General features: G+C 71.6%; 108 protein-coding genes. 28 read left to right on the top strand and 80 right to left on the bottom strand.

Features of this window, described 5'->3' with window-relative positions; genetic code table 11:
- Positions 1-105: 105 nt before the first annotated feature.
- Together ACYQ77_RS03360 and ACYQ77_RS03355 are read right to left on the bottom strand one after the other, a co-directional pair.
- Entirely contained in the window at positions 106-660 is a 555-nt protein-coding gene (locus ACYQ77_RS03360; RefSeq protein ID WP_459707269.1) for a GNAT family N-acetyltransferase, read from the bottom strand.
- Positions 661-669: 9 nt separating this feature from the next.
- Positions 670-1,191, bottom strand: coding sequence for a hypothetical protein (locus ACYQ77_RS03355; protein ID WP_459707267.1), 522 nt, complete (start codon positions 1,189-1,191; stop codon positions 670-672).
- Positions 1,192-1,321: 130 nt separating this feature from the next.
- Between ACYQ77_RS03355 and ACYQ77_RS03350 the strand changes: the two genes are divergently transcribed.
- Complete coding sequence (locus ACYQ77_RS03350; RefSeq protein WP_459707266.1) at positions 1,322-1,897, top strand: HhH-GPD-type base excision DNA repair protein; 576 nt, start codon at positions 1,322-1,324, stop codon at positions 1,895-1,897.
- Here ACYQ77_RS03350 and ACYQ77_RS03345 read toward each other — a convergent pair.
- The 5 genes from ACYQ77_RS03345 to ACYQ77_RS03325 all read right to left on the bottom strand — a co-directional run bounded on the left by ACYQ77_RS03345 (position 1,894) and on the right by ACYQ77_RS03325 (position 5,563).
- Positions 1,894-2,517, bottom strand: a complete 624-nt coding sequence (locus tag ACYQ77_RS03345; RefSeq protein WP_459707265.1) for a maleylpyruvate isomerase N-terminal domain-containing protein — start codon at positions 2,515-2,517, stop codon at positions 1,894-1,896. The two genes, ACYQ77_RS03350 and ACYQ77_RS03345, sit on opposite strands and share 4 nt — an antisense overlap.
- Positions 2,514-3,224, bottom strand: a complete 711-nt coding sequence (locus tag ACYQ77_RS03340; RefSeq protein WP_459707263.1) for a DUF6882 domain-containing protein — start codon at positions 3,222-3,224, stop codon at positions 2,514-2,516. Before ACYQ77_RS03340 ends, ACYQ77_RS03345 begins: the two co-directional genes overlap by 4 nt.
- A 283-nt stretch (positions 3,225-3,507) precedes the next feature.
- Positions 3,508-4,365 carry an SAM-dependent methyltransferase gene (locus ACYQ77_RS03335; protein WP_459707261.1) on the bottom strand — a complete coding sequence of 286 codons (858 nt, stop codon included), beginning with the start codon at positions 4,363-4,365 and terminating at the stop codon, positions 3,508-3,510.
- 287 nt (positions 4,366-4,652) lie between these two features.
- Entirely contained in the window at positions 4,653-4,862 is a 210-nt protein-coding gene (locus ACYQ77_RS03330) for a hypothetical protein (RefSeq protein WP_459707259.1), read from the bottom strand.
- A 44-nt stretch (positions 4,863-4,906) separates the two neighbouring features.
- Positions 4,907-5,563, bottom strand: a complete 657-nt coding sequence (locus ACYQ77_RS03325) for a spermine/spermidine synthase domain-containing protein (protein ID WP_459707257.1) — start codon at positions 5,561-5,563, stop codon at positions 4,907-4,909.
- 48 nt (positions 5,564-5,611) lie between these two features.
- On the opposite strand from ACYQ77_RS03325, the gene ACYQ77_RS03320 reads away from it, so the two are divergent.
- Positions 5,612-5,800: a DUF1918 domain-containing protein gene (locus tag ACYQ77_RS03320; protein WP_459707256.1), complete on the top strand. Its 189-nt coding sequence runs from the start codon at positions 5,612-5,614 to the stop codon at positions 5,798-5,800.
- Between the two features lie 64 nt (positions 5,801-5,864).
- Here the strand turns inward: ACYQ77_RS03320 and ACYQ77_RS03315 are convergent, their stop codons facing one another.
- The 6 genes from ACYQ77_RS03315 to ACYQ77_RS03290 form a co-directional block, all read right to left on the bottom strand.
- Positions 5,865-6,266: an SsgA family sporulation/cell division regulator gene (locus tag ACYQ77_RS03315; RefSeq protein WP_459707254.1), complete on the bottom strand. Its 402-nt coding sequence runs from the start codon at positions 6,264-6,266 to the stop codon at positions 5,865-5,867.
- A gap of 151 nt (positions 6,267-6,417) precedes the next feature.
- On the bottom strand, positions 6,418-7,401 hold the full coding sequence (locus ACYQ77_RS03310; protein ID WP_459707252.1) for a malate dehydrogenase: 984 nt from the start codon (positions 7,399-7,401) through the stop codon (positions 6,418-6,420).
- A 113-nt stretch (positions 7,402-7,514) separates the two neighbouring features.
- On the bottom strand, positions 7,515-8,063 hold the full coding sequence (locus tag ACYQ77_RS03305) for a hypothetical protein (RefSeq protein ID WP_459707250.1): 549 nt from the start codon (positions 8,061-8,063) through the stop codon (positions 7,515-7,517).
- The gene (locus ACYQ77_RS03300; protein ID WP_459707249.1) at positions 8,060-8,356 is read right to left on the bottom strand and encodes a DUF3017 domain-containing protein; all 297 of its coding nucleotides are present in this window, start codon (positions 8,354-8,356) and stop codon (positions 8,060-8,062) included. The genes ACYQ77_RS03305 and ACYQ77_RS03300 overlap by 4 nt, the downstream gene beginning before the upstream one ends.
- On the bottom strand, positions 8,353-9,204 hold the full coding sequence (locus tag ACYQ77_RS03295; RefSeq protein ID WP_459707247.1) for a bifunctional methylenetetrahydrofolate dehydrogenase/methenyltetrahydrofolate cyclohydrolase: 852 nt from the start codon (positions 9,202-9,204) through the stop codon (positions 8,353-8,355). The genes ACYQ77_RS03300 and ACYQ77_RS03295 overlap by 4 nt, the downstream gene beginning before the upstream one ends.
- A gap of 13 nt (positions 9,205-9,217) precedes the next feature.
- Positions 9,218-10,225: a DMT family transporter gene (locus ACYQ77_RS03290; RefSeq protein ID WP_459707246.1), complete on the bottom strand. Its 1,008-nt coding sequence runs from the start codon at positions 10,223-10,225 to the stop codon at positions 9,218-9,220.
- Positions 10,226-10,323: 98 nt separating this feature from the next.
- On the opposite strand from ACYQ77_RS03290, the gene ACYQ77_RS03285 reads away from it, so the two are divergent.
- On the top strand, positions 10,324-12,669 hold the full coding sequence (locus ACYQ77_RS03285; protein ID WP_459707244.1) for a TNT domain-containing protein: 2,346 nt from the start codon (positions 10,324-10,326) through the stop codon (positions 12,667-12,669).
- A 43-nt stretch (positions 12,670-12,712) separates the two neighbouring features.
- Here ACYQ77_RS03285 and ACYQ77_RS03280 read toward each other — a convergent pair whose 3' ends face one another.
- The 8 genes from ACYQ77_RS03280 to ACYQ77_RS03245 all read right to left on the bottom strand — a co-directional run bounded on the left by ACYQ77_RS03280 (position 12,713) and on the right by ACYQ77_RS03245 (position 22,222).
- The gene (locus tag ACYQ77_RS03280) at positions 12,713-13,666 is read right to left on the bottom strand and encodes a LysR family transcriptional regulator (protein WP_459707242.1); all 954 of its coding nucleotides are present in this window, start codon (positions 13,664-13,666) and stop codon (positions 12,713-12,715) included.
- Between the two features lie 45 nt (positions 13,667-13,711).
- Positions 13,712-14,293, bottom strand: a complete 582-nt coding sequence (locus ACYQ77_RS03275) for a pentapeptide repeat-containing protein (protein WP_459707240.1) — start codon at positions 14,291-14,293, stop codon at positions 13,712-13,714.
- A gap of 1,079 nt (positions 14,294-15,372) precedes the next feature.
- Positions 15,373-15,795, bottom strand: a complete 423-nt coding sequence (locus ACYQ77_RS03270; RefSeq protein ID WP_459707237.1) for a universal stress protein — start codon at positions 15,793-15,795, stop codon at positions 15,373-15,375.
- Positions 15,796-15,819: 24 nt separating this feature from the next.
- Positions 15,820-16,341, bottom strand: a complete 522-nt coding sequence (locus tag ACYQ77_RS03265) for a GNAT family N-acetyltransferase (RefSeq protein WP_459707235.1) — start codon at positions 16,339-16,341, stop codon at positions 15,820-15,822.
- A 7-nt stretch (positions 16,342-16,348) separates the two neighbouring features.
- Complete coding sequence (locus tag ACYQ77_RS03260) at positions 16,349-19,660, bottom strand: error-prone DNA polymerase (protein ID WP_459707233.1); 3,312 nt, start codon at positions 19,658-19,660, stop codon at positions 16,349-16,351.
- A gap of 31 nt (positions 19,661-19,691) precedes the next feature.
- On the bottom strand, positions 19,692-19,889 hold the full coding sequence (locus tag ACYQ77_RS03255) for a hypothetical protein (RefSeq protein ID WP_459707230.1): 198 nt from the start codon (positions 19,887-19,889) through the stop codon (positions 19,692-19,694).
- Positions 19,889-21,460, bottom strand: a complete 1,572-nt coding sequence (locus ACYQ77_RS03250; RefSeq protein ID WP_459707227.1) for a DNA polymerase Y family protein — start codon at positions 21,458-21,460, stop codon at positions 19,889-19,891. The genes ACYQ77_RS03255 and ACYQ77_RS03250 overlap by 1 nt, the downstream gene beginning before the upstream one ends.
- Before the next feature lie 60 nt (positions 21,461-21,520).
- On the bottom strand, positions 21,521-22,222 hold the full coding sequence (locus tag ACYQ77_RS03245) for a hypothetical protein (RefSeq protein ID WP_459707225.1): 702 nt from the start codon (positions 22,220-22,222) through the stop codon (positions 21,521-21,523).
- Positions 22,223-22,338: 116 nt separating this feature from the next.
- Here ACYQ77_RS03245 and ACYQ77_RS03240 point away from each other — a divergent pair, with 116 nt between their 5' ends.
- From ACYQ77_RS03240 to ACYQ77_RS03230, 3 genes are all read left to right on the top strand, one after another.
- A complete protein-coding gene (locus ACYQ77_RS03240; protein ID WP_459707223.1) occupies positions 22,339-22,626 on the top strand; it encodes a hypothetical protein in 288 nt (95 codons plus the stop codon).
- Between the two features lie 270 nt (positions 22,627-22,896).
- Entirely contained in the window at positions 22,897-24,126 is a 1,230-nt protein-coding gene (locus tag ACYQ77_RS03235; RefSeq protein ID WP_459707220.1) for a helix-turn-helix domain-containing protein, read from the top strand.
- 88 nt (positions 24,127-24,214) lie between these two features.
- The gene (locus ACYQ77_RS03230) at positions 24,215-24,472 is read left to right on the top strand and encodes a hypothetical protein (protein ID WP_459707218.1); all 258 of its coding nucleotides are present in this window, start codon (positions 24,215-24,217) and stop codon (positions 24,470-24,472) included.
- Positions 24,473-24,530: 58 nt separating this feature from the next.
- Here the strand turns inward: ACYQ77_RS03230 and ACYQ77_RS03225 are convergent, their stop codons facing one another.
- The 18 genes from ACYQ77_RS03225 to purN form a co-directional block, all read right to left on the bottom strand.
- Positions 24,531-25,466, bottom strand: a complete 936-nt coding sequence (locus tag ACYQ77_RS03225) for a hypothetical protein (RefSeq protein ID WP_459707216.1) — start codon at positions 25,464-25,466, stop codon at positions 24,531-24,533.
- 51 nt (positions 25,467-25,517) lie between these two features.
- A complete protein-coding gene (locus tag ACYQ77_RS03220; RefSeq protein WP_459707213.1) occupies positions 25,518-26,828 on the bottom strand; it encodes a DUF6801 domain-containing protein in 1,311 nt (436 codons plus the stop codon).
- An 80-nt stretch (positions 26,829-26,908) separates the two neighbouring features.
- Complete coding sequence (locus ACYQ77_RS03215; protein ID WP_459707210.1) at positions 26,909-27,505, bottom strand: hypothetical protein; 597 nt, start codon at positions 27,503-27,505, stop codon at positions 26,909-26,911.
- A gap of 183 nt (positions 27,506-27,688) precedes the next feature.
- On the bottom strand, positions 27,689-28,363 hold the full coding sequence (locus tag ACYQ77_RS03210) for a hypothetical protein (RefSeq protein ID WP_459707208.1): 675 nt from the start codon (positions 28,361-28,363) through the stop codon (positions 27,689-27,691).
- The gene (locus ACYQ77_RS03205; RefSeq protein ID WP_459707206.1) at positions 28,360-28,863 is read right to left on the bottom strand and encodes a hypothetical protein; all 504 of its coding nucleotides are present in this window, start codon (positions 28,861-28,863) and stop codon (positions 28,360-28,362) included. The genes ACYQ77_RS03210 and ACYQ77_RS03205 overlap by 4 nt, the downstream gene beginning before the upstream one ends.
- Positions 28,848-30,083, bottom strand: a complete 1,236-nt coding sequence (locus tag ACYQ77_RS03200) for an MCE family protein (protein WP_459707203.1) — start codon at positions 30,081-30,083, stop codon at positions 28,848-28,850. Before ACYQ77_RS03200 ends, ACYQ77_RS03205 begins: the two co-directional genes overlap by 16 nt.
- Complete coding sequence (locus ACYQ77_RS03195; protein WP_459707200.1) at positions 30,083-31,108, bottom strand: MCE family protein; 1,026 nt, start codon at positions 31,106-31,108, stop codon at positions 30,083-30,085. Before ACYQ77_RS03195 ends, ACYQ77_RS03200 begins: the two co-directional genes overlap by 1 nt.
- Entirely contained in the window at positions 31,105-32,142 is a 1,038-nt protein-coding gene (locus tag ACYQ77_RS03190) for an MCE family protein (RefSeq protein WP_459707198.1), read from the bottom strand. Before ACYQ77_RS03190 ends, ACYQ77_RS03195 begins: the two co-directional genes overlap by 4 nt.
- Before the next feature lie 49 nt (positions 32,143-32,191).
- On the bottom strand, positions 32,192-33,196 hold the full coding sequence (locus ACYQ77_RS03185; RefSeq protein WP_459707195.1) for an MCE family protein: 1,005 nt from the start codon (positions 33,194-33,196) through the stop codon (positions 32,192-32,194).
- On the bottom strand, positions 33,193-34,197 hold the full coding sequence (locus ACYQ77_RS03180; protein ID WP_459707192.1) for an MCE family protein: 1,005 nt from the start codon (positions 34,195-34,197) through the stop codon (positions 33,193-33,195). Before ACYQ77_RS03180 ends, ACYQ77_RS03185 begins: the two co-directional genes overlap by 4 nt.
- Complete coding sequence (locus ACYQ77_RS03175; RefSeq protein WP_459707189.1) at positions 34,194-35,432, bottom strand: MCE family protein; 1,239 nt, start codon at positions 35,430-35,432, stop codon at positions 34,194-34,196. Before ACYQ77_RS03175 ends, ACYQ77_RS03180 begins: the two co-directional genes overlap by 4 nt.
- Positions 35,429-36,286: an MlaE family ABC transporter permease gene (locus ACYQ77_RS03170; RefSeq protein WP_459707186.1), complete on the bottom strand. Its 858-nt coding sequence runs from the start codon at positions 36,284-36,286 to the stop codon at positions 35,429-35,431. Before ACYQ77_RS03170 ends, ACYQ77_RS03175 begins: the two co-directional genes overlap by 4 nt.
- Positions 36,286-37,071, bottom strand: coding sequence for an MlaE family ABC transporter permease (locus ACYQ77_RS03165; RefSeq protein ID WP_459707184.1), 786 nt, complete (start codon positions 37,069-37,071; stop codon positions 36,286-36,288). Before ACYQ77_RS03165 ends, ACYQ77_RS03170 begins: the two co-directional genes overlap by 1 nt.
- Entirely contained in the window at positions 37,068-38,084 is a 1,017-nt protein-coding gene (locus ACYQ77_RS03160; RefSeq protein WP_459708125.1) for an ABC transporter ATP-binding protein, read from the bottom strand. Before ACYQ77_RS03160 ends, ACYQ77_RS03165 begins: the two co-directional genes overlap by 4 nt.
- A gap of 146 nt (positions 38,085-38,230) precedes the next feature.
- Positions 38,231-39,022 carry a class I SAM-dependent methyltransferase gene (locus tag ACYQ77_RS03155; RefSeq protein WP_459707181.1) on the bottom strand — a complete coding sequence of 264 codons (792 nt, stop codon included), beginning with the start codon at positions 39,020-39,022 and terminating at the stop codon, positions 38,231-38,233.
- Between the two features lie 30 nt (positions 39,023-39,052).
- On the bottom strand, positions 39,053-39,643 hold the full coding sequence (locus ACYQ77_RS03150) for a hypothetical protein (RefSeq protein WP_459707179.1): 591 nt from the start codon (positions 39,641-39,643) through the stop codon (positions 39,053-39,055).
- Between the two features lie 217 nt (positions 39,644-39,860).
- The gene (gene purH / locus ACYQ77_RS03145) at positions 39,861-41,414 is read right to left on the bottom strand and encodes a bifunctional phosphoribosylaminoimidazolecarboxamide formyltransferase/IMP cyclohydrolase (protein WP_459707177.1); all 1,554 of its coding nucleotides are present in this window, start codon (positions 41,412-41,414) and stop codon (positions 39,861-39,863) included.
- On the bottom strand, positions 41,411-42,019 hold the full coding sequence (gene purN, locus ACYQ77_RS03140) for a phosphoribosylglycinamide formyltransferase (RefSeq protein WP_459707176.1): 609 nt from the start codon (positions 42,017-42,019) through the stop codon (positions 41,411-41,413). The genes purH and purN overlap by 4 nt, the downstream gene beginning before the upstream one ends.
- Before the next feature lie 112 nt (positions 42,020-42,131).
- Here purN and ACYQ77_RS03135 point away from each other — a divergent pair, with 112 nt between their 5' ends.
- Positions 42,132-42,935, top strand: a complete 804-nt coding sequence (locus tag ACYQ77_RS03135) for a phosphotransferase family protein (RefSeq protein WP_459707174.1) — start codon at positions 42,132-42,134, stop codon at positions 42,933-42,935.
- Here the strand turns inward: ACYQ77_RS03135 and ACYQ77_RS03130 are convergent.
- Complete coding sequence (locus ACYQ77_RS03130) at positions 42,932-43,981, bottom strand: response regulator transcription factor (protein ID WP_459707172.1); 1,050 nt, start codon at positions 43,979-43,981, stop codon at positions 42,932-42,934. The genes ACYQ77_RS03135 and ACYQ77_RS03130 overlap by 4 nt on opposite strands.
- A gap of 72 nt (positions 43,982-44,053) precedes the next feature.
- Between ACYQ77_RS03130 and ACYQ77_RS03125 the strand changes: the two genes are divergently transcribed.
- Positions 44,054-44,563: a cupin domain-containing protein gene (locus ACYQ77_RS03125; RefSeq protein ID WP_459707170.1), complete on the top strand. Its 510-nt coding sequence runs from the start codon at positions 44,054-44,056 to the stop codon at positions 44,561-44,563.
- A 6-nt stretch (positions 44,564-44,569) separates the two neighbouring features.
- On the opposite strand, the gene ACYQ77_RS03120 is transcribed toward ACYQ77_RS03125, so the two are convergent.
- The 5 genes from ACYQ77_RS03120 to ACYQ77_RS03100 all read right to left on the bottom strand — a co-directional run bounded on the left by ACYQ77_RS03120 (position 44,570) and on the right by ACYQ77_RS03100 (position 50,794).
- Complete coding sequence (locus ACYQ77_RS03120; protein ID WP_459707168.1) at positions 44,570-45,973, bottom strand: cell division protein PerM; 1,404 nt, start codon at positions 45,971-45,973, stop codon at positions 44,570-44,572.
- Between the two features lie 132 nt (positions 45,974-46,105).
- Positions 46,106-46,687 carry a DUF5336 domain-containing protein gene (locus ACYQ77_RS03115; RefSeq protein ID WP_459707167.1) on the bottom strand — a complete coding sequence of 194 codons (582 nt, stop codon included), beginning with the start codon at positions 46,685-46,687 and terminating at the stop codon, positions 46,106-46,108.
- Positions 46,688-46,949: 262 nt separating this feature from the next.
- Positions 46,950-47,852: a succinate--CoA ligase subunit alpha gene (sucD, locus tag ACYQ77_RS03110; protein WP_459707165.1), complete on the bottom strand. Its 903-nt coding sequence runs from the start codon at positions 47,850-47,852 to the stop codon at positions 46,950-46,952.
- 7 nt (positions 47,853-47,859) lie between these two features.
- Entirely contained in the window at positions 47,860-49,038 is a 1,179-nt protein-coding gene (gene sucC / locus ACYQ77_RS03105; protein WP_459707163.1) for an ADP-forming succinate--CoA ligase subunit beta, read from the bottom strand.
- Between the two features lie 103 nt (positions 49,039-49,141).
- Positions 49,142-50,794, bottom strand: a complete 1,653-nt coding sequence (locus ACYQ77_RS03100) for a hypothetical protein (RefSeq protein ID WP_459707161.1) — start codon at positions 50,792-50,794, stop codon at positions 49,142-49,144.
- Between the two features lie 2,132 nt (positions 50,795-52,926).
- Between ACYQ77_RS03100 and ACYQ77_RS03095 the strand changes: the two genes are divergently transcribed.
- Positions 52,927-53,610, top strand: coding sequence for a M23 family metallopeptidase (locus ACYQ77_RS03095; RefSeq protein ID WP_459707159.1), 684 nt, complete (start codon positions 52,927-52,929; stop codon positions 53,608-53,610).
- 55 nt (positions 53,611-53,665) lie between these two features.
- Here the strand turns inward: ACYQ77_RS03095 and ACYQ77_RS03090 are convergent, their stop codons facing one another.
- Together ACYQ77_RS03090 and pcrA are read right to left on the bottom strand one after the other, a co-directional pair.
- Positions 53,666-53,911, bottom strand: a complete 246-nt coding sequence (locus ACYQ77_RS03090; RefSeq protein ID WP_459707157.1) for a hypothetical protein — start codon at positions 53,909-53,911, stop codon at positions 53,666-53,668.
- A 127-nt stretch (positions 53,912-54,038) separates the two neighbouring features.
- Positions 54,039-56,417 (bottom strand): DNA helicase PcrA, encoded by a 2,379-nt coding sequence (gene pcrA / locus ACYQ77_RS03085; protein ID WP_459707155.1) that lies wholly within the window; start codon positions 56,415-56,417, stop codon positions 54,039-54,041.
- 249 nt (positions 56,418-56,666) lie between these two features.
- On the opposite strand from pcrA, the gene ACYQ77_RS03080 reads away from it, so the two are divergent.
- The 8 genes from ACYQ77_RS03080 to ACYQ77_RS03045 all read left to right on the top strand — a co-directional run bounded on the left by ACYQ77_RS03080 (position 56,667) and on the right by ACYQ77_RS03045 (position 65,279).
- Positions 56,667-56,948, top strand: a complete 282-nt coding sequence (locus tag ACYQ77_RS03080; RefSeq protein WP_459707153.1) for a chorismate mutase — start codon at positions 56,667-56,669, stop codon at positions 56,946-56,948.
- Positions 56,949-57,011: 63 nt separating this feature from the next.
- Positions 57,012-57,320, top strand: a complete 309-nt coding sequence (locus ACYQ77_RS03075; protein WP_459707151.1) for a hypothetical protein — start codon at positions 57,012-57,014, stop codon at positions 57,318-57,320.
- A 96-nt stretch (positions 57,321-57,416) separates the two neighbouring features.
- Complete coding sequence (locus ACYQ77_RS03070) at positions 57,417-58,133, top strand: PIG-L deacetylase family protein (protein WP_459707149.1); 717 nt, start codon at positions 57,417-57,419, stop codon at positions 58,131-58,133.
- Positions 58,134-58,270: 137 nt separating this feature from the next.
- Complete coding sequence (locus ACYQ77_RS03065; RefSeq protein ID WP_459707147.1) at positions 58,271-59,491, top strand: hypothetical protein; 1,221 nt, start codon at positions 58,271-58,273, stop codon at positions 59,489-59,491.
- Between the two features lie 183 nt (positions 59,492-59,674).
- Positions 59,675-60,451, top strand: a complete 777-nt coding sequence (locus tag ACYQ77_RS03060; protein WP_459707145.1) for a hypothetical protein — start codon at positions 59,675-59,677, stop codon at positions 60,449-60,451.
- Between the two features lie 202 nt (positions 60,452-60,653).
- The gene (locus tag ACYQ77_RS03055; RefSeq protein WP_459707143.1) at positions 60,654-62,018 is read left to right on the top strand and encodes a serine/threonine-protein kinase; all 1,365 of its coding nucleotides are present in this window, start codon (positions 60,654-60,656) and stop codon (positions 62,016-62,018) included.
- A gap of 19 nt (positions 62,019-62,037) precedes the next feature.
- Positions 62,038-63,636: a protein kinase domain-containing protein gene (locus ACYQ77_RS03050; RefSeq protein WP_459707141.1), complete on the top strand. Its 1,599-nt coding sequence runs from the start codon at positions 62,038-62,040 to the stop codon at positions 63,634-63,636.
- A 749-nt stretch (positions 63,637-64,385) separates the two neighbouring features.
- Positions 64,386-65,279, top strand: a complete 894-nt coding sequence (locus ACYQ77_RS03045; RefSeq protein WP_459708123.1) for a DMT family transporter — start codon at positions 64,386-64,388, stop codon at positions 65,277-65,279.
- Here ACYQ77_RS03045 and ACYQ77_RS03040 read toward each other — a convergent pair.
- The 4 genes from ACYQ77_RS03040 to ACYQ77_RS03025 form a co-directional block, all read right to left on the bottom strand.
- A complete protein-coding gene (locus ACYQ77_RS03040) occupies positions 65,266-66,009 on the bottom strand; it encodes a nitroreductase/quinone reductase family protein (RefSeq protein ID WP_459707139.1) in 744 nt (247 codons plus the stop codon). The genes ACYQ77_RS03045 and ACYQ77_RS03040 overlap by 14 nt on opposite strands.
- A 261-nt stretch (positions 66,010-66,270) precedes the next feature.
- Positions 66,271-67,077 carry a MerR family transcriptional regulator gene (locus ACYQ77_RS03035; protein ID WP_459707137.1) on the bottom strand — a complete coding sequence of 269 codons (807 nt, stop codon included), beginning with the start codon at positions 67,075-67,077 and terminating at the stop codon, positions 66,271-66,273.
- A 37-nt stretch (positions 67,078-67,114) separates the two neighbouring features.
- Complete coding sequence (locus tag ACYQ77_RS03030; RefSeq protein WP_396111543.1) at positions 67,115-67,774, bottom strand: response regulator; 660 nt, start codon at positions 67,772-67,774, stop codon at positions 67,115-67,117.
- Between the two features lie 14 nt (positions 67,775-67,788).
- A complete protein-coding gene (locus ACYQ77_RS03025; protein ID WP_459708120.1) occupies positions 67,789-69,024 on the bottom strand; it encodes an ATP-binding protein in 1,236 nt (411 codons plus the stop codon).
- A gap of 200 nt (positions 69,025-69,224) precedes the next feature.
- Here ACYQ77_RS03025 and ACYQ77_RS03020 point away from each other — a divergent pair, with 200 nt between their 5' ends.
- Together ACYQ77_RS03020 and ACYQ77_RS03015 are read left to right on the top strand one after the other, a co-directional pair.
- Positions 69,225-70,526: a PspC domain-containing protein gene (locus ACYQ77_RS03020; protein ID WP_459707135.1), complete on the top strand. Its 1,302-nt coding sequence runs from the start codon at positions 69,225-69,227 to the stop codon at positions 70,524-70,526.
- Entirely contained in the window at positions 70,519-70,719 is a 201-nt protein-coding gene (locus ACYQ77_RS03015; protein ID WP_459707133.1) for a hypothetical protein, read from the top strand. Before ACYQ77_RS03020 ends, ACYQ77_RS03015 begins: the two co-directional genes overlap by 8 nt.
- A 46-nt stretch (positions 70,720-70,765) precedes the next feature.
- On the opposite strand, the gene guaA is transcribed toward ACYQ77_RS03015, so the two are convergent.
- Positions 70,766-72,319, bottom strand: coding sequence for a glutamine-hydrolyzing GMP synthase (gene guaA / locus ACYQ77_RS03010; protein ID WP_459707131.1), 1,554 nt, complete (start codon positions 72,317-72,319; stop codon positions 70,766-70,768).
- Positions 72,320-72,370: 51 nt separating this feature from the next.
- On the opposite strand from guaA, the gene ACYQ77_RS03005 reads away from it, so the two are divergent.
- Positions 72,371-73,825, top strand: a complete 1,455-nt coding sequence (locus ACYQ77_RS03005) for an aldehyde dehydrogenase family protein (RefSeq protein WP_459707129.1) — start codon at positions 72,371-72,373, stop codon at positions 73,823-73,825.
- On the opposite strand, the gene ACYQ77_RS03000 is transcribed toward ACYQ77_RS03005, so the two are convergent.
- The 7 genes from ACYQ77_RS03000 to guaB form a co-directional block, all read right to left on the bottom strand.
- Positions 73,822-75,288, bottom strand: coding sequence for an FAD-binding oxidoreductase (locus ACYQ77_RS03000; RefSeq protein ID WP_459707127.1), 1,467 nt, complete (start codon positions 75,286-75,288; stop codon positions 73,822-73,824). The genes ACYQ77_RS03005 and ACYQ77_RS03000 overlap by 4 nt on opposite strands.
- Positions 75,289-75,373: 85 nt before the next feature.
- Positions 75,374-76,843, bottom strand: a complete 1,470-nt coding sequence (locus tag ACYQ77_RS02995; protein WP_459707125.1) for an FAD-dependent monooxygenase — start codon at positions 76,841-76,843, stop codon at positions 75,374-75,376.
- The gene (locus ACYQ77_RS02990) at positions 76,843-77,799 is read right to left on the bottom strand and encodes an MBL fold metallo-hydrolase (protein ID WP_459707123.1); all 957 of its coding nucleotides are present in this window, start codon (positions 77,797-77,799) and stop codon (positions 76,843-76,845) included. Before ACYQ77_RS02990 ends, ACYQ77_RS02995 begins: the two co-directional genes overlap by 1 nt.
- Positions 77,800-78,480: 681 nt before the next feature.
- On the bottom strand, positions 78,481-80,175 hold the full coding sequence (locus ACYQ77_RS02985; RefSeq protein ID WP_459707121.1) for an FAD-dependent oxidoreductase: 1,695 nt from the start codon (positions 80,173-80,175) through the stop codon (positions 78,481-78,483).
- A gap of 9 nt (positions 80,176-80,184) precedes the next feature.
- Positions 80,185-81,723 (bottom strand): GNAT family N-acetyltransferase, encoded by a 1,539-nt coding sequence (locus tag ACYQ77_RS02980; protein WP_459707119.1) that lies wholly within the window; start codon positions 81,721-81,723, stop codon positions 80,185-80,187.
- Between the two features lie 23 nt (positions 81,724-81,746).
- Entirely contained in the window at positions 81,747-82,880 is a 1,134-nt protein-coding gene (locus ACYQ77_RS02975) for a GuaB3 family IMP dehydrogenase-related protein (RefSeq protein WP_459707117.1), read from the bottom strand.
- Positions 82,881-82,896: 16 nt separating this feature from the next.
- Positions 82,897-84,399 (bottom strand): IMP dehydrogenase, encoded by a 1,503-nt coding sequence (gene guaB / locus ACYQ77_RS02970; protein ID WP_459707115.1) that lies wholly within the window; start codon positions 84,397-84,399, stop codon positions 82,897-82,899.
- A gap of 85 nt (positions 84,400-84,484) precedes the next feature.
- Here guaB and ACYQ77_RS02965 point away from each other — a divergent pair, with 85 nt between their 5' ends.
- A complete protein-coding gene (locus ACYQ77_RS02965; protein WP_459707113.1) occupies positions 84,485-84,883 on the top strand; it encodes a DUF5319 domain-containing protein in 399 nt (132 codons plus the stop codon).
- Here ACYQ77_RS02965 and ACYQ77_RS02960 read toward each other — a convergent pair whose 3' ends face one another.
- From ACYQ77_RS02960 to ACYQ77_RS02930, 7 genes are all read right to left on the bottom strand, one after another.
- Positions 84,884-85,063 (bottom strand): hypothetical protein, encoded by a 180-nt coding sequence (locus ACYQ77_RS02960; protein ID WP_459707112.1) that lies wholly within the window; start codon positions 85,061-85,063, stop codon positions 84,884-84,886.
- Between the two features lie 22 nt (positions 85,064-85,085).
- A complete protein-coding gene (locus ACYQ77_RS02955; RefSeq protein WP_459707110.1) occupies positions 85,086-86,027 on the bottom strand; it encodes an anti-sigma-D factor RsdA in 942 nt (313 codons plus the stop codon).
- Positions 86,028-86,600, bottom strand: coding sequence for a sigma-70 family RNA polymerase sigma factor (locus ACYQ77_RS02950; RefSeq protein ID WP_459707108.1), 573 nt, complete (start codon positions 86,598-86,600; stop codon positions 86,028-86,030).
- Positions 86,601-86,740: 140 nt separating this feature from the next.
- Entirely contained in the window at positions 86,741-87,211 is a 471-nt protein-coding gene (locus ACYQ77_RS02945) for a hypothetical protein (protein ID WP_459707106.1), read from the bottom strand.
- A gap of 190 nt (positions 87,212-87,401) precedes the next feature.
- Positions 87,402-87,998 carry a response regulator transcription factor gene (locus tag ACYQ77_RS02940; protein ID WP_133907713.1) on the bottom strand — a complete coding sequence of 199 codons (597 nt, stop codon included), beginning with the start codon at positions 87,996-87,998 and terminating at the stop codon, positions 87,402-87,404.
- 121 nt (positions 87,999-88,119) lie between these two features.
- Positions 88,120-88,905 carry a hypothetical protein gene (locus ACYQ77_RS02935; protein ID WP_459707104.1) on the bottom strand — a complete coding sequence of 262 codons (786 nt, stop codon included), beginning with the start codon at positions 88,903-88,905 and terminating at the stop codon, positions 88,120-88,122.
- 930 nt (positions 88,906-89,835) lie between these two features.
- A complete protein-coding gene (locus ACYQ77_RS02930; RefSeq protein WP_459707102.1) occupies positions 89,836-90,822 on the bottom strand; it encodes a MerR family transcriptional regulator in 987 nt (328 codons plus the stop codon).
- 201 nt (positions 90,823-91,023) lie between these two features.
- Between ACYQ77_RS02930 and ACYQ77_RS02925 the strand changes: the two genes are divergently transcribed.
- Positions 91,024-91,323 (top strand): WhiB family transcriptional regulator, encoded by a 300-nt coding sequence (locus ACYQ77_RS02925; RefSeq protein ID WP_424230459.1) that lies wholly within the window; start codon positions 91,024-91,026, stop codon positions 91,321-91,323.
- Between the two features lie 82 nt (positions 91,324-91,405).
- Here the strand turns inward: ACYQ77_RS02925 and groL are convergent, their stop codons facing one another.
- The 3 genes from groL to ACYQ77_RS02910 all read right to left on the bottom strand — a co-directional run bounded on the left by groL (position 91,406) and on the right by ACYQ77_RS02910 (position 95,208).
- Positions 91,406-93,049 carry a chaperonin GroEL gene (gene groL / locus ACYQ77_RS02920; RefSeq protein ID WP_459707099.1) on the bottom strand — a complete coding sequence of 548 codons (1,644 nt, stop codon included), beginning with the start codon at positions 93,047-93,049 and terminating at the stop codon, positions 91,406-91,408.
- Positions 93,050-93,129: 80 nt separating this feature from the next.
- Positions 93,130-93,423, bottom strand: a complete 294-nt coding sequence (gene groES, locus ACYQ77_RS02915) for a co-chaperone GroES (RefSeq protein ID WP_396110639.1) — start codon at positions 93,421-93,423, stop codon at positions 93,130-93,132.
- A gap of 165 nt (positions 93,424-93,588) precedes the next feature.
- Entirely contained in the window at positions 93,589-95,208 is a 1,620-nt protein-coding gene (locus ACYQ77_RS02910; protein ID WP_459707097.1) for a toll/interleukin-1 receptor domain-containing protein, read from the bottom strand.
- Between the two features lie 251 nt (positions 95,209-95,459).
- On the opposite strand from ACYQ77_RS02910, the gene ACYQ77_RS02905 reads away from it, so the two are divergent.
- The 5 genes from ACYQ77_RS02905 (at position 95,460) to ACYQ77_RS02885 (ending at position 101,414) form a co-directional block, all read left to right on the top strand.
- On the top strand, positions 95,460-96,380 hold the full coding sequence (locus ACYQ77_RS02905) for a helix-turn-helix domain-containing protein (protein ID WP_459707095.1): 921 nt from the start codon (positions 95,460-95,462) through the stop codon (positions 96,378-96,380).
- Positions 96,381-96,472: 92 nt separating this feature from the next.
- Positions 96,473-96,955 (top strand): hypothetical protein, encoded by a 483-nt coding sequence (locus ACYQ77_RS02900; protein ID WP_459707094.1) that lies wholly within the window; start codon positions 96,473-96,475, stop codon positions 96,953-96,955.
- Between the two features lie 129 nt (positions 96,956-97,084).
- The gene (locus tag ACYQ77_RS02895) at positions 97,085-98,638 is read left to right on the top strand and encodes an alkaline phosphatase D family protein (protein ID WP_459707092.1); all 1,554 of its coding nucleotides are present in this window, start codon (positions 97,085-97,087) and stop codon (positions 98,636-98,638) included.
- A 79-nt stretch (positions 98,639-98,717) separates the two neighbouring features.
- Complete coding sequence (locus ACYQ77_RS02890) at positions 98,718-99,407, top strand: hypothetical protein (RefSeq protein ID WP_459707090.1); 690 nt, start codon at positions 98,718-98,720, stop codon at positions 99,405-99,407.
- 93 nt (positions 99,408-99,500) lie between these two features.
- Positions 99,501-101,414, top strand: a complete 1,914-nt coding sequence (locus ACYQ77_RS02885; protein ID WP_459707088.1) for an N-acetylmuramoyl-L-alanine amidase — start codon at positions 99,501-99,503, stop codon at positions 101,412-101,414.
- Positions 101,415-102,564: 1,150 nt separating this feature from the next.
- On the opposite strand, the gene ACYQ77_RS02880 is transcribed toward ACYQ77_RS02885, so the two are convergent.
- From ACYQ77_RS02880 to glmS, 11 genes are all read right to left on the bottom strand, one after another.
- On the bottom strand, positions 102,565-102,876 hold the full coding sequence (locus ACYQ77_RS02880) for a DUF4873 domain-containing protein (protein ID WP_459707086.1): 312 nt from the start codon (positions 102,874-102,876) through the stop codon (positions 102,565-102,567).
- 4 nt (positions 102,877-102,880) lie between these two features.
- Entirely contained in the window at positions 102,881-103,771 is an 891-nt protein-coding gene (locus ACYQ77_RS02875) for a TIGR01777 family oxidoreductase (protein ID WP_459707085.1), read from the bottom strand.
- Between the two features lie 17 nt (positions 103,772-103,788).
- Positions 103,789-104,826 (bottom strand): tRNA (adenosine(37)-N6)-threonylcarbamoyltransferase complex transferase subunit TsaD, encoded by a 1,038-nt coding sequence (tsaD, locus tag ACYQ77_RS02870; RefSeq protein WP_459707084.1) that lies wholly within the window; start codon positions 104,824-104,826, stop codon positions 103,789-103,791.
- Positions 104,823-105,308: a ribosomal protein S18-alanine N-acetyltransferase gene (gene rimI, locus ACYQ77_RS02865; protein WP_459707082.1), complete on the bottom strand. Its 486-nt coding sequence runs from the start codon at positions 105,306-105,308 to the stop codon at positions 104,823-104,825. Before rimI ends, tsaD begins: the two co-directional genes overlap by 4 nt.
- Positions 105,308-105,967: a tRNA (adenosine(37)-N6)-threonylcarbamoyltransferase complex dimerization subunit type 1 TsaB gene (tsaB, locus tag ACYQ77_RS02860; protein WP_459707081.1), complete on the bottom strand. Its 660-nt coding sequence runs from the start codon at positions 105,965-105,967 to the stop codon at positions 105,308-105,310. Before tsaB ends, rimI begins: the two co-directional genes overlap by 1 nt.
- Before the next feature lie 11 nt (positions 105,968-105,978).
- The gene (locus ACYQ77_RS02855; protein WP_459707079.1) at positions 105,979-106,680 is read right to left on the bottom strand and encodes an HAD family hydrolase; all 702 of its coding nucleotides are present in this window, start codon (positions 106,678-106,680) and stop codon (positions 105,979-105,981) included.
- A gap of 10 nt (positions 106,681-106,690) precedes the next feature.
- Complete coding sequence (tsaE, locus tag ACYQ77_RS02850) at positions 106,691-107,143, bottom strand: tRNA (adenosine(37)-N6)-threonylcarbamoyltransferase complex ATPase subunit type 1 TsaE (RefSeq protein ID WP_459707077.1); 453 nt, start codon at positions 107,141-107,143, stop codon at positions 106,691-106,693.
- Entirely contained in the window at positions 107,143-108,216 is a 1,074-nt protein-coding gene (locus ACYQ77_RS02845; protein ID WP_459707075.1) for an alpha/beta fold hydrolase, read from the bottom strand. Before ACYQ77_RS02845 ends, tsaE begins: the two co-directional genes overlap by 1 nt.
- A complete protein-coding gene (gene alr, locus ACYQ77_RS02840) occupies positions 108,213-109,331 on the bottom strand; it encodes an alanine racemase (protein WP_459707073.1) in 1,119 nt (372 codons plus the stop codon). The genes ACYQ77_RS02845 and alr overlap by 4 nt, the downstream gene beginning before the upstream one ends.
- 95 nt (positions 109,332-109,426) lie before the next feature.
- Entirely contained in the window at positions 109,427-110,869 is a 1,443-nt protein-coding gene (locus ACYQ77_RS02835) for an NAD(P)H-hydrate dehydratase (RefSeq protein ID WP_459707071.1), read from the bottom strand.
- 3 nt (positions 110,870-110,872) lie between these two features.
- On the bottom strand, positions 110,873-112,735 hold the full coding sequence (gene glmS / locus ACYQ77_RS02830; RefSeq protein WP_459707069.1) for a glutamine--fructose-6-phosphate transaminase (isomerizing): 1,863 nt from the start codon (positions 112,733-112,735) through the stop codon (positions 110,873-110,875).
- 66 nt (positions 112,736-112,801) lie between these two features.
- On the opposite strand from glmS, the gene ACYQ77_RS02825 reads away from it, so the two are divergent.
- On the top strand, positions 112,802-113,608 hold the full coding sequence (locus ACYQ77_RS02825; protein WP_459707067.1) for a dienelactone hydrolase family protein: 807 nt from the start codon (positions 112,802-112,804) through the stop codon (positions 113,606-113,608).
- Positions 113,609-113,652 lie beyond the last annotated feature (44 nt).

The raw sequence follows: 113,652 nt of genomic DNA, 5'->3' as shown, positions 1-113,652 counted from the left end.
CGAAACTGTGGACAACCGGCCCACCTGTGGACAACTCGACGTCGTGCGGGCCGGTCTGTCGGGGGTGCGCGTTACGCTGGAAACCGGGGGCCGGCGGCCGCCCCCTCACGTCCTGGCGCGCCACTCCTCCGCCAACATGGCGTACACGACCTCGTCGGTCCATTCGCCCTTCACGATCTCGTTCTTCACGAAGTGCGCCTCCCTGCGCATGCCGAGGCGCTCCATGAGCTTCGCGGACGCGGTGTTGCGGGCGTCGGCGCGGCCGATGATCCGGTGCAGGCCCAGCTGCTCGAACCCCATCCGCAGGACCTCGACCGCCGCCTCGCGGGCGTAACCGTGGCCGTGGTGGCGCGGGTCGAAGATGAACCCCAGCTCACCGCTGCCGTGCTCGGCCGACAGCCACCGCAGGTTCACCTCCCCGATCAGCTCCCCGTCGTGCTCGACGGCGAAGACGACACCGTCGCCTTCCTTCTCGATCGTCGGGTGGTCGATGCGGAACTTCAGCGACTGCGCCGACTCCTCGCGGGTCCGCGCCTCCCACAACAGGAAGCGGGCCACGTCGGGCAGGCTGTGGTAGGCGTGCAGCGCGTCGAGGTCGGACTCGGTGAACCGGCGGAGGACGAGGCGGGCGGTCGTGATCGGGTAATCGGGCTTGAGCACACCGCCAAGCTACGCGACCCGGCGCGTGCGGCCCCACGGCTTGAGGACCGACAGCACCGCGTTCGTCACGTACATCGTCGTCGACACGCAGCCCGCCGCCAGCATGTCCAGCGCCAGCGGGCCCGTGTCGGCCAGCTGGTCGGCCGGGGTGACCGCCATCAGCGCGGACAGCTCGCTCAGGCCCGGCAGCAGCGACACCGGGATCAGCACGACGGCGATCACGGTCAGTGCCAGCTTCACCGCCACCCACCAGTACCTGATCAAGCCCCATCTCGTGTAGATCCCCAGCAGCACACCGGACACCAGCGCCAGCAGGCTCACGGGGATCAGCAGCGTTCCCCCGACCAGGTACATCGCGCCGAACGCCGTGTGCTGCGTGCCCGGGTCGTCGGTGGTCAGGCCGGTGATGGCGAGCGTCAGGTTCCCGACGTTGAGGCCGAGCCACCCGACGGAGACGACGATGTGCAGCAACAGCAGCAGCTTGTACGTCGTCGGGGTCAGCCTGCGCGTGCGTTCGATCGTGGTGGTCATGCCCTTTATGGTCGTTTCGCGCCGGGCTCCTGTCGTCGGCGCGCACGCGACACCTACCGTGCGCCCGCCGGGGTAGCGACCGGGTCGTGGCTACTCTCCGCGAGGTAGGCGGACGTGCCATGATGACGCCATGGCGATCTGGCTGACCACTGACTCCGAGGCGAACGAGCTGCTCGACCGCGAGCCGTTGGCGCTCCTCATCGGCATGCTGCTGGACCAGCAGATCACGATCGAAACGGCCTTCGCCGGGCCGAAGAAGATCCTCGACCGCATCGGCTCGCTCGACGCACGCACGATCGCCGAGTACGACCCCGAGAAGTTCGCCGCGCTGTGCTCGACACCGCCCGCGATCCACCGCTTCCCCGGGTCCATGGCCAAGCGGATCCAGGCGCTGTGCCAGGGCCTGGTCGACGAGTACGACGGCGACGCCGAAGCCCTGTGGACGGCGGGCAAGCCGAACGGCGCCGAGGTGCTCAGGCGGTTGAAGGCGCTGCCGGGCTACGGCGACATCAAGGCGCAGATCTTCCTCGCGCTGCTCGGCAAGCAGCGCGGCCTGAAGGCGACCGGCTGGCAGAAGGCCGCGGGCGAGTTCGGCAAGAAGGGCACGCACCTGTCGGTCGCGGACATCACCGACCAGGCGAGCCTGCTCGAGGTGCGCGCGTACAAGAAGCAGATGAAGGCGGCCGCCAAGGCCGCGAAGGCCTAGCCCGTCACGGGAAAACGCTGCCCGTACACCGCGCGTTCCGCGTCGGTGAGCGGTTCGCGGCCGGTGGCCTTGAGCGCGTAGGTGCGGTCGTCCCAGTCGGGGCCGGGCTCGCCGAGCAGGCCGTCGAGCACGCGGCGCACGAGCCGCAGCGCGGCGGGGGCCGGTGGTTCGCCGGTCATGTCGAGGTGGTGGACCGTGGCCTCGAAGACCAATGTGGACACGAAGTCGGCGGTGCGCAGCACGTGGCCCTGGGTGGTGACGTGGTCGTGCTGGCAGTCGCGGGCGGCGCGCACCGCCGCGGCCGCGGTGTCCCGCCACTCCCGGCCGAGCATGCCGTCGGAGTAGGCGGAGGCGACGATGCGGACGTGCCGGGCGTGGGCGGCGCTGTCGTCGTCGCCGGGTGCGAAACCCCGCCAGTAGGTGACCTCGTCGACGTCCGGCGGCCCGGCGGCGGGGCTCGCGAAGGTGACGAGCGCCCGCCGCGCGTCGAGCAGCTGGTGGTAGAGGACGTCGCCGACCGTCCACCCGGCGCAGCGGCTGGGGCGCAGCAACTCGGCCGGCCCCAGCTCGCTGACGTGCTCGGTGATGTCGCCGTAGATCGCGTCGAGCGTGTTGATCACCGCTGCGGGGTACCACCCATGTTGACGCTCATGCCGGACACCAGGTTGTTCTCCGTGAAGGACACCGTGGCCGAGAACGTGGGCCCCTCGACGAGCATCTGGGTGTCGTTCTCCTGCACGCGCAGGCCGCGGTTGAGCGCGTAGGCGCGGAAGCCGCGGCGCTGGTCGAAGAAGCGCAGTTCCATCAGGCCCTGCTGCAGCACGCGGGACACGCGCGGGCCTTCCGGTGCGGGCAGCACGAAGTCGGGGTGCTCGATCAGCATGCCGACGCGCGTGCCGCCGCCGACGGGCCCCTGGTAGCCGGTCCACCGCTTCGAGACGGCCTTCGCGGCCTCCATCATCAGCGACGCGACCTGCGCGGGTTCGGTCGGCGAGCCGGGGAGGTCGTCGAACGGGACCTCCGGTTCGGACAGCTCGGGGATGCCGTACTGCTTGCCGAAGTCACGCAGCTGCTCGGCCAGCCAGACGACCTCCTGCCGGTAACCCGTCGGGTTCGCCCACGACCACAGCCACGAGCGCGGGCCGGGGGCGGCGCTGCCGAGCAGGTGCAGTGCGGTCGCGGTCACCGGGTGGTCGCCGGTGAAGGCGAACCTCGGCACGGCGAGGTCGACCTCCCACGAGTGCTCGCCGATGGTCTCCGCGAGGTGGAGCTGGTGTTCCAACGACAGCAGCGCGGCGTCGTCCTGAAGATCGAGAAAGGTTGGCACGGCGGCGACGCTACCGGTCCGTGCCTGGTCCCGACGGTGGTTTCGACCAGATGCCCGGGGCCCGGCAGTTGTCCACAGGTGGGCCGGTTGTCCACAGTTTCGCGCGACGCCCTGGAATTGTCGGTGCCCACCGGTAGACTGGCATGGCGGGTGGCCCCCGGGAATGGGTGGGGGTCCGCCTACGTACTGGGGGCGCGCGTTTTCGCAGGTCAGCGGGTTGTTGCGACGTTCACGGCCGACGGTGGGCGCGCCCGCTCCGGTGGCGGGCGCGCCGGAACTCACGTCAGGGCTTGCGGCCGACCACGGCGGCGCTGCACTCCTCGACCTGGCTCAGCGGCCGCAGGCGCGGGCCGTCCGGCCACCAGAGGTCCGACAGCTCGATGTCGGCCGGCTTGCCGGGCCCCGGCGGGATGATCTCCAGGCCGGGCAGGAACTTCCGCAGCTGCTCCTTCGTGCGGAACTTGCCCGAACCCATGGGGCTGTGCAGGAACACGTCCTCCATGCGGCGCGCCAGCTCGCTGTGGCCGGGCGTCTCCGGGTCGAGGAAGTGCGAGATCGCGACGAACGAGCCCGACGGCAGCGCGTCGATGTACTCCTTCATCAGCTCGTCGCCGTTGTCGGCCGTGTAGTGGTGCAGCGTGCCCACGTGCAGCAGGCCGATCGGCTTGGTGAAGTCGAGGTACTTGCGCACCGTCGGGTTCTGCAGCACGTCCTGCGGCTCGAAGATGTCCGCCGCGACGAAGTGGGTGTAGTCGTTGTCCTCCAGGAGCGCCTCGCCGTGCGCGATGACGACCGGGTCGTTGTCGACGTAGACGACCCGCGCCTCCGGGTCGATGCGCTGCGCGATCTGGTGCGTGTTCTCGGCGGTGGGCAGACCGGAACCGCAGTCGAGGAACTGGCGGATGCCGCCCTGGTCGGTGAGGAAGCGGACCGCCCTGGTCAGGAAGTTCCGGTTCGACCACGCGAGGTCCCGCGCCTCCGGCGCCACCTTCTGCACCTTCTGGAAGACCTCGCGGTCGATCGCGTAGTTGTCCTTGCCGCCCAGGAACGCGTCGTAGACGCGGGCGATGCTCGCCCTGGTCGGGTCCACCCCGACCGGAACCATGCTCGGCGCGTCGTACTTGGACGCCGTCTCGGACATCGCAAAACCTCACAAACAGCCAGGGTCGGGAACCAACTCAGCGTAGCGACGCCTGCCATGCCGGTAAACGCGGGATTCGATCTTGAAAAGGCACTGTGAATGCCCGTGCATCTGCACCTGCGCAGGTGAGAAAGCCGCGCTGACCACCGGCTTTCCTTTTGAGACCGCGAAAAAGTCACCCGTTCGGTCTAGCGACCGGCCCGTCGCTGCCGATCCGGATCGCGGGGCCCGGGCAGAAGTCGGGCTCGCGGCGCACGTTCGAGCAGACGGAGCCTGCCGTGCCAGGGCTAGAAGCGGCGCCACGCGGTGCCGGCGCAGAGCACGGTCACGAAGGCAAGCAGTGACGCGAAAAGGGCGGGCCACAGGACGTTCATGGTGATGGCCAGCAACACGTTCACGACGGTCGCCGTCAGGTACAGCGTCGCCAGCAGCAGTGGCACGGCGGCCGGGTGGCGCACCCACGACGGGGCGGTTCGGCGCGGTCGGCGTCGAAGCATCGCACCTCCAGGACCTCATCCCGGAGATCGCGCCGCGCCGGGCGTCAGTTACCGGGTTCCGATCTCGATCTGGTCACCAGGAAAACCAGGTCGGGCTCACCCCGGGGCACCGGGATCGCCAGCGTCTCCACCAGGCCCCAGCGCTCCGCGAGCGCGGCCACGAACACCGGCGCGCGGCCCGCGCTCCACACCGCCAGCACCCCGCCCGGCGCGAGCGCCGCGCCGAGCATCGCGAGGCCCGCCGGGCCGTACAGCGACGCGTTGCCCTCGTCGACTGTCCACTCCGGACCGTTGTCGACGTCCAGGCACAGCGCGCCGAACCGGCCCGCGGACGGCAGCCACGTCAGCAGGTCCGCGCGCACCACCCGCACCCGGGGGTCGGCGAGCACGGCCGCGTTGCCCAGCTCGGTGCGGTTCCAGTCGATCACCGCCTGCTCGCGCTCGACCACGACCACCGCGCCGACGGCCGGGTGGTCCAGCGCCTCGCGGAGGGAGAAGCCGACGCCGAGCCCGCCGATCAGCACGGTCGACCCCGGTGGCATGCGGTCGGCGGCGGCGCGGACCATCAGCCGCTCCGACTCGCCGTTGCGGGTGTCCATCAGGAACACCCCGTTCGCGATGATCTCGTGGTGGCGGCCCACCCGCCGCAGCACCAGCTCCCCGCACACCCCGTCGACCCGCGCCAGAACCTCGGACACCACCCCAACAGACTAGAAGCGCTCCGGTCCGAACGGACTTACCCTGGGGACATGCAGGCCGCGATCGGCGACCGGCTGCACGTGCACGGTCGCACAGTAGGAAACCCGGACCAGATCGCCGAGATCATCGAGGTGCGCGGGGAGGACGGCGGGCCGCCCTACGTCGTCCGCTACCCGGACGGGCACGAGGGCCTCGTATTCCCCGGCCCTGACTGCGTGGTCGAGAAAGAACCGTCATGAGCGGTGTTCCCGGGGATCGTCCAGGAACCCCGGGAACACCGCTCATGGTCGACCGCGCGCCCGGTCAGACCCTGGTGAGCTCGTCGATCAGCGCGTCGACGTCGAAGTGCTCGCTCTCGCTGCCCAGCGGGACGAGCGATTCGGTCGCGCCGAGGAACTCGGCGACCGCCTCGTGGTCCACCTCGAGCAGGGCGTAGCCCTCCGGCGACTCGATCTCGACGACGAGCATGCGCAGCCCGCGCTCCTCGAGGGGGCTGAACCGGACGTCGCCGAGACCGGCGGACTCGGTCAGCCCCGCCACGAGCAGCTCGCGGGAGAACACCCACTCGACCCACCGGTCCCGTTCCGTCTGGAACGCGGCGACCACCGTGTACGGGTGGTCGGCGCGGTAGGACCAGCGGGAACGGACCGGCGTTGCGCCGTCGTACAGCGCGACGAGCTCGACGTGAATGGCTTCGGTGGTCATCTCTGGCCCTCCTCCATCGATCCGACTCTGGGTGTGGGTCGGTCGAGGGTGAGATGCGAGGGCGGGCCGGATCTGACGAGCGAAGCCCCATGTTCACGCCATCAGGTATGACCGGGGCCACACGCGTAACGCGTGACCTGGGGTTTTACCGTCAGATGAGGCCGAGACCGCGCACGGCCTCGCGCTCCTCGGACAGCTCGGCCACCGACGCGTCGATGCGCTCGCGGGAGAAGTCGTCGATCTCCAGGCCCTGGATGATCTCCCACTTGCCATCCGCGCAGCGCACCGGGAACGACGAGATCAGGCCCTCGGGCACCCCGTAGGAACCGTCGGAGACGACGGCCATGGAGGTCCACTCGGTGCCGTTCACCCAGTCGTGGACGTGGTCGATGGCGGCGTTCGCGGCGGATGCGGCCGACGACGCGCCCCTGGCCTCGATGATCGCGGCACCGCGCTTGGCGACGGTCGGGATGAAGGTGTCCTTCAACCACTCGTCGTCGTTCACGGCGGCCGCGGCGGTCTGGCCGCCCACCTCGGCGTGGAACAGGTCCGGGTACTGGGTCGCGGAGTGGTTGCCCCAGATGGTCATCTTCGAGATCTCGGTGACCGAGACCCCCAGCTTGGCCGCGAGCTGCGACAGGGCGCGGTTGTGGTCGAGGCGCGTCATGGCGGTGAACCGCTCGGCGGGCACGTCCGGCGCGTGCTGCTGGGCGATCAGCGCGTTGGTGTTGGCCGGGTTGCCGACCACGAGGACCTTCACGTCCTCGGCGGCGCCCGCGTTGATGGCCTCGCCCTGCGGCTTGAAGATGCCGCCGTTGGCCTCGAGCAGGTCGCCGCGCTCCATGCCCTTCGTGCGGGGGCGGGCGCCGACGAGCAGCGCGACGTTGACGCCGTCGAACGCGCGCTTCGGGTCGTCGGTGATGTCGATGCCCTCGAGCAGCGGGAAGGCGCAGTCGTCGAGCTCCATGGCGGTGCCCTCGGCGGCCTTCAGCGCCGGGGTGATCTCCAGCAGTGACAGCCGGACGGGCGTGTCGGGCCCGAGGAGCTGCCCGGAGGCGATGCGGAACAGCAGTGCGTAACCGATCTGGCCGGCGGCACCGGTGACGGTGACCTTGACGGCAGCCTTGCTTGCCACGGGGAAGATCCTCCCGAATACGAAGAGAAAAACCGGTGCGGCGAGGCTATCAAGCTGCCGAGTTTCAGCGGGTCACGCGGGTACCGGGGGCGGAGAAATATCACTTGATGGATTTAGCCCGCGACCCACTCCGCGGACGACTGCCAGATGCTGCGGTGCGCGCGGACGGTCACGTCGGCGGGCAGGCCGTCCGGGTGGAAGGACGACCCGGCGCCCGCGCGGTCCTCGGCCAGCCGGGCCACCAGCTCCCCCGCACGTGCACGGCCGCGGACGAGGAGCGCGGTCTCGGAGTGCAGGAGGAAGCCGGTGTGCGCGACGACCTCGACCCGGTAGCGGGCCATGCCCAGTGCCCGCGCGACCGCCAGGCCCGCGCCGCCGGCGCCGAGCGCGACCAGTTCGGCGGCGATGAGCGGGGACGCGAGCAGCCACACGATCGCCGGGCCGATGGCCTCCGAGTACACGATCGGCGCGGCGAGCACCTCGACGACGCGGTCGGCGGTCGACTTCTTCCGCTCCGGTGGCGCGGCGGGCGGGGTGCTCAGCTCCCGGCGCGGGTTGCGGCCCAGCATGTAGGCCATGGGGCGGACGACCCGCCGCCACGGTGAGAAGCGCAGGCCGACGGACCACTGGCGGCCCTTGGCGTCGCGTACCCGGGTCGTCATGCGTCGAGCGGTCCGCCCTCGATGGTCATGGCCACGAAGATCATGCAGGCGCCGAAGGCCGAGTACGTGAGGCAGTCGACCGCGCGGCCGCGGATCATGATCAGGCCGGCCTGCTCGTCGGACAGCAGGGCGCGCATGCCCGCGGCCAGGAACAGGGCGAGGCCGATCAGGACGGTGCCCTGGCGCCAGTGGTACAGGATGATCCGGAACAGGCCGACCGCGACCACCGCCATCACCAGGCCGAACGGCAGGTGCGCCAGCACGGGGTGCCTGCGGCGGTGGGGCGTGGTCATGCCGCCGCCCGCTCCGCCGCGAGGACCGTGTTCGTCAGCAGCATGGCGATCGTCATCGGGCCGACGCCGCCCGGCATCGGCGCGAGCCAGCCGGCGACCTCGCGCACACCCGGGTGCACGTCGCCGACCAGGCCGTCGTCGGTGCGGGTGATGCCGACGTCCAGGACCGCGGCGCCCGGCTTCACCATGTCCGGCGTGATCAGGGCCGGGTTGCCGGCGGCGGCCACCACGATGTCGGCGCGGCGGACCTCGGTGGCGAGGTCCTTCGTGCCGGTGTGGCACAGGGTCACAGTCGCGTTCTCGGAGCGGCGGGTCAGCAGCAGGCCAAGCGGGCGGCCGACCGTCACGCCCCTGCCGACGACCGTGACGTTCGCGCCCGCGACGGGCACGTCGTAGCGCTTGAGCAGCTCGATGATGCCCACGGGCGTGCACGGCAGCGGGCCCGTCTCACCGAGGACCAGCTTGCCGAGGTTCATGGGGTGCAGGCCGTCGGAGTCCTTGGCCGGGTCGACCCGCTCCAGGGCGGCGCCCGCGTCGAGGTGCCCGGGCAGCGGCAGCTGGATGAGGTAGCCGGTGCACGCGGGGTCGGCGTTCAGCTCGTCGATGACCTCGTGCAGCTGGGCCTGCGTGATGTTCGCGGGCAGGTCGCGGCGGATCGAGTTGATGCCGACCTTGGCGCACGCGTTGTGCTTGCCGCGGACGTACGAGTGCGAGCCGGGATCGTCGCCGACGAGCACGGTGCCGAGCCCGGGCACGACGCCCTTGGCGGCCAGCGCCTGCACGCGCACGCGCAGGTCCTCGAATATGGCGTTGCGGGTGGCCTTGCCGTCCAGGATCGTCGCGGTCACGGGGGTCATCCTCTCACCGGGCGGAGCTCACGGGGCGAGCAGTGCCGTCCTCGCGGGGCTTGACGCGGATGGCGGCGATGCCGACCGCGACCATCGTGAGCGTGATGCCGACGATCCTGGTGACCGACAGCTCGACGCCCTCGGCGGGGACGAACACGTCGAGCAGCACGGCGCCGATCAGCTGACCGGCGACCGACGCCATGCCGAGCAGCAGCACGCCCGTCACCCGGACGGCCGTCACCGCGGTCATGATCGCGACGATGCCCATCGTGCCGCCGGTGTAGAGCCACCACTGGGTGGGCATGGCGTCCGGCAGGCCGCGGATAAGCACGTCGACCACGGCGGCGACGAGCAGCGCGGACGTGCCGACCAGGAAGTTCACGACCGTGGGCACCACCACGTTGCCTGCCGCGGCCCGCACCTGGCCGTTGACCGCCGACTGCCACGCGAGGCCCAAACCCGCTACTGCCGGTAGCACGGCCCACCAAAGTCCACCCGGATCAGTGACGACCCCGTGGTCGGAAACGGAAACGATCACGGCGATCACAGCGAGTGACGCGCCGATGGCTCTGGGGAGTGTGATGGGCTGGGGGCCGCCCGGTCCGAGCCCGGCGCGGTCGACGGGCAGACTGGACACGATCTGACCTGCGACGACGGACACCGTGAAGACGGCGACACCGAGGATCGACACCGTGAAGCCCTGGGTCGTCACGAGGAACGCGCCACAGGTGCCGCCGAGCAGCTGCCAGGGGCGTAGTGCCATCGTCCGCACCGATTCGACCAAACGCCCCACCCCGGCGCGCGCGGCTGGCAAGATCGGCAAGGCCGCGAGCAGCAGGACAGAACCGACGGAGAAGGAGATCAGAGCAGCGAGAACGCCGTCGTTCAGCTGATGACCGAGCTGGCCGTTGATCCGGCCCTGCACCGCGAGCCCCACCCCGCCGAGCGCGGCGAGCGCGGCCCCCGCCGCGCGCAACCGGGCGGTCGGGTGGTGAGCTGAGGAGACAGCGGACGTCGTCACGTGTCGTCATCCTCGCTCACGCGACCTTGCGGGTGCGAAGAGGGCCAGGTAAAGAAGCAGGCTGTGACGCCGACCGAAGGACAAGGGAAGATGTCACCGTGGCACAACCGACCCAGCTAACCCCGACTGAGCAGGACGCCCTGGTCAAACAGATCGGGCTGGCGATGCTGCGCGTCGCCCCCGAGGACTGGGAGCAGCTCACCGTCGACTACCGCGCGGTCGGCCGCTACGCCGAGTCGACCGGCCAGGTCACCTACTCCGACGGCGGCACCGAGCCGTGGACCATGCCCGCCGACCTGCAGGGCCTGTTCGCCCGCCTGCGGGCCGGGATGTACCGGGAGGGCCGCGGCACCTGGTTCAACGCCCGCTACAAGCTCGACCACCCGTCGAGCTACAACCTGGAGTACGACCGCGAGGAGCCGAACTGGGAGCTCCCGCCCCCACCGCAGGCCTACCCGGACGACATGCGGATGTTCCCGCGCACGGACGACAACGTGCCGGAGTGGCTCCGCCGCAGGCTCGCACAGGCGCCACCGCCACCAGGACCGCCGCCGGGCGCGCCCATGCCCGACCGGGCGCCCGGCCCGCCGCGGTTCCGGGTGGCACGGATCTTCGACGGCCCCGGTGAGGACGGCCGTCCCTCGGTGAACCGGCCCCAGGTCGACGAGATGGACATCCAGGACATCCTCGACTACCTGGACAACGGTCCGCTGGTCGGTCCGGCCCGCGGGTACGACGTGGACCGGCTCGACCCGAACGGCCAGCAGTCCGTGCCGGTGGCCTTCCACACCGACGGCACGTGGATCTGGCCCGCCGCCGTGAACTACTACCTGCGCGAGCACGACATCGCGCCGGAGCCGGACCTGGTGGAGCACATCCGGCGGATGCGCTTCCAGCTGCCGCCGGTCGACGAGGCGACCCGCGCGGCGGCGCAGCAGTTCCTCGGCCCGCCGCCACCCGGCCCCGGCCCGCGTCCCGGCCCGCCGCCCGCCGCGGCGCCACCGCCCGGCCCCGCGCCGACGCGTGCCATGCCGGTGCCGGCACCGGTGCCCGCGCCGAAGATGCCCCCGGCGGGGCCGCCGCGTGCCGCGCTGCCGTCACAGGGGCCCGCGTCGGCGGAGATCGACCACCTGCGTGCCCGGCTCGACGACCTGGACGTGCCGGAGACGGCCTACCGGATCGGCCAGCCCACCGGCCGCGGCTGGGCCATGGAGCAGACGGACGAGGGCTGGCGCGTCGGCTGGCACGACCAGGACTGGGTCGCGCCCGCGATGTTCGAGGACGTGGCGGACGCGTCGGCGTTCCTGCTGGGCAAGCTGCTGCTGGACACCGACCGGTGGGCGGCGGGCCCGAAGAACCCGGAGCTGCCGCCCCCGCCCGCGCAGCCGCCCGCCGAGGACCACGGCTTCGAGCCGCTGTCGGCGCCGATCGAGGACTTCAGCGGCCCCGGCCGGGACTTCTCCGCCGCGGGCGGCAGGGAGGGTTTCACCCCGCCCGGACGCGGCGACTTCGCGCCCCCCGGCGGTGACCGGGACGCGTTCGCCCCGGCGGCGTCCGCCGGTGACGAGTTCGGCGGTCGCGACAGCTTCACCCCGCCTGCCGGGGGCGGCGAGTTCGGCGGCGGACGGGACGCCTTCGCCCCGCCCAACGGCGGCGGCGACTTCGGACGCGAGAACTTCACGCCACCCAACGGCGGCGGCGACTTCGGACGCGAGAACTTCACCCCACCCAACGGCGGCGGCGACTTCGGACGCGACAGCTTCACGCCACCCAACGGCGGCGGCGACTTCGGCGCGGACCGGGAGGAACCCGGCGCCGGTCGCGGTGCCGAGCCGCGGGGCGAGTTCGGGACGCGGATCGTCGGCCCGCCGCCCGGCACGCCCGGGTTCACGCCGCCGTCCCCCGGTGGTCCGGCCGGGCCGCCGCCGGGCACGCCCGGGTTCACCCCGCCGCCGGGGACACCGCCCCGCGGCGAGCCGGCGCACACGATGGCGATGGAACCGCCGTCGCGGGTGGAGCCGCCGTCACCGCCGCGTGGCGAGCCGGCGGCACGGCCCGCGAACGGTGCCGCCACTGCCCCGCCGGGGGCCGAGTGGCCGATCACGCCGCTGCCCGGCGAGCCGCCGCTCACGCTGTTCCGCGGCAAGCGGATGGTCGAGCTGGAACCCGGCACCGAGATCGACCGGTTCGGCGACGACGACGGCAACCTCGTGTACGCCGCGGGCACGCCGTTCACGGAGCGGTCGCTGGTGCCGGAGTGGGTCGACCGGCCGTACCACGTGTACCGCGTGCGCCAGCCGGTGCAGGCGCTGACCGGTGCCGCGATCCCGTGGTTCGACCAGCCGGGCGGTGGCACGGCGTTCCTGCTGCCGGACGCGATCGGCGACCTGGTGGCGCACGGCCACCTCGTCGAGGTCGAGGGCGGGGACCCGCCCCGCTCGTGACGGTGTGGAGAAGGGGTGGCGGGCCGTGGCCCGCCACCCCTTCTCACGTTTCCAGCCGGCCGTGCCGGGCGAGCCAGCGCGCGTACACCTCCTGCCGCGCCGGGGCCTTGTGCCAGTAGCAGTCGGTGGCGCGGGTCAGCAGGTCACGCATGTCGGCGTCGGTCAGCGGGCCCTGCTCCGACCACACGACGAGGTGCCGGGTCACCAGCGGCGCCCCCGCCAGCGGACGCGTGGCGATGCCGGGGCGGGTGCGGCTCGCCGCCTGCAGCAGCATCACGCCGTTGCCCATGGCCGCGAGCTCGGCGGCGATCTCCAGGTCCAGGCTCTGCAGCTCGGGCATCGGGACGTCGTGGCGCAGGCACACGTCCCGCACGTAACCCGCGAACCAGTCGTCGGTGATCGCGGCCGTGTACCAGCGCTTCCCCGCGACCTCGGCCAGCGGGATCTCCTCGTGCCCGGCTTCCGGCGACCCGGCCGCGACGCCCACGAACAGCGGCTCGGCCGCCACCTCCGCCTTCACCAGGGTCGCGGGCAGCGGGATCTCGTGGCCCGGCGCCTCCTGGCACACGACCAGCTCGAGGCGTCCGTCGGCGAGCAGCTCCAGCTGACGGTCGCGGTCGCCGGTGACCGTGAGGTCCACAGTGGCCCGCACGACCTCGGGCACGAGCGTGGTCATCTCGGACGTGATCGTGCCCGGCGTCGCCGCGACCCGGATGACGGCGGGCGGGCCGCTGCGCTGCCTGCGGACGCTGCGGTCCAGCTCGTGCACGGTCGCCAGCACCGCCTTCGCGTGCGCCAGCACCACGTCACCGAGCGCCGTCGGGTGGCAGCCCTCCCGGTCGCGGCGGAACAGCGGGCCGCCGACCCGGCGCTCGACGCGTTGCAGCTGCGCGGTCAGCGCGGGCTGCGACACACCGAGCGCGGCCGCCGCCTTGGTGATGCTGCCGGCCTGCGCGATGGCCTGGACCAGCCGGAAGTGCCGCACCTCGAGGTCCACCTACTGATAGAGGGGCCCGGGGCGCGCACGTGACGGCCGCGCCGCTCATTCACCCACTTGGAGGCCGTGAGCGGCGGCGAACGCGATCGCCATGTCGATGTCCACGCGGGCGTCGGCCAGCGCCGCCTGCCGCAGACCGTTCGCGTCCAGCTGGGCCCCGCGCAGGTCCGCACCCGCGAACTTCGTCTCGGTCAGGCGCGCGCCCCGCAGGTCGGTGCCGGTCAGGTCGCAGTCGCGGAGGTCGGCGCCGGCCAGGTTCGCCTCGCGCAGGCGCAGCCCCGACAGCGTGGTCTTGCGCAGGTTCGCTCCGGCGAGGCTCGCAAGCGTGAGGTCGGTGTCGCGGATCTTCACCGGCCGGAACCGGCACTCGAAGAAGTTCGTGCCGAGGAACGTGCAGCCCGCGAACTCGCTGTGCATCAGGTTCGTCCGCTCGAACGTGCACGACCGGAACGCCGAGGTCGTGTGCACCGACTCGCCGAGGTCGGCGCGGGTGAAGTCACAGTGGTCGAACGTGCAGCCCTTGGTGACGAGCCCGCGCAGGTCAGCGTCCACGAAGTCGACGTGCGCGAACTGCCTGCCCTCCCAGCTCTGGTTCGACAGATCGGCGTCGCGGTAGTCCTCGGTCATACCCCGCAGACTAGGGAACGGGGCGATGGCGATGGCCCTTGTGGCGGGTGGCCGGTTGCCAGGATGCGGTTGCTGCCGCGGCGGCAGGGGGCGCACCCCTTCGGTGGCGGACTCCGCCGAGGGCGGACTCCCGCGCCAGCGCTCCCCTCGACGGCGGACCTTCTCAGGAGCAGGCTCCGCACAGGACGGTTGCCGAATCGCGTGCGTGGTGGCGAGCCCCTCGGCAGCAAGCTTCGTCGGTGGCGCACTCCGTGGGCGAGCGGCCCTTCGGGGCGAGCCTTGCCGGTGGCGGGCCCTGCCCTTCGGCGGCGCGCCTCCGTCGGCGGTGGGCTCCGCGCAGGACCGCGGCGGAATCGAATGCGGGGTGCCGCGCCCCTCTGGCGGCGGGCTCCGCCGGAAGCGGGTTTCGCCGAGGGCGGACTCTCTCAACCGCGCAGCCATCAACGGCGAACTCTCGTCGATGGCGCGCTCCGTCGACGGGCGCGGCCCCTTCGGGGCGAGCTTTGTCGATGGCGGGGCTCCCTACCGACGGTGGATCCTCTCAACCGCGCAGCCCTCAATGGCGAACTCTCTTCGGTGGCGCACTCCGTCGATGAGCGCCCCATTCCGGGCGAGCCTTGTCAGCGACGGGCTCCACCGAAGGGCACTCCCTCGACAGCGACCTTCTCGAGAGCGGAGTCCGCGCAGGACGGTGACGAAATCGCGTGTGCCGTGGCGCCCTTCGGCGGCAGGCTTCGCCGGTAGCGGGCTCCACCGACTGCGGACTCCCTCAACCGCGCAGCCCTCAGCGGCGAACTTTCGTCGATGGCGCGCCCGTCGACGGGCTCCCCCTTCGGGGCGAGCTTTGTCGATAGCGGGCTCCACCGAGGGCGTGCTCCCTTGACAGTGCTCTCTTCGACAGCGCTCTCTCGACAGCGACCTTCTCGAGAGCGGGCTCCGCGCAGGACGGTGACGGAACCGCGTGTGCCGTGGCGCCCCTCTGCGGCAGGCTTCCTCGGCGGCAGGCTGCTCTCTTAACCGCCCAGCCCTCAGCGGCGAACTCTCATCGGCGGCCGACTCCGCCCGCGTCTGCACGAACGCTAGGGGACGACCACGACAGGTCTGCGTGCGTCGTTGATGAGGTACTTCGCCACCCCGCCGCCGCCTCTGCCGATGACCACGCAGTCCGCGTGCATCTCCTCCGCGACCTTCTCCAGGCCGTGGGCGGGGTCGCCGCGGTGGTGGACCAGTTCCCAGCGCACGCCGACGGTGCCCAGGTAGTCGGTGATCGTGCGGCGGAGTTCGCCGACGAGTTCGCCCGCGGCCTCCGCTGCCGTGGCCATGCCGAACGGGGACCAGTAGGCGGGGCTTGTCAGCGGTTCCACGTACACGAACACCAGCCTGGCCCGCTCGCGCCGTGCCAGGCCGCTCGCCCACGCGGCAGCGTGCAGCGCGGACGGCGTCCCGTCGACGCCGACGACGATCACGGCAAGCCCGTCCTTGCCGGCCTCGTAGTCGTGCACGTCGGCGATCCTAGGGCGGCCACATCACGAGTTGAACCCGTTGTCGTGCACGGTGATCGGGCGTTGCAGGTTCACCATGCCCGACGGGGTGTCCTCGTGCGGCTCGACGGCGGTGTAGCCGAGGTCGCGGTAGTACGCGACCACCGCGGTGCGTTCCGGCGCGACGCTCACCACGACACGGCTGAAGTAGTTGCGTGCCGCGTGCTGGTGGGCGCACGCCATCAGCAGCCGCCCGGTGCCGCCGCGGTGGGCCGGGCGCACGTACAACCGCTTCACCTCCGCCGTGCCCAGGCCGCGGGGCGCCAGGCCGACGCAGCCCGCGGGCTCGCCCGCGCGGTACGCCACCCACAGGCCACCCGGCGGACGGTAGACCTGCCGGAGCTCGCGCAGTTCCCGTCGCAGCACCGGCGGGAGGTCGTCGAGGCCCGCCGGTTCGCGCCACCCCGCCTCGACCCGGGTGAGGGCCATGTACTCGAAGACCAGCCGCGTCGCGGCCGTGGCCGTGGCGGGGGTGGTGAACGCGTGCACTACTTCGACCAGCGCCATCCGTTCGTCAGCGGAAATCCCGTGAGCGGCTGGGGATGCGCAGGTCCAGGTGCTCCAGGTGGTCGGCCTGCAGGCTGGTGACACCCTCCGCGTTCTCCACCACGCCGCGCACCAGCAGGGCCGAGGAGTTCCGCGCCGTTCTGCGGTAGCGGGTCCACAGGCCCTGCGTGCACACGACGTTCACCATCCCGGTCTCGTCCTCCAGGTTGAGGAACGTGACGCCGCCCGCGGTGGCCGGGCGCTGACGGTGGGTCACCGCACCGCCGACCAGCACACGGGTGCCGCTCTTCACCCCCGGCAACGCCGACACCGGCAGCGCGCCCTGACTGGTGAGCCACTTGCGGACGAACTGGGTCGGGAAGCTGTCCGGGGACAGGCCCGTCGCCCACACGTCCGCCACCGCGGTCTCGATGCCGTCCATGCCCGGCAGCGGCGGGGCTTCCGCGCCGACGGTGGTGCCCGGTAATCGATCGGGGCGTTCGCCCGACACCGCGCCCGCGGCCCACAGCGCCTCGCGGCGGGCCAGGTCGAAGCCGCTGAACGCACCGGCTGTGGCGAGGGCCTCCAGCTGGGCTCTGGTCAGCTGGGTCCGCCGCGCCAGGTCGGCCATGTCGCGGTACGGGCCGTGCCGCTCCCGCTCCGCCACGATCTTCTCCGCCAGGTCCTGGCCGATGGTGCGGACCGTGCCCAGTCCGATGCGGACGGTCTGCTCACCCGCGTCGTCCGGTTCCAGCGTCGCGTGCGGGTCGCTCCTGTTGATGTCCGGGCCCCGCACGGTCACGCCGTGGCGGCGGGCGTCCGCCACCAGCGACTGCGGGCTGTAGAACCCCATCGGCTGGGCCTTCAGCAGCGCCGCGCAGAACGCCGCTGGGTAGTACAGCTTGAACCACGCGCTCGCGAACACCAGGTACGCGAAGCTCAGCGCGTGGCTCTCCGGGAAGCCGAAGTTCGCGAACGCCATCAGCTTCTCGTAGATCCGGCCGGCCAGCTCCTCGTCGATGCCGTGGCCGGCGGCGCCCTCGTAGAACCGTTCCCGCAGGCGTTCCATGCGCCTCGTCGAACGCTTGGCGCCCATGGCCCTGCGCAGCTCGTCGGCCTCCGCGGCGGTGAAGTCGGCGACGTCCACCGCCATCTGCATCAGCTGTTCCTGGAACAGCGGCACGCCCTTGGTTTTCTTGAGCGCGTTCTCCAGCAGCGGGTGGTCGAAGGTGATCGGCTCCTTGCCGTTGGCGCGGCGGATGTACGGGTGGACCGAACCGCCCTGGATCGGGCCGGGGCGGATCAGCGCCACCTCCACCACGAGGTCGTAGAACTCCTTGGGTTTCAGGCGGGGCAGGGTCGCCATCTGCGCCCGGCTCTCCACCTGGAACACGCCGACCGAGTCGGCTTTCTGCAGCATCGCGTAGACCTTCTCGTCCGCGAGGTCCAGCCTGTCGATGTCCACCTCGACGCCGTGGTGCTCGGCGACGAACTCGACCATGTACCGCAGCGCGGACAGCATGCCGAGGCCGAGCAGGTCGAACTTCACGAGACCGATCGCCGCGCAGTCGTCCTTGTCCCACTGCAGGACCGTGCGCTTGTCCATGCGTGCCCGCTCCACCGGGCACACCTCGCTGACCGGGCGGTCGCAGATCACCATGCCGCCGGAGTGGATGCCGAGGTGCCGGGGGAAGTCCTCCAGCTGACCGGCCAGTTCCAGCACCGTCACCGGCACGTCGTGGTCGTTCTCGCCGACGGTCTCCTTCACCGGCGCCCACCGGTCGATCTGCTTGCTCCACGCGTCCTGCTGGCCCGGCGAGTACCCGAGCGCCTTCGCCATGTCGCGCACCGCGGACTTCGCCCGGTACGCGATCACGTTCGCCACCTGCGCCGCGTGCCGCCGGTCGTAGCGCTCGTACACGTACTGGATGGCCTCTTCCCGGCGGTCGGACTCGATGTCCAGGTCGATGTCCGGCGGGCCGTCGCGGGCCGGGGCCAGGAACCGTTCGAACAGCAGGTCCCAGCGGACCGCGTCGACCTTCGTGATGCCCAGCGCGTAGCAGACCGCGGAGTTGGCCGCCGACCCGCGGCCCTGGCAGTAGATCCCCTTGCTCCGGCAGAAGTCCACGATGTCGGCGACGATGAGGAAGTAGCCGGGGAAGCCGAGTTTCTCGATCACGGCCAGTTCGTGGTCGAGCTGTGCGTACGCCTTCGGCGCCTGCTCGCGGGTGCCGTACCGGACGAGCGCGCCCGCGAACGTCTTCTCCCGCAACAGCTCGATCTCCGTGCGGCCGTCCGCTTCGAACGACGGCAGGTTCGGCGCCACCAGCCGCAGGTCGAACGACAGCTGCAGCCCGAGTGCCGCCGACCGTTGCACCACACCGGGATAGCGGGCGAACCGGCGCTTCATCTCCTCGCCGGAACGCAGGTACGCGGTCGGTGCGGGCGGCAGCCAGCCGTCCATGTCGTCGAGGCTTCGCCTGGCCCGCACCGCGGCCATCGCCGCGGCCAGCTCGCCGCGGTGCGGTTGCGCGTAGTGCACGGCGTTCGTCGCGACCACCGGCAGCCGCAGCTCGAGCGCCATCTCGGCGAGCAGGTCGTTGTGCTTGGTGTCGAGCGGCAGGCCGTGGTCGATCAGCTCGACGTAGGTGTGGTCGCGGCCGAACGTGTCGGCGAGCCGGTAGAGCTGCGCGAACGCCGCGTCCGGCCCGTGTTCGGTCAGCGCGCGCCGCACGGACGCCTTGCGGCAGCCGGTGAGCACGACGACCTCGCCGCGGGTCTGGTCGACGATGTCGTCGAAGTCGTAGACCGGGCGGCCCTTCTCGCTGTCGTGCGCGAGCTGGCCGTCGGTGATCGCGCGGCACAGCCTGCCGTAGCCGGGCACGCCGGTCGCCAGCAGCAGCAGGTGGTCGCCCTCCGGGTCGGCGACCCCGTTCTGCGGCTGGGTGAGGCCCAGGCTCAGCTCGGTGCCGAACACCGTGCGCACACCCAGTTCCCGCGCGGCCTCGGCGAACCGGACCACGCCGTACATGCCGTCGTGGTCGGTGATCGCGATCGCGTCCAGGCCGAGCAGCGCCGCCGACTCCACCAGCTCCTCCGGGTGGCTCGCCCCGTCGAGGAAGCTGAAGTTGGAGTGGCAGTGCAGCTCCGCGTACGGGACCCGGATCTCGCTGCCGGCGAGGTCGGTGACGCTGGGCGGCCCGACGCCCGCGGGCGCGGTGTAGCGCTCGCGCCTGTGTGTCCACGCGGGACTGTCGCCGCCGTCGCCCTGTGGTTGCGGGCGTCCGGACAGGATCCGTTCGACCTCCGACCACCGCACCGGCGGGTTGTTCCACCCCATCAGCGTTGCCGGTTCATTCCGCGAGCTCCGTTCAGCGAACCCGGACGTTCTCCGTGCTGTGGCGCGGAAAAGGGACGACCATGTCGAGACCGTCCATCTCGTCGGCCATGCCGTCGGACAGGGTCGTCCGCGCCGGATAGCCCGCCATGCACACGGGGTTCGGGTGTCCGATGACGAACGTTCGGCAGCTCGCGTTGGCGAACGGGCATTCCGGGCAGGGCTTGGGCATCAGTCGTAGATTCCTTCCACTGTCCACCGCTCCTCGGAGAGGACCAGGAGCAGCGCGGTCTGGGTGTCGTCTTCGTCGAGCAGGACCTGCAGGCGGGCGCGCCGGCACGGGTTGATCCACCAGCGCGCGTCGGTGGCCCACGGCCCGGCCCACGCGTGCACGCGGCGCGGGCGACCGCCGTCGACCGAGACCTGGCACGGTCTGCCGGTCAGCTCGTGCCGCGCGCTGATGTCGACCGGCCGCCCCTGCTCGTCGAACACCTTGGCGGGCAAGGGTTTCGCGAGCACGGTCGCGGGTGACGGCGCGGGCAGGCGGCCCGGCCACGGCGCGTCCGGGTCGCGGCGCGGGGACCGTTCGTCGCCCCACGGGACCAGCCGCACCTGTTCGCCGGGGTCGCGGCCACCGCCGAGCACCGGCGTGACCACGGCCTCCGGGCCGAGGAGGCCCTGCACGTGGACCATGGCGCGGCCCGCGCGTTCGTCGGCCTCCGCGCGGCCCTCGCCGCGCCACAGGTCGAGCTGCAGCGCGGTGCCGTCCACGACCTCCACCGGTTCGAGGCGCAGCCGGACCACGCCCGCGGACGGCCGCCCGTCGGCGCCGGTCAGCCAGCCGTCGAGCTGCCAGCGGACGCGGTCGGCGATGCCGCCCGGTGTGAGCGGTTCCGCGCACCGCCACACCCGTTCGTGTTCCTCGCCGTTGGCGGTCATCGCGTGGATGCCGAGGCGGGTGCAGGCCAGGCCGTGCGCGGCGAGGCCGCTGTGCAGCTTCTCCGCGAGGGTGCGGCCGACGAACGCGGCCGCGTCCACGCGTTCCACCGGCGGGTCGAGCGCCTCGGCGACCACCAGGTCGGGCGGTGGCCGCCGTCGTGACGGTGGTCGTTCCTCCGCGCCGCGGGCCAGCCGGTGGGCCAGCACCGCGTCGGCGCCGAAGCGGGCCGACACGTCCTTCTCCGGCACCTCGGCGAACGCGCCCAGCGTCCGCAGGCCCAGGCGCCGCAGCAGGTCGACGAGGTCGGCCCGGTGGTGCCCCTCGGCGGGCCGGTGCAGTTCGCGGACGCTCAGCGGCGCCAGGAACTCCCGGCTCGCGCCCGGCGGGACCAGCCGTCCGCGCCGGGCGGCGAGGACGGCCGCGAACAGCCCGTCGGCCACGCCGATCTCGCACTCCGCACCCGTGCGCTCGGCGACCTGGTCGATCAGGCGTTCCGCGGCGCGCTCCTCGCCGCCGAAGTAGCCGGCGGGGCCGCGGGCAGGGACCGCGACCACGCCAGGTCTGATGATCTCGACGCCGACCGCGAGCTCCTCGACGGCGGCGGCGACGGGCTCGAACAGCCGCGCGTCCCGCACCGGGTCGTCGTCGAAGACGACCAGCTCGGGGCAGCGGCCCTGCGCGTCCCGCCTGCGCATCCCCCTGCGGACGCCCTCGGCACGCGCGAGCGCGGAACAGGCCACGACGAGGTTGGCCGACACCACCGCCACCGGCTGGTGGGGGGTCAGCCTGGCCGCCGCCGACGCGGCCGTCACCGGCCAGTCGGGGCACCACACGACGAGCATCCGTTCCACGCGGTCGAACATACGTTCGAAGGATCAGCGCGTCAAGCGGAATGGGAAAGTCGTTGCGCGCCAAGGGAAAGGCTAGGAAACGACCGCTTCCACCCTGCGTCGTCCACTGTCGACCGGGAGGTACCGTTCGACCGGGGCGACACCGCCCCGCTCGCCGGGGAGGAGCGCCTCGGCCCGCACCGGACGGGCGGCCGCGCCCCGCCCCCGCGCGGTGACGACGGTTTCGCGGGCCTCCAGGAAGCCGTGGCCGTCGCCGATGCCCAACCACCGGGCACGCGCCGGGGTCAGCTCGAGGTCCGCGCCGGGCCACGCGCCGACCGAGATGAGCACGGCGCCGCGGTGGCGGGCGCGTGCCGACAGGCGGCGGAGGTGGGAGTCGCCCAGGCGGGCGGGATCCACGGCGACGAGGTCCATGCCGTCGAGCAGCGCGGCCACGACCGCGGGCAGCTTCGCGCCGGGATGCCGGACCAGGGCGAGCCGCTCCACCGCGACGCCGAGCTCGGCCGCGGCGCGCAGGCCGAGGTCGGGCAGGCCGACCAGCGCCGCCCACGAACCGGTGGCCGTCGGTGGCGCCAGCAACGAGAACAGCAGCGACGTCGAGCCGCGGACGGACACCGTGACGCCCCGCCGCAGCCCGCCCCACGGGAACAGGTCGGCGAGGACCGGGTGCACGGGTAACATCCGGGCCCGGTCGTCCGGGGCGGACGCGAGGTCGCTGGCCACTCCCACCGCACCAGAAGCGGCCAGCGACGACGCTGCACCCAACGCCGGCATTCGCACGCACCTCATTCCCCCGCCAGGCGCTGCGGGGAAGGCAGCGAACTCGAACGCCTGTTCGATAGTAGCACGGGGGCGGTGTCGAACGCGAGCCCCACTGGTACAACGTGTCCGTGCGCACGAAGCGGCCGTACTGGCAGGACTACTGGTACGAGTTGCTGTTCCGGGACGAGCGCTCGCCTGCGTTCGAGCCGATGGGCCCGGGTGGCCCGCGACAGGTGCCGAACACCTGGCTGGCGACCGGGACGCTGTCCGCGTTCCTCGACCGGTTCGCCGAGGAGGCCGCCGACGAGCTGGACGACCTGCGCGGCGAGCTGCGCATCCTCGTCTACACCGAAGCCACGCCCGATCCCGGCACCGAGCCGGTGCTGGCGCGCACGGTGGAGATCGGCCGGCGCTAGCCGCGTCGCGAACCGCCGACTCGCCGGTCCCGGACGGGAGACTCGCGGGTTCCGGGCGGGAGACTCGCGGGTTCCGGGTGGGAGACTCGCGGGTTCTGGGTACGGGGGCGTGGTGCGCAATTGTCAACGGGCTACAACGGGATGTCGTTAGTTTGTCACCGGGGTGACAAACCGGGGGTTTGTTCCGTGCTGTTGTGACATCTCGCGGTCGTGCGCCGATATACGTAGTGCCACCGCTCGACGCCGCGCGGTGGTGATTGGGGGCAGCACATGACGGTCGAGTTCCAGCTCGACAACGCCCTGCCCCGGCCGCTCGCCGAGGTTCTGCGGCCGGAGCTGGCGAGCCTTGCCACGGAGATCGTCGACGAGATTCGCGCCAAGATCCCCAACTACGCGCGACCGCTCGACGGCCCGTACGGCAAGTCCATCCAGGCAGGCGTGCACTACGCGCTGACCTTGTTCATCGAACAGATCGCGAACCCGGACGCGTCCGCGCAGAAGTGCTACGAGGTCCACCACAAGCTCGGCCAGAACGAGATGCGCGAGGGCCGGAGCCTCGACGACCTGCAGGCCGCCTACCGCGTCGGCGCACGCGTGTCGTGGCGGCGGGTCATGCGGGTCGGCAAGCGCAACGGGCTGTCGTCGGCGGTGATGTCGCAGCTCGCCGACGCCGTGTTCGCCTACATGGACAAGCTCGCGTCGGTCGCGCTCGACGGCTACCTCGAGGCGAAGGCCACCTCGGCGGGCGCGCTCGAGACGTGGCGCCGCCGCCTGCTCGGGATGATCCTGCAGAGCCCGCCCGCGCCGCCCGCCGCGATCGCCGAGCTCGCGCAGCTGATCGGGTGGACGGTGCCGGAGAAGGCGTCCCCGATCGCCGTGCACACCCTCCCCGGCACCGGGCACAACCAGCGCAAACCCACCCTGGAAGCGGACGTGCTCGCCGACCTCGACGGGATCGAGCCGCGCATCCTGGTGCCCGGCGAGGTGACCGACGCGCGGCTCGCCGCCATCCGGGCCGCGCTGCCGCAGTGCAGGCTCGCCATCGGGCCCGCCGTGCGGCTCGACGCGGTCGTGTACGCGTTGCGGTGGGCGCGCAAGGCGCTCACGCTCGCCCAGCAGGGCGTGCTGCCGGACCGCCAGGTGCTCCGCTGCGAACAGCACCTGTCGACGGTGCTCGTGCACTCCGACGACCGGCTGCTCGCCACGCTGCGGGACCGGCTGCTGGCGCCGCTGCGCGGCCTGACCACCAAGCAGCGGGAACGGATGCTGGAGACGTTGCGGGCGTGGCTGGACGTGCAGGGCAGCGTGCCGGACATGGCGGCGCTGCTCGACGTGCACCCGCAGACCGTGCGCTACCGCATGCGCCAGCTGGAGCAGTCGCTCGGCTCGCTGCTGCACGACCCGCACCAGCGGTTCGAGCTGGAGCTGGTGCTGCGCGCGACCCCGGCCCGTCGCCGCGACCACGACGTGGTGCTGCCCGCGCAGCGCGACCGCCGCTAGACGGCATGTCGATGATGGTGCCGTGACAACCGACGGGGAGCGCGCATCCCTCGCACAGGAGCTACTCCGCCTGAGCCTTCCCGAGTTGATGGACGTCCTTCGCCGGGTGCTGCCCGCGCACACGGACCATGACGCCACGCTGGTCCTCGCCGAGATCTCCCGACTGCCGGGCGAGCTGTTCGTAGAGGCGGTCGCCTGGCCGGACCGTGACTACTACGACGGGGGCTTCGGCCCTGAGCCCGCCAACCACGAGCAGGGCACCTGCCCGGGCTGCGGCGTCTACGTGGTGTCCACGGCCAAGAGCGCCTTCTGCCCGGTGTGCGGAACGCTCTGCGCTCTCACCTGAGCACTTGAAAGACCCCTTCCGCACGCGCAGCGTGGGGAAGGGGTCCGTCGAGCAGCGGTCAGCCGATGACGGCCGCGTGCCAGCGGTCGGCCAGCTGCCTGCCCTGGTTCGGCGCGAAGTTGAACGGGATCTGGAAGCCGCCGAGGTTCGTCGTGGCGTTGTTCAGCACCAGGCTGTTCTTGCCTGCCGGCGACGGCAGGCCCTGCTTGAGGTTCACCGCGCCGGACAGCAGGCCGAACAGGCCGCAGCCGCTGGCACCCGGCACGGCGAACGTGCTGTCGCCCTGGCTGGCGGTCAGCGACAGGTAGCCCATCTCACCGGCGGGGTTCGGTGAACCGTCGGCGTTGAAGCCCACGACGTTCACGGTGGGCTGGGCCAGGTTCGCGGGCTTGAGCAGGATCGGGTTCGAGTTGGTGCCGATGTAGCAGTTCGGCTCGAGGAACGGGTTGCTCAGCCGGATCTTCACCGGCAGCGTCAGGATCGGGGTGCCGGTGCCCACACCCGCGCCGAGGTTGAAGTCCCTCGGCGCGCCCGCGGACTCGATGGTGGCCGTGACCCGGTTGAGCGGACTGTTCACCACCTTCTCGCAGATGTCGGAGATCACCGGGATCTTGCTGGGGCACATGAGCCCGAGGATGCCGCCGGGGATGTCGACCGGGGCGCCGATGACCGCGCCGCCGGACGGGGCGACCGTCGTGTAGACGCCCTCGGTGTTGATCAGCCCCAGCTGCAGGTCGGTGGCGCCGGTGGTGATGGTGGTGCTGCCGAGCTTGATCGTGCCGCTCGCGGCGCTCGACGACACGCACGACGCGCTGACCGAGATGCCGTCCGCGGCCAGCATGGCGGGGGCGTCGACCGGGCACCGGTTGAGCGGCGCCCACAGCCCGGCGAGCGTCGGCGGCGCCGCGGCGGCCGCGGCCGGTGCGGTGGCGGTGACGACCGCGGCGGCCGTCGCGAACGCGGCGGCGACGGCCGCGAACCTTCTCAATGACATGACAACTACCTCGCAGTCGGCTCGTGTTCTGCGAAATGGGAAAAACGGGGTTCAGCGCTGTGGTTCAGGTTTGTCCGGCGGGCAGAAACCGCTGCCGTTGAGGAAGTAGCACACGTTTCCCTGCGTCAGCTTCACGAAGTTCCCCGGCCCGGAAACGAGACCGGTGATAATGGGGTCCAGATCCTCGCCGACACCGCACCCGCTGAACGGCGGAATGGTGATGGTGCCGGTCAGCACACCACCGTTGGTGATCGAGTAGTGCTCGTAGTCGCCGGTGAACACGGCGTCGATCGGCACCGCCGTGCGGCAGTTCGGGCCGACGTCGAGCGGCACCCCGTTGACGGTGGTGTTCTCGATCCGCGCGGACAGCTTCACCTTGACCGTCGTGAGACCGGTGGGCGGGATTACGAAGGTCGAGTACGCGTAGATGTCCGACGGCTCCGGCTGGGTGATCCGCAGGGTGCCGGTGACCGGCATGAACCCGAACGCCCAGAACGACCCCGGCGCGGGCGGCAGCTGCGGCTTCCCCTGGTAGTCGGGCATGGTCCGGGCGCGGAAGCAGAGGACGCCGGGGCCTTCCGCGCACTCGAAGGAGAACTGCGTCGTCGCGATGTTCTGGATGCCGGGCGGCTGCAGCACCGAGGCGTTCAGCTTGGCGACGTTCGCGTAGCCCCCCATGTACGAGCAGAACAGGTTGGGGTAATCGGGGCCCGCGCCCTCGAACTCGTGGCACTCCTCCGGGATCTCCGGGAGTGGCGGCTCGGTCACCTCGACCGTCGCGATCGTGGTCTCCTGGTCGGGGGTGCAGCTCAGGTCGACGGACGGCGGCTCGGTCGGCGCGCCGTCCGCGGTGTAGCCGGTGACGGACACGGTCAGCGCGCTGGGGGTGAACGACAGCGTGCCCGGTTCGGTCGGGAAGGTGAACGCCGGGGAGGCGGGCCCCTCGAGGACCCAGTCCCCCTCGGCGGGCACCGCGACCGCGGGGTCGATGAACAGGGACCAGTAGTCGGTCATCGGTCCGGACGGCTGGTCCACCCGCATCTCCATGGTGACGCTCGCCGTCACGGTGGCCGCCCCGGGCAGCCCGGCGAACGCGGCCGCGGGCGCGGACAGCGACATCACCGCGTCGGTCGGCAGGATCAGGCCGCCGACCTCGGCCGTGAGGGGGAAACCCGCCCGCAGGGTCATGGACATCGGCTGGCTCGACGCGTCCGGCGGCGTGCAGGTGTAGGCGAGCGTGACGTCCACCGGCTGGTCGGCCTGGGCACCGGCCGGGACCGGTGCGGTGACGCTGCCGAGCAGCGCGGCGCCCGCTGCCACGATCGCCGGCACGGCGATCCGCGCCCGCCGCCTGCTGAGCATGTCCGCTGCCTCTCGTCGAAACGGGGTGTTCGCCCGGCCGGGACGGACCCCGGCCGGGCGAACGGTGTGGTCGTGCGGCCCTACGGGCTGGTGACCGTCATGCCCGGGGTGATGGTGAACGCGCCGCTGAACGAGGCGTGCTGGCCCGCGGAGATCAGGCCGAGGCAGCCGCTCACGGAGTTGAAGATCAGCCCGTAGTTGGGCTGGATCGTGAGCACCTTGGTGGTGTTGTTGTACGTCGCGTTGACCGACCCGGAGACGTTGGCCGCGCAGCCGGGGCCGCTGATGTTCGCGTTGACGTTGGTGATCGTGCCGGTGGTGACCGGCGCGGCGTAGGAGGAGCCGTTCAGGTTCCACGTGCCGACGTGGGTGACGCCGAAGGTCAGGCCGAACGGACCGGAGCAGTTGTTGAACTTGGTGCTGTTCGCGGGCAGGGTCGCCAGCGGGTTGGACAGGCCGGTGCCGCTCTTGGCGGTGCCCGCGGCCGTCGCCGACTGGCAGGTCAGCTGGACACCGGTCTCCTGGACCTTGAGCACGGTGGTGCCCGCGGCGCCGCTGAAGGGGCCACCCGGTGAGACGGACCACGTCGCCGGCACGGCGTTCGCGGGCGCCGACATCACGATGGAGGCGACCAGGGCCGCGCCAGCGGCCAGAGCGCCGATCAATCGTCCACGCATTCGATCATTCCTTTCCGTCCGATTAATACGGAAGGCAATTTCGGCTTTCGCAAGCCCTCGCACAAACGACGTTACCCGGCGGTAACAGGAAACACAATTGCCTTCCATAAAGGATCAAGCCATTTTTTCTCCGTTCTTCCGGACGTACAGTCCGCGACTATTTTATTGTCATCCCCGGATAGTTCAGCGCGCCGCCATGTCGGTTATCACCCAATGGTCGCCCACACGTTTCGCGGTTACCGACAACTGCGCGGCGGCGGCGTTCGTGGTGTTGGTGTCGACGCGGGTCGCGGACTGGTCGAGGAACACCAGCAGCCGGGCCCGGTCGCCGTCCAGCGACTGCACGGCCGAGTACACGACGCGGGAGGTGAGCACGAGCTTCTGCTCGGGCGCCTTGGCGCGGACCTCGGCGAAGAGCCGGTCGTACACCTCGCGGGCCTCGCCGCGCAGCACGGTGGCCGCGGCCTGTTCCGTCACCTCGGTCTTGTCGTAGGAGTAGGAGAAGATCTGGTTGAGCGCGCTGCTGACGGCGGCGCTCACCTCGGCCGTGCGCCCGGTGTCGACGAGCGCGCTGTTCCGGGCGGCGCCGGAGTCCCGCAGCCCGTTCGCGGCGACCAGCGCCCACGTGCCCGCGGCCACCAGGAGCGCGGCCAGCACCCCGAGCGCCACCGCGACCCGCCGCGGCCGGAAGAACCCCGTGGGTGCCGGCGGGTCGGCGTCCTCGTCGGGCGGGTCGGTCTCGGCGTCCTCGTCGTCGCGGCCGTCGATGTCGTCGATGTCGTCGATGTCGTCGTCGAGGTCGTCGGCGTCCGGCTCGTCGAGGTCCACGTCGTCCGGGTCGTCCAGCTTAGTGGTCATCGCTCTCCCAACGGCACCTGGTCGAGGGCGGACAGCTTCCACGCACCGTCCACACGCGACATCCCGGCGACGAACCGGTTGCGTTTCGCGGTCGGCGGCGCGCCGTCCTTCGCGGTCGAGATCTCCACCGCCACCAGCAGCTTCGCCGCACCCGTCCGCGTGTCCAGCTCGCTGACGGCGGCGTCGAGCACCCGTCCGGTCGCGACGGTCGCGTTCGCCGCGAGCTGCTTGCGGGTCGCGGCGTCGGTGGCGGCCAGCTCGTCGCGCAGGCCGCCGGTGGACACCGCGAGCCACTTGTCGATGCCGGCGTCCACGTCGTGGTAGTCCAGCGTGGTCAGCGTCGCGACCTGCGTGCGGCCCGCGGCGAGCACCTCGTCGCGCGCGGTGGTGTAGGCGAGCGAGTCGTCGCGGGACGCCTGCCACCACGTGAACCCCGCCCACCCGGCGAACGCGAGCGCCAGCACGACGACGCCGAGCATCACCTTCACTTCCCGGGCCACAGCAACTCCTCCAGGTCGGAAACCACCGCCAGGTCCGGCGCGCCGAGCGGGCCGGGCACGTCGGCGCCGAGCGGGCCCGGCATGCCCGCGCCGCCACCGGGCACCGCGGGCACCGGCACGCCACCGCGCGGCACGTTCTGCGCGCCGCGCACCAGCCGCGGATCGCCGTGCGGGAGCGTGCACGCGGTGCTGGTGTCGAACGGCAGCGGCGTCGTCTGCTCGCCCTGGCGGTAGCGCGTGTCGTACCCGGCCACGCACGGCAGCGGGTCGGTGAAGTTCAGGACGATCGACAGGTTCGCGCGGTTCGGCCGGATCGCCGTGGACGTGGCGGCGACCGCCTTCGGCACGTTCACGAACAGCTGCCGCATGCCAGCGACCCGCGTCTCGAAGATCTCCGACGTGGTCACCAGGTTCGCCACCAGCACCGACAGACCGGGGTTCGTGTCGTTCAACAGCGCCGACAGCTGGGTCGCGGCGGCGGGCGCGGCGCCGATCAGCTCCCGCAGGTCGCCGTCCGCGTTCGCCAGCTCGTTCGCGAACAGCTTGGCGTTGCTCGCGAACGACCGCCAGGCGGCCGACGAGTCGAGCTGCGTCTTCAGCACCGTCGCGCCGTCGTCGATCAGCATCGTGGTCTGCGGCAGGTGCGCGCGGGCCTCGTCGGTGAACGACATGGTGGAGTCGAGCAGCACCGACAGGCTCGGGCCGGTGTCGTGCAACGCGGTGTACAACTCGTCGACGACCACCCGCAGCGACTCGGTCGGCACCGACTCGGTGAAGCCGGACAGGTTGCCGAGCAACGTGGTGACCGGCATGGGCACGGTCGTCGACTCCTTGCGGATCACCGACCCGTCCGCCAGGTACGGCCCGCCGTCGCCCCTCGGCTGCAGGTCGACGTACTGCTCACCGATCGCGGACCGGTTGGCCACCACGGCCCGCGCGTCGACCGGGACCTGCGGGGCGTCGGAGTCCAGGAGCAGGTCGGCCTCCATGCCGTCGTCGGTCAGGCGCAGCTCGCCGACCCGGCCGATCGCGACCCCGCGGTAGGTGACCTCGCTGTTGGTGAACAGACCACCGCCGTCGTCGAGCTGCAGCCGCACCGTGTAGGTGCCGCCGCCGAACAGCCGGTCGAGCCCGGCGTAGTTGGCGCCGACGAACGCGACCGCGGCGAGCGCGAGCACCACGAACGCGATGACCTGCAGCCGGACCGTCCTGGTGAGCATCAGCTGCCCCCTTCCGGGATCGGCAGGGGTGGCAGCGGTTCCGGGAAGGCCGGGTCGACCGGGATCCGCAGGAAGATGTTGATGTAGTCGCCCTTCGTCGCGTCCAGCACCGAGTCGGTGAACGGGAACGTCGGCAGGATCTCCAGCGCCTGCGGCAGGTTCTGCTCCGCCGCGGCGAGCTGCTTCAGGATCGGCGCGAGTGCCTTCAGGTCGGCGACCATGTCGTCGCGGCTGCGGTTGATCGTGTCGACCGCGACGTCCGAGAGCGTGTCGAGCGACTGCAGCATCGTGACGAGCGCGCTGCGCTGCTCGGTCAGTGCCCGCAGGCCCGGCGTGAGGTCGGTGAGCGCGCCGCGGATCTGCTCGTCGCGGTTCGCCAGCGTGGTCGAGAGGTGGTTGAGCCCGTCGAGCGCGGCGGTGATGTCGCCGCGGTGCGCGTCGAGGTTCGTCACCAGTTCATCCACATTGGACAAGAAGGCCTTGATCTCCGGTTCGTTGCCGGACAGCGCCGTGCTCAGCTCCTGGTTGATGGTCCGCAGCTGGCCGATGCCACCACCGTTGAGCAGCAGCGACAGCGCGCCGAAGACCTCCTCGACCTCGGTGTGCCGGTTGGTGCGGTCGGCGGTGATCACCGCGCCGTCCGCCAGTTTCTTCCCGCTCGCGCTGTCCTCGGGTGCCGACAGCTCCACGAACTTCTCACCGAGGAGGCTGGACTGGCGCAGGCTCGCCCGCGCGTCGGCAGGCAACTCCACGTCCCCGTTCACGGCCACCACGACCTGCGGCGTCCACCGGTCCGCGCCGCCCAGCTCGATCGACTCGACCCGGCCGACGACCACGTCGTTGACCTTCACGGCGGCCTGCGGCACGAGGTCGAGCACGTCGGCGAACTCGACGGTGACCCGGTACGGGTGGTCGCCGAGGTCCGCACCGCCGGGCAACGGCACGTCGTAGATGCCGCCGCTGCCGCTCGCCGTGCACCCGGCGAGCGCGAGAACCGCGGCGCAGGCGGCGACAAGACGCCTCATCGCGCTCCCTCCAGCGGTACGCCGTCGGTGATCGGCAGCGGCACGGCGGGCGCGTCCGGGTCGGCCAGGTACTCGAGGAGGAGCCCGCGGCTCTGCAGCGTGCCGGTCGCCGGGTCGAACGCGTTCAGCGCGTTCGTGGCGGCGATCGGGGCCAGGTCGAGCGCCTCCGCGACCGACGCGCGGTTGTCCACCAGCTGCTGCGTCGTCCGCGCCAGCTTGTCCACGTTGGACTTGATGGCGGTGCGGTTGTCGCGGATGAACGCCTGGATGTCGGCGAGCGCCGACGCGAGCGTGCGCAGCGCGCCGCTCAGCTCGTCCCGGTCGGCGGACAGCGTGCGCCACACCTGGTCGAGCTGGGTGTTCACGCCGCGCACCTTGTCGTCGTTGGCGGCGAGCATCGACGTGAACTTCTGCAGCTCGTCGACCGTGCCGAACAGGTCGCCCGCCGAACCGGACAGCGTGCGCGCGGCCTCGGCGAAGTTGCGGACGCTCTCGTTGAACGCCTCCCCGTTGCCCTCGAGGTTCGCCGCGCCCGTGTCGAGCAGCTCCGACAGCGCGCCGTCGGAGTTCGCCCCGTCCGGTCCCAGCGCGGAGACCAGGGTGTCCAGGCTCTCGTACAGCTCGTCCAGCTCGACCGGGGTCGCGGTGCGGGACTCGGGGATCACCGCACCGTCGGCGATCACCGGGCCGCCGCGGGAGAGGTCCGTGAGCTGCACGTACCGGTCGGACACGACGCTCGGCGCGACCACGACGGCCTTCGTGCCCGGCGCCACCCCGACCTCGTCGTCCAGGGTGAACACGACCTCGACCCGGTTCCCGCGCGGGGTCACCGACTCGACCGCGCCGACCCGGACCCCCAGCACCTGCACGTCGGAGCCCGCGTACACGCCGACCGCGCGGGAGAAGTACGCGGTGATCCGCTTCTGGCCGTCGCCGCCGAAGATCCACCACAACGCACCCGCGGCGACCACGGCCAGCACCGTGACCAGCGCGACGAGCCTGCCGGCGCGACGACGCGCCCTCGTGTCGTTCACGACGCCACCTCACCGGCTGCGTGGCAGCGGATCGCTCCGCGAGCTCCGTTCACCGTGGCCCCCTCTGCGGCAGGCGGGGCGGGGTACAGGGTTCCCGGTTCTGCGGGACCAGGCCGCACACGTACGTGTCGATCCACCGGCCGCTGCCGGTCGCGTTGGTGACCACCCGGAAGTACGGGCCCGCGAGCTTCAGGCTGCGGTCGAGCTGCCCGCTGTACTTGGTGAGCACGTCGGTGACGATCTCGAGCTGCGCCAGCGCGCCGGACAGCTGCTCGGCGTTGTCGGCGACCACCCCGGACAGCTGCGCCGCGAGGTCGTTGGTGCCGGTCAGCAGCTCGTGGATGGCCTCGCGGCGGTTCGACAGCTCGGTCAGCAGCAGCTCGCCGTCGTCGAGCAGCTTGTCGAACTCCTCGTTCGTGCCCGCCAGCGTCGTGGTGATCTGCCGGGTGTTGGCGAGCAGCTCGGCGAGCTGGTCGTCGCGGGAGGAGATGGTGCGGGACAACGAGGTCAGACCGTCCAGCGCGGACCGGACGTGCGCCGGGGAGTCCGCGAACGTGTCGGAGATGGTGCGGAAGCTCTCGGCGAGCTGGGCGGTGTCGATGGCGCCCGCGGTGTCGGCGAGGCCCTCGAACGCCTGCGTCACGTCGTAGGGCGTGACCGTGCGGTCGAGGCCGATCCGCGTGTCCGGGTCCTGCTCGTGGTCGCCGGTGGGGTGCAGGGCGAGGAACTTGCGGCCCAGCAACGTCTTGATCTTGATGGCGGCGGTGGTGCGGTCGCCGACCCACGCGTCCTCGACGCGGAAGGTGACCAGCACCCGGTCGCCGCTGTCGCTGTCCAGTTCGACGTCGGTGACCTCGCCGACCTTGATGCCGGCGACGCGCACCTCGTCGTCCGGCCGCAGCCCCGCGGCCTCGGAGAACTCGGCCTCGTAGGTGGTGCCGTTGATGCCGGGCAGGTCGGGCCAGAAGTAGACGAGCGCGGTGATCGCGAGCAGCGCCGCGGTGCCGATCACACCGATCGGCCCCGGTCTGCGTTCCCGGAAGGACTTCGTCACGAGTCACACCTCTGCGCGGCGCTGTGGTAGCTGTTCGCCTCGTGCCCGATGGGGATCGCCTCGCACAGGTAGAAGTTGATCCAGGACCCGTACGACGCGGTGCGGCCGACCGCCTCGAACTTCTCCGGGGTCGCGACGAGGAACTGCTCGAGCGCGTCCTGGCCGCTGACCAGGTTGGACGCGAGCATCCCGAGCCCGGAGATGCTCTGCTTGAGCGGTTGGCGGGCCTGTTCGAGCAGGCCCGCGGTGGCCGTGGTCAGGTCGGCGAGACCGCCGATCGCGTCCCCGATCGCGGCCCGGTCCCCGGCGAGGCCCGACACCAGCCGCTGCAGCGTGCCGACCAGTGTGGACAGCGCGTCGCCCTGGCCGTTGATGTTGGCGAGCACCGAGTTCAGGTTCGTGATCACGTCGCCGATGACCTTGTCGCGGTCGGCGAGCGTGGTGGTGAGCGAGCCGGTGTGGGCGAGCAGCGAGTCGACCGTGCCGCCCTCCCCCTGCAGCACCTGCACGATCTCCCCGGACAGCTCGTTGACGTCCTCGGGGGACAGCGCCTGGAACAGCGGTTTGAACCCGTTGAACAGGTCGGTCAGGTCGAGCGCGGGCCGGGTGCGGTCGAGCGGGATCTCGTCGCCCTCCGCGAGCAGCGCCGAGGACAGCCGCTCGCCGCGCGCGAGCGCGATGTACCGCTGGCCGACCATGTTGCGGTACTTGATGGTCGCGGTGACGTCCGCGGGCAGCGGCTTGGACTTCTCCACCGAGAACTCCACGAGCGCGAGGTGACCGTCCACGACGGACAGGCTGTCGACCTGCCCGACGCGCACCCCGTTGATGCGCACGTCGTCACCCGGGTTCAGCGACGTGACGTCGGTGAACCGGGCCGAGTAGGTCAGGGTGTCGCGGACGCTCCCGTTGCCGATCGACAGCGCGAGCACCGCCGTCGCGAAGCCGGTGACCAGCACGAAGACCAGTGCCTTGGTCAGCGGGGCGGCCAGGTTCCTCATCGCAGCGTCACCTCCGTGCCCCGGTAGAGCGGGCCGACGAGCACGCTCGACCAGCTGGGCACCTCGCCGACCGCGGGTGCCAGCAGCGTGCCGATCAGCTCCTGTTCCTGCGGCGAGTTCGCGATACCGAGGTCGCCCTCGCCGTCGTCGAGCAGCGGGTACGTCGTGTCGACGGCGGGCGCCACGGCCGTGCCCTGGCGGGGCGCCACCCCGCTCGGGTAGCAGCGGGGGCCGCCCGTCGCGTCGAACACCGGGTCGTCGCGGCCGGGCACGTACTTGCCCCGGTCCTCGGTGATCTTCAGGTCGACGTGCAGGCCACCGCCGCGGAGCAACTTGTCGACCGACGGCTTCAGCTCGGTCAGCGCGCGGAGCGTGCACGGGAAGCTCGGCGAGTACCGCGCCGCGACCTCCAGCGGGCCCCGGCTCGCCGCCGCCAGCCGGATCAGGTTGCCGGAGTTGTTGCGCAGGAACACCGTCACGTCCTGCGCGGACCGCGTGACCTGCGCGTACAGGTCGGTCAGCGGCACCCGCTGGTCGGCGACCGTGTTGAGGGTGACCGACGAGTCGGTGAGCGAGTCGAGCAGGTCGGGCGCGATGTCGCCGTACAGCTCGCTGACCTCCGCGAGGGCGCGCAGGTCCGCGGTGAGCGTCGGCAGGTTCGGGTTGAACTCCTCCAGGTACGCGGCGGTGCTGGTCATGGCGCGGCCCAGCTCCTCGCCGCGTCCCTCCAGCGCCGTCGAGATCGCCGTGAGCGTGGTGGCGAGCTTCTCCGGCTGCACCGCCTTCAGCACCGGCATCAGGTCGTCGAACACCCGCTCCAGCTCGATCGCGTTCGCTGACCGGTCCTGGCGGATCACGTCCCCCTCGGCGAGCGGGCGCGCGTCCGAACCGTCCGGGATGGACAGTTGCACGTACCGCTCGCCGAACAACGTCTTCGGGATGAGCAGCGCGGTGACGTCCTTCGGGATCTGCGCCAGGGCCTCGGGTTTCATGGCCAGCTCGACCCGTGCGCCGTCCTGCCCCGCGTGCACCGCCCGCACGTCGCCGACGACCACCCCGCGCGCCTTGACCTCCGACGCCTTGTTGAGCTGGTTGCCGATCCGGTCCGCCTCGAGCGTCACGAGCACGTCGCCGGAGAACTCCTCCTGGTACACCTGCACGGACAGCCAGGCGAGCACGGCCATGACGAGCAGGAACGCGATCCCCGCCGATCTCCTGACGAGCTTGGACCTCATCCCGCCACCTGCACCGTCGTGGTGGCGCCCCACAGCGCGAGGCTCAGGAACAGGTCGATCACGTTGACCGCGACCAGTGACGTGCGCACGGAACGCCCGACCGCGACGCCAACGCCCGCGGGCCCACCGGTGGCGCGGAAGCCGTAGTAGCAGTGCGCGAGCACCACGACCACGCTGAACACCAGCACCTTGCCGAACGAGTAGAGCACGTCGATCGGCGGCAGGAACAGGTGGAAGTAGTGGTCGTAGGTGCCCGCGGACTGGCCGAAGAACCAGATCGTCACCTGTCTGGAGGCGATGTAGGAGGTCAGCAGGCCGATCGCGTACAGCGGGATGATCGCGAGGAACCCGGCGATGATCCGCGTGGTGACGAGGTACGGGATGCTCGGCACGCCCATGACCTCGAGCGCGTCGATCTCCTCGGAGATCCGCATGGCGCCCAGCTGCGCGGTGAACCCGCAGCCGACCGTGGCCGACAGGGCGATGCCCGCGACCAGCGGCGCGATCTCGCGGGTGTTGAAGTACGCGGAGATGAAGCCGGCGAGCGCGGGCGTGCCGACCTGGTTGAGCGCCGAGTAGCCCTGCAGGCCGACGACCACGCCGGTGAACGCGGTCATGCCGACCATCACGCCGATCGTGCCGCCGATGACCGCGAGCGCGCCGGAGCCGAAGCTGACCTCGGCCATCAGCCGCACGATCTCCCTGCCGTAGCGGCTGATGGCACGCGGGATCCACGCGATCGCCTTGAGGAAGAAGAAGATCTGGTCGCCGAGGACGTCGAGGAACGTGAACCGCCGGTCGACCGCGGTCACCAGCCGGTTCCGCGTCGACGGTCGGTCGTCGAGGAGCGCCATCACGCCCCCTTCGGCGGCACGACCTGCAGGTACAGCGTCGTGAGGATGAGGTTGAGCAGGAACAGGAGCAGGAACGTGATCACCACGGACTGGTTGACCGCGTCCCCGACGCCCTTCGGGCCCCGCCCCGGGTTGAGGCCGCGGTAGGACGCGACCACGCCGGCGACGAACCCGAAGATCACGGCCTTGATCTCGGAGATCCACAGGTCCGGCAGCTGCGCCAGCGCGGAGAAGCTCGCCAGGTAGGCGCCCGGCGTGCCGCCCTGCATGACCACGTTGAAGAAGTAGCCGCCGAGCACGCCGACCACGGACACGAGCCCGTTGAGGAACGCGGCGACGCCCATCGCGGCGAGCACGCGCGGCACGATCAGGCGCTGGACGGGGTTGACGCCCAGCACCTCCATCGCGTCGATCTCCTCGCGGATGGTGCGGGAGCCGAGGTCGGCGCACATGGCGCTGCCGCCCGCGCCCGCGATGAGCAGCGCGGTGACGACCGGGCTGGCCTGCTGGATGATCGCGAGCACGCTGGCCGCGCCGGTGAACGACTGCGCGCCGATCTGCTGGGTCAGCGACCCGAGGTGCAGCGCGATGACCGCGCCGAACGGGATCGACACGAGCGCCGCGGGCAGCAGCGAGACGCTCGCGATGAACCAGAACTGGCCGATGAACTCGCGGAACTGGAACGGCCGCTTGGGGACGCAGCGGACGACGTCGAGCCCGAGCGCGTAGAGCCTGCCGGTCTCCCGCATCGCGGCGGCGCCCGGGAAGGTGTTCCTCGTGGTCATCTCGTCGGTGCCCCGATGCCGTAGCGGAGCCGGTCCTCGGCGTCCAGGCTGGACACGATGCCGTGCCGCGCGGCGGGCGGCAGCGTGTGGATGATGCGCATGACGCGGTCCTTGCGGCGGCGCACCGCCTCCCGGTACGGCAGGCCCGGCGTCGGCTGCAGCTGCGGCACCACGCCGCGGACGTCCTCGGTGCCGCCGTCGTGGTGCCCCGCGTCGACGTGCGCCTGCTCGGCGGCCATGGTGGCCTCGTCCTTCTCCTCGGACATGCCGATCGGGCCGATGCGCGAGCCGTTGAGGAACTGCTTGACCGCGGGCTCCTCGCTCGTGAGCAGCACCTCGCGGGGGCCGAACATGACGAGTTCGCGGCGGAACAGCATGCCGATGTTGTCCGGCACCGTCCGCGCGAGGTTGATGTTGTGCGAGACGATCATGATCGTGGCGTCGACCTGCGCGTTGAGGTCGATGAGCAACTGGGAGATGTAGGAGGTGCGGACCGGGTCGAGGCCCGAGTCCGGCTCGTCGACCAGGATGATCTCCGGGTCCAGCACGAGCGCGCGGGCGAGCCCCGCCCGTTTGCGCATACCGCCGGAGATCTCCCCGGGCAGCTTCTTCTCCGCGCCCGCGAGGCCGACCATGTCCATCTTGCCGAGGACGATGCCCTTGATTTCGGTCTCGCTTTTCTTCGTGTGCTCGCGCAGCGGGAAGGCGATGTTGTCGTAGAGGTTCATGGAACCGAACAGCGCGCCGTCCTGGAACAGCACCCCGAAAAGCTTGCGGCTTTCGTAGAGCTGGTGCTCGGAACACCTGACCAGGTCGACGCCGTTGATCAGGATCCGGCCCTGATCGGGTTTGAGCAACCCGATCAGGCACTTCAGGAAGACGGATTTCCCGGTGCCGGACGGGCCGAGCATGACGCTCACCTCGCCCGCGGGCAGCGTCAGCGTGACGTCGTGCCAGATCCGCTGGTGCCCGAACGACTTGGAGAGGCCCTCGACCACGACCTCGACTCCCAACACACACCTCCATTGGTGCCAAGGCCGCTTATCTACTGGCGAGTACGCTAACCACGGCACTTCTGGCAGGCAACAATCCGCCGGTTTTTCTGATCGTCGTGACAATCACCGGCGGCGGATTTGTGGAGATGTGAGTGAAAACCCGATTACTCCGCCGTTCGGCCCATCCCGATGAGCGAAACGGCGTTCATGCGGTCCACCTTACGGGCGCGCAGGAGATCCACGAAGCGGGCACGCACCTTCGGAAGGACGCTTTCCGTTAGGCCGCTCAGGCGCATCCGCATCGCGGAACCCATGACAATCGCCCAGGAAGTGGTGTCGTCGAGCGGCATGTTGTGCTCGAAAGTGACAACGCGGACATCGCGCAACCCGAGCCCGGTGAGCCAGTTGCGGAGCTTCTCCGGCGTGTTGATCCGTTCCCCGGGCCCGCGGCCCGGACTGGCCTGCGGCGCACCACCCTCGGCCACGACAGCGTCGCCGAGGATCTCGGGCACGGGCCGGATGGCGTGCTCACCCCAGGTCGTGACGACGAACCGGCCGCCCGGCTTGGCAAGCCCCGCCAACCGCGCGGCGGCGGCGTCCATGTCGGGCAGGAAGAAGACCCCGAAGACGCACTGGACGACGTCGTAGCCGGTGGTGTCCCACCGCGTGGCGTCGGCGTGGGTGAAGGTCAGCTGCGGCAGGTCACGCGCGTTCGCCCGGCCCTGCTCGAGCAACCGCTCGGCCAGGTCGATCGCGTCGACGTGCCCGTCGGGTCCCACCGCCCGCGCGGCGGGGATCGCGGAGGCGCCGGCCCCACAGCAGACGTCGAGCACCCGCTCCCCGGCCCGCGGCGCGGCCTCGGCGACGGTCGCCGCCCCGATCGGGTCCCAGAGCACCGGCCCGAGCACCGCGAACTCGTCCTGCCCCGCGTCGAACACGTCGCCAAGATCGCCCATGCCCCAGAACCTACGCCGCGACGCGCTGTCCTAGTCCGCGACTGGGCGGTCCGGCGTGGCCGGGTTCGCCAGGAAACGCGGCGTGACCAGCTCGGTGACCACAGCTTGGACGATGACGTCCCTGGACTGGATGGCCCGCGTCACCCCTTGGCGGAAGAGGAGAAACCCCAGCACGAGAACCAGCATCCCCAGGGCCGCGCCGACCAGGAAGGGCAACCGCGCGTCATTGATCACGACCAGGAAGAGGACGACGAGCGGCAATGCCACGTTGACGCGGAACGAACTCTCGGCCAGCAGCCGGTCGTACCGGTTGAACAGTTCCGCACTCGTCGCCTGCAACCGGGTCGCCAGCTGTCGCTCCTCGCGCATGATGCGGGACGGCACGTCGATGTCCACGTTCTCGTGGTCGGCGAGGTTGGCGTCGGTCGTGAACTCCTCGAGATCACGCCATGCCTGGCTGGACACCGGACCCACCCCCACGTTGGCGAGCCAACCTTTGCGGAGCACGTTCCGGACCTTGTTGAGCCATTCCGGTCTACCGCCCCGGCGCCACAGCCGCAAGGGATCGATTTCCAGGAAGGCGCCGACCAGGAAGGCCGCGAACGACACCACGGTGAGCACGCCGACCTTGCCGACGTGCGCACCGAGATCCCACAGCAGGGCCAACGCCCGCGACGACGGCCTTTCCGCCGGGATCTCGGCACCCACGACCAGCCACACGGCGACCAACCACACGTAGCCGCACGTCAGCGGCGTCCGGACCTCGCGAAGGCCCGGCAACAACGACGACAACACATAGCCGTCAGTCGCTCCCGTACGCCGCGCCGCTACAACTCGCTCAGTGGGCGAAGTGGCGGGTGCCCGTCAGGTACACCGGCACGCCGGCCGCCTCCGCGGCGGCGATCACCTCGGCGTCGCGCACCGAGCCGCCCGGCTGCACGATCGCCTTGATCCCGGCCTCCATCAGCAGTTCCGGCCCGTCCGGGAACGGGAAGAACGCGTCCGACGCGGCCACCGACCCGCGTGCCCGGTCACCGGCCCGCTCGACCGCGAGCTTCGCCGCGTCGACGCGGTTGACCTGGCCCATGCCGACACCGACGGTCGCGCCGTCGGCAGCCAGCACGATCGCGTTCGACTTGACCGCGCGGCAGGTGCGCCACGCGAACGCCAGGTCGGCCAGCGTGGCGTCGTCGACCGGGGCGCCGGTGGCGAGGGTCCACTTCGCCGGGTCGTCGCCGGGCGCGTCGATGATGTCCTGCTGCTGCATCAGCAGTCCGCCGGACACCGGCCGGAACTCGGCGCCGCCGCGGGAGGGCGCCTCGGCGACCAGGATCCGGATGTTCTTCTTGCGCGACAGCACCTCCACCGCACCGTCCGCATAGGACGGGGCGACGACGACCTCGGTGAACACCTCCGCCACCTGCTCCGCCATCTCGACGGACACCTCGCGGTTCGCGGCGATCACGCCGCCGTAGGCGGACACCGGGTCGCACGCGTGCGCCTTGCGGTGCGCCTCCGCGATGTCCGAAGTGGACACCGCGATGCCGCACGGGTTGTTGTGCTTGATGATCGCGACGCACGGCAGGTCGTGGTCGTAGGCGGCGCGCCACGCGGCGTCGGAGTCGAGGTAGTTGTTGTACGACATCTCCTTGCCGTGCAACTGGTCCGCGGTCGCGAGCCCCGGGCGGCCGGAGGCGTACAGCGCCGCCTTCTGGTGCGGGTTCTCGCCGTACCGCAGCACGGCGCGCCGCTCCCAGCTCGCGCCGACCCACGACGGGAAGATGTCGTCCGACGGCGCCAGCACCGACCCCATCCACGACGCCACCGCGATGTCGTAGGTGGCGGTGTGGCGGTACGCGTCGGCGGCGAGGCCCTGCCGGTCGGCGAGCGTGAAACCGCCGCCGCGCACCGACTCCAGCACCCAGTCGTACCGGGCCGGGTCCACGACCACGGCCACGCTCGCGTGGTTCTTCGCCGCCGCCCGCACCATCGCCGGACCGCCGATGTCGATCTGCTCGACGCACTCGTCCGGCGACGCGCCCGACGCCACGGTCTGCGCGAACGGGTACAGGTTCACCACCAGCAGGTCGAACGGCTCGATGCCCAGGTCCTTCAGCTGCGCCACGTGCTCCGGCTTGCGCAGGTCCGCGAGCAGACCGGCGTGCACGCGCGGGTGCAGCGTCTTCACCCGGCCGTCGAGCGACTCGGGGAACCCGGTCACCTGCTCGACCGGCGTCACCGGCACCCCAGCGTCCGCGATCACCTTCGCCGTGCCGCCGGTCGACACGATCTCCACGCCCGCCGCGTGCAGGCCCGTGGCCAGCTCCAGCAGACCCGCCTTGTCCGAAACCCCGATGAGGGCCCGGCGAACCGGGCGCCGCTCGTCAGTCACGGGATGCTCACCTTTCGTCCGTGCACCGTGTACCCCTGCCGGGTCAGCAATGCGATCACGTCGACCAGCAGCCGACGCTCGACAACCTTGATGCGCTCGTGCAGCGCGCCGACGTCCTCGCCCGGCGTCACGCTCACCGCCTCCTGCGCGACGATCGGGCCGGTGTCCACACCGTCGTCGACGAGGTGCACCGTGCAGCCGGTGACCCGCACGCCGTACGCGACGGCGTCGGCGACCGCGTGCGCGCCCGGGAAGGCGGGCAACAGCGCGGGGTGGGTGTTGATCACCCGGCCGCCGAACGCGGCGAGGAACTCCGGCCCCAGGATCTTCATGAACCCGGCCGACACGACCAGGTCCGGCTCGTAGGCGGCGACCGCCTTGGTCAGCGCGCGGTCCCACGCGGTGCGGTCCGGGTGGTCCTTCAGCCGCACCACGAAACCCGGCACACCCGCGCGCTCCGCGCGTGCCAGCCCCTCGATGCCCGGCCGGTCGGCGCCGACCGCGACCACGCGCACGGGGAGGTCGGCCGCGTCGAGCACGGCCTGCAGGAGGGTGCCGGAACCGGAGACCAGCACGACGAGCCGCGCGGGCACGTCCGGTCTCACCGAGATGAGCTCGCTCAGCGGTGGCTCCCAGTCATAGTCGCAGCTTAGGCGGCCCGTGATCGCCGCTCTAAACCGGTCGCCCGGCGCGTCCGGGGGACGTTAGGTTTCCGTGGTGCACATCACCGAGCGCGTGCCGGGCGAGCAGCTGATCCGCAAGCGCTACGCCGACGGGTGGCAGTGGAAGCAGGCCAAAGAGGTGCACGTCTACGGACTGCTGGCGGACGTGCCCGGCGTGCCGGCGGTGGTCGACGTCGACCACGACGCCGGGGTCACGACCATGACGCTGGTGCCGGGGACGCCGCTGTCGGAGGCGGCGGTGCCGCCGGCGTGCCACCACGACGTGTACCGGCAGATCGGTGCGCTCCTGCGGGCGATGCACGAGCTGGCGCAGCCGGAGTACGGGTACGTGACGACCGAGATCGTGGATCCTGAGCCGCACAACACGGCCTACATGACCAGGCAGTTCCGCACGACGCTCGACCGCTTCCGCGAGCTGGGCGGCGATCCCGGGACGTACGAGCTGGCCCGCGCCCGGGTCGCGGAGCGCGCGGGCCTGTTCGGGCTGTGCACGGGTGCCGTGCTGTGCCACAACGACCTGCACGAAGGCAACGTGCTCGTCGAACCCGACGGGGACGGGTGGCGGCTGACCGGGTTCATCGACGTGGAGAACGCGATCTCCGCCGACCCGATGATGGACCTCGCGAAGACCGTCCAGTACGAGCTGACCCGGTCGCCCGCCAAGTACGCGGGGCTGCTGGCGGGGTACGGGCCGCTGCCGTCGAGCGGGCCGGCGCGGATCGAGCTGTACCGGCTCTACCACGCGCTGGAGCTGTGGAACTTCTTCGCGGACAACGGCACGACCGTGCCGCTGAACAGCATCGCGTTCGACATCCGGCAGCTCGCGCAGCTGCCCTAACCGGTGTGGCGGATCGCCGCGGTGGCCAGGAACGCGTCGAAGTAGGCGTCGGTGAACACCAGCGACACGACCGCCGCCCGGCTGCGGACGCCGAGCTTGCCGCGGATCGCGCGGACGTGGTCGTGCACGGTGTGCGGGGAGAGGAACAGCTGCGCCGCGATCTCGGCGTCCGACAGGCCGCGGCACAGCAGCCTGGTCACCTCGATCTCGCGGGCGGACAGACCCGATCCGGCGACCCGGGCGCCGAGCAGCTCGGCGGGGGTGGCGGCGGTGAGCGTGACCGCGACCCGGCCGGGCGCCAGCTCGATGCCGTGCGCGGCGACCCACCGGCCGTCGGCCGTGCGGATGACCGTCGAGAACCCCGGGTCGGCCGTCGCGAGCACCGCCAGGTGGTCGACGTGCCGGTACTCGCGGAAGTCGGTGTCCGCCAGCTCGTGTCCCAGGCCGAGACCGTCGAGCCTGGCCTCGACGACCCGGCCGTCCTCGACGAGCAGCATCCCGCGGGTGGCCGCCCCCGCGACACCGCTGTCCAGGGCCGCGACGACGCTGCCGCGCAGCACCGTCCCGGCCGTGGCGGCGACCGAGTCGAGCAGGGCCTCGTCGTCGGCCGTGAACGTGCCCTCCGCCCGCCACAGCGACACCCCGCCCCAGGTCACCGCCCCGTCCGGCAGCACGGCACGCACCTCGTCGGTGAACCCGAACGGCTCGGCGACCCGTTCGAGCAACGCCGGGTTCGTGCCCCGGAGGCGCAGGGCGCGGGCGCGTGCCCTGGTGGTGGCCATGCGCCGGAAGCTGTCGGCGTCGGCGGACAGCTCGACGTCGAAGAACGGGTGGCAGCTCGCCGCCGGGAGCCCGGTGACCGCGCCCGTCCAGAACAGGCCGGTGTGCGGGTTCATCAGCAGCAACGCGCCTGCGGACGCACCCGGCACCGCGGCCAGCAGGGCGTCCAGCACGTGCGCCGCCGTGGCGGCCGGGTCGGCGCCGCTCGCGCGGCCGACGGCGGTCCGCAGCCGTTGTGCCAGGGCGTCGACGTGCGCGGTCGTCATCCGGCAAGGGTAAGCCGAATCCCCGGTTCCGGGGATGGTCGCGCACGGACGGTAGCCATCATGCTCGGCGCCATGACAACACTCGGCACCGCGGTGCTCGCCCCGGGCGACGCCCCCGTCTACAACCACGTCGACATGCTCTGCCGCATCGTGCTGGCCGGCGCGGACACGGGCGGGGCGTTCTCGCTCGTGGAGGAGCGTGCCGCGCTCGGTGCGATGACCCCGCAGCACGTCCACACCCGCGAGGCCGAGACGTTCATCGTGCTCGACGGCGCGCTGGAGGGCTGGTGCGAGGGGCGGACGACGCTGGTCGAGGCCGGCTCGCTGATCCACCTGCCCGCGGGCAGGCAGCACGCCTTCCGGATCGCGTCGGCGTCCGCGCACTTCTACACGCTGATCACGCCGGCCGGGTTCGAGAGCTTCTTCCGGGACTCGGGTGTCCTGCTGGCGCAGCCGTTCGACGGTGACCTGCCGGTGCCGGGGCCCATGACGCAGGCAGCGGCCGCCCGGTTGCGGGAACTGCTCGAGCCGCTCGGCTGCACGATCACCGGCCCGCCGCCGTTCCCGCTCCCGGGCGACTGACGGCCGTCAGTCGCGCGCGGCCTCGCCGGACTCCTCGACCGCGTCGCGGGGACCGGGCAGTTCGGCGGGGGTCTCCGCGTCCTCGTCCGGTTCCTCGTCCTCCTCGTCCGCGTCCACGTCGGGCTCGTCGGCGGCGGCTTCCGCCGGCTCGGGCTGCTCACCGGCGGGCTCGGCGTCCTCGTCCGCCACGGGTTCCGGGTCGTCGAGCAGGCCCGGCAGGCGTTCCGCGGCCGGGCGCGGGCCGCCGAACCAGACTGTCACCGCGGCCGGGACGACGGTCCACAGCACCAGGGCGACGGACAACGCGGCCGCGTGCATGCTCACCGGGTCGAACGGGCCCCGGCCCAGGTGGCCGCCCGCGCTGCCGCCCAGCACCACGAACGCCACCGCCACCACACCCGACGCCACGGCGACCGCCCGCAGCCGGGCCACCGGGTCCTCGTCGACGTCGCGCAGGCGCCTGCCCACCGCGACCCCCACCGCCAGCGGCAGTGCGAACAACGCGGGCCACCACGCCGCCGCGCTCTCGGGCAGTGCCGCGAGCAGCGGCAACGCGGGCACCGGTCCGCCGTCGAACTCCAGCGGGGACACGGCGACCGCGCCGATCGAGAACCCCGGGCCCGCCAGGAAGGCCGTGGCGGCGATCATCGCGTTCGGCAGGTAGCCGATCGACAGCAGCAGCATGCCGATCGCGTTGCCCGCGCCCATCGGGAACAGGTCGCGGGCCGTCGAGATGGAGGTCAGCAGGCCGAACGTCAGCAGCGCGCCGCCCGCGGCGAGCAGCAGCACGACCGCGAGCGCACCCGCGCGGAGACCGGCGACGGCGACCTCGTCGGTGCGCAGGACGATCGCGTCCAGCAGCCCGCAGCGACGTGCCACCCCGGCCGTGGCGGCCAGCGCGGACACCACTGCCGGGTAGTACAGCGCGGAGAGCGGGTCCGCGGTGACGTCCCCGCGGGACGACAGCCCGGCGACCAGCATGCCCGCGATCCCGTGTGCCGCCGCGATGAGCGCGACCAGCTTGCCCGCCTGGCCGGGTCTGCGCAGGTCCAGCCGGACCGCCGCGGCGGCGGCGGTCCGCGCGGTGATCGCGGCGACGCCGATGGTCGGCAGCAGCGGCAGCACACCCAGTTCCAGCCCGATGATCCGCACCGGCACCTGGTGCGCGGCGAGCCAGCTCGGCAGCGCCGCGTCGAGCACGCCACCGGCCGCCAACCGCGCGTTCGTGGCGATGCCGGTGACCAGCGCGAGCAGTGCCGCGATCGCCAGGTAGCCGGCGAGGAGCGGGCCGAGCGCGGCCAGCACCAGGACGCGGATCCTGGTCAGCGTCGGCACAACGGCAGCCTCGGCTTCGGCGGGCAGGTTGGTGGCCGCACCCGGCTCATCCGGTTCGTCGAGGTCGGGGGCCATGCCGCCACTGTCGCATGTGGACTAGGCCGGATGGGTGAGCCACGCCGCCGATACCGGATCAGGTGACAGGCCCGCACACGACGATGGGGTGGCCGCCGGTCGGCGACCACCCCATCGAGGGAATGTCTTGGCTCAGCCCTGCTGCGGGTAACCACCCGGCGGGGTGCCGGGCTGACCCGGCTGCTGACCGGGCTGACCGAACTGGCCCTGCTGCGGCGCGAACGTGGTCTGCTGACCGGGAGGCGCACCGAACTGGCCGGGCTGCTGCGGCGGCGGCGCCGGGAACTGGCCGGACGGCGGGAACCCGCCACCGGGCTGGCCGTGGCCGTACGGGTTCGGCTGCGGCGTCTTGACGATGCCCGCGTCGAACAGGTACGCGGCGACCGCGGCGCCCGCCTGCAGGATGCCGAAGACCAACATCAGGATCGTGCCGGTGCCGACGTCCGGGTCCGTGGAGAACACGAAGAACAGGACCGTCAGCATCGCGGCGACGGAGAACGCGGCGGGCGCGAGGCCCGGCTTCTTGCTGTCGCCCGGCAGCACCGCGGGCAGCGAGAACAGGCCGCCGAGCAGGAACAGCGCGGGGATCGTCGAACCGTTGGAGAAGAACCCGCTGTCGCCACCGTCCCAGGCGTCCGCGAACCCGACGAAGAAGTTGATCGCCGCGAGGCCGAGGACGACCAGGTGGAGGATGGCCGGCAGGCCGAGTTTCATACCGCCACCGGGCGGAGGCCCGTAGGGACCGGGTTGGTGCTGCTGCGGCCCTTGGCCCGGGAAACCACCCGGAGCCCCGCCTGGGAAGGTCATCGCGTTGCTCTCCTCAGCTCACTAGACGCGATCGGTGTGGGACATTCTTCAACTCAGACCTTCCGACGGCCTTGAGAACGAGGCGGTTCCCCCGAATACCAGACCATCGTGGGGCCGGACGCTACACCAGCGTCCGGCCCCACGGTCAGTTGACTCGCTGCGAAGCCGCTCAGGCCTTCGCGGCCACGAGCTGGCGCGCGAGCTCGGCCGTCTCGGACGGCGTCTTGCCGACCTTCACCCCGGCCGCCTCGAGCGCTTCCTTCTTCGCCTGCGCGGTGCCGGACGAGCCGGACACGATCGCGCCGGCGTGGCCCATCGTCTTGCCCTCCGGCGCGGTGAAGCCCGCGACGTAGCCGACGACCGGCTTGGTGACGTGCTCGGCGATGTAGGCCGCGGCCCGCTCCTCGGCGTCGCCGCCGATCTCGCCGATCATCACGATGACCTCGGTCTGCGGGTCGGACTCGAACGCGGCCAGCGCGTCGATGTGCGTGGTGCCGATGATCGGGTCACCGCCGATGCCGACCGCGGTCGAGAAACCGATGTCCGACAGCTCGTACATCATCTGGTAGGTCAGCGTGCCGGACTTCGACACCAGGCCGATGCGGCCCGGGCCGGTGATGTCGGCGGGGATGATGCCCGCGTTGGACTTGCCGGGGCTGATCACGCCGGGGCAGTTCGGGCCGATGATCCGGGTCTTGTTGCCGGTGGCGCAGGCGTGCGCCCAGAACGCGGCGGTGTCGTGCACCGGGATGCCCTCGGTGATCACGACCGCGAGCGGGATGCCCGCGTCGATGGCCTCGACGGCCGCGTCCTTCGCGAACTTCGGCGGCACGAACAGCACGGACACGTCGGCGCCGGTCTCGGACATGGCCTCGGCGACCGTGCCGAACACCGGGAGGGTCAGGCCCTCCTTGACGTCGGAGAAGTCGGCCTTCTGGCCCGCCTTGCGGGCGTTGACGCCGCCGACCACGTTCGCGCCGGAGGCGAGCATGCGGCGGGTGTGCTTGGTGCCCTCGGCGCCGGTCATGCCCTGGACGATGATCTTGCTGTCCTCGTTCAGAAAGATAGCCATGTCTGGCTCAGGCCCCCTTCGAGGCAAGCTCGGCGGCCTTGCGCGCCGCGTTGTCCATGGTGTCGACCTGCTCGAGGCCCGGCAGCGCGGCCTCGGTCAGGATGCGGCGGCCCTCCTCGGCGTTGTTGCCGTCGAGGCGCACGACGATCGGCTTGTTCACCGGCTCGCCGCGGGACTCCAGCAGCTGGAAGGCCTGCACGATGCCGTTGGCGACCGCGTCGCACGCGGTGATGCCGCCGAAGACGTTGACGAAGACCGACTTCACGTCGCCGTCGCCGAGGATGATCTCCAGGCCGTTGGCCATCACCTCGGCGGACGCGCCACCGCCGATGTCGAGGAAGTTGGCGGGCTTCATGCCGCCGAACTCCTCACCGGCGTAGGCGACCACGTCGAGGGTGGACATGACGAGGCCCGCGCCGTTGCCGATGATGCCGACCTGGCCGTCGAGCTTGACGTAGTTGAGGTCCTTGGCCTTCGCCGCGGCCTCGAGCGGGTCCTCGGCGGCGATGTCGACGAGGTCGGCGTGGCCGGGGTGGCGGAAGGACGCGTTGTCGTCGAGCGTGACCTTGCCGTCCAGCGCGATGATCTTGTCCTGCGGGTCGCGGACCAGCGGGTTGACCTCGACGAGGGTCGCGTCCTCGCTGACGAACGTCTCCCACAGCTTCACGACGACCTCGGCGGCCTGGTCGCGGATCGCCTCGGGGAAGTTGCCCGCGGTCAGGATCTCCTTGGCCTTGTCGAGGTCGACGCCCTTGAGCGCGTCGACGGGCACCTTGGCGAGCGCCTCGGGCCGCTCGACGGCCAGCTGCTCGATGTCCATGCCGCCCTCGGCGGAGGCCATGGCGAGGAAGGTGCGGTTGGCGCGGTCCAGCAGGAAGGAGAAGTAGTACTCCTCCGCGATGTCGGAGGCGGGCGCGACCAGGACACGGCGCACGATGTGGCCCTTGATGTCCAGGCCCAGGATCGCCTCGGCCTTCGCCTTCGCGTCCTCGGGGTCGTCGGCGAGCTTGACACCGCCCGCCTTGCCGCGGCCCCCGGTCTTCACCTGCGCCTTGACGACGACGCGCTGGCCGAGGTCGGCCGCGATGCGACTCGCGTCGTCGGCGGTGTCGGCGACGTCCCCGGGCAGAACCGGGACGCCGTGGGCCCCGAAGAGGTCCTTCGCCTGGTACTCGTACAGATCCACTACGACGGTCTCCTGTATCTACGGCTCGACTAGGAGGAACGGCTGCGCAGAAGACCCTAGCGACCTGCGGCTAAGGGGAGACGGGCGGCGTCCGTGAAGTCCCTCACTCGGTGCGGTCGGTCATGGCCGTGACCGCGGCCACGACGAGGGCCAGCAGACAGGCGAGCGACAACCACGTGCCCTGCCCGGCCGTGGCGCCCTCGGCGCGGTCGCCGGTCATCGGCAGTTCCAGCAGGTGCACTCCGACCACGGCCGCGCCGCCGAACAGCAGGGCGGCCGCCCGGTGCGGACGCGAGAACGCCGCGACGGCCGCGGCCCCGGCGACGACGGCGAGCCCGATGAGCAGCCCCCACGACGCGAGCCGGAACTCGGTGACGATCCCGGGCGCGGTGAAGTCCGGCGCCGAGATCATCGGCGCCGCGAACGCCCCGACCGCCAGCAGGACCGCGGCCCCCGCGGGGATGGCGATCCGCGTGTGCAGCGTCCGTTCGGTGAGGTCCACGTCGTCCCGCTCGGCCCCGCCCGCGACCACGGCGGCGACGGCGGCGAACCCGGCGAGCACGATCGCGACGACCGCGAACCAGGTCCCGGCCCCGACCCGCAGGTCGACGGTCACGATCGGCAGGTTGAAGGCGGTGCCGGGCAGCGTCGTGCCGGTGAAGGCGGCGTCGAGGCTCGCGAACCCGACGACGGCGACCGCCCCGAGCGACACCACGAACGCCGGCCGCACGGCCCCCGCCCACCGCGTGAACAGGGCGGCCCCGAGCACGAGAACGACGATCCCGGCGGGGACCAGCTGCCGGTTGGCGTAGCTTTCCGGCTGGTCGCCGCCCTCCACGACCACCAGCGCGCCCATCGCACCCGCGATGGCGGCGGCCCCGGTCAGGACCCCGAGAACCCCGGTCACGACGTGCAGCGGGCTGGTGCGCAGTTCGAGCTCACCGTCCCGCGCGCCGTCCCGGACCCGCTCGCCGCGGACGAAGAACAGGATGAGGACCAGGACCGCCAGCGGCACGAGCGTCAGCAGCCCACCGCCCCGCTCGACGTGCAACCAGTCGATGGCCGCCACGGCGAACACCTGCGGCAGCGCCAGCCAGGCCATCGCCAGGAACAGCCCGACCCCCATCCCGCGGGCCAGCGCAGGCCGGGAGCTGCCCGCCGCGACCGCCCCGCCGACGAGCAACGTCAACGCGAGCAGGATGCTGCCGTACCGGACCAGCGCGGGGCTGTCGACGAGGTCGTGCGCGAGCAGGAAGGCGTTGTCCGACCGGAACGGCGGGAAGAACAGCCCCGCGATGCTCACGACAGCGGCGGCGAGCGCCCAGCCCATGGCGGCGCCCCGCCCGGCGACGGACACACTCCGGTCGAGCGCGGCGAAGTAGTCGGACGTCGGGTCCGCCCCCGCTCGGCCCCCGGCGAGCACCCCGGCCACGAGCGCCGCGAGATGCCCGCCGAGGACGAGGTAGCTGCCGATCCCGGGCGAGAGGTCCGCGAGCGAGGTCGGCACGAGGATCTCGGGCCGCGAGGCCTGCAGGGCGTCGACGATGAACTGCGCGTCGACCAGAGCCAGCCCCGGCGCGAGAAGCGCGGCCCCGGCCAGCACGCCCGCCGCGACGATGGCCCGCCCGAAGAGGATGAACAGAATCGCCGCGACAGGTGCCGCGAAGGCAAGCACGGCGAGCAGGAACCCGCTGCCGAACCCGGCCAGGGGCGAGTCGTCGACCAGCCCCTGCCCGACCCCCACGACGGTGAGCACGGCCCCACCCAGCGAAACCAGCAAGGCGATCCGCAACCGGAGGGGCGCGACCCCCCACCCAAGCCGATCGACGTCCTGTGGTGCCCCACGCTCGCGGCCACCAGCCGAACCGAGCGTCGATCGAGTCCGCGCAGTCATTGAGTGAAGACGCTAGCAAGGTCCGCGGGTGTGCACATGGCGCGCCCATGGTTGATCGGTGGGCGGCGGGCTCAGCTGGGCTGGCGCCTCCGTCTGTCGCTTCTCCGGACCCGCTCACCGACGGGGCTGAACGATCAAGCCCGGTGGAGCGAGGTAGCTGTGGCTTCCCGGCCCGGGTTCGGGCTGGACACACGTTGGTGCGTCGAGTGGGCCGGGCAGGCCCGGCATGCCGCAAGGCGAGCAGGTCAGCGGACCGGGCACACCGGTCGGGCGGATCAAGCAGGCCAGGCACGTTGGCCACACTGCGGGGCCGAGCAGATTGTGGCACGCCGAGCGGGAGGGCAACCCGGGCCGCGCGAACGAGTCGGGCAGGCCGGTCATCCAAGCCCTCGGCCGAGTTGGACAGTCCAGAACGCAGCCGGGCAAACCGGCGACCGGGCGCACCGGTCAGGCCAGCATCCGAACAGATCCAGCGCGCGAGTCAGGCCAGTCCCGTCAAGCAGTTGGGTGGCTGACCAACCCAGGCACACCGGAGCAAGGTGGCTGGACCAGCCCGATCGCCCCCGTCAGCCAGGACGCTGGACCAGCCCGGGCGGTGCGCGGCGCGGATCAGCTGCTGAACTGGGCGCGCAGCCCGGTGACGCAGCCCGGTCGCGCAGCCCGGTGACGCAGCCCGGTGACGCAGCCCGGTGACGCAGCCCGGTGACGCAGCCCGGTGCCCTCGCCCCCTGCGGCCCTAGCCCTAGCCCGGTGACCCTCGCCCCCGCGCGGCCCAGGCCTCGGTGGCCCATGGCCCAGCCCGATACCAGGGCCGATGACCTCGGCCCAGTGGCCTCCGCCCCCGCGGCCAGCCCCGTGACCCAGCCCGATGACCCAGGCCAGCGGTCTCGCCCCTACGCCCCAGCCCAGTGGTCTCGCCCCTCGCGGCCCAGCATCGTGAGCCAGCCCGATGGCTCAGCCAGTGGTCTCGCCCCTGCGGGGCAGCCCGTGAGCCAGCCCGATGACCCAGCCAGTGGCTCGCCCCCACGACCGGGTCCCGCGAACCAGCCCAGTGGTCTTGGCCCTCGCGGCCCAGCCTCGTCGGCCAGCTCGGTGGCCTAGCTCCTGTGCCCAGCCTTGTGGCTGCGCCCCGGGGTGCAGCTCGGGCGGCCGAGCCCGTGGGCGTGTCGTGGCACACCTCATGGGTCAGCCAACTGACCGGGCCACTGGCCCGCAACCGCCCCGGCAGGCGGCTGCTGGCAGCCGCCTGCCGGGGCGGTTGCCCATGCTGGGCCTGGCGGCTCTCGCCCGGGGTGGCGGAGCTTCCGACGCGCGGGTTCAGGAGTTGCTCTCGCGGGCTGGCGTGATTCGGGGTCGGGGCTTGGGGGCGGCGGCCGGACCCCGAGTTCTTGTGGGTGTTCTGTCGGTTTGTTCCTTTCTGTCTTGCGCGAGCGGGGTCAACGCCGTCGCCGCTGTTCGGGGTGTGGGGGGCGCGGGTGGTGGGGGCTTGAGTTTGGTTACGAACGGCCGTGTTTGTTGTTCGCGGAGCGGGCTGGCTGTGTGGGTCTTTCGTGTCTTGGATCACATCGGGTCTGTAACTTCGGGTTTACCTTCGGTCATTGGGCCTGGTTACAGCGGGTGTGGGCGCCACCCGTTTGGCGGACTTGGTTCACGGAAGTTGCCCTCGGCGGTGCCCCTTCGTTATCGTCCCCCGGTCCGTTGTCACGGTCCGGTCACGAATTGGGCAGTACGGCAACCGCTAGGTTTAGTTGCCGCACAGCCGGGATCCCCCGCCCGGTGCTCACGCCGACAGCTCGGCCCCAACGAGCCAGGCGCATGTCGAGCCGGACTCCCCGAAGACGGAAGGGCAGGCCTTGTCTCGACACCGCTCCCCCAGCGGCGACGCACGGGAGTGCGCAGCGCTTGACGCTGCGCTTGCTGAACGCAACAGCTCCGCACGGATCCGTTCCGCTCAGCACCGCATGAACCCACCCTCGTCCGCGCTACGTGGACGCGTGGTTGTCGCCGCGGTGGCCGTCGGTGCGTTCGCCGCCGCCGCTGCCGGTCAGACGCTCCAAGCTGCCGGCCAGTCATCTCCTTCCGACGACATCGCACCCCTTGCCGACAGCAAGAACGCCTCCGCCCAGCTCGGTGGCGGCATCGGCGGCAGCTCGTCGGCCGCCGCGCCGGAAGTCCTGACGGTGGCCAAGATCTCCACCGCCCCGGTCGAGGCGCAGAAGATCGCCTCCACCAACCAGATCGTGCAGGCCCGTGCCGCCGCCCTCGCCGCGGCCAAGGCCGAGGCCGAGCGGCCCAAGTTCGTGCGGCCCGCCCAGGGCACCTTCACCTCCGGGTTCGGCGCCCGCTGGGGCACCACCCACTACGGCATCGACATCGCCAACAGCATCGGCACGCCGATCGTGGCCGCCGCCGACGGTGTGGTCATCGAGGCGGGCCCGGCCAGCGGCTTCGGCCTCTGGGTCCGCATCCAGCACGACGACGGCACCATCACCGTCTACGGCCACATGCTGGACTACTCGGTCCAGGAGGGCGAGCGGGTCAAGGCAGGCGAGCAGATCGCCCGCATCGGCAACCGCGGCCAGTCCACCGGACCGCACCTGCACTTCGAGGTCTGGGACGCCGACGGCCTGAAGATCAACCCGCGGACCTGGCTCCTCGAGCACGGCGTCAGCCTCTGATCGGTCCCCGGCGCCACCGAGCGCGCACACCGTGCGCCACCGCGCCGCCAGCCAGTCAGACGCGGCGGACGAAGAACGCCCCCGCGACCCGCCAGACGGTGCACATGCCGCCCTTGCGGTGACGAGCCGCGGCGCAGCCCGCGCAGCTCCCTCGACGGCCCTCAGGCCGATGGAGGTCGAGCAGCGCCCGCCACGCGGCGACGAGCACCCGCAGCTCCTCCGACTGCCCGGCACGCCGGTCGACCGCGTCCAGGTACCTGCCGATGTTCTCGGCGAGCACGCCGAACAACACCTCGTCCACATCTAGGACTCCCTGTCTCACCGAGCGGGACCTGGGTGGTCCCGCGTGGTGAGTAGTCAACCGGATGGCACCGACAGTTTCGCACATCCGTTCGACCACGAGAAGCGGGATTCACTCGAAAGTGGAGTCAGAGCTTCTGGATGGGCACGCTGCCGATCAGCATGAGGCGGATGGTGCCCGCGGTGCCGAAATCGATCGTGGCGGTCGCGCGGGGGCCGGCACCGTCCGTGGCCACCACGGTGCCCAGGCCGTACTTGTCGTGCGTGACCCGGTCGCCCACGTCCAGCGACAGCGCCGGGGTGTCCTTCCAGCCCTTCGCGGGCCCGAACGACGGCGTGGCCGACGACGAGCGGTCCCCGAACGACGAGCGACGGCCCCAGCCCGTGGTGGGCGCGCTGGGCGCCCGCCGCTCGGGCTGCACGCGCCGCCAGTCGATGAGGTCGGCCGGGATCTCGTCCAGGAACCGCGACGGCGGGTTGGTCATCGGCTGGCCCCACGCGGACCGCACGATCGCCCTGGACAGGTACAGCCGCCGCTGCGCACGTGTGATGCCCACGTACGCCAGGCGCCGCTCCTCCGCCAGCTCCGTGGGGTCGCCGAGCGCCCGCATGTGCGGGAACACGCCGTCCTCCCAGCCGGTGCAGAACACGACCGGGTACTCGAGGCCCTTCGCGGTGTGCAGCGTCATCAGCGTGACCACGCCGGTGGCCTCGCTGTCCTCGTCGGGGATCTGGTCGGCGTCCGCGACCAGCGACACCCGCTCCAGGAACGCGGCCAGTGAGCCGGGCTCGACGACGCCATCGTCCTCGGCGCCGTCGCCGTCCGGGTCCTCCGGCGGCAGCTCGTGCGCGAACTCGCGGGCCACCGTGACGAGCTCGGTCAGGTTCTCCACCCGCGTCTCGTCCTGCGGGTCGTCGGAGGCCTCCAGCTCGGCGCGGTAGCCGGTGCGCTCGAGCACCGCCTCCAGGATGTCGGCCGTCTCGTGCCCGTCGGTGACGAGGCCGCGCAGGTCGTCCATCAGCTCGACGAACCCGGTGATCGCGTTGCGCGACCGGGCGTTGAGCATCGGCACCTTGTCGTCGACGGCGTCGCGCAGCGCGTCGGTGAACGAGATCCGCTGCTTGTCGGCGTGCGCGGCCACGCACGCCTCCGCCCGGTCGCCGATGCCGCGCTTGGGCACGTTCAGGATCCGCCGCAGGCTGACCGCGTCGTCGGGGTTGGCGAGCACCCGCAGGTACGCGAGCGCGTCGCGGACCTCCTTGCGCTCGTAGAACCGCACGCCGCCGACCACCCGGTACGGCAGCCCCATGCGGACGAAGATCTCCTCGAACACGCGGGACTGGTTGTTGGTGCGGTAGAAGACGGCGATGTCGCTGTACTTGATCTCGCCCGCGCCGTCGCCCCCGTCCATGAGCCGGTCGATCTCACCCGCCACGAACGCGGCCTCGTCGTGGTCGTTGTCGCCGACGTAGCCGACGATCTTGTCGCCGTCGCCGAGCGCGGTCCACAGCCGCTTGTCGCGCCGGTTGGGGTTGCGGGAGATGACCGCGTTGGCCGCGGACAGGATCGTCTGGGTGGAGCGGTAGTTCTGCTCCAGCATGATCGTGGTGGCCTGCGGGTAGTCCCGCTCGAACTCCACGATGTTGCGGATGGTCGCGCCGCGGAACGCGTAGATCGACTGGTCCGCGTCGCCGACCACGCACAGCTCACCGGGCTCGACGCCGTCGGACGACGTGCCGACCAGCTCCCGGACCAGCGTGTACTGGGCGTGGTTGGTGTCCTGGTACTCGTCGACGAGCACGTGCCGGAACCGGCGGCGGTAGTACTCGGCGACGGCGGGGAACGTCTGCAGCAGCTCGACCGTGCGCATGATCAGGTCGTCGAAGTCGAACGCGTTGGCCAGATCGAGCCGCCGCTGGTACTCGACGTAGACCTCGGCCGTGCGGCGCTCGAAGTCGTTGGCCGCCTTGTCCTTCGCGGTCTCGGGGTCGACCAGCTCGTTCTTCAGGTTCGAGATGGCCGCGGCGAGCCCGCGCGCGGTGTAGCGCTTCGGGTCGATGTCCAGGTCGCGGGACACGAGCGTGATCAGCCTGCGCGTGTCGTCCGCGTCGTAGACGGAGAAGCTCGACTTCATGCCCAGCGTGGTGGCCTCGCGGCGCAGCACCCGCACGCACATGGAGTGGAACGTCGACACCCACATGGCGTTGGCGCGCCTGCCCACCAGCTCGACCACGCGCTCGCGCATCTCGGCGGCGGCCTTGTTGGTGAACGTGATGGCCATGATCTGGCCGGGGTGGACGTCCCGCTCGGCCAGCAGGTAGGCGATCCGCCTGGTCAGCACCCGCGTCTTGCCCGAACCCGCGCCCGCGACCACGAGCAGGGGCGTACCCGCGTGCTGCACGGCACGTTTCTGCTGGTCGTTGAGGCCGTCGAGCAGCTCCGCCCCTGCCTTGCGCCGGGGCTGCGGGGACGTCGTCTGGGGAGGCAATTCGAACAGAGTGCTCATTATGCGTCCACGTTACCGGGCAGCACCGACAGCCGGGCGCGCGACGGTCCCGGCGAGTGGACAGAACGCGGGCCGCGGTGCAGAATCGACGCCGTGCGCTACCACGGCTTCGAGTTTTTTTACGGGATCCGGACTCCGGCTCCCGTCGTTGCCTAGCGCGCGAACGACCATCGAAGCCCCGGAGTCCTCGGACCCGGGGCTTTTTGCTCGGGGCCAAGGGGATTCCGCCACATGAGCGAGGAACACGACATGCCCCCCACCACCTCCACGGACGAGAACAAGCAGGCCGGCACCGACATCGACGAGCTGCGCAAGGAGATCGACTGGCTGGACGCCGAGATCCTGCGGCTGGTCAAGCGCAGGGCCGAGGTGTCGCAGACGATCGGCGCCGCCAGGATGGCCGCGGGCGGCACCCGCATCGTGGTCAACCGGGAGATGGACGTGCTGGCGCGCTACCGGGAGCTGGGGCCGGAGGGCCGCAAGATCGCGATGGCCCTGCTCGCGCTCGGCCGGGGGCCGCTCGGCAGATAACCATTGCGAATCTCAGGGTTCCCACCGATCCGGGGCACGCCCGGACGCGGGCACACTGGAGGCATGGTCCTCAACCTGATCGCGGTCCTCATCGCCATCGCGTCGGTCCTGGCGGCCCTCGGGCACGCCGGGTACCTCGCGATGCTCAACTCCGCCGCCGGCAAGCGGGCGGGTGGCGCGCCGATCGCGCAGTACGTCCGGAGCCGGTGGCCCATCGCAGGCGTCACGACCGCGGGCGCGCTGCTCGCGTGGGCGCTGACGAGCGGCAACGGGTTCGTCGACGTCCTCGCCATCCTGCTCGCGGCCGGCTCGGGCGGCACCGCGGTGAAGGCGCTGCAGTCGACGCAGGAGCGGTACCGCACCGGCGGCTGAGTGCCTGCGTGTGCCCACATCACACGATGGGGTGACACGTTAGGGACATGCACACCCAACCCCTCAAACCGACAGCGACCACTTACCCTGGCGTGGGTGAGTACCGCGAAGGTTCGGTCCGCGCTGGTGGTCACCGCCCACCCCGACGACGTCGACTTCGGCGCCGCCGGGACGGTCGCGGTGTGGACGTCGGCCGGGATCGAGGTTTCCTACTGCGTCTGCACGTCCGGCGAGGCCAGCGGTGACGGTTCGCCGGGCATGGCCGAGGTGCGCGAGGCCGAGCAGCGGGCGGCGGCCGCGCAGGTGGGGGTCACCGACCTCACCTTCCTCGGGTACCCCGACGGGGCCGTGACCGCGTCGCTCGACCTGCGCCGCGACATCAGCCGGGTGATCCGCCGCGTGCGCCCCGACCGGGTGCTCACCTGGTCGCCGGAGATCAACTGGGACTTCGTGCCCACCGCGCACCCGGACCACCGGGCGGTCGGCGAGGCCACGTTCGCGGCCGTGTACCCCGACGCGCGCAACCCGCACGCGCACCGGACCCTGCTCGACGACGAGGGCCTCGAACCGTGGGTCGTGCGCGAGCTGTGGCTCGCCGACGGACCGATGCGCCTGCGCAACCAGGCCGTCGACATCACCGACGCGTTCGACAAGAAGATGGCCGCGCTGCGCTCCCACTCGTCGCAGGCCGGGCCGACGGGCGACGCGATCGAGCGGGACCTCCGTCAGTACCACGCGGCAACGGCCGCGGAGTTCGGCCTGGGTGAGGGCCGCCTGGCGGAGGCCTTCCAGGCGGTCGACACGAGCCGTTAGTGATCGTTTCGTCGCATCGCGTCACGAGCCGGAGGGAGGGCAGTCACACAGTCATGACAAGCGGGGGCTGGCGCAGCCAGGAGCAACGTCATGGGCGGCACCGCCGGGGCGCGGCGGGTGCGATGTGGACGCCTGCGGTGCGCCCCGTCGATTCCGGACCGGCGCACGCGCGGCACGACGGGATGCGCGCGTTCCGGCCGGGGGACACGGCCGCGCCACCGGCGTGGCCTGCGAGCGAGGTGCTGACCCGCCGTCCCGGCTGGCCGGTGGACGAACCCGAGGTGCCCAGGGCCCGCGGCGCGGCCGACGCGCCCGCGTGGCCCGCGCCCCGGCACCGCGCGCAGGACTGGCCTGCCGCCGTGCCGCCGTCGCCGAGGCACGCGGAAGGCACGCCGCCGAGCTTCTTGCGGAAGTCCATCGTGGCCGCGGACGCGCCCGCGTCGCCGCGGCGGCCCCGGCACGCGGCGGAGCACGCCGACGTGCTGGCCGACACGGTGCCCATGGGCCCGCCGCCGAAGCACAGCAAGACCGACACCGGCCCGCTGTCCAGCGCGATCGTGTACGCGCTGCCGGAGACGCCCGCGACCGGGCTGCGCAAGTTCGACCTCGGGACCGTGCCCGCCTCGGTCACCCCGCCGCGCAGCTGGCGCAAGGCGGCGTGGTTCGCGGTCGGCACGTCCGCGGCCGTGGTGCTCGGCCTGACCATCGCCACGAGCGAGCTGATGGGCCGTCCGGTGAGCGACGAGACGCTGATCGACGCGCTGCCCGCGTACCCGACGGGCCCGCTGACGCTGGCCGAGCTGCCCCACCACGACGAGACGTCCGATGCGCCGAGCACGGACCGGCCCACCACGAGCACCAGGCACAGCACCAGCGCGACCCCGTCGGCGACCACGGAGGACAGCCCGGCCCGCGACACCGTCATCGGCAGCACCACCGGCGAGGTGTCGGTCGTGCCGACCGAGCCGACCAGCGAGGACACGACCACCACGTCGTCGGCCACGCCCGCGCCGCCGGTCCGCGAGACCGTCGGCGACGCCCCGGTCACGCCCACGGACCCGCAGAAGATGGGCGACCGGACCGAGGAGTACTTCGCACTGGTCACGGAGGACCCGGCCGCGGCGCACGCGCTGACCACCGGCGGCATGGCCCGCGAGGGCGAGGAGGGCATCGAGGCGCGTTACGGCGACGTCGAGCGCATCGAGGTCCAGGAGATCACCATCGACCGCGGCAAGTCCGAGACGACGTCGCGGATGAAGGTGGTCCACAAGGACGGCACGGCGACCATCGAGGAGCGGCGGCTCACCTTCACGTGGGGCGGCGATCCGAAGATCGCCGCGGACTCGACTACAGCGTGATCCGGGTCATAGTCCATTCGAGTGAAGATCCCAGGACGGCGCAACCCCGTTCGGGTGATCCACTCCAATTGACTAGCGCCGGGCACGGCGACCGGAGTACCAGTGGCCCCTAACGCTACGCACGGAGGCCATCACACAGTGGACCGTCTGACGACCGGTCGGCGGCATGCACGCGCCGGCTCGGTGACCGTCACGGAGCTGCTCACCAGACAGGCGTCACCAGCTCTCTGCACGGACAGCTCCGCGGGCGAGCGGGACGACATCACCGACACGATCCCGGTGGTCGTCGCTCCCGTCTCGCACCGCCGCCCACCCGCACGCGCCGCCCAGCTCGCCAAGATGGCGAGTATCGGCGTCGCGGGCGCGGTGCTGTGCGGCGCCGTGGCCGTGTCCTCGATGATCTCCCAGCAGCGGCGCGAGAACGCCCAGCCCGCGGTGCGGCCCACGGTACAGATCACCGGTGACCAGGCGCTGCTGCCCGACCGTCTCGGCAGGACGGTGGCCGAGGCACCCGCCCCGGCGCCCGCACCGCCGCCGGCCGACGAGCCCGTCGCCGCGTCCACACCGTCCGCGACCAGCACCGCACCGCCGCCGCCGGCCGCCACGCCGTCCGGTGGCACGTCCGCCAGCGCGGACACCGGTCACGCCGAGCCAGCGCCGGCCGACGACCTGGCGCTGGTCCGCGCGTTCTACGAGAACCTGCCGGACGCCCCCGCCGACGCGTTCCAGCTGCTGGCCCCGGAGCTGCTGAACAGCGGCCTCGGCGAGTTCCTGCGGTCCTGGTCGCACGTGGTGGCGATCGACTCGGTCGACGTCGTCCAGCAGGCCGACGGCGTGCTGGCCACCGTGCGCATGCGCCTGCTCGGCGGCGGGCACCTGCGCATCCAGCAACTGCTCACGGTTGCGGAGAGTCCCCGTCGCATCGTCGGGGTGCAACTGCTGTCAGCCCAGCGGAACTGACCCGGTAACCTGCGACCCCCTGCTCATTCCACCCGCAATACCAAGCACGCCGCGGCGTTCACGATGTGGTCCCTGTTCGTGCGCGCAGAGTGAACGCCTAGCCTGGTGCGGGTTGGCGCACGCGGGGCCAGACAGCCGTTCCCAAAAAATCCCGGAGTCGGCATGTACACCGATCACCTGCAGGTAGGGGGGACTCGGCGCGATGACCGATGAAGGTCGCCTGGTCGCCGGCCGTTACCGCCTGGTGCACCGCATCGGAACCGGTGCGATGGGCGTCGTCTGGACGGCGCACGACGAGAGACTGAACCGCACCGTCGCCGTCAAGAGACTCCTCCTGTCCCCCGGCCTCCCGCCGGAGGAGCAGGCCGAGGCCGTCGCGCGGTGCATGCGCGAGGGCCGCATCGCCGCCCGCCTGCACCACCCGAACGCGATCTCCGTGTTCGACGTGGTCGACGAGGACGGCGCGCCCTGCCTGATCATGGAGTACCTGCCGTCGAAGAGCCTCGCGATGGTCATGTCGGAGCGCGGCCCGCTCCCGGCCCGCGAGGTGGCGCGGATCGGCGCCCACGCGGCCGCCGCCCTGGCCGCCGCGCACGCGGCGGGCATCGTGCACCGCGACATCAAGCCCGGCAACATCCTGCTCGGCGACGACGGCACGGTGAAGATCACCGACTTCGGCATCTCCCGCGCCAGCGACGACGTCACGGTCACCAAGACCGGCATGATCGCGGGCACCCCCGCGTACCTGGCGCCGGAGGCCGCGGTCGGCAACGACCCGACGCCGGCGTCGGACGTGTTCTCGCTCGGCTCGACGCTGTACGCGGCCGTCGAGGGCGAGCCGCCGTTCGGGTTGACGGAGAACACGCTGCAGCTGCTGCACGCGGTGGCCGCGGGCCGGATCAACCCGCCGCAGCTGGCGGGCCCGCTCACCGACGTGCTGGTGGCCATGCTGGCGGCCGAGCCGGAGCAGCGGCCGTCGACGTCGCGGTCCAGGGACCTGCTGGGCGCGGTCGCCATGGGCGAGGTGCCGGACGTGCCGCTGCCGATGGGGCCGGGCACCCGCCGCACCGAGCTGGTCGACGACTACGACGACTACGAGGACTACGGCGACTCCGCCACGCAGATGGTCGGCGCCGACGACCGGACGCGTGCCGTGCGGTCGGCACGGGTGGCGGCGCCGCCCCCGCCGCCGAAGCGGTCCCGCACCCCGATCGTGGTCGGCGCCGGGCTGGCGCTGGTGGCCGTGATCGCCGCGGTGGCGTTCCTCATGGCCAACCGGGGCGACGACGAGCAGCCCACCACCGACCCGAAGCAGACGAACCAGACGCAGTCGAGCGAGGTCGTGACGACGACGGAGGCGACGACGTCGTCCGAGCCGCCGACGTCCGAGGACAAGCCGGAGCCGACGTCGGAGAAGCCGACGACGACCACGACGACGGATCGGACGACCACGACCACGACGACCACCACGACCACCACGACCACGACCACGACGACGGACGAGCCGACGACCACCACGACGACCGCGACCGAGCCGTCGGATCCCCCGGGTGGCGAGGCGCGTTGACGGTTCTGGGGGTCACGCCATGACGTCGGAGGGTGCGCTCGTCGCGGGGCGCTACCTGCTCGGCCGCCAGATCGGCAGCGGCGCGATGGGCATCGTGTGGCAGGCGCACGACGAGCGGCTGCACCGGACGGTCGCGGTCAAGCAGCTGCTGCTGCAGCCCGGTCTCTCCGCCGCGCAGGCCGAAGAGGCGCGGCGAAGATGCATGCGGGAAGGGCGGATCGCGGCACGACTGACGCATCCCAACGCCATCACGGTGTACGACGTCGCGGAGCACGACGGCGACCCGTGGCTGATCATGGAGTACCTGCCGTCGAAGAGCCTCGCGGCGGTGCTGACCGAGAAGGGCACCCTGCCGCCCACCGAGGTCGCGCGGATCGGCGCGCAGGTGGCGTCGGCGCTGGTCGCCGCGCACGCGGCGGGCATCGTGCACCGCGACATCAAGCCGGCGAACGTTCTGCTCGGCGAGGACGGCACGGTCAAGATCACGGACTTCGGCATCTCCCGCGCCACCGGTGACGTGACCGTCACCGCGACCGGCATGCTGGCCGGTACCCCGGCGTACCTGGCGCCCGAGGTCGCGAAGGGCGAGGACCCCAAGCCTGCGGCGGACGTGTTCTCGCTGGGTTCCACCCTGTACACGGCGGTCGAGGGCCATTCCCCGTTCGGGTTGAGCGAGAACACCCTGGCGCTGCTGTACGCGGTGGCGGCGGGCAAGATCACGCCGCCCCGGCAGGCGGGCCCGCTGACCGCGTTGCTCATGCAGCTGCTGCGGGTGGAGCCGTCCGAGCGCCCGTCGCTGACGGTGACCAGGGACAGCCTGCTGGCGGTCGCCGAGGGCAGGCAGCCGACGTTGAGCGCGGCGGCCGCGCCGACGGACCGCATCGCGGGCAACCGCCTCCCGGCGCGTCCCGCCGCCCCCGCGACCCCACCGCGCTGGCCTGCGCCGCCACCTCCGCCGCCCGCCCAGGACGGGACGCGGCTGGACGTGAACCCGTTCGCGGAGCCGGCGCCCAGCGGTCCGATCATGCGGGAGCCCGCACCGACCCCGCCGCCCCGCCCGGCGGCCCCGGCCCCCGGCGGGTCCCGGGTGCGGTCGATCGTGCTGACGGTGCTGGCGGTCGTGGCAGCGGCGCTGGTGGGGATCCTGGTGGCGAGCCTGCTGGCGGCGGGCAACGACGACGACAACGGCGCGGCCCCACCGCCCACGACGACGACGGAGAAGACGACCACGGAGGCGGTGACCTCGGAGTCCCCGTCGGAGTCGGCGTACGAGGAGCCGACGGCGGAGGACTACCAGAGCCTGGTGCAGGACTACTACGCACTGCTGCCGCGCGACCCGGACGCGGCGTGGAACCTGATGACGGACGCGAGCCACGAGAAGTCGGGCGGCAAGTCGTCGTACAAGCGCTTCTGGAAGACCGTCCAGAGCGTCGAGGTCCTGTCCATGTCCGCGGACGACAACGAGGTCGACGCGACACTCAAGTTCGTGACGAAGCGGAACCGCCAGTCGACGGAGACCTACCGGCTGACAATCGTCCAGCAGGACGGCGACCTGCTGATCGACGACTACGAGAGCCTGGGCCGCTCCTCCGGCGACAACGACGACGAGGACGGCTGACCTCTGCCGCTCGCGGCGTCCTGAATGCGCCTTTCACGGACACCGGAAGCCGGGCGCATTGCGCCCCGCCCGCGAAGCGGGGCTCTGCCCACCCAAGCCGAGCGCAGCTCACCACAAGGCGCTGCCTGCCTGCCATCCCGTCGACCTGGCGAAGCCCGATCACACCGGGTCAAGGGGGCCCGAAACACGAACCAACCACATGCCCAAAGCCGCCGGGCCCCCTTGACGCGGTGTGATAGCCCTCCGGGAGGTCGACGGGATGGCAGGCAGACCACTCAACAGCAGTCCTTGCCAAACCAGCCCCGTGCAAGACCCCCGCCATCCCGGAGACCAGCCCGTCCGGCGAGGACCCCCCGGAGGGAAAACCCAGGCAAGGCACACCACCAAGCCCGGCGCACACAAACCGCCACAACGGCACTGACCAGCGAAAACAGGCCCCCCAGTACATACGGGCAGCCCCCACCACTCCCGGGGGCACCCCGCTGTCCAGTCTACCGGTGACCCCCGACAGGGGGACGAAAGTCGATCTTGGCTGTGGACAACCACCCCACCTGTGGACAACCAGCTCCCGAGGCGGCGGGATCGTCGGTGCACTGCCGTAGCGTGGTGACCGGGGGCCGGAGGCCGCACCCCGGCACAACCGTTCAGTTCTGCTAACAGATGCGTGTGCTTCTATTTGCTTGTCCTACCGGGCCACGGCGAGGCACCGTTGCGTCGTGATCAGTGGTGGTGGCGCGACCCTCGTGCGCATGGGGTTGCTGGCGTTGTTCTGGGGCTCGAGCTTTCTCTGGATCAAGATGGGCCTCGCGGGCTTCACGCCCGTGCAGATGACCTTCATCCGCGTCCTGCTCGGCGCGGCGGTACTGGTGGTCCTGTGTTACGCGGGCGGCAACCGCCTGCCCCGCGACCGGAAGCTCTGGGGTCACCTCGTCGTCGCCGCTCTGATCGGGAACGCGATCCCGTTCACGTTGTTCGGGATCGGTGAGCAGACGGTCGACTCCGGTGTGGCGGGGGTGCTCAACGCGACCACGCCGCTCTGGGTGCTGGTGATCGCGATCATGCTGCGCGTGGAGCGGAACCTGTCCGTCACCAAGGTCGGCGGGCTCGTGCTCGGGTTCCTCGGCACGTTGCTGATCTTCTCGCCGTGGGAGGCCGAGATCGGGGGCACCGGCGCGCTGCTGATCCTCGTCGCCGCGATCTGTTACGCCATCAGCTTCGCCTACATCGGACGGTTCGTGTCCGGGCGCGGGGTGGCGCCGATCGCGCTGTCCGCGTCGCAGATCCTCTCCGCCACCGGGCTGATGGCGCTCGCCGTGCCCGTGCAGGGGCTCGAACCGGTCCACCTGCGCTGGGACGCGATCATCGCGGTCGCGATCCTCGGGATCTTCGGGACCGGGTTCGCGTTCGCGCTCAACTACCGGCTGATCACCGACGAGGGGCCGACCAACGCGGCCAGCGTCGGGTACCTGCTGCCGGTCGTCTCGGTGCTGCTCGGTGCGTTGTTCCTCGACGAGGCGCTGACGCCACACGTGATCGCCGGCATGGTGGTCGTGCTCGGTGGGGTCGCGCTGACCAGGGTGCGGCGCCGCGCCGTCGTGGAGCCCGCGGCGCCGACCCCGGCCGTCGCGGTCAGCCGACCTTAGGCCACGGCACGTCCGCCAACGCGTTCAGCAGCGGCACCAGCAGCGCCTCCTCGCGGTCCAGGTGCGCGGTCAGCGCGGCGTCCAGGCGGTCGAAGTCGGCGGGCGCCGGGTCGTCCTGCACCACCAGCACCGACAGCTCGCCGCGCAGCCGCGCCACCTTGACGTGCTCGGCCCGCAGCTCCTCCAGTGCGGGAGCGAGCTCCGGGAAACGCTGCCCCAGGAACGAGAACACGGCGTAGTCCTCGCCCATGTGGTGGCGTTCCAGGCCGACGCAGAACGCGAGGCAGTTGCTGCGCAGGTCGTCGGTGAACTCGACGGCCGCACCCGAACGCAGCGCTGCCAGCTCCGCGCGGAACCAGCCGTGCAACGCGACGAGCTCGTCGCCGGCCGCGCGGACGCGCACCACGTCCTGGTCCTCGGGGTGCAGCACGACGACCGGCAGGACCCGGCTGGTCCGCCGCTGGTAGCCGGCGTAGCCGGGAGCTTCGGCGAGCACCACGTCGAACAGCCGGTCGCGTTCCCCGGCGACCGCCGGCACCGCGATGGCGGTGCGGCGGCCGTCGATCGTGACCCTCGGGTTGGCGACCAGGTTGTGGTACCAGGCGGGGTGCCGCGGCGCCCCGCCCGCGGACGCGACGACGAGCAACGTGTCCCCGTCGGGCACCGCGCCGACCTCGACGGTGTGGGACCGGCCGCTGCGCGCGCCGGTCGTGGTCAACGAAATGATCAATGTCCTCTTTCCTCGGTGGGTAGGCGAAAACGGGCACATGCGTGCGCGCGGCGTCTCCCGATCGCCAAGGAAAGGAGAGAGGTCGTGAAGGGGATTGACCGCGCGGGCGTCAGCGGTCAGGCGGCGCCGATGTAGTGGTTGGCCACGGACATCATCCCCTTGGAGTAAGGTGCTCGCCCACCCTCGCCCTTGTGCTGGCGAGGCCACGCGGCACCGGACCATTGAACCCGGCCACCACGGCCGCGAGCAACTCCGCGGCGCTCACGCCAACGGTTCCTGCAGTTCGGTGACCCAGTGGGCGCGGTCGCACATGGCTTCCAGGTACACCTCGCGGTTGTAGCCCGCCGAGGTGTGGCCGTTCTCCTCGATCCACGTGGCGAGCGTCTGGATCGTGGACAGGACGTTGTCCATGTCGCCGTGGTGCAGGATCGTGGCCGCGCGTTCGATGCCCGGGAGATCCACGACGCGCGCGCCCTCGACCGTCTCGACGTTGACCGGGCAGGCCGCGTGCACGACCACGCCACCGTCCGGCGCGTCCTCGTAGTACGCGATCCCGGGGCCGACCGGCTCGACGCCGGCCGCCTTGAGGTGCCCGAACAGCTCGTCGTACAGCGGCCCGATGACCGGGCCGATCGCGCTCGGTTCGAAGCTCGCGGCGACGCCGCTGACCTCCGCGACCCGCACCGGTGGCACCTTCTTGACCTGCACGTCCTGGACCGGCATGACGCCCTCCGTCTCGATGGAACGGAGCCTCGCCTCGACCGCGGCCAGCCGTGCCCGGTCCGCCGCGAGCTGGTTCCGCAGCTCGGCCCGCCGCAACCGCAGCATGCCGCGCAGCTCGTCGATCCCGACCTTCTCGTCGATGATCGTCGCGACCTGCTCGAGCGTGAACCCCAGGTCCTTGAGCGCGACGATGCGGTTCAGGCGCGACAGCTGCGCGGCCTCGTACCCGCGGTACCCGGTGAACGGGTCCACGCGCGCGGGCCGCAGCAGGCCGATCGCGTCGTAGTGCCGCAGCATGCGGACCGACACGCGGCCGTGTCTGGCGAAGTCTCCGATGGTGAACATGACGAAGGCAGGTCTATGGCCTGACACCGTGTGAGGGTCAAACCAGACGTCGGTCCGACGCCCAGCGCGACAGCTCGTAGCGGTTCGACAGCTGTGTCTTGCGCAGGACGCTGGACACGTGCGTCTCCACCGTCTTCACCGAGATGAACAGCTCGGCCGCGATCTCCTTGTACGCGTAGCCGCGCGCGAGCAGCCGCAGCACGTCGCGTTCGCGCGGGGTCAGCAGGTCCAGCTCGGGGTCGGAGATCGGCGCCGCGCCGGGCCGGTCGGCGAACGCGTCCAGCACGAAACCCGCCAGGCGCGGGGAGAACACGGCGTCCCCTTCGGACACCCGGACGACCGCGCGGACCAGCTCGTGGCTGGAGATCGTCTTCGTCACGTAGCCGCGGGCGCCTGCCCGGATGACCGCGATGACGTCCTCGGCCGCGTCGGACACCGACAGCGCGAGGAACACCACCTCGGGGTTGTCCGGCCGCGCGCGGCGCAGCACCTCGGCGCCGCCGCCGTCGGGCATGTGCACGTCCAGCAGCACCACGTCGGGCTTCTTGTGCGCGATCCCGGCGACGGCCTCGCCGACGGTGCCCGCCTCCCCGACCACCTCGACGTCGTCGGTGATGGAGTCCAGCTCCGCCCGCACGCCGGCACGGAACAGGCCGTGGTCGTCCACCAGGAACACCCGTACGGGCTTCTCCGCCATCACTGACAACCCCTCTACGAAGCTACCGAGACCCGCGGCATGCGCAGCTGCACCTCCGTGCCCTCGCCGGGCGCGGTCCGCAGGCGCAGCTCACCGCCGTTGCGCTCCATCCTGCCCCGGATGGAGTCCGCGAGGCCATGCCGGTCCGCGGGAACGGTCTCCGGGTCGAAGCCCTTGCCCCGGTCGCGCACGACGATCGTCACGGTGTCCGGCTCGACCTCGGCGTACACGTTGACCTCGCCGACCTCGGCGTGCTTGGCGGCGTTGACGGTCGCCTCGCGTGCCGCGTACACCAGGCCGGTCAGCCGCTCGTCGAGCTGGCAGTCGCCGACCACGACGTGCTGGACCTTGATCGCGAACTGGTCCTCGACCTCGCCGGACGCCCGCTCGATCGCCTCGGACAGCGACGTCGCCTCCGGTGTGCCGCCCGCGCCACCCGCCTGCGCCCCCTCGACGGGACGGCCCTTGCCGTAGCCCGACGGGCCGTACAACCAGCTGCGCAGCTGCCGTTCCTGGCCGCGGGCGAGGCGCAGCACCTCGCGGGGCGCCTCGGCCTGCTTCTGGATCAGCGCAAGCGTTTGCAGGACGGAGTCGTGCAGGTGGGCGGCGATCTCCGCGCGTTCCTCGGTGCGGATGCGCTGCGTGCGCTCCTCGCCGAGGTCGCGGACCAGCCGCAGCCAGAACGGGACGGTCAGCACGGCGACGCCGATCAGCGCGGCCAGCACCGCGAGCAGCGCGAACTGCATCTGGTCGAGGTTGACGCTGCGGGCGAGGAACACGGCGATACCCGTGATGACCAGCACCGCACCGGTCAGCACCCGCACCAGCGCGGACCGGCCACCCGTCCCGACGACGGCGCCGACCACACCGGACTTGGTCCACCGGCGGCGCTGCTGCTCGTCGGCCTCCCGCCAGACCAGCGCGGCGCCGACGAGGGTGACCGCGAGCCCGCCCGCGATCCAGCCGTTGAACATCCCGGACAGCGCGCCGACGCCGACCGCGAGGCCGATGCCCATCGCGAGCAGGCCGCGGGCCTGCTGCTTCTCCTTGACCGAGACCTCGCCCTGCTTGGTCTCGGTGCGTGCCTGGGGGACGAACACCCACAGCAGGCCGTACGCGAGCACGCCCGCGCCGCCGAACGCCGCCAGCAGCGCGAACGCCATCCGGGTCCACAGGACGCCGATGCCGAGGTGGTCGGCGAGCCCGCCCGCGACCCCCGCGACGGCACGACCGGTCCGCCGGCGACGCATCCTGGTCTCGTCGTCGGCCTGGTCCCGTTTCGCGCGTTCGAGGTCCGCGTCCACCACCGGCTCTCGCATCTCGGCCTGCACACTCACTGTGCCATCGTCACACGGGTGCGCGCGCGCTCCATCAGGGAAAAACCCGGACCGTGTGGTTCAGGGTGTTTCCCCGATGTGCCGGGCGGGGGCGCCGACGCATCCTTGTCACCGTGAGTGCGACACAGGGACACCACGGCGCCATGCGCGCCGAGGACGCGGTCAAGGACTTCTGGGCGACCAGGCCACGGCGACCGCGACGTGGCCGGAAGATCGCGGGCGTCGCCGCGGGCGTGGCCAACCGGTACCGGATGGACCCGGTGCTGGTGCGGGTCGGGTTCGTCGTGGCGGCTGTCTACGGCGGTGCGGGGATCCTGTTCTACCTGCTCGGCTGGCTGTTCCTGCCCGAGGAGGACGACGAGGTGGCACCCGCGGAGGCGCTGATCGGCAAGGGCCGCAGCTCGACGTCCGCCGGGTTCACCATCCTGCTGTGCGTTCTGCTGGTGCCGATGGCCGGCTGGTTCTTCGGCGGCGGGCCCTTCGGGACGTTCCCGGCGTGGCTGAGCCTGATCGTGATCGGCGGGTTGCTGTTCCTGTTGCACCAGAACCGCGGGCACCTCACCCCGGTGCGCACGTCGACGGCGTCGGCGCCGCAGCCTGCCGCACCGGAGGCCGCGATGCCGGTCATGCCGGTGCCTCCGTCCACCGACGTGCCGCGGACGCCGCCGGTGGGTGCCCCGGTCGACATGCCGCCGCCGGCCGAGGAGCGCACCACGCCGCCCGCGTGGGACCCGCTCGGCGCCGCGCCGTTCGCGTGGGACCTGCCGGAGCCGGCCGCGCCCACGCCGGAGGAACCGCCGGAGCCGCCGGTGAAGCGGCGCAGGTCGCGGATCGGCACGATGACGGTCGGCCTGGCGCTGGTGGCCGCGGCGGGCATGTCGTTCGCGATGGGCGGGTGGATCACGCCGCAGCACATCGTCGGCGTGGTGCTGGCCATCCTCGGTCTCGGCATGGTGGCCGGCGCGTTCCTGCGCGGCGGCCGCGGCCTGATCGCGCTGGCGGTGCCGCTGTCGGTGGCGGGGCTGGCGCTGACGGTCGTGAGCCCGGACGGCTACAACGGCATCGGTGACCTGACCGCGCAGCCGACCTCCCTGGCGCAGCTCGACCGCGAGTACGAGCGGTCGGTGGGTGACGTGACGGTGAACCTCACGTCGCTGCCGCTGTCCGACGAGGTGGTCGAGGTGCGGGCCAGGACCGGCGCGGGCGTCGTCGAGGTGATCGTCCCGGAGGACGCCGACGTGGTCGTGACGTGCGAGGCCGAGCGTGGCACGGTGGAGTGCCTCGACCGGGAGGAGTCGGGCCTCGACGTGCGGGTCGACGAGTACGAGAGCCTCGGCAACGACGGCGCGGGCGGGCAGCGGATCGAGATCGAGGCCGAGGTCAACACGGGAAGTGTGGAGGTGCGCCGTGGCTGAGCGCGACCAGGAGACGCGCAGGGGGTTCCCGGACCTGCTGACCGGCCTCGCGGGGATCGGCACGCTGCTCGTGTCGGCCTACGTGCTGACCGACGGCGCGTTCGAGATCCCGAACCCGACGTGGCTGCTGGCGGGCGGTGCGCTGCTGGTGGGCATCATCCTGCTGACGTCCTCACTGCGCGGCAAACGCTAGGAACACGCGAAAGGCGCCCCTCGCGAGGGGCGCCTTTCGCGTTGTCTCATTCCCACTCGATGGTGCCCGGGGGCTTGGACGTCACGTCCAGGACGACCCGGTTGACCTCCGCGACCTCGTTCGTGATGCGGGTCGAGATGCGTTCCAGCACGTCGTACGGGAGGCGGGTCCAGTCGGCGGTCATGGCGTCCTCCGAGGACACCGGCCGCAGGACCACCGGGTGGCCGTAGGTCCGGAAGTCGCCCTGCACGCCGACGCTGTGGACGTCCGCCAGCAGCACCACCGGGCACTGCCAGATGTCGCGGTCGAGGCCCGCGGCGGTCAGTTCCTCGCGGGCGATCGAGTCGGCCGCGCGCAGGATCTCCAGCCGCTCGGCCGTGACCGCGCCGATGATGCGGATGCCGAGGCCCGGGCCGGGGAACGGCTGCCGGTGGACGATCGTCTCCGGCAGGCCCAGCTCCAGGCCCACGCGGCGGACCTCGTCCTTGAACAGCTCGCGCAGCGGCTCGACCAGCTCGAACTGCAGGTCGTCCGGCAAGCCGCCGACGTTGTGGTGGCTCTTGATGTTCGCCGCGCCGGTGCCGCCGCCGGACTCGACCACGTCCGGGTACAGCGTGCCCTGCACGAGGAAGCGGTAGTCGCCCTGTGCCTTCAGGTCGCGCTCGGCCTGCTCGAAGACGCGGATGAACTCGCGACCGATGATCTTGCGCTTCTGCTCGGGGTCGGTGACGCCGTCCAGCGCCGACAGGAACCGCTCGCGGGCGTCCACGGTGACCAGGTTGACCCCGGTCGCGGACACGTAGTCGCGTTCCACCTGGGCCCGTTCCCCGGCACGCAACAACCCGTGGTCGACGAACACGCAGGTCAGCCGGTCGCCGATGGCACGTTGCACGAGCGCGGCCGCGACCGCGGAGTCGACGCCCCCGGACAGGCCGCAGATCGCCCTGCCGTCGCCGATCTGCTCGCGGATCTTCGCGACCTGTTCCTCCACGATGGACGCGATCGTCCACTGTGGCCGGATGCCCGCGACGTCGTGCAGGAACCGGCGCAGCACCTCCTGCCCGTGCGGCGAGTGCGCCACCTCCGGGTGGTACTGCACACCGGCGAACCTGCGTTCCGTGTCCTCGAACGCGGCGACCACCGCACCCGAGGACGTCGCGGTCACGTCGAAACCGGGCGGGGCCTTGGTGACCGAGTCGCCGTGGGACATCCACACCGGGTGCCGCGCGGGCAGGTCCGTGTGCAGGACACCGCCCTGCGACGACAGGTCGGTGCGGCCGAACTCGCGTGACCCGGTGTGCTCGACCGTCCCGCCGAGGGCCTGCGCCATCGCCTGGAAGCCGTAGCAGATGCCGAACACCGGCACGCCCGCCTCGAACAGCTCGGGGTCCACCCCGGGCGCGCCGTCGGCGTACACGCTCGACGGCCCGCCGGACAGCACGATGGCCTGCGGGTCCTTCTCGAGCAGCTCCGCCACCGACGCGGTGTGCGGAACCACCTCCGAGTACACCTGTGCCTCCCGCACGCGACGGGCGATGAGCTGCGCGTACTGGGCACCGAAGTCGACGACGAGCACTGGCCGGTGGAAGTTGTCGGTCACGGCCACAGCATCGCATGCGCCCTGCCGGCACCCGGGAACTACGGTGGGGGTATGAACGCGACCGAGCAGCACCTGCCCACCCCGCGTCCTGCCTGGATCGCGGGGCGAGCGGAGCAGAGTGACCAGACCCTCGCCGTGCACCACCCGTTCGACGGCGACGAGATCGCGACCGTCTGCGTGCCCAGCGCTGATCAGGTCGAACGTGCGGTCGCCGCGGCTGTCGACGTGCAGCAGAAGTTCCGGACCACCCCCGCGCACGTCCGGGCGGCGGCGCTGGACCACGTCTCCCGGCAGCTGGCCGCGCGGGTGGACGAGATCGCCGAGATGATCACCGCGGAGAACGGGAAACCACTCCGTTGGGCGACGCTCGAGGTGGGTCGGGCGGTGTCGACGTTCCGGTTCGCCGCCGAGGAGGCCCGCCGGTTCTCCGGTGAGCTGCAGCGGCTCGACACCGACCCGAACGCCGAGGGGCGGCTCGCGGTGGTGCGCCGGGTGCCGCGCGGCCCGGTGCTGGGCATCGCGCCGTTCAACTTCCCGCTGAACCTGGTGGCGCACAAGATCGCCCCGGCCATCGCCGTCGGCGCGCCGATCGTCGTGAAGCCCGCGCCGCGCACGCCGCTGTCGGCGCTGCTGCTGGGTGAGCTGCTGGCCGAGACCGACCTGCCGGAGGGCTCGTGGTCGGTGCTGACGGTCGGCAACGAGGAGACGATGGCGCTGGTCAAGGACCCGCGGCTGCCGGTGGTGTCGTTCACCGGCTCCGGCCCGGTCGGCTGGTCGCTGATGGACGCCGCGCCGCGCAAGCAGGTCGTGCTGGAGCTGGGCGGCAACGGCGCGGCGGTCGTGTGCGCGGACTGGCCGGACCTGGACTTCGCCGCGAAGCGCATCGCGATGTTCTCCAACTACCAGGCCGGGCAGTCGTGCATCGCCGTGCAGCGGGTGATCGTGGAACGCGCGGTCGCCGAGGCGTTCCTGCCGAAGCTGCTGGACGCGGTCGGCGCGCTGCGGACCGGCGACCCGCACGACCCGGACGTCGAGGTGGGCCCGCTGGTCGACGAGGCCGCCGCCGAGCGCGTGGAGAAGTGGGTCAACGAGGCCGTGTCCGCGGGCGCGAAGCTGCTGGCGGGCGGCAAGCGGGACGGCGCGACGGTCGAGCCGACCGTGCTCGCCGAGGTCCCGATCGACGCGAACGTCTGGGCCGAGGAGGTCTTCGGGCCCGTCCTGTCGGTGTCCGTGGTCGACAACGTGGACGAGGCGTTCGCGCAGGTCAACGACTCGAAGTACGGGCTGCAGGCCGGGCTGTTCACCCGTGACGTGCAGGTGGCGTTCCGCGCCCGCGCCGAGCTGGAGGTGGGCGGCGTGATCGTCGGCGACGTGCCGTCGTTCCGCGCCGACCAGATGCCCTACGGCGGCGTGAAGGGCTCCGGCTTCGGCCGTGAGGGCGTGCGCTCGGCGATGGCGGACCTGACCGAGGAGCGCGTCATGGTGCTCACCGGGCTGGAGCTCTAGACCGCCTGGGCGAAGGCGAAGACCTTGTCCGGGTCGTACGTGGCGGCGACCTCCCGCAGGCGCGGGAGGTTGTCGCCGTAGTAGGCGGTGGCCCAGTCGGGCATGGCCGGGTCGATGTAGTTGACGTACCCGTGCGGCCCGGCCAGCCTGCCCAGCCCGTCGCGCACCTCGGCGACGGCCCCGGCGTCGCCGGACGAGTAGATCTGCGCGGACGCGAGCGCAGTGCGGTGCGGGAACGCGGTGTCGCCCGGCGCGACGCGGGACACGGCGCCGCCGAGCGAGTCGAGCAGCACGTCGAGCCGGGCACGGCCCCGCAGCAGGTCGACGAACGCGGCCGGGTCGACGGGTTCGGTGAGCATGCGGGACGATGCGGTGAACGTCTCCCGCCCGAGCTGCCCGCCCTCGGACTCCGGGCGGCACTGGGCGGCGCTGCGCTGTGAGCAGCCGCCGAAGTAGCGCATGGCGTCGAGGTAGCCCTTGCCGGTGATGAGGATCGACGAAGCGCGCGGCATCGTCCGCAGCAGCTGTTTGCACTGGTCCTCGCCGCCGACGAGCGCGCCACCGACCCGGCAGGTGGGCGGCGAGCCCGCGGAGACGATGCAGTTGGACCACATCTCGTCCGGCTGCCGGGCGATCCACTCCTGCCACGCGCCGACGACATCGGCGGTCGCCCCGGCCGGGTACCGGAGCGAGAACACGGTCATGTCGGGCGCGGGCTCGGTGGCGAACGTGAACGACGTGACGACCGCGAAGTTGCCGCCACCGCCGCCCTTGAGCGCCCACAGGAGGTCGCCACCGTCGACGGTCTCCTGGGTGCCGTCGGCGCGGACGACCTTCGCGGCGACGAGCTTGTCGCAGGTCAGCCCGTACTTGCGGGCGGTGACACCGATGCCGCCGCCGAGCGTGAGCCCGCTGATGCCGACGGTCGGGCACGACCCGGCGGGCAGGGCACGGCCCGCCGCGGCGAGCGCCGAGTAGACCTCCATGAGCCGCGCCCCAGCGCCGATCTCGACCGTGCCGCCGCTGACCCGGACGTCCGCCATGGGCCGCAGGTCGAGCACGAGGCCGTCGTCGGGGGTGCTGTAGCCGGCGTAGCTGTGGCCGCCGGACCGGGCAGCGATCGGCATCCGGGCCGTGCGTGCCACGTCGACGCAGCGCGCCACGTCGTCAGCGGACCGGCACCGGGCGACGGCGGCCGGTGTGTGGCTGTCGAAGCGCGGGTTGTAGGAGCGGCTCGCGGTCGCGTAGGTGCCGTCGCCGGGGAGGACGAGGCCGCCGTTCAGCTGGGCACGCAACGCGTTCCAGTCCGGTGGGACGGGCGCCTGCGTGGTGGACGGCGGCGGCGCGCTCGTGGTGGTGGTCGTGCCGGTGGGTGGCGGCGCCGACCCCGGCTCGGGCGAGCACGCCGCGGCCGCCGCCCCCACCGCCACCATCCCGAGAAACCGCCGTCGATTGATCGTCATCCCCCGACACCTCCCACGAAGCAGACGTGCGGGGGGTGGAGGTGGTTGTCCACGGCCACCCGATCGTGCACCACGATCCGGGACGTCACCAGCCTGTCGCGCGGCGCAGGGCCTGCGTGACCAGCGGCGCGATGCCGCCCGGTGGCTCGGTCAGCACCGCTGCCACGTGACCGTCCGGGCGCACGACCACCGCCTGCCGCGGGTTCAGGCCCAGCGCGTCGACGAGGACCGTGTCCGCTTCCTGTTCGAGCGGGAGCACGGCGCCGACCACCGCCCGTTCCCACTCGTCCGCGGGCCGCCAGTCGCACCAGTGGGTGAGCACCGTGAAACAGCCCAGCTCCCGCAACCGCTCACCGCGCGTCAGCCGCGCGTCCGGGCACAGGCCGCCGCCGGACGTCGTCAGCGGGGACGCGTCGTAGGTGAACGGGGCCGCGAGCTTGCCCGAGTTGATCTCCGCCCGCGCCTGCTCGTCGTCGATCGACCGGGTCAGGACGTCCAGGCGGTGCGCCCGGTCCTCGTCCGTCCGCGGCACGAGGAACCGCATCGTCTCGCCCGTGACCCGCAGGTTCTCCTCGGCCGCCGCGCCCCGTTCCGCGTCGTACGACGCCAGCAGCGCCGGGCCGCCGAGGCCCTGCCGGTCCAGCGCGATCTTCCACGCCAGGTTGTCCGCGTCCGCGATGCCGGAGTTGAGGCCGCGCGCGCCGAACGGGCTCATGGTGTGCGCCGCGTCGCCCGCGAGCAGGACCCGGCCCACCGCCATCGTCGGCACGCGCCGCTGGTGGAACCGGTACAGGGACAGCCACACGACCTCGTACTCGGCGTCACCGACGATCGCGCGGATGCGGCCGTCCAGGTCCTCCTCCGCCAGGTCGAAGTCGGCGGGCACCTGCCAGTCGATGCGCCACACGCCGCCCGGCTGCGGGTGCAGGAGCACCTGCCTGCCCGGGTTCCACGGCGGGTCGAAGTAGAACCGCCGCTCGGGCCGGTCGAACCCGAGGTCGGCGCGGATGTCCGCGATCAGGAACCGGTCGTCGAACGACATCCCGTCGAACGGCAGCCCGAGCAGCTCGCGGACCGCCGAGTGGGACCCGTCGGCCGCGACGCAGTGCGTGCCGCGGTACCCGGTGTCCGATGTGGACAGGGAGACGCCGTCGCCGTCCTGCGACACCGCGACGACCGCCTGGTCGTAGTGCAGGTCGACGAGCGGTTCCTCGGCGATCCGCTGTTCCAGCAACAACTCCACGATCGTCTGCGGCGTGTTCACGAACGGCGGGAACGCGGTCGCGCCGACCTCGTCGAACGTGATCTCGCCGACGACGTGCTCGCGGTAGTAGATCCGGCCGCGCGTCCACGTGACCCCGACGTCCGCGATCTGAGCGCCGACGCCGGCGCGCTCGAGGATGTCGAGCACGTCCCGCTGCACGCAGATCGACCGGCTGCCGACCAGCTCGCGGCGCGGCGCCGCCTCCAGCACGGTGACGGGCACGCCGTGCCGCGCGAGCAGCAGGGCGGCCGTCATGCCGACCGGGCCCGCGCCGACGACCAGGACCCGCATCAGGCGTCGTCCCGCAGCGCGGCCCAGACTTCCTGGTCGCGTTCGGCCGTCCAGATGCGCGGCCAGTCGATGCCGTCGAGCTCGTCCCAATAGCGCTGCACGTTGAACGGCAGGCAGTGCTCGAAGATGGGCCAGCCGCCGAAGTCGGGGGCGAGCGCGTCGTGGGCGGCGGTGAAGGCGTCCTTGAGCGTGCCGTGCGAGCCGTGCACCGCGCCGACGGTGCGGCGGAGCTCGTCGAGGAAGTGCCTGCTCTGCGCGATGGCGGCGAACACGGCGTCGGCCCCGTCGGCCACGGCGCCCCGGCCGCCGACGAGCACCTCGGCCCCGAACCCCTGCACGTTGTCCAAAGTGGACGAGGCCCATTCGGTGTGGAACGCGTCCCCGGTGTACAGCGCGGCCTGCGCCTCGACGAGATCCCCCGCGAAGAGGATCCGGTCGTGCGGCAACCACGCGATGATGTCGCCCGCCGTGTGGCCGCGCCCGCAGTGGGCGAGAACGAGTTCCCGGTCGCCGCCGAGCGGGATGACCATGCGGTCGGTGAACGTCAGCGTGGGCCAGGTCAGGCCGGGGATGGAACCGGGTTCCTCGAACAGGCGCGGCATGCGGGCCAGCTCGGACGCCCAGTCCTCCTCGCCCCGCTCGGCGATGAGGCGGCGGGTCTGCGTGTGGGCGACGATCTCGGCGGCCCCGAACGCGGCAGCGCCCAGCGTGCGGACGGCGTGGTAGTGGCTGAGGACCAGGTACCGCACGGGTTTGTCGGTCCGTTCCCGCAGCCGGCCGAGCCACCGTTCGGCGGCGACCGGCGTGGCACGCGCCTCGAAGGCGACGACGAAGTCCTCGGCCTCGATGGCGCCGACGTTGGGGTCACCCTCGGCGGTGAGCGCGTACACGCCGGGCGCCAACTCGGAGAAGGTCTCCTCCTTGGCAGCAAGATCCCCACTGGACGCGAACGCCATTCCGCACCTCTCACTTCGTTGTGACTGCGAGCGTAGCGGTCTCGTTGTCCGGTCTGGCTTGATTGTTTGGTGGTGGGTTCCCTCTGGGGGTTGACCCTGTTGTGGGTTCCCTCCGGGGGTTGACCTTGTTGTGGGGTTTCCCTCCGGGGGGTCCTCGCCGGACGGGCTGGTCTCCGGGATGGCAGCGGGTCTTGCACGGGGTTGGTTTGGCAGGGACTGGTGTCCGTGGCGGTGCCTGCCATCCCATCGACCTCCCACGGGCTATCACGCCGCGTCAAGGGGGCCCGGGGATTGGTCAGCTGGTTGCGTCGGGCTTCCGGGCCCCCTTGACACGGCGTGATCGGGCTTCGCCAGGTCGACGGGATGGCAGGCACCCCTCACGGGGTGATGGGGCTTCGCCGCGCTTCGCGGGGCCGGGCGCACAGCGCCCGGCATACCGGGTCTCCATCCACATACCGGGTCTGCACCCCGGGGTCGGCCCTCGCCGCTCGCGCGCGCGATGGCAACCCCCACCCGATCCCGGGGGCCACCCGCCATGCCAGTCTACCGGTGACCACCGACAATTCCAGCCCGCCGCCACGAACTGTGGACAACCGGGGCACCTGTGGACAACTCGCCTTTCGGCGGCCGTCTTTGTCGGGGGTGCTCGCTACGCTGGAAATCGGGGGCCGGCGGCCGCCCTCACCGCAGCCACAACGCGGCCGGGGCGTTGGCCGGGACCGCGGGCGAGCGGGGCGGCACCGGAGCGATGCGCTCATACCCGGCGGCAGGGCGCGGATCGGCATCGCCCTTGTTGGGCCAGAACGAGAACGCTCGCTCCGCCTGCGCGGTGATCGTCAGCGACGGGTTCACGCCCAGGTTCGCCGAGATCGCCGAGCCGTCCACGATGGACAGGCCCGGGTAGCCGTGCACGCGGTGGTACGGGTCGATGACGCCCTCGTCCGCGGACGCGCCGATCGGGCAACCGCCGATGAAGTGGGCCGTCAGCGGGATGTTGAAGATCTCCCCCCACGTGCCGCCCGCGATGCCGTCGATGTGCTTCGCCGCCAGCTGGTTCGCTTCGTGGCCCGCCGGGATGAACGACGGGTTCGGTTCGCCGTGGCCCTGCCGCGACGTGTACTTGCGCCGCCCGAACAGCCCGCGCTTCGTGTACGTGGTGATCGAGTTGTCGAGGCTCTGCATCACGAGCAGGATCACCGTCCGCTCGCTCCACCGGTGCGTGCGCAGCAGCTGCGCCGTCTGCACCGGGTGCCGGAACATGAACCGCACCGCCTGCAGCCAGCGCGGCATCGACGCGGCGCCGTCGGTCGCGATGGTCTGCAGCAGGCCCATCGCGTTGCTGCCCTTGCCGTACCGGACCGGCTCGATGTGGGTGGTCTCGTCCGGGTGGATGGACGACGTGATCGCGACGCCCCGGCTGAAGTCGCGGGCCGGGTCGACCGTGGTGCGGCCCGCGCCGATGATCGCTTCCGAGTTGGTGCGGGTCAGCTCACCCAGCCGCGGCGACAGGCGGGGCAGCACGCCGCGGTCCTTCATCTCGTGCAGCAGCCGCTGCGTGCCCCACGTGCCCGCGGCCAGCACGACCTGGCCCGCCGTGATCGTCAGGCGGGCGCGGCCACCGGTCCGGCGCACGTCCACGGCGAAACCCTCCGCCGTGGGGCGCACCGCCGTCACGGTCGTCATCGGCAGGACCTTCGCGCCGTGCTTCTCCGCGAGGTACAGGTAGTTCTTCACCAGCGTGTTCTTGGCGCCCACGCGGCAGCCCGTCATGCACGAACCGCACTCGGTGCAGCCGGTGCGGCGCGGCCCGGCGCCGCCGAAGAACGGGTCCTCCACCTCGACACCCGGCTTGCCGAAGTACACGCCCACGGGGGTCGGGTGGAACGACTCGGCCACGCCCATGTCGGCCGCGACCTTCTGCATGACCTCGTCGGCCGGGGTGATCGTCGGGTTCTGGACCACGCCGAACATCCGCGACGCCTGGTCGTAGTGCGGCGCGAGCTCCGCCTCCCAGTCGGTGATGTGCGCCCACTGCTTGTCCCGGTAGAACGGCTTCAGCGGCCGGTACAGCGTGTTCGCGTACACCAGCGACCCGCCGCCCACCCCGGACCCGGCCAGCACCATCACGTCGTTGAGCAGGTGGATGCGCTGGATGCCGAAGCACCCGAGCGCGGGCGCCCACAGGTACCTGCGCAGGTCCCACGACGTCGTGGCGAACTCGTCGTCCGCGAACCGGCGACCGGCCTCGATCACCGCGACCCGGTAGCCCTTCTCCGTGAGGCGCAGCGCGGCCACGCTGCCGCCGAACCCGGAACCCACGACCACGACGTCGTAGTCGAAGGTGTTACCGGGAGTCCTACTCGCGAGTTCACCCATGGGTCGAGACTAAGCCTCGACGTCGCTCCGGACCAGCCCGTAGTGCACGAGATCCCGCCGGACGCCCCCGCGCAGCTGCGCCCCGCGCAGCACGCCCTCCCTGCGGAAACCCGCCTTCTCCAGTGCCCGCTGCTCGGCGATGTTGTCGACGTCCGTGCTGGCCTCGATGCGGTCCAGCTCGGTCGTGGCCAGCAGGTGCTCGACCAGCAACCGCTGCGCGATCGTGCCGATGCCCCGCCCGCGCGCCGAGGGCAGCAGGCCGATGCCGATGTTCCACGCCGAGCACGCCACCGTGCCGCCGTAGTCGACCGCGTGCCAGCTGACGCCGCCGAGCAGGTCGCCCGTCTCCGCGTCGAGCACGCTGAACAGCGACGTCCGCGCCGGGCCCGCCACCCGAGGCCGGTCGTCCTGGTCGACCTGGAAGTCACCGGCGGCCGCCACGTAGAACGCCTCGCGGTCACCGGGGCCCGGCTCGGCCAGCACGACCCCGTCGCGCTCGATCACGACGTGCCGCTCGATGGCGTTCGCGTCCTCGATGACGTCGGTCCGCAGCAGGCTGTAGGACACCATGTCGCGGCGGCGACCGCCACGCAGCTGTCCGCCGCGGATCAGGCCCTCCGGCCGGAAACCCGCCTTGGCCAGCACGCGCTGCGCGGGCACGTTGTCCCGGTCGGTGCTGGCCTCGATCCGGTCGATGTCGGTCGTCGCGAACAGGTACTCGGCGACCAGCCGGGTGGCGGTCGCGCCGACGCCGCGGCCCCTCGCCTCCGGCACCAGCGCGAGGCCGATGTTCCACGCCTCGCACCCGGCGGTCGGCCCGTAGCCGACCGCGTGCCAGCTGACCGTGCCGATCGGCTCCTCGGTGATCCGGTCGAGCACGACCAGGCGCTCCGACGTCGGGTGGTGGCGCAGCGGCCGGTGGTCGGGGTCGATGTCGAAGTCGCTCGCGTACCGCGCGCTCAGCGCCCCGTCGTCGCCCGGCAGCGCCGTGCCCAGCGCGATGCCCTCACCGGTGGCGACGATCTCGCGGACCGCGTCCTCGTCGGGCAGGTCCGACCGCAGGATCCCGAAACCGACCATGTCGTGCCGCGACCCGCCGCGGAACTGGGCGCCGCGCAGCACACCCTCGCGCCGCATGCCCGCCTTGCGCAGCGCCTTCTGCGACGCGACGTTCTCCACGTCGGCGCTGGCCTCGATCCGGTCGACCTCGGTGGTCGCGAACAGGTGCTCGATCAGCAGCCGCAACGCCGTGGCGCCCGCGCCCTTGCCACGCGCGGCGGGCACGAGGCCGATGCCGATGTTCCACGCCGTGCACGCCGCGGTGCGGCCGTAGCCGACCGCGTGCCAGTTCACGGACCCGAGCACGGCGTGGGTCTCGGCGTCCACGATCGCGAGCCGGTGCACCTCGAACGTGAAGTGCGGGGCCGGGCGGTCGTCGGGGTCGACGTCCCACGCGCCGTCGTCCTGCTCCTCGAGCACGCGGCGGTCGTCGTCGGTCAGCTCCGCGAGCGCCACACCGTCGCGCTCGGCAACGATCTGTCTCGGCACGATGTTCGCTCCGCGGGTCCCGCTCATGCCCGTACCGACAGGCCGACCTTCTGGAACTCCTTCAGGTCCGAGTACCCGGTCTTCGCCATCGCGCGGCGCAGCGCGCCGAACAGGTTGATCACGCCGTCCGGGTCGGAGGACGGGCCGAACAGCAGCGTGCGGAGGTCGGTGATCTCCTCCTCGGCCGCGGTCGGGATGACGCGACTGCGCGGCAGCGACGGGTGCGCGGCCGCCGCGGTCCAGTACAGGCCCTTGCCCGGCGCCTCCCTGGCGGCGGCGAGCGGGCTGCCCAGCATGACCGCGTCCGCACCGCAGGCGATGGACTTCGCGATGTCCCCGCTGCCGTCGACCTCGCCGTCGGCGATGACGTGCACGTACCGGCCGCCGGTCTCGTCGAGGTAGTCGCGGCGGGCGGCCGCGGCGTCGACGATCGCCGTCGCCATGGGCACACCGATGCCCAGCACGCTGTCCGTCGTGGTCGCCACGCCCGTGCCGTAACCGACGATGACGCCGGCGGCGCCGGTGCGCATGAGGTGCATCGCGGTGCGGTAGTCGTGCACGCCACCGGCGATCACCGGCACGTCCAGTTCCGCGATGAAGGACTTGAGGTTCAGCGGCTCGCCGTCCCGGGACACGTGCTCCGCCGACACGATCGTGCCCTGCACGACCAGGATCTCCACGCCCGCGGCCAGCAGAGTGGGCGTCAGCTCGGGGGCGTGCTGCGGGCTCACCCGCGCCGCGGCCGTGACACCAGCCTCGGCGACCTGCTTGACCGCCTCGGCGATCAGCTCCGGCTTGATCGGCGCCGCGTGCAGCTCCTGCAACAGCCTGGTCAGGGCGGTGTGGTCCTGGTCGTCGAGGGTCGCGACGATCCGCTCCAGCACCTGCTCGACGTTCGCGTGCCGCGCCCACAGGCCCTCGGCGTTGAGCACGCCGAGACCACCGAGCTTGCCGACCTCGACCGCGACCGACGGCGACACGACCGCGTCGGTCGGGTGCGTCAGCAGCGGGATGTCGAAGCGGTACGCGTCGATCTTCCACTCGGTCGACACGTCCTGCGACGACCGGGTCCGGCGAGACGGGACGATCTCCACCTCGTGCAGCGCGTAGGCGCGCCGGGCGGTTCGCCCCATGCCGATCTCCACAAGATCCGGCACAGGAGTTCCTCTCTGGCTAACGAGTGGTGTAGTTCGGGGCCTCGACGGTCATCGTCACGTCGTGCGGGTGGCTCTCCTTGAGCCCCGCGGCGGTGATCCGGACCAGCTGCGCCTTCTGCAGGTCGGCGATGGTGCGCGACCCGGTGTAGCCCATGCCGGACCGCAGGCCGCCGACCAGCTGGTGCACGACCTGGGCCAGCGGGCCGCGAAAGGGGATCCGCCCTTCGATGCCCTCCGGCACCAGCTTGTCCTCGCTGAGCACGTCGTCCTGGAAGTAGCGGTCCTTCGAGTACGACTTGGCCGCGCCGCGCGACTGCATGGCGGCGAGGCTGCCCATGCCCCGGTAGGTCTTGAACTGCTTGCCGTTGACGAGGATCACGTCACCCGGCGCCTCCGCGGTGCCCGCGAGCAGGCTGCCCAGCATGACCGCGGACGCACCGGACGCGATGGCCTTGGCGATGTCACCCGAGTACTGGATGCCGCCGTCGCCGATCACCGGGATGCCCGCCGGCCGGCACGCCAGGTCCGCGTTGTAGATCGCCGTGATCTGCGGCACACCGACGCCGGCGACCACGCGGGTGGTGCAGATCGAGCCGGGCCCGACGCCGACCTTCACACCGTCCGCGCCCGCGTCGACCAGGGCCTGCGCGCCCGCGGTGGTGGCGACGTTGCCGCCGACCACGTCCACGGTGTCGCCCAGCTCCTTCTTCAGCTTCGAGACCATCTCGATCACACCGCGGGAATGGCCGTGCGCGGTGTCCACCATCAGCACGTCCACGCCCGCCTCGACCAGCGTCATGGCGCGCTTCCACGCGTCGTCACCCACGCCGACCGCGGCGCCGCACACCAGGCGGCCGTCCGGGTCCTTGGTGGCGTTGGGGAACTGCTCGGTCTTGACGAAGTCCTTGACCGTGATGAGGCCGCGGATCTTGCCCGCGCCGTCCACGATCGGCAGCTTCTCCACCTTGTGGCGGCGCAGCAGCCCGAGCGCGGCGTCGGCCGACACGCCCACCTGGGCGGTGATCAGCGGGCCCTTGGTCATGACCTCGCTGACCGGCTTCGTGTGGTCGACCTCGAAGCGCATGTCGCGGTTGGTGATGATGCCGACGAGCGTGCCGTCCGCGTCCGTGACGGGGACACCGGAGATGCGGTAGCGCGCGCAGAGCGCGTCGACCTCGGCGAGCGTGTCGGTCGGCGAGCACGTGACCGGGTCGGTGACCATGCCGGCCTCCGACCGCTTGACGGTCTCCGCCTGCCGCGCCTGCTCCTCGATGGCGAGGTTGCGCTGCAGTATGCCGATGCCGCCCTGGCGGGCCATGGCGATCGCCATGCGCGACTCGGTGACGGTGTCCATCGCCGCGGACACCAGCGGGATGCGCAGGGTGATGTTGCGGGTCAGGCGGGTGCTCGTGTCGACCTCGCTGGGGACGACGTCGGACTCCGACGGCTGCAGCAGCACGTCGTCGAAGGTGAGGCCGAGCGTGGCGAACTTGGCCGGGATCCCCTCAGCGGTGGTCATCGTGGCCCTTCTAGGTATCAGGGTTTCCGCAGTTAACACATGGTATCTGGACCATAGGCCGCCCCCGCCCGGTACCGTGCGGGGCGTGAGGGACGACGCACTGCCACCGGACCCGTTCGCGGGCGACCCGAACGATCCCGTGTGGGCCTTCTCCGACGAGGACGCAGCCAACCCGGAGCCGGTGTCCGCGCAGGAGCGCGACGAACTGCTGGCCGACCTGCGGGACCTGGCCGTCTACCAGGCGCTGCTGGAGCAGCGGTCCGTGCGGGGGGTGGTGGTCGACTGCGCGGAATGCCAGGAACCCCACTACCACGACTGGGCGCTGCTGCGCGCGTCGCTGGAGCAGCTGCTGTCCGACGGGCGGATGCGGCCGCACGAGCCCGCGTTCGACCCGAACCCGGCCGCGTACGTGAGCTGGGAGTACTGCCGCGGCTTCATCGACGGTGTGACGGCGGCGACGAAACAGACCGCCGAGTCCAAGTAGCTACTCGGCGTCCCGCGCCGGCGCGTGCACGTGCCAGCCGTCCTCGGCCGGGCAGCGCGCCGCCGTCAGCCTGCCCAGCGACTCGTCGACGAGCGCCTGGGCGGCTTCCTTGGTCAGCAGTGCCCTGCCCTCGCAGCGAGCGCAACGAGGGGCCTGGCTGTACACGTGACCCGCGGTCATGACCTGGCAGCGTACCGGTGCGTCAGTTCACCGCGGCGGTGCCCGCGTCGGCGACCGCGCCCTCGACGTTCGCGGGCTCACCACCGGCGGGCTCGCCACCGGTCTCGCCGCTGGGCGTGCCGGAACCCGGGTCGCCGCTGCGCGGCGGCTCGGACGTGGTCTCCGAGGTGGGTGGCGTGGTGGTCTCGCTCGACTCGGGCGGCGTGCTCGGCGAGGTCGTGGCCGGCGGGTTGGGCGCGGACGTGCCGCTCGAGCCGTCACCGCTGGAACTGCCGGTGCCCGGGTCGGGCTGCGTCGACGGGTCCGGGGTCGGCGGCGGTCCCGCCTCACCGGACGGGCTGCCGGGCAGCTGGGCCATCAGCGAGCGGTGCTGGGCGACCAGTTCGTCCTTGCCGTCCTCGTTGGAGACGGTCGGCAGGGCCTCGTTGGCCTCGGCGAGCTTGGTCTTGGCGACCTCGAGGTTGCCCTCGGTGAGCGCGGCCTTCGCCTGCGCCAGGTCCTGCTTGACGGTCTCCGCGGCCTCGACCGAGCGGGCGCGCTCGGCGTAGAGGACCTTGGACAGCGCCCAGAGCGTGTCGCCGGGCTGGGCGTCGCGCGCCGCGAGGCCCATGCCCGCGAAGGCGATGGCCAGCACGGCAGCGGCGGCGGCCAGCGGCACGAGCAGGCGCGGCCTGCGCTTGCGGCGCATCCTGGCGGCCTGCACGGTCGTGGTCGCGAGCTTGGTGTCCACCAGCTCGCCGATGGGCTCCGAGTCCACGTCCCGGCGCCACGACATGAGGAGTTCGGTCAGCTGCTCGTCAGCGAACTCGCCGAACGGGTCGTCGACGTCGCCGATGCGGGCGCCACCCAGCAGGTCAAGGTATTCGTCGTCGGCGTGCACCAGCGCGAGGTCGATGGCCTCGGTGTCCGCGTTCTCGTCGAACTCGGCGTACTCGTGCTCGGCAGGATCTCTTCGATCACTCACTCAGACCACCTCCTCCGCTGACAGAGTCTTCCGCAACCGGGCCAGGGCCCGGTGTTGAGCCACCCGGACCGCGCCCGGGGTGGAGCCGATGGCCTCCGCGGTCTCTTCCGCCGAGAGCCCGACGACCACCCTGAGCAGCACGATGTCACGCTGCTTGTCGGGGAGGACGTCGAGCAGGTCCTTCATCCGGCGGCTCAGGTCCTGCTGCATGGCACGCTGCTCCGGCCCGGCGTCGGTCTCGGGCTCATCAGGTACGTCGGCAACCGGCTCTGATCGGTTACGCCCGGCGGCACGATGCGCGTCAGCCACCTTGTGCGCGGCGATGCCGTACACAAAGGCCAGGAAAGGTCGCCCCTGGTCGCGGTAGCCGGGCAGGGCCGTTAGCACCGCGAGACACACCTCCTGTGCGACGTCGTCCGCCGAAGCGAAGGATCGCTCCTGCCTGCCAACACGCGCGCGGCAATACCGCACGACGAGGGGCCGGATAGACGCAAGCACCCGGTCAATGGCGCGTGGATCGCCCTCGACGGCAGCGGCTACGGAAGCGTCCAGTCCGTCCCCCAATGTGGTCATCGCAGCGAGCAGCCTCAACGTTACGTGCAGGTACGGTCAGTTCAATGTCACACCCCGAGGGGACTGTGCCGTCACTCACGGAGGTGCCACCCACCGTACCGCGCAACACAATCCAACCCGTTCCGGCCAGGTGGGACACGTCAGAGTTCCCCCGCCTGGTCTAACCGCCACACACCGCCTTCCCTGACGAGTGTCAGTTCCATGCGGCTTCGCTCGACCCGCGGCTCGGGCGACTTCGTGTTGGTGACGGTCTGGTCGACGAACACCGCGACCACGGCTTTCCCCGTGTCGGCGCGGACCACACCCGCCGAGCGCGCGGTGGCGGTGGCGATCGCCCGCGTCCGCTGCAGCTCGGGCCCCAGCTCCTCGGTCAGCGCGCGCAGCTCGCCGGCGAACCGGTCCGTGGCACGCGCCGCGACGTGGCGGAAGTTACCCCCGAGGTCGCGGTAGTCGTATGTGGCGAGATCCTCGGCGAGGAGGATCGCGTCCTGCCGCGCGGTCTCGGCCGCAAGCGTTTGCGCCTCGAGTGAGTCCACACGTTCCTGCAGGTCGGAGATCCGCAGCCATGCGGTCACCGCCCCGGACACCACGAACAGGGTGACGACGACCACGACGAGCGTCGACGCCCTGGCCCACCACGGCCGCTCGACGTACTCGTCGTCGATCTCTAAGTCCGCTGACCCCTCATCAGCGGAAGTGGGCCTGGCCGACCCATCCCTGCCGCCAGACCCATCTCCACGCACTCCGGTCCCACCCGGCCCGGTCGCACCGGACCCACCGACTGACGTCACACGGCAGAGCCTAGGAGACGAGCCCCCGGCGGAAGCCGTGCGCCACGGCCTGCGCCCGGTCCCGCACGCCGAGCTTGCGGAACAGGCGACGCGCGTGCGTCTTCACCGTGTCCTCGGACAGGTACAGCTCCCGTCCGATCTGACCGTTGCTCTTGCCCATGGCCATGCCGCGCAGCACCTGCAGCTCCCGGTCGGTGAGCTGGACGCCGGGGTCGGACGGCTGACGGGGCGCGGGCACCGAGGTGCTCGCCAGCGTGTGCGCCAGTGCGGCGACGAGCTCGGGACGCGAGGCGTCCCACCGCAGGTAACCACGTGCACCACCCGCGATGGCGGCCGCGATGCTGCTGGCATCGTCCGGGGCGCCGAACACGATGACGTTCGCCGTCGGGTTCGCCGAGACCAGGCGGCGGGTCGCCTCCACACCGGTGGGAACCGCGCGCTGGGTGCCGACGAGCACGACGTCGACCGGCGCACGGGAGAAGCGGGCGAGCAGCTCGTCACCGTGCGCTACGCAGTCGATGCGACTAACCCCGGGCACCGCGGACATGACACGGGTCAATCCTTCCCGCACACCGCGGCGGTCGTCGCAAATCAAGACCGTCGTCACGGGGACTCCTTCCTGCAGCCGAGTGACGTACTACTCCCTATCGGACGCTTCGGGGCGAACCTTGACACGATCTGGTGGTAAATCTGCTGACCAGTTCGCCCAGATGTCCGAGCGACCGTCGTCACCCGGTTGGGCCAGCGGGGTCGGGTACCCACGGGGAGCGTTCGGCGAGCTCACGCCCACGTGGATCGGTCCTCAGTAACAGACCGTGCAAGACGGCCAACGCGTTACGGGTGTGCCCGGATGCCTCGGACGGGTCTACCTCCGCCAGCAGCAGTGACGCCGGCCAGACCAGGGACGACAGGTGCAGATCCGTAGCGTCGTCCCGCGCGCGGGTGACCAGCTTTCGTGCCATGACCGGTTCAGAAGCGGCGAGCGCCGCGCCGAGCACGATCTCCGACTTGATCCGGTGCCGCGTCGCGCCCGCCAGTACTGCTTCGTCCAGCGCGCGCTCGGCGTGCTCGACCGCCGCTCCACCCCGGCTCAACTCGATCTCCGCCGAGACCCAGCCGTGGCGGACCCTGGCGCGCCAGGTGCTCAGCGGGGTCTGGTCGCGGAGCCTGCCCGCTTCGCCGAGGCGGCCCGTGCCGACCGCGTCCGCGGCCAGGCCGAGGAGGGCGTCGGCGCGGGCTTCGTCGGTGCGCGCCGTGGCCGCGGCGGTCGCGTCCAGCGTTCGCGCGCTCGCGTGGCCACCCAGCTGCCGGCGGTGGGAGGCGAGGGTGGAGGCGGCGAGGGAGGCGGTGGCGTCGTCGTGGAGCAGGTCGTGCAGGAGGGTCGCCGCGCGGGCGTAGTGGCCCTGCGCGCCGAGGACCACCGCCGCCAGCCATCGGTCGCGCGGCTGGGCTGGGGTCGTGGTGAGGACGAGGTCCGGCCGATCGCCGAACGCCGCCTGTTCCAGGGTGGTCACCGGGCTCCCGTCTCGTCGCTTGGGGCGGCCTCCGGCCCCCGGTCACCACGCTACGGGAGACCACCGACAATTCCGGGGCGTGGTTGACGGGTTGTCCACAGGTGGTCCGGTTGTCCACAGGCTGGCCTTGTGTCCTGGGGGTTGTCGGTGGGTGCCGGTAGACTGGACAGCGGGGTGCCCCCGGGAGTGGTGGGGGCTGCCCGTATGTACTGGGGCTGCGGTTTTCTTTCGGTTTTCGCTGGTCAGTGCCGTTGTGGCGGTTTGTGCGCCCCCGGGCGTGGTGGTGTGCCTTGCCTGGGTTTTTCCCTCCGGGGGGTCCTCGCCGGACGGGCTGGTCTCCGGGATGGCGGCGGGTCTTGCACGGGGTTGGTTTGGCAAGGACTGGTGTCCGTGGCTGCCTGCCATCCCGTCGACCTCCCGGAGGGCTATCACACCGCGTCAAGGGGGCCCGGTGGCTCGGGTGCGTGGTGCTTTGGGTTTCGGGCCCCCTTGACCCGGTGTGATCGGGCTTCGCCAGGTCGACGGGATGGCAGGCAGTCCTTGTGTGGTGGGCTGCGCTCGGGCTTGCGGGCGAAGCCCGCTTCGCGGGCCAGGCGCGCAGCGCTCGGCTTGGCGGGCACAGCCCGCTTCGCGAACCAGGCGCGCAGCGCTCGGCTTGGCGGGCACAACCCGCTTCGCGAACCAGGCGCGCAGCGCTCGGCTTGCCGGGCGCAACCCGCTTCCCGGGCCAGGCGCGCAGCGCTCGGCTTGGCGGGCGAAGCCCGCTTCCCGGGCCAGGCGCGCAGCGCTCGGCTTGGCGGGCGAAGCCCGCTTCGCGGGCCGGCCGCGCAGCGCTCGGCTTCCCGGGTGGCGGTTGTGCCGCGGAAGGCGCGTTCGCGGCATCGGCCGGTGCTGTATGGGGGCCCTGCTTCGCGGGGCGGGTGCCTGGTGTCAGCCCAGGCCCACCAGCGTCTCGATCCTTCGCACGGCGTCGGCCAGGTCTTCCAGGCGGTCCACGCGATCCGGGAGTTCGGTGGTGTACCAGCCCGGGCCGCACGCGAACAGGCGCACCCGCTGCCTCGTCCTGGGCACCTCGTCGAACAGTGACGCCTGCGCGTGCCCGGGCAGCTGCGCCCACACCGCGACGGCCGCCGGACCGGTTCTCCTGACCGCCGCCGCCAGGGCCGGTGCCGGGAGTGCCGCGCCCAGCATCTGTGTGCCGATGCCCTCCCGGGCGAGCGCGGCGCGCAATACATACAGGGGAAGGCTGTGCTGCTCGCCCGGCGCGCAGCACAGCAGCACCGGGCGCGGGTTCCTCGGTGCGGTCACCATGGGCGTCGCGCCGATCATGGCTGACAGGGTGCACTCGTGGACGAGGTGTTCCACCTCCACGCACTCGCCCGACTGCTCCCACCTGCTGGCCAGCGCGGCCAGCACCGGGCGCAGCACGTCGTTCCACACCGCGACCACGCCGAGCGCGTCGATGCTGTCGGCGATCAGCTGCTGGATGGCGACGGTGTCCATGGCCATCGCCGCGCGGGAGAGGCCCAGGACCGATGCCGAGCGGGTGCTGAACTCGCGCAACAGCGACGGGCCGCCCTCCCTCGGTGCCACGACCTCGGGGGGCTCCACCTCCGACGACCGCAGTGCGTACGACGCGGCCTCCGCCGGGGTGGCGCCGCGCAGCAGCGCCTGCTGCATCAGCTCCAACCTGGCGATGTCGGCCTGCGTGTACCTGCGGTGCCTGCCCGTCGTGTGCGCGCGGGGCCCGATCCCGTAGCGGCGGTCCCAGGTGCGCAGCGTCGCGGGCGCCACCCCGAGCCTGCGGGCGACGGCCGCGACGGGGAGCGTCTCCTCGTCGTCCCGCCGCATCGCCGGACCGATGACCGCGTCCAGGACTCGGCCATGATCGCCCACGGACGCCTCCTTCGTCGCCACCCTCCCATCGTCGGGTGATCACGAGTGTCCGGCAACTGGATCGACGAACACGCAGCGTGGACGTGGTGAACCGATCGGCTGAAATGCCTGACTAATGAGTCGATCAGCCTTGAACAAGCTTTGGCGCGGTTCTAGCGTTGGTCCCGCTGCACCGAATGGAGTAGCCGGTAGTGCGAACATCCGGCGAGGGAGGCGGTCACCATGGCGGACACTCGGAGGCTCCCGGGTCCCAACGCGGACGTGTGGGACTGGCAGCTCGAGGGTTCTTGCCGCGGCATGGACAGTGCGTTCTTTTTCCACCCGGACGGTGAACGCGGCCCGGCGCGGGCCCGGCGCGAGGCCAGAGCGAAGGCGGTCTGCCAGGCCTGCCCCGTGCTGGAGATGTGCCGGCGCCACGCGCTCGCGGTGCACGAACCGTACGGAATCTGGGGTGGCCTCTCGGAGGGTGAGCGGGAAGCCATCATCAAGATGGAGAAGCGCACGTTGGCCGTGGCCAACTAGCAGGGACTGCGGGTAGAGACGACGAACGCCGCGTCCGGTCGGGGGAAATGCGACCGGGCGCGGCGTTCGTTCGTGTACGGGGTCAGAAGCCCGGGCCGTGCCCGTGACCGTGCCCGTGACCGTGACCGCCCGCGGCGGCCTCCGGCTCTTCTTCCTTCTTCTCGACGACCGAGGCCTCGGTGGTGAGCACCATCCGGGCGATCGACGCCGCGTTGGTGACCGCCGACCGGGTGACCTTCACGGGGTCGACGACACCGTCGGCGACCAGGTCACCGAAGGTGAGCTTCGCCGCGTTGAAGCCCTGGCCCCAGTCCAGGTCCTTGACCTTGGACACCACGACCGGGCCCTCGAGACCGGCGTTGATCGCGATCCACGCCATCGGCGCGGCCAGCGCCTCGCGCACCAGCTTCACACCGGTGGCGACGTCACCGTCGTGCTTCTCGGCGAGCGCGTCCAGCTCCTTGGCCACGTGCACCAGCGCGGAACCGCCGCCGGGCACGATGCCCTCCTCGACCGCGGCCTTCGTCGCGGCCACCGCGTCCTCGATGCGGTGCTTGCGCTCGGACAGCTCGGTCTCGGTGGCGGCGCCGACCTTGATCACCGCGACGCCGCCGGACAGCTTCGCCAGCCGCTCCTGCAGCTTCTCGCGGTCCCAGTCGGAGTCGGTGGCCTCGATCTCGCGGCGGATCTGCTCCGCGCGGCCCGCCACGGCGTCCTTGGTGCCGCCGCCGTCCACGATCGTGGTCTCGTCCTTGGTGACGACCACGCGCCGGGCGGTGCCCAGCACGTCGAGGTCGACCTCGGAGAGCTTCATGCCCACGTCGCTGGAGATGGCGGTGCCGCCGGTGACGACCGCGAGGTCCTCCAGGAACGCCTTGCGGCGGTCACCGAAGTACGGCGCCTTGACGGCGACCGCGCGGATCGTCTTGCGGACCGAGTTGACCACCAGCGTCGACAGGGCCTCGCCCTCGACGTCCTCGGCGACGATCACGACCGGCTTGGACGCCTGGGCGATCTTCTCGAGGATCGGCAGCAGGTCGTTCAGGGACGAGATCTTGTCCCGGTACAGCAGGATGTAGGTGTCCTCGAGGACCGCCTGCTGCGACTCGGGGTCGGTGGCGAAGTACGCCGACGTGAAGCCCTTGTCGAACTGCACACCCTCGGTGATGACGAGCTCGGTGGCCATCGTGGAGGACTCCTCCACGGTGATCACGCCGTCCTCGCCGACCTTCTCGATGGCCTCGCCGAGCAGCGCGCCGATGGACGCGTCGCGCGAGGCGACGGTGCCGACCTGGGCGACGTTGTCGCGGCCCTTGACCGGGGTGGCCTTGGCCTTCAGCGCGTCGACGACCGCGTCGGCGGCGAGCTGGATGCCCTGGCCGAGCGCCATCGGGTTCGCGCCCGCGGCGACGTTGCGCATGCCGACCTTGACCATGGCCTGCGCGAGGACGGTGGCCGTGGTGGTGCCGTCACCGGCGATGTCGTTGGTCTTGGTGGCGACGTTCTTCGCGAACTGGGCGCCGAGGTTCTCGAACGAGTCGTCCAGCTCGATCTCGCGGGCGATGGTGACGCCGTCGTTCGTCACGGTCGGCCCGCCGAACTTCTTGGCCAGCACCACGTGCCGGCCACGGGGGCCAAGGGTGACCTTGACCGCGTCGGCGAGCTTGTTCACCCCACGCTCGAGCGCACGACGAGCGTCCTCGTCGTAGCTGATCTGCTTGGGCATGTCCTACCTTTCTCGGACACACAGCGCCCCGGCACCCCCGGACGGGGGCCACCGGGGCGCTGTGTGACTAACGCCAGGCGTCAGTTGACGACGGCCAGCACGTCGCGGGCGGAGAGGATCAGGTAGTCCTCGCCGTTGTACTTGACCTCGGTGCCGCCGTACTTGGAGTAGATGACGACGTCGCCGACGTTCACGTCCAGCGGGACGCGGTTGCCGTTGTCGTCGATCCGGCCCGGGCCGACCGCCAGGACCTTGCCCTCCTGGGGCTTCTCCTTGGCGGTGTCCGGGATGACGAGGCCCGAGGCAGTCGTGGCCTCGGCCTCGCTCGCCTGGACAACGATCTTGTCCTCGAGCGGCTTGATGTTCACGCTCACCGCGATGACCTCCACGGGTCTTTTCGAAAGCGTTGGCAGTTACCTGTGTTGCTTGCGGCTCCTGCCACCCCGCCGTCGCGGGTGCCGGGGCGGTGTCGGCGCCGTACGGTTGGCACTCTACCTACGCGACTGCTAACCGTGCAACGAGGGTCGCCGCGTGGTAGATCAGTCGACCCAGATCGGCCGCCCCGCCACGGTGGTCCCCTGCGCGGCCAGCAGGGCGTCAGCGGTCGCGTCCAGTCCCGCCGGCGCGACCACGGGTCCGGCGTGCGACTCGACCGCCTCCGCCAGCCGGCGGCTCAGTATCAGCGGCGCTACGTACTCGGTGAACACCGGCCGCAGGTGCGCTGTTCCCCGGGCCCGCTCCTTGACGAACCGCATCTGGGCCGCGCAGCCGAGCCCGAGCCCGATCAGCGCGGACGCCTGGGTGAACTTCAGCTCGACCGCGTTGTGCGGGCTGTGCACGGCCTCGTCGTCGTCGAACGGCTCCAGCAGCCGGAGCGCCTCGTCCGGCCGTCCGTGGGCGAGGTGCCACCAGGCTTGGGAGATGGCCAGCGCGACCGCCAGGTCGGCGCTGGTCTCGTAGTCGCCGACGCGGCGGAAGTCGCGTTCCATCGCCTGGCGGGTCGCGCCGCGGAAGATCCGCCCCACCGCCCGCCGCCGGATCGCCGCCACCTGCATGAACGGCGCGGGCTTGTGGGCGAGCACCTGGTCGTACAGCTCTTCGGCGGCGACCCACTTGCCGAGGTCCTGGTACAGGTTCGCGACGGCCAGCAGGAGCCCGGCCAGTCCCGCGTGCGGGCAGTTCCTGTTGATCGTGAGCCGCTTGCGGACGCGCTGGAGGGTCACCTCAAGCAGTGCCTTGCTCTGCCGGTACGGCAGGTAGAACAGCGACTGCGCGAGGAAGGCCCACTCGTCGCCCTCGTGCGCCTCGAACGCGTAGGGGTAGTGCGAGGCGAGCACGTGGCCGAGGCGCGTGCACCCGAACGCGAGCGCGGGCACGCCCGCGTGGAAGTGCTTGCGGGCGCTGTGGAACAGGTTCTCCGCGATGAGGTCGATCCCGAACCGGAAGTTCGCGCGCCGCGCACGGTGCCGCTTGCTCAACGGGACCAGGTTGTCGAACCGCTTGTCCTCGGGGTCCTCGTTCAGCGGGATCCACTCGACGTCCGCCGCCGGGCCGTCGACCACGCAGTTGTCGGTGCCGTAGTAGTGCTCGAGCTCACCGCCGGGTTCGCCGGTGCGTTGCCTGGGGAAGGTCGTGCGCGCGCGGTAGATGTCGTCGGCGGCCTGCCGGACCCCTTGGGCGACCTGGAGCCAGGCTTCGTCGTGGTCGTCCCAGGCGGTGATCGGTCGCCGGTGCAGCGGTAGTCCCTGGAACCGGGCGAACGGCAGGTTGTCCAGGTCGACGTGTTTGACGTGGACGGGCAGGATCCGGACGCCGTCCTCCTCGTGCCGCCGGACGGCCTCGGTCAGTTCCTTCTCGAAGCAGTAGACGGAGGCGACGAAGTCCGGGGTCACGAGGAGAAGCACGATGTCGGCGGTGGCCAGTTCGCGTTCGATGTCGCGTTCCCAGTCGGAGCCCGCCGCGATGGCACGGTCGCTCCAGAGGTCGATGAGGCCTTCGCGCACCAACGGTGCGAGGTGGACATTCAGCCGGACCCGGTACGCCTCGTCAATTCGCGCGTACGAGACGAAGACTTTGCAGAGCCCGCTTCCGATGGGCTTCGCATCGCTCTTGGGTCCAAAGTAGACCGACCGTCGCTCATGGCTACCATTGGCATTCATCGTCCGACCTCCGACCCGTTCCGGAGCGATGTCCTTAAATTGTCATGTCTGTTGGTGAGCGGCATACACCGCCCGTGACCACCCGTTTCCGTGTTGGCCCAAAAAGCTTGGCTTGCTCAAGGCCTTATGTTAGGACAGTCAACGGCAATGTCCAGAGCGCCCGTGCAGCACAACTACAAGCTCGTGAAGCTGAGCTAAATAACGATCCGAGCACCACGCTCGTTAAGCGGCACTCCTCCGAGGAGGATCAAGTGGGCAGCAGAGCAGTAAAGCTGGAGGAGATGCTCAACAGCCTGATCGAGCGCGGCGGATTCACAAGAAATCGCGGATCGATTTGTGACGCCGTCGGCATCACACCCGCCGCGCTGTCGCAGTACACCCGGGGCAGGACGCGCCCGAGCTTCGAGAAACTCGTCGCGCTGGCCGACTTCTTCGGCGTGAGCCTCGACTACCTCGTCTACGGCGAACCGGTCAGCACGCCGGTCGACCCCGGACCCATCGCCCGGTATGTCGAGCAGGCGCTCACCGACGTCCAGGCACGCACCGCCCGGCACTCGAACCTCGTGGCGCGCATCGGGCGCATGCTCGTCGACCGGATCAACGACGTCGCCAACGACATCGTCGACTCCCGGACCGCGGGCATCGAAGGACTGATCGACCAGGAAGAGGTCCGGCGGATCGAGCGGTATTGCCTGCAGGCCGACATCGTGACCACCGACCTGGGGCCGAACATCATCACCGTCGCGGGCGGTGAGACCGTGCCAGGCCAGTTCTTCAACGTGGTGGCGAACAACCTCGCACGAGGCTGTACCTACCGCTTCCTGCTCGGCGGGGACCTGAGCATGCGCTCCGACACAGTGCTCCGCTTTCGGGAACTCATCACCAAGACCGTTGGCGGTGACAGAATGCACGAGCACTGCTCCTTTCGGCGGACCGTCTTTCCGGTGATGGGCGGTGCGGGCCTCTATCGGCTGGACACCCCCACCTTCTCGCTCCAGGAACCGTGGCTCGCCGCCCAGTTCGGCAAGTACCTGCTCAACGGTTCTTGGCTGGGCTATCTGAACAGGCCCAACGACGACTCCGCCGCCGACATGCTCATGAGCCGCGAGAACACCGAGCTGGCATGCGGAACGTTCGAGGCCCTGTGGGCCGCCGCGGGAGCACGGGTATGACCAATACGCTCCGTAGAAAGTGATGGAAGAGTGACACCCGTTCTGCCACAAGCTATTGCCTCTATCTCCGGACCACCGCTATCTTTCGCGCGGTGATCATCCGCGTATGGGAGGCGGTAGTCGGCGAGATCGTCCACTTGCGCTCCCATCCCAACGCTGAGCGCATTTGGCTCGCCGACGTTCGATCCAGCCGGCACGGTCGCCCCGAGCAGATCGTGTTCGGCGGCACCCGCAAGCTACGGCGCGGCGACCTGGTGGCGGTCGCGCCTCCGGGCACGCTGGTCCAGGAGTCCCACAAGGATCGACCGCGCCGCATGCGTGCCCGCAGCTACCGGGGTCAGCGTTCCCACGGGATGTTGTGCAGCCTCGACGAACTCGGGTGGGCGCGTGGCGGCCCCAACGAGGTCGCCGTCCTCAAGGACCTTCGCCCGGGGTTCGTGCTCGACGAACTCGACCCGGACCTTCGACCCGCTGTGGTGAAGAAGTGGGAGAGGTCCATCGACACCGTGGACACGATGATCACCAAGTTCAGTCCGGCGGACTACGCCGCGCTCTCGATGTCATCCGCTGGCTGAGGCGAGCCTCACCGGAAGCCATTGCTTCTCGTTGTTCATTCACCAGTCAGGGCTGGTTCATCGAAAGTCAGCGCTCGCTGACATCACCGGACTGTGGGGTTTGAGAGTCACCCGATCAGGGAGGTTCTCTTGCCTGGCTCGTCCGTTTCTCGTCGGTCTGTTCTGCTTGGTGGGGTTGCTGCCGTGGGGGTTGGTGCGGTGGCGGCCGCCGCGCCTGCCTGGGCTTCTTCCGCTGCCTCCGCCGGTCGGCAACCGCTGCCGGTCAATCCGTTCACGCTTGGGGTTGCTTCTGGGGATCCCTGGAGTGACTCCGTGGTGTTGTGGACGCGGCTGGCCGTCGACCCGTTGGCGGACACTGGTTTGGGTGGGATGCCTGACCGCGCGTATCGGGTGCAGTGGCAGGTCGCCCGGGACGAGCGGTTCCGGCACGTCGTGCGGGCGGGGTCCGCCACGGCTGACCCGCGGGCCGCGCATTCCGTGCACGTCGAGGTGGGCGGGCTGCGGCCGGGAACGGAGTACTTCTACCGGTTCCGGGTGCAGCACCACCTGTCCCCGACCGGGCGGACCACGACCACTCCGGCACGTGGGCTGTCGCAGGACCTCACCATGTGCTTCGCCTCGTGTGCGCATTTCGGGGAGGGGTTCTTCACCGCCTACCGGCGGCTCGCCGAGGACCAGCCGGACCTCGTCCTGCACCTCGGCGACTACCAGTACGAGTACGCGGCCAAGGCGGCCGACGTGCGGACCGTGGCCGGGCCGGAGACGCGGACGCTCGCGAACTACCGGCAGCGGCACGCCCAGTACAAGACCGACCCCGACCTGCAGCTCGCGCACGCGACCGCGCCGTGGCTGGTCGTCTGGGACGACCACGAGACCGAGAACAACTGGGCCGACGAGGTACCCGAGGCACCCGACCCGGCCTTCCTGGACCGGCGGGCCGCCGCTTTCCAGGCCTACTACGAGAACATGCCGCTCCGCCGCTCGGCGCGACCGGTCGGCATCGACATGCGGCTCTACCGGCGCTTCCACTGGGGCGACCTCGCGACGTTCCACATGCTCGACACCCGCCAGTACCGCGACGACCAGGCCTGCGGCGACGGCACGAAGATCGACTGCGCGGACCGGCTCGACCCCGCGCGGACGATCATGGGGGACGTGCAGGAGACCTGGCTCCTCGACGGGTTCCGGCGCTCGCGTGCCCGCTGGGACGTCCTTGGCCAGCAGGTCTTCTTCGCCCAGCGCGACCTCACCGCGGGCCCCAAGCAGGGCTTCTCCATGGACGCCTGGGACGGCTACCGCGCCGAGCGCGACCGCATCGCCGCCGCGCTCGGGCAGGTGCGCAACGGTGTCGTGCTGACCGGCGACGTGCACCGGCACTGGGCGGGTGAGATCAAGGAGAACGCCGACCGGCCGGACTCACGGGGCGTCGGTGTCGAGCTGGTCGCCACGTCGATCACCAGCAGCGGCGACGGCGACGAGGGCACGAACTCCGCCGTCCTCGCCGAGAACCCGCACCTGAAGTTCTACAAGAACCGCCGGGGGTACGTGCGGACCAGGTTCACCGCCGGTGAGCTGCGGTCGGACTTCCGCGTGCTGCCGTACGTGCGCACACCCGACGCGCCCGTCTCGACCGCGGCGAGCTTCGTGACCGAGGACCGGGACCCCTCGCTGCACCCGGCGTAGCCGGACGGCCCCGGACGGCGGTACCCACCGGTTACGCTCCACCCGACGTCAGAACCTTTCCGTCAAGGGGGCAATACCAGTGAGTTACCCGCAGCAGGGGGGATACGGGCCACCGCAGGGCGGCGGATACGGACCACCGCAAGGTGGTGGCTATGGACCACCGCAAGGTGGTGGCTATGGACCACCCCAAGGTGGCTACGGCTATCCGCCGCCCGGGCCCGGCGGCTACGGCCAGTACCCGCCGCCCCGCAAGAACAACACCGGCCTGATCGTCGGCATCACCGGTGCGGTGGTGGCCGTGGTCGTGGCGCTCGTCCTGGTCCTGGTCCTCACCGGCGACGACGACGAGCCGTCGAAGGCGGGCGGTGACGGCGGCACGTCCGAGGACTCGAACCTGCCGGGCGGCATCCCGGGGCCTAACGCGGGTGGCTCCGGCGAATCGGGCGACAGCGACAACGGCGGCGGCTCGTCCGGTTCGTCCGGCGGGGCCTCCACCCCGGAGGACCTCGCCGACCTCGTCGTCCAGGTGGTCGAGACGCAGGACGAGGACCTGATCGACGAGTACTCGTGCACCAGCAGCGGCGCCGACCAGCTGAAGCAGGAGCTCGCGCAGATCGCGGGCATGGACGTGAGCGCCACCGTCGACGACGTCCAGGAGTCCGGCGACACCGCGCAGGCGACCATCTCGGTCTCGCTCGGCGGCGAGTCGGAGACCTTCACCGCCGAGATGGAGAAGGACGGCGACGACTGGTGCGTCTCCGGGATCTAATCACCAACTGATCCGTTTGGGCGCAAACTATTGACCGCCGGGGCGGGCGGCACCAGAGTTGCACTGCTGGAGTCGCCCGCCCTGGAGGCCGTCATGTCGAGATCGACGTCCCGCACGTTACTCATCGCCGCCGTCGCGGCCGGTCTGGCCGCCGGCATGTCGACCGCGGCGGCATCCCCGGGTACCGCCCCACCGACCACGCGGCAGGGCGCCTACGCGGCCGCCGCCGCCGAGTTCGGGGTGCCGGAGAGCGTGCTGCTCGGTGTGTCCTACCTGGAGTCGCGCTGGGACACCAACGCGGGCCTGCCCAGCACCAGCGCGGGCTACGGGCCCATGCACCTCACCGACGTCGTCGCCGCCAACTCCGGCGGCACCCACCACGACGAGGGCACCGAGGACCCGCGCGGCGACACCGCGCGGCCCATGCTCCCGCCCGCCGCGCCCGCGCAGGACTTCTCCGCGCCGTCGCTGCGGACCGTCGACGTCGCCGCCGACCTGATCGACGTGGACGCGGCCGTGCTGCGGAGCGACCCGGTGCAGAACATCCGCGGTGGCGCGGCGCTGCTCGCCGAGTACCAGCGCGGGCTCGGCGTCGACAGCGACGCGCCCGGTGACTGGTACGGCGCCGTCGCGAAGTACAGCGGCGCGGCCGACACGGCGTCGGCGCGGACGTTCGCCGACGAGGTGTTCACGACGATCGCCGCGGGCGTGTCCCGGGTGACCGACGACGGCCAGCGGGTGTCGCTGCCCGCCACGCCGGTCGACGTGGACACCGCGCAGCTCGGCGAGCTCGGGCTGCGCGTGACCGACACGAGCGAGACCGAATGCCCGGCCGACCTCGGGTGCGAGTGGATCCCGGCGCCGTACGCGGAGTTCGGCGACGGCGACTACGGCAACCACGACAAGGCGAACCGGCCGGAGAGCCAGAAGATCAACTACATCATCATCCACGACACCGAGGGCAGCTACGCCACGACGCTGCGGCTGGTGCAGGACCCGACGTACGTGAGCTGGCAGTACACGCTGCGGTCGGCCGACGGGCACGTCGCGCAGCACGTGAAGGCCAAGGACGTCGCGTGGCAGGCGGGCAACTGGTACATCAACTCGAAGTCGATCGGCCTCGAGCACGAGGGCTTCGCGGCGGACGGCGCCTGGTACACCGAGGCGCTGTACCGGTCGTCGGCGAAGCTGGTGCGGTACCTGGCCGGGAAGTACGGGATCCCGCTCGACCGGCAGCACATCCTCGGGCACGACAACGTGCCGGGCACGATCCCGTCGACCGTGCGCGGGATGCACTGGGACCCGGGTCCGTACTGGAACTGGGCGCACTACTTCGAGCTGCTGGGCGCACCGTTCCAGTCGACGGGCACGCCGCTGACCGGGCTGGTGACGATCAAGCCGGACTACGAGACGAACAAGCCGGCGTTCACCGGGTGCGACGCGGCCGGGGTGCCGTGCGAGCCGCACGGTTCGGGCACGGTCGTGCTGCGGACCGCGCCGTCCGACGACGCCCCGCTGCTGACCGACATCGGACTGCGCCCGGACGGTTCGCCGGGCACGATGCACATCTCCGACCACTCGTCGCGCGGTGAGACCGGGCAGACGTTCGCGATCGCCGAGCGGCGCGGGAAGTGGGTCGCGGTCTGGTACCTCGGGCAGAAGGGCTGGCTGAAGGCGTCGGACGCCGTGTGGTCGTTCGGGTTCGTGGCCACGCCGAAGAAGGGGCTCGCGTCGGTGCCGGTGTACGGGCGGGCGTATCCGGAGGCTTCCGCTTATCCGGCGGGCATTCCGCCGCAGGCCGTCACGCCGTTGCAGTACACGTTTGCCGCCGGGCAGAAGTACGCGGTCGGGTTGGTGACGCCGTCGGAGTACTACTGGGCCGTCACGTATGACGCGACCAACCACACCGTCGTGCGCGGGGAGACGAAGTACCTGCAGATCCAGTTCGGACACCGCGTGGCGTTCGTGAACGTCGACGACGTGGATGTGCGGTTGTCGATCGGGTGATTGTGGCGCTGGCACTCCCCGCCGGGTTCTTGCCTGGCGGGGAGTGTTCGTTGTGGCGGCTTGCCGCGGCGTGGGGAGAGGGCTTGGGGTTCGGTGGCCTCCGGCCCCCGGTTTCCAGCGTACGGCATGGGACCGACAGTTCCCGGTGCGCGCGAGGTGGTTGTCCCCAAGGCGCAGGTTCGCCCAGGACACCGGACCGGAGGGATTGCTTGGCTCGCTTGAGGTTCTGCCGCTCCGGTGGTCTCCGGCCGATTTCCGGCCTACGGCATAGGACCGACAATCCTCGGTGCGCGCGGGGCGGTTGTCCACAAGGCGCAGGTTCAGCCAGGACACCGAACCGGAGAATGGCTTGGCCCGCTTGAGGTTCTGTCACTCCGATGGCCTCCGGCCCCCGGTTACCAGCCTACGGCACAGCACCGACAATCCCCGCCGCGCACGAAGCGGTTGTCCCCAAGGCGCAGGCTCGGCCAGGACACCGAACCGGAGAATGGCTTGGCCCGCTTGAGGTTCTGTCACTCCGATGGCCTCCGGCCCCCGGTTACCAGCCTACGGCACAGCACCGACAATCCCCGCCGCGCACGAAGCGGTTGTCCCCAAGGCGCTGGCTCGGCCACGACTCCGAACCGGGGAAGGGCTTGGCCCACTTGGGGTTCTGCGGCTCCGGTCGCCTCCGGGCTCCCGGAATCCAGCCTACGGCACAGCACCGACAAATCTCGGCGCGCACGAGATGGTTGTCCACAGGACGGATCGCGGTTCGACCAGGGTCGCCGGACCGGACGGATTGCCTGGCCCGCTTGAGGTTCTGTCGCTCCGGTGGCCTCCGGCCCCCGGGAACCAGCGTACGGCACAGCACCGACAATTCCCTGCGCGCACGAGGCGGTTGTCCACAGCCCCGGCAACGCCCGGAAAGACACGTCGCGGATGCCGGTCCTTCGGCAGAGAGGGAACGGCGCGAAGGCTTGACGCGCTTGACATCCCGGCGGCCTCCGGCCCCCGGAATCCAGCGTACGGCACGGCACCGACAAGTCTCGGCGGCCGCAACGGGGGTTGTCCACAGCCGGGGTGGTTGTCCACAGAGGCCCCTCGGCCGCGCGGAAATGTCGGGGGCTTCCGGTAGCGTGGAAACCGGGGGCCGGAGGCCGACCGGGGCTCAGCTTCCCGCGGGCAGGTCCTCCAGCGACACGGGCACCTCGAACGGCGGCCTGCTCGTGCCGGTGATCCGGTAGCGGCCCCACGTGTCCGGGTCGGACAGCACGCCCTCCGCCGCCCCGTGTGGTGTTCGCAGTGACGCGGTCGGTTTGCGGCCCGCCGCCTTCTCCGCCAGTTCGGCGTGCGGCTGGATGCGGCCGTACCAGTGGTACCGGCCGTCCACCGGTTCGAAGTTGCCTCGCAGGGTGACCGTCACCGTCAGTTCGGCGCCGTCTAGTGCGAGGGTGGCTTCGCCATCGTAACCGTCGTCCACGGTCTCATGTTACCCGAAGTAACAGGTTTTGCAGAGCTTCGCGCAGTGTGGGGTGCTCGAACTCGAAACCGCTGTTCAGCAGGCATTTCGGGAGGACCCTCGTGCTCGCCAGCAGTACCTCGTCCGCCAAGCCCGCGCCGAAGAACCTGCGGACGAGGTTCGGCGGCAGCGCGAGGAACCTCGGCCTCGACAGCACCGACGCCAGCGTGTCCGCGTACTCCCGGTTGGTCACCGGGTTCGGGGACACCACGTTGACCGGGCCCGTCAATGTGCCGTGCAGTGTGTGGACGACCGCGCGCACGGCGTCAGGCAGGGAAATCCAGCTCACCCACTGGGTGCCGCTGCCCGCGCGGATGCCCATGCCGCGCCGGAACATCGGCAGCAGGATCGCCAGGCCGCCGGCATCCGGCGACTGCAGCACGCCCACCCGCAGTTGCACCACGCGCAGCCCCGCGTCCACCGCGGGCGCGGCCGCCTTCTCCGCCGCCTCGTACACCGACGGCAGGAAGCCCACGCCCGGCGGGCTCTCCTCCGTCAGCGACTCGGCACCGCGGTCGCCGTAGAACCCCGTGGCCGACGCGCACAACAACGTCCTGGGACCGTCCCGCATGTCGGCGAGGGCGGTGGCCAGCAGGCGGGTGCCGTGCACCCTGGACTCACGGATCGCCTCGCGTTGGTGTGTGGTCCACTTGCCCACCAGCGGCTCGCCCACCAGGTGGACCACCGCCTCGACGCCGCGCAGGCGGTCCGTGTCGACCTCCGGGAACCACAGCGCCTCGTCGGCCGCCTCCGGTCTCCTGCGCACCAGCCTGAGCACGTCGTGCCCGTCTGCCACCAGCTCGCGCACCAGCGCGCCGCCGAGCAGACCGCTGGTTCCGGTGACCGCGACCCTCACCCGTACGAGCGTACGGGTCAGACCGTCACAACGCCGACAGGCAGGCCCGGATTCGCGGACAGGTCCAAAGACGACGGCGGCACGTCCGCCTTCACCAGGTGCGCGCCGAGCGCCGCGATCATCGCGCCGTTGTCGGTGCACAGCCGGGGCCGCGGCACGCGCAGCGCGATCCCCGCCTCGGCGCAGCGCTCCGCCGCCAGAGTGGACAGACGCGAGTTCGCCGCCACCCCGCCGGAGACGACCATCGTGTCGATGCCGAGCTCCGTCGCGGCGCGGACGGCCTTCGCCGTCAGCACGTCCGCCACCGCCTCCTGGAACGACGCCGCCACGTCGTCGACCGGGATCTCCTGGCCGTCGCGGGCCTCCACCCAGCGGGCGACCGCCGTCTTCAGGCCCGAGAACGAGAAGTCGAACTTCGCGTCCCGGGGACCGGTCAGGCCACGCGGGAAGCGGATCGCGTCCGGGTTGCCGCGGCGGGCGGCCTTGTCGATGGGCGGGCCGCCCGGGTACGGGAGGCCGAGGATGCGGGCCACCTTGTCGTACGCCTCGCCCGCCGCGTCGTCGATGGTCGAACCGACCTCGGTGATCTTGGTGGCCAGGTCGTCCACGCGCAGCAGCTGCGTGTGACCACCGGAGACGAGGAGCGCCAGGCACGGCGACGGCAGCGGACCGTGTTCGAGCGTGTCCGCCGCGACGTGGCCAGGCAGGTGGTTCGCCCCGTACAGCGGCACGTTCAGCGCCGCCGCGTACGCCTTCGCCGCCGACACCCCCACCAGCAGCGCGCCCGCGAGGCCCGGGCCGCACGTGACGGCGATCGCGTCCACGTCGGACAGCTCCAGCTCGGCCGCCTCGAACGCCCTGGTCACCGACGGCACCAGCGCCTCGAGGTGCGCGCGGGACGCGACCTCGGGCACCACCCCGCCGAACCGGGCGTGCTGGTCGACGCTGGACGCGACCTCGTCGGCCAGCAGGGTCAGCGCACCGTCGGACTCGATGCGGACGATCCCGATCCCGGTCTCGTCGCACGAACTCTCGATGCCGAGAACGATGGTCATGTGGCCTCCTCGGCGACCCGCGCGGGGCGCGCCATGGTGTACGCGTCGGCGCCGGACGGCCAGTAGTACCTGCGCCGCATGCCGATCCTGGTGAAGCCGTGCGCCTCGTACAGGCCGATCGCGGCCGCGTTGTCGGTGCGCACCTCGAGGTAGACGGGCGCGGCGGCGGCGTCCGCACGTGCGAGCAGCGCACGCAGCAACGCCTTGCCGACGCCCTTGCCCTGCCACTCCGGGTCGACACCGATCGTGTGCACGTTGGCCTCGGCGTCGCCCGGCCCGCCGAGCACGGAGATGCCCGCGTAGCCGACCAGCCCCGCGGTCTCCGCGTACGCACCCACGTAGAAGTGACCCGCGTCCAGTTCTGCCTGGAACGCCGACACCCGCCACGGGTCGTCGCCGGGGAACAGGATGGTCTCCAGCTCGGCGCAGCGGGCGAGGTCGTCGCGCCGCAGCGGTGCCAGCCGGAAGGTGACCGCGGACATCACCTGGCGGTCACCCGTTTGCGCGCGCCCGGCTCGACGGCGTCCGGGCGGCGGAGGTACATGGGCACGAACGGGCGCGGCTTCGCCGCCGCCAGCACGTCGTCGCGCGCGACCCTGGCGAGGCCCAGCGGCGTCGGGTACTCCTGCCCGGTGTGCGGCAGCCCGAGGTCGTACAGGGTGGCGCCGTTGCCCGCCACACGCTCGACCGACAGCGCCGGGATCCGCTCGACCACGTCGGCGGGCTTGTCCACCGACGGCCCGGTGACGCGCTTCGCGGCGGCGTCGTAGGCGGCCCAGTAGACCTCCTTGCGGCGGGCGTCGGAGGCGACCAGCAGCGGGCCCTCGGAGTCGGCGGCGATCGCGTCCAGCGTGCACACCGGGTACACGGGCGTGCCGAGCGCCTGGCCCAGCGCGGCGGCGGTGGCCATGCCGGCCCGCAGCCCGGTGAACGGTCCGGGGCCGACCCCGCACACGATGGCGGCGACGTCGGCGAAGGTGCGGTCCGCCTCCCGCAGGGCGGTGAGGATGTGCGGCGTCAGCAGCTCGCCGTGCGCCTTGGCGTCGACCGTGACGCATTGGGCAAGGACGAGCATCTCCTCGACGTTCACGACCCCGGCGGTGACCGCGGGGGTCGCGGTGTCCACCGCGATGACCAGCACGGCGCTCAAGCCTAATCGCGCCAGCGGTCGACCACTTCGGGGAGGTCCGTCAGGCGCTGGATCACGGCGTCCGGCTCCACGTCGACCGGCACTTTCTGGTACTCCGGGATGTCGCTGTGCGGCACGAGCACGGCCCGCATGCCGACCGACTTGGCGCCGGAGATGTCGTCGTAGAGCCGGTCGCCGACGTACACGCAGTCGGCCGGGTCGTCCACGCCGACCGCGTGCATGGCGGCCAGGAACGCCTCCGCGTGCGGCTTCGTGTACGTCAGGTCGGAACTCCACACGAGCGCGTCGAACAGGTGCAGCACGCCGTCGCGGCGCAGCACCTCCTCGTGCCACTCCCTCGGCCACGGCGTCGACGACAGCACGCCCAGCCGCAGGCCCTTCTCCTTGAGCGCGGCCACGGTCGGCGCCACGTCCGGGTCGGTGTAGGTCGACGGGTCCCAGAACGTGCGGTAGGCGGCCAGCCCGTCGTCGTGGTGCGGCGCGCCGGCCGCGGCCAGCACCTGGGCGAGCGTGAACGCCTTGTGGTGGTCGCGGGCGACCGTCCAGTGCTCTTCCTCGGCGGCCACGATGGCCTGCGCGACCCTGGCCGCCTGGGCCTCGTCGTCGGGGTGCAGGTGATCGGCGTAGCTGCGCCACGCGGCGACGTAGTCGACGGGATACCAGGGGGTGAGCGTGCCACCCCAGTCGAAGATCACCGCACGCATACCATCCAGATTACGTCGACCAGCGCTTTTCCCAAGAGCCTGACGGAGTCACCTCAGCCAGCCTGGAATCGTCCTCCCGGCGGATCAAGTTCACGAGGAGGTGGTCCTCGGACAGCCTCGTGCCCGGTTCGCCCCATTCGATGACGACCGCCGCCTCGACCAGCTCGGTGTCCAGGTCCAGGTCGTCGAGCTGCGCGAGGTCGTCGCCGAGGCGGTAGGCGTCCACGTGCACGAGCGGGATGCCCCGCCCGCCCGGCGCGGGCCGGTGCTCGCGGGCGATGATGAACGTGGGCGAACTCACGCGGCCCGCCACGCCCAGTCCCTCCGCGATGCCCTTCGCCAGGACCGTCTTGCCCGCGCCGAGCGGACCGGTCAGCAGCACCAGGTCCCCCGCCTCGAGCAGGCCGCCGATCCGCCTGCCGAACCGCAGGGTGTCGCTCTCCGTGAGAAGTTCCTCGCGCATCACCGTCGCCACCACCGTTTCCGGCCCCCCTCCCGTCCGTACGCGCACTGCTGCAGCAGCATCACCAGGTGGTCGTTGACCACCTGGGGTTGTTCGAGCATCACCATGTGTCCCGCCCCGCGCACCCGCACCAGCTCGGCGTCGGGCAGCTCCTGCGCGATCCGTTCCGCGTGCGAGAACTGCGTCATCCGGTCCGCGTCGCCGGAGAGCACCAGCACGTGCGTGTGCTTCAGGCCGGCGAGCGCCGCGTACCGGTTGTGGGTGCCGAGCGTGTCGATGAAGTCGGCCAGCACCCGCACCGGGTTCGCGTCGATCAGCTCCATCGTGAGGTCGACGAGCGCCGGGTCGACGTCCTTCGCGCCGAACGCCAGCGACCGCACGGCCCGGCGCGTGAGCTGCCCGCCCGCGGCGCGGACGAACTCGACCAGGCCGGGCCGCCAGTCGGCGAGCCTGCCCAGGTTGCGGGTCACCGGGTTCCAGCGGGACAGCAGCGGGCGCGGCAGCCCGCGTTTGCCCACCTCACCGGCTGACGTGCCGACGAGCGCGACCCCGTACACCTGCTCCTCGAACAGCTCCGGCCGCTGCTCGGCCAGCGCCATGACCGTCATGCCGCCCATGGAGTGGCCGACGAGCACGACCGGGCCGTCGAGCTTGTTCAGCACCTCGCCGAGGTCGCGGCCGAGCTGCTCGATGGTGCTGGACGCCTCGTTCGCGCGGCCGGAGCGGCCGTGGCTGCGCTGGTCGTACAGGACCTGGCGGACACGCGGCTCGGTGAGGCGGGCCAGCGCCTGGCGCTGGAAGTGCCACGAGCGGCGGTCGAGCGCGAAGCCGTGCACGAACACCACGGTCAGCACGGGCTTGCCGCCGTCGGCCGGGTCGACCTCCTCGACGGACAGCTCGATGCCGTCCTCGGTGATCACCGTGAACTCGCGGTCGGGGCGCAGGGTGCCGAGCTTCTCGGGCGCGGAGTGGTCGTGCCTGCGGCGCGCCACGCCGACGGCGATGGCCGTGCCGGCGGCCGCGACCCCGATGGCGCCGCCGATGAGCGCACCCACCTTGCGGGACACCGTCACCGGTAGCTCCTGGCGACGCGGGGCCGGTACATCCCGGTGACGATCTCGTAGTCGATGGTGCCCAGCGTGTCCGCCCACTCGGTGGCGGTCGGCTCGCCGCGCGTGCCAGCGCCGAACAGGACGACCTCCTCGCCCGGCGCCACCTGGTCGTCACCGCAGTCGACGACGATCTGGTCCATGCAGACGCGGCCGACGATCGGGCGCCGCCTGCCCGCGAGCCACACGTCCATCCGGTTCGACAGGCCGCGGGAGACGCCGTCCGCGTACCCGACGGGGACGAGCGCGAGCGTGGTGTCGCGGCCGGTGGTCCACGTCTGTCCATAGGAGACGGACTCGCCCGCGTCGATCCGCTTGGTGAGCGCCACCGACGACCGGAACGTCATCGCGGGACGGAGGTTCTCCCGGTACGGCAACGGGTTCAGCCCGTACATGGCGATGCCGACGCGGACCATGTCGAAGTGCAGGTCCGGCCGGTCGAGCGTGGCGGCGGAGTTCGCGAGATGGCGCATCGGGTGCAGGCCCGCGTTGGTGGCGACCTCGTAGGCGTCGGCGAAGCGGGCCGCCTGCAGGTTGTTCGCGGGGTGGCCGGGTTCGTCGGCGCAGGCGAGGTGCGACCAGACGGCGACGACCTCGACGTGGCCCGCCGCCTGGGCCTTCGCCGCGTTCTCGACGAGGTCCGGCCAGTCGCGGGGCTGGCAGCCGTTGCGGGACAGGCCCGTGTCGATCTTCAGGTGGACGCGGGCGGTCCGGCCGGTCCGGCGGGCGGCGTCGACGATCGCGGCGAGCTCACCGTTGCTCGACGCCGACAAGTCGACGTCGGCCTCGACGCCCGGCGCGAGGTCGGTCTCCGGGACGTCGAGCCAGCTGAGGACGCGGGCGGTGATGCCGCCCTCGCGCAGGTCGAGCGCCTCGGCGAGGGAGCAGGAGCCGAGCCAGGTCGCGCCCGCCTCGAGGGCGGCGCGAGCGACCGGGAGCGCACCGTGGCCGTACCCGTCGGCCTTGACGACGGCCATGGTGACGGCGCCGCTCGCGCGGGCGGCCAGGAGCGCGACGTTGTGCCGGATGGCGTCGAGGTCGACGACCACCTCGGCCCTGGGGGACGGCTGATCAGGCATGACGGCGTCCATGGTCCCACAGCCCCGCGACCGCCCCCGCGCCCCGGCCCGTGCCGCGAACGCGCCTTTCGCGGCAATCAAGGTGGGCGGGTGGTTCAGCGGGCGCCGGCGGATGCGCGGACCGCGCGGATGGCCGCCGGGATGGCCTGCTGGATGGCGGACGCCGGGGCCGGGGCGCCGTCGGCGGCGAGTTCCGCCGCGCGGACGTGCAGCCACGCGGCGCAGCCCGCGGCCAGCCACGGGTCCAGGCCGCTCGCCAGCAGCGCTCCGATCAGGCCCGTCAGCACGTCCCCCGAACCGGCCGTGGCCAGCCACGACGACGTCGCCGCGTTCACGAGCGTCCGGCCGTCGGGGGCGGCGACCACCGTCGCGTTGCCCTTCAGCAGCACCACGACGTCCAGGCGCTTCGCCAGCGCGCGGGCCGCGGCCACGCGGTCGGCGCCCAGCTCGATGCCCAGCGGGTCGGCGATGCGGGCGAACTCGCGGTCGTGCGGGGTGAGGACCACCGGGGTGTCCGGGTCGCGGGCGTCCCACAGCGACGGGGTCGACGCCAGCAGCGTGATCCCGTCCGCGTCGACGCACGTCGGGACGGCGTCGTGGAAGACCGCCGTCAGCACGTCCTTGCCGACCTGGCCGGTGCCCAGGCCCGGGCCGACGACCCACGCCTGCACGCGGCCCGCGTCCTCGACCGTGCCCGTCGCGATCAGCTCCGGCCAGCGGCCGCGCACCTCGTCGGCCGCCCAGCCCGCGTAGCGGACCATGCCCGACGTCGCCAGCACCGCCGCGCCCGACGACAGCACGGCCGCGCCCGGGTAGGTCGCCGAGCCGGCCGCGATGCCGGTGACGCCCTGCGTGTACTTGTCGTCCGCGGGCCCCGGGACGCGCCACGCCCAGCCGACGTCGTCGGCGTCGAGGGTGATCATGTCCGGGTCCGGCAGCTCGGGGCCCAGGCCGATGTCGACCAGGTGGACCTCGCCGCAGTGCGTGGTGTTGAGCACGTGCACGGGTTTGCGCGCGCCGAACGTGACCGTGACGTCCGCGGTGACCGCGGGCCCGTCGACCGCGCCGGTGTTCGGGTCGACGCCGCTCGGCAGGTCCACCGCCAGGATCGGCACCGACACCCGGTCCACCAGCGCGGCCGCCGCCGGGCGCAGCGGGCCGCGCGCGGACAGGCCGACGATGCCGTCGACGACCAGGTCCGGGTCGCCGAGGTCGTCGGCCACCCGGCCGCCCGCCTTGCGCAACGCGGCGAGGCCCTCGGCGTGCGCGCGGTCGGGGGCCAGCAGCACCGCCGTCACCGCCACCGACCGGCGCCGCAGGAAGGCACCCGCCCACAGCGCGTCGCCGCCGTTGTTGCCCGCGCCGACCAGCAGCGTCACCCGGCGACCCGCCGTGCCGCCGGTCAGCTCGCGCAGCATCGACGCGGCCACCGTCGCCACGCCGAACGCCGCCTTGCGCATCAGCGCCCCCTCGGGGGTGCGCGCCAGCAGCCGGTCCTCGGCGGCCTTGACCTGCCCGGTCGTCCACACCCCCCGCACGGGCTACTCCACCGTCACGGACTTGGCGAGGTTGCGCGGCTTGTCCACGTCGTAGCCGCGGGACCGCGCGATCTCCGCCGACAGCACCTGCAGCGGCACCGTCGAGACCAGCGGCTGCAGCAGCGTCGGCACGGCCGGGAGCTCGATCAGCTCGTCCGCGAACGGCCGGACCGTCTCGTCACCCTCCTCGGCCAGCACGATCGTGCGGGCGCCGCGGGCCTGGATCTCGGAGATGTTCGACACCATCTTCGCGTGCAGCACGGCCCGGCCCTTGGGCGACGGCATCACGATGACCACCGGCAGGTCGTCCTCGATCAGCGCGATCGGCCCGTGCTTCAGCTCGCCCGCCGCGAAGCCCTCGGCGTGCATGTACGCCAGTTCCTTCAGCTTCAGCGCGCCTTCCAGGGCCACCGGGTAGCCGACGTGGCGGCCGAGGAACAGCACCGCCTTCGAGTCGGCCAGCGACCGGCCCAGCTCGCGGACCCGCTCGACCGTGCCGAGCACCTTCGCGACCGCGTCGGGCATGGCGGCGAGCTCGTGGAACTCGCGGGCGATCTCGTCGGGGTACTTGGTGCCGCGGGCCTGCGCGAGCGCGAGCCCGACCATCAGGTTCGCGGCGATCTGCGCGAGGAACGCCTTGGTCGACGCGACGCCGATCTCCGGGCCGGCGTGCGTGTACAGCACGGCGTCGGACTCGCGCGGGATCTGCGCGCCGTTGGTGTTGCAGACGGCCAGCACGCGGGCCTTCTGCTCACGGGCGTGCCGCACGGCCTCGAGGGTGTCGGCGGTCTCGCCCGACTGCGACACGGCCACGACCAGCGTCGCGCGGTCCAGCACCGGGTCGCGGTAGCGGAACTCGCTCGCCAGCTCGACCTCGACGGGCAGGCGGGTCCAGTGCTCGATGGCGTACTTCGCGACGAGACCCGAGTGGTAGGCGCTGCCGCACGCGACCACGAACACCTTGTCCACGTCGCGGAGGTCCTGGTCGGTCATGCGCTGCTCGTCGAGGATGATCCGGCCGTCGACGAAGTGGCCGCGCAGCGTGTCGGCCAGCGCCGTCGGCTGCTCCTCGATCTCCTTGAGCATGAAGTACTCGTGGCCGCCCTTCTCGGCGGCCGACAGGTCCCAGTCGACGTGGAACGGGCGGGTCGCCGCGTCGGCGCCGTCGAAGTCGGTGACGTGGTAGCCGTCGCGGGTGATCGTGACGACCTGGTCCTGGCCCAGCTCCACGGCGTCGCGGGTGTGCTCGATGAACGCGGCCACGTCGGACGCGACGAACGTCTCGCCCTCGCCGACCCCGACCACGAGCGGCGAGGACCGGCGCGCGGCGACGATCCGGTCCGGCTCGTCGACGTGCGTGACGACCAGCGTGAACGCCCCGGAGAGGCGCCGGCACACGGCACGGACGCTCGCGGGCAGGTCGCCCTTGGTCTGGCCCTCCGCGTACGCGCGGCCGACCAGGTGGGCGACGGTCTCGGTGTCGGTGTCGCTGGTCAGCTCGACGCCGTCGGCCTCCAGCTCGGCGCGCAGCGCGGCGAAGTTCTCGATGATGCCGTTGTGGACCACGGCGACGCGGTGGGCGGCGTCGCGGTGCGGGTGGGCGTTGCGGTCCACGGGCGGCCCGTGGGTCGCCCACCGGGTGTGCCCCATGCCCGCGGTGCCCGCGAACCCGTCCCTGCCGACCTCGTCGAGGCGGTTCTCGAGGTTGGCGAGCCGGCCTGCCTTGCGCTCCACCGCGAGGTTCCCCGGCCCGGTCACCACGGCGACGCCCGCCGAGTCGTACCCGCGGTACTCCAGGCGCCGCAGCCCGTCGACCACGACGTCGAGGGCCTGCCTGTGCCCGACGTATCCCACGATTCCGCACATGCGGAAGAGGCTATCTCGCCCTGCCGGCAGGCCGGTCAGGTCCCAGGTTGGCTAAGGTCCCATGCCATGGCCACCAAGCCGAAGCACCTGCTCGAGGAACTGACCCGCCGCGGGCCGCACCAGGTGCTGCGCGGGGATCTCGCCCTGATCGGGCTGCCCGGGCTGGTGTTCACGCCGCGGTCCGGGCTCGGGCTGCCCGCGATCGCGTTCGGGCACGGCTGGCTGCAGCCGCCCGCGCGGTACCTCGGCCTGTTCCGGCACCTGGCGTCGTGGGGGTTCGTCGTCGCCGCGCCGGGCACGCAGCGCAGCCCGCTCGGGTCCGCCCGGCTCTTCGCCGCCGACCTGCGCACGGCGCTGGACGTGTGCGTGGGCGTACGGCTCGGCGAGGGTGACATCAGCGTCGACCAGTCCCGCCTGGGGCTCGCCGGGCACTCGACGGGCGCGGGCGCCGCGGTGCTGGCCGCCGCCGACGACAGCCGGGTGCGCGCGGTCGCGACCATGGCCGCGTCGCAGGTCAAGCCGTTCGCGACGGACGCCGCCGCCCGGTGCGCCATGCCGTCGCTGCACCTCGCGGGCGCCGGGGACATGGTCGCGCCGCCGGTGGGGCACGCGCGGCTGATCGCGGCGAACTGGGGCGGGGAGGCGCAGCTGCGGGTGCTGCCGAAGGTGGACCACATGGGGTTCGCCGAGGGCAGGCACTGGACCGGGATGCTGATCCCCGGCTCGTCCAACCACGGGGCGCTGCGGCTGTCGCGGGCCCTGCTGACCGCGTTCTTCCTGGTGCACCTGGCCGGCGAGGACCGGTTCCGGCCCCTGCTGGAGGCGGACGTCAAGGGCGCACCGATCGAGGACACCTCGGAACTGGTGGCCTGACGGTTCTTTCGCATCCGGGGGATGTCCGGCGTGCGTGTGCTGTC

Source organism: Actinophytocola sp. KF-1, assembly GCF_054661535.1.
This window is presented reverse-complemented; position numbering and strand designations above follow the sequence as displayed.

What these genes read in the sequence shown, in the direction of transcription:
- ACYQ77_RS03355 (WP_459707267.1), bottom strand. Translation starts at nt 1,191, where the DNA reads ATGACCACCACGATCGAACGCACGCGCAGGCTGACCCCGACGACGTAC.
- ACYQ77_RS03350 (WP_459707266.1), top strand. Translation starts at nt 1,322, where the DNA reads ATGGCGATCTGGCTGACCACTGACTCCGAGGCGAACGAGCTGCTCGAC.
- ACYQ77_RS03335 (WP_459707261.1), bottom strand. Translation starts at nt 4,365, where the DNA reads ATGTCCGAGACGGCGTCCAAGTACGACGCGCCGAGCATGGTTCCGGTC.
- ACYQ77_RS03330 (WP_459707259.1), bottom strand. Translation starts at nt 4,862, where the DNA reads ATGCTTCGACGCCGACCGCGCCGAACCGCCCCGTCGTGGGTGCGCCAC.
- ACYQ77_RS03320 (WP_459707256.1), top strand. Translation starts at nt 5,612, where the DNA reads ATGCAGGCCGCGATCGGCGACCGGCTGCACGTGCACGGTCGCACAGTA.
- ACYQ77_RS03315 (WP_459707254.1), bottom strand. Translation starts at nt 6,266, where the DNA reads ATGACCACCGAAGCCATTCACGTCGAGCTCGTCGCGCTGTACGACGGC.
- ACYQ77_RS03305 (WP_459707250.1), bottom strand. Translation starts at nt 8,063, where the DNA reads ATGACGACCCGGGTACGCGACGCCAAGGGCCGCCAGTGGTCCGTCGGC.
- ACYQ77_RS03300 (WP_459707249.1), bottom strand. Translation starts at nt 8,356, where the DNA reads ATGACCACGCCCCACCGCCGCAGGCACCCCGTGCTGGCGCACCTGCCG.
- ACYQ77_RS03275 (WP_459707240.1), bottom strand. Translation starts at nt 14,293, where the DNA reads ATGACCGAGGACTACCGCGACGCCGATCTGTCGAACCAGAGCTGGGAG.
- ACYQ77_RS03265 (WP_459707235.1), bottom strand. Translation starts at nt 16,341, where the DNA reads ATGGCGCTGGTCGAAGTAGTGCACGCGTTCACCACCCCCGCCACGGCC.
- ACYQ77_RS03260 (WP_459707233.1), bottom strand. Translation starts at nt 19,660, where the DNA reads ATGGGGTGGAACAACCCGCCGGTGCGGTGGTCGGAGGTCGAACGGATC.
- ACYQ77_RS03255 (WP_459707230.1), bottom strand. Translation starts at nt 19,889, where the DNA reads ATGCCCAAGCCCTGCCCGGAATGCCCGTTCGCCAACGCGAGCTGCCGA.
- ACYQ77_RS03250 (WP_459707227.1), bottom strand. Translation starts at nt 21,460, where the DNA reads ATGTTCGACCGCGTGGAACGGATGCTCGTCGTGTGGTGCCCCGACTGG.
- ACYQ77_RS03245 (WP_459707225.1), bottom strand. Translation starts at nt 22,222, where the DNA reads ATGCCGGCGTTGGGTGCAGCGTCGTCGCTGGCCGCTTCTGGTGCGGTG.
- ACYQ77_RS03235 (WP_459707220.1), top strand. Translation starts at nt 22,897, where the DNA reads ATGACGGTCGAGTTCCAGCTCGACAACGCCCTGCCCCGGCCGCTCGCC.
- ACYQ77_RS03230 (WP_459707218.1), top strand. Translation starts at nt 24,215, where the DNA reads ATGGACGTCCTTCGCCGGGTGCTGCCCGCGCACACGGACCATGACGCC.
- ACYQ77_RS03225 (WP_459707216.1), bottom strand. Translation starts at nt 25,466, where the DNA reads ATGTCATTGAGAAGGTTCGCGGCCGTCGCCGCCGCGTTCGCGACGGCC.
- ACYQ77_RS03220 (WP_459707213.1), bottom strand. Translation starts at nt 26,828, where the DNA reads ATGCTCAGCAGGCGGCGGGCGCGGATCGCCGTGCCGGCGATCGTGGCA.
- ACYQ77_RS03215 (WP_459707210.1), bottom strand. Translation starts at nt 27,505, where the DNA reads ATGCGTGGACGATTGATCGGCGCTCTGGCCGCTGGCGCGGCCCTGGTC.
- ACYQ77_RS03210 (WP_459707208.1), bottom strand. Translation starts at nt 28,363, where the DNA reads ATGACCACTAAGCTGGACGACCCGGACGACGTGGACCTCGACGAGCCG.
- ACYQ77_RS03200 (WP_459707203.1), bottom strand. Translation starts at nt 30,083, where the DNA reads ATGCTCACCAGGACGGTCCGGCTGCAGGTCATCGCGTTCGTGGTGCTC.
- ACYQ77_RS03195 (WP_459707200.1), bottom strand. Translation starts at nt 31,108, where the DNA reads ATGAGGCGTCTTGTCGCCGCCTGCGCCGCGGTTCTCGCGCTCGCCGGG.
- ACYQ77_RS03180 (WP_459707192.1), bottom strand. Translation starts at nt 34,197, where the DNA reads ATGAGGAACCTGGCCGCCCCGCTGACCAAGGCACTGGTCTTCGTGCTG.
- ACYQ77_RS03175 (WP_459707189.1), bottom strand. Translation starts at nt 35,432, where the DNA reads ATGAGGTCCAAGCTCGTCAGGAGATCGGCGGGGATCGCGTTCCTGCTC.
- ACYQ77_RS03170 (WP_459707186.1), bottom strand. Translation starts at nt 36,286, where the DNA reads ATGGCGCTCCTCGACGACCGACCGTCGACGCGGAACCGGCTGGTGACC.
- ACYQ77_RS03165 (WP_459707184.1), bottom strand. Translation starts at nt 37,071, where the DNA reads ATGACCACGAGGAACACCTTCCCGGGCGCCGCCGCGATGCGGGAGACC.
- ACYQ77_RS03155 (WP_459707181.1), bottom strand. Translation starts at nt 39,022, where the DNA reads ATGGGCGATCTTGGCGACGTGTTCGACGCGGGGCAGGACGAGTTCGCG.
- ACYQ77_RS03130 (WP_459707172.1), bottom strand. Translation starts at nt 43,981, where the DNA reads ATGACGACCGCGCACGTCGACGCCCTGGCACAACGGCTGCGGACCGCC.
- ACYQ77_RS03125 (WP_459707170.1), top strand. Translation starts at nt 44,054, where the DNA reads ATGACAACACTCGGCACCGCGGTGCTCGCCCCGGGCGACGCCCCCGTC.
- ACYQ77_RS03120 (WP_459707168.1), bottom strand. Translation starts at nt 45,973, where the DNA reads ATGGCCCCCGACCTCGACGAACCGGATGAGCCGGGTGCGGCCACCAAC.
- ACYQ77_RS03115 (WP_459707167.1), bottom strand. Translation starts at nt 46,687, where the DNA reads ATGAAACTCGGCCTGCCGGCCATCCTCCACCTGGTCGTCCTCGGCCTC.
- sucD (WP_459707165.1), bottom strand. Translation starts at nt 47,852, where the DNA reads ATGGCTATCTTTCTGAACGAGGACAGCAAGATCATCGTCCAGGGCATG.
- pcrA (WP_459707155.1), bottom strand. Translation starts at nt 56,417, where the DNA reads ATGAGCACTCTGTTCGAATTGCCTCCCCAGACGACGTCCCCGCAGCCC.
- ACYQ77_RS03080 (WP_459707153.1), top strand. Translation starts at nt 56,667, where the DNA reads ATGCCCCCCACCACCTCCACGGACGAGAACAAGCAGGCCGGCACCGAC.
- ACYQ77_RS03075 (WP_459707151.1), top strand. Translation starts at nt 57,012, where the DNA reads ATGGTCCTCAACCTGATCGCGGTCCTCATCGCCATCGCGTCGGTCCTG.
- ACYQ77_RS03055 (WP_459707143.1), top strand. Translation starts at nt 60,654, where the DNA reads ATGACCGATGAAGGTCGCCTGGTCGCCGGCCGTTACCGCCTGGTGCAC.
- ACYQ77_RS03050 (WP_459707141.1), top strand. Translation starts at nt 62,038, where the DNA reads ATGACGTCGGAGGGTGCGCTCGTCGCGGGGCGCTACCTGCTCGGCCGC.
- ACYQ77_RS03045 (WP_459708123.1), top strand. Translation starts at nt 64,386, where the DNA reads ATGGGGTTGCTGGCGTTGTTCTGGGGCTCGAGCTTTCTCTGGATCAAG.
- ACYQ77_RS03035 (WP_459707137.1), bottom strand. Translation starts at nt 67,077, where the DNA reads ATGTTCACCATCGGAGACTTCGCCAGACACGGCCGCGTGTCGGTCCGC.
- ACYQ77_RS03030 (WP_396111543.1), bottom strand. Translation starts at nt 67,774, where the DNA reads ATGGCGGAGAAGCCCGTACGGGTGTTCCTGGTGGACGACCACGGCCTG.
- ACYQ77_RS03025 (WP_459708120.1), bottom strand. Translation starts at nt 69,024, where the DNA reads ATGCGTCGCCGGCGGACCGGTCGTGCCGTCGCGGGGGTCGCGGGCGGG.
- ACYQ77_RS03005 (WP_459707129.1), top strand. Translation starts at nt 72,371, where the DNA reads ATGAACGCGACCGAGCAGCACCTGCCCACCCCGCGTCCTGCCTGGATC.
- ACYQ77_RS03000 (WP_459707127.1), bottom strand. Translation starts at nt 75,288, where the DNA reads ATGACGATCAATCGACGGCGGTTTCTCGGGATGGTGGCGGTGGGGGCG.
- ACYQ77_RS02995 (WP_459707125.1), bottom strand. Translation starts at nt 76,843, where the DNA reads ATGCGGGTCCTGGTCGTCGGCGCGGGCCCGGTCGGCATGACGGCCGCC.
- ACYQ77_RS02990 (WP_459707123.1), bottom strand. Translation starts at nt 77,799, where the DNA reads ATGGCGTTCGCGTCCAGTGGGGATCTTGCTGCCAAGGAGGAGACCTTC.
- ACYQ77_RS02985 (WP_459707121.1), bottom strand. Translation starts at nt 80,175, where the DNA reads ATGGGTGAACTCGCGAGTAGGACTCCCGGTAACACCTTCGACTACGAC.
- guaB (WP_459707115.1), bottom strand. Translation starts at nt 84,399, where the DNA reads ATGACCACCGCTGAGGGGATCCCGGCCAAGTTCGCCACGCTCGGCCTC.
- ACYQ77_RS02960 (WP_459707112.1), bottom strand. Translation starts at nt 85,063, where the DNA reads ATGACCGCGGGTCACGTGTACAGCCAGGCCCCTCGTTGCGCTCGCTGC.
- ACYQ77_RS02950 (WP_459707108.1), bottom strand. Translation starts at nt 86,600, where the DNA reads ATGACCACATTGGGGGACGGACTGGACGCTTCCGTAGCCGCTGCCGTC.
- ACYQ77_RS02925 (WP_424230459.1), top strand. Translation starts at nt 91,024, where the DNA reads ATGGCGGACACTCGGAGGCTCCCGGGTCCCAACGCGGACGTGTGGGAC.
- groL (WP_459707099.1), bottom strand. Translation starts at nt 93,049, where the DNA reads ATGCCCAAGCAGATCAGCTACGACGAGGACGCTCGTCGTGCGCTCGAG.
- ACYQ77_RS02910 (WP_459707097.1), bottom strand. Translation starts at nt 95,208, where the DNA reads ATGAATGCCAATGGTAGCCATGAGCGACGGTCGGTCTACTTTGGACCC.
- ACYQ77_RS02885 (WP_459707088.1), top strand. Translation starts at nt 99,501, where the DNA reads ATGTCGAGATCGACGTCCCGCACGTTACTCATCGCCGCCGTCGCGGCC.
- tsaD (WP_459707084.1), bottom strand. Translation starts at nt 104,826, where the DNA reads ATGACCATCGTTCTCGGCATCGAGAGTTCGTGCGACGAGACCGGGATC.
- rimI (WP_459707082.1), bottom strand. Translation starts at nt 105,308, where the DNA reads ATGTCCGCGGTCACCTTCCGGCTGGCACCGCTGCGGCGCGACGACCTC.
- ACYQ77_RS02855 (WP_459707079.1), bottom strand. Translation starts at nt 106,680, where the DNA reads ATGCGTGCGGTGATCTTCGACTGGGGTGGCACGCTCACCCCCTGGTAT.
- tsaE (WP_459707077.1), bottom strand. Translation starts at nt 107,143, where the DNA reads ATGCGCGAGGAACTTCTCACGGAGAGCGACACCCTGCGGTTCGGCAGG.
- alr (WP_459707073.1), bottom strand. Translation starts at nt 109,331, where the DNA reads ATGCCTGATCAGCCGTCCCCCAGGGCCGAGGTGGTCGTCGACCTCGAC.
- glmS (WP_459707069.1), bottom strand. Translation starts at nt 112,735, where the DNA reads ATGTGCGGAATCGTGGGATACGTCGGGCACAGGCAGGCCCTCGACGTC.
- ACYQ77_RS02825 (WP_459707067.1), top strand. Translation starts at nt 112,802, where the DNA reads ATGGCCACCAAGCCGAAGCACCTGCTCGAGGAACTGACCCGCCGCGGG.